Annotated in this window: 95 protein-coding genes, 3 tRNA genes and 1 pseudogene; 40 read left to right on the top strand and 59 right to left on the bottom strand. The window is 65.3% G+C overall.

Going from position 1 to position 107,289, the window contains the following annotated elements:
- Positions 1-330: 330 nt before the first annotated feature.
- The gene (locus AC1D14_RS12705; protein ID WP_230117541.1) at positions 331-1,047 is read left to right on the top strand and encodes a GNAT family N-acetyltransferase; all 717 of its coding nucleotides are present in this window, start codon (positions 331-333) and stop codon (positions 1,045-1,047) included.
- A gap of 106 nt (positions 1,048-1,153) precedes the next feature.
- On the opposite strand, the gene AC1D14_RS12700 is transcribed toward AC1D14_RS12705, so the two are convergent.
- The 6 genes from AC1D14_RS12700 to AC1D14_RS12675 form a co-directional block, all read right to left on the bottom strand.
- Positions 1,154-2,668 (bottom strand): DHA2 family efflux MFS transporter permease subunit, encoded by a 1,515-nt coding sequence (locus tag AC1D14_RS12700; RefSeq protein ID WP_476882120.1) that lies wholly within the window; start codon positions 2,666-2,668, stop codon positions 1,154-1,156.
- Positions 2,669-2,732: 64 nt separating this feature from the next.
- Positions 2,733-3,158 (bottom strand): ankyrin repeat domain-containing protein, encoded by a 426-nt coding sequence (locus tag AC1D14_RS12695; RefSeq protein WP_476876086.1) that lies wholly within the window; start codon positions 3,156-3,158, stop codon positions 2,733-2,735.
- Positions 3,155-4,240, bottom strand: a complete 1,086-nt coding sequence (gene ygfZ / locus AC1D14_RS12690; RefSeq protein ID WP_476968590.1) for a CAF17-like 4Fe-4S cluster assembly/insertion protein YgfZ — start codon at positions 4,238-4,240, stop codon at positions 3,155-3,157. Before ygfZ ends, AC1D14_RS12695 begins: the two co-directional genes overlap by 4 nt.
- 73 nt (positions 4,241-4,313) lie before the next feature.
- Positions 4,314-5,036 (bottom strand): flavodoxin family protein, encoded by a 723-nt coding sequence (locus tag AC1D14_RS12685; protein ID WP_476968589.1) that lies wholly within the window; start codon positions 5,034-5,036, stop codon positions 4,314-4,316.
- Positions 5,037-5,157: 121 nt separating this feature from the next.
- A complete protein-coding gene (locus AC1D14_RS12680) occupies positions 5,158-5,790 on the bottom strand; it encodes a nitrobindin family protein (RefSeq protein ID WP_230117536.1) in 633 nt (210 codons plus the stop codon).
- A gap of 170 nt (positions 5,791-5,960) precedes the next feature.
- Positions 5,961-6,740, bottom strand: a complete 780-nt coding sequence (locus AC1D14_RS12675) for a permease (RefSeq protein ID WP_476882122.1) — start codon at positions 6,738-6,740, stop codon at positions 5,961-5,963.
- Positions 6,741-7,061: 321 nt separating this feature from the next.
- Between AC1D14_RS12675 and AC1D14_RS12670 the strand changes: the two genes are divergently transcribed.
- From AC1D14_RS12670 to asd, 11 genes are all read left to right on the top strand, one after another.
- Entirely contained in the window at positions 7,062-7,760 is a 699-nt protein-coding gene (locus AC1D14_RS12670) for a winged helix-turn-helix transcriptional regulator (RefSeq protein ID WP_230117535.1), read from the top strand.
- A gap of 241 nt (positions 7,761-8,001) precedes the next feature.
- Complete coding sequence (gene mshD / locus AC1D14_RS12665) at positions 8,002-8,973, top strand: mycothiol synthase (RefSeq protein ID WP_476968588.1); 972 nt, start codon at positions 8,002-8,004, stop codon at positions 8,971-8,973.
- Positions 8,974-9,078: 105 nt separating this feature from the next.
- On the top strand, positions 9,079-11,328 hold the full coding sequence (locus AC1D14_RS12660; protein ID WP_476876091.1) for an RNA degradosome polyphosphate kinase: 2,250 nt from the start codon (positions 9,079-9,081) through the stop codon (positions 11,326-11,328).
- 9 nt (positions 11,329-11,337) lie between these two features.
- The gene (locus AC1D14_RS12655) at positions 11,338-12,306 is read left to right on the top strand and encodes an NUDIX hydrolase (RefSeq protein WP_230117532.1); all 969 of its coding nucleotides are present in this window, start codon (positions 11,338-11,340) and stop codon (positions 12,304-12,306) included.
- A 67-nt stretch (positions 12,307-12,373) separates the two neighbouring features.
- Positions 12,374-13,177, top strand: coding sequence for a thymidylate synthase (locus tag AC1D14_RS12650; RefSeq protein ID WP_290369718.1), 804 nt, complete (start codon positions 12,374-12,376; stop codon positions 13,175-13,177).
- Positions 13,174-13,758: a dihydrofolate reductase gene (locus tag AC1D14_RS12645; RefSeq protein WP_476882124.1), complete on the top strand. Its 585-nt coding sequence runs from the start codon at positions 13,174-13,176 to the stop codon at positions 13,756-13,758. The genes AC1D14_RS12650 and AC1D14_RS12645 overlap by 4 nt, the downstream gene beginning before the upstream one ends.
- Positions 13,759-13,768: 10 nt before the next feature.
- Positions 13,769-13,987: an NF038396 family protein gene (locus AC1D14_RS12640; RefSeq protein WP_230117546.1), complete on the top strand. Its 219-nt coding sequence runs from the start codon at positions 13,769-13,771 to the stop codon at positions 13,985-13,987.
- Positions 13,988-14,142: 155 nt separating this feature from the next.
- Positions 14,143-15,228: a WXG100 family type VII secretion target gene (locus AC1D14_RS12635; protein ID WP_230117530.1), complete on the top strand. Its 1,086-nt coding sequence runs from the start codon at positions 14,143-14,145 to the stop codon at positions 15,226-15,228.
- A 9-nt stretch (positions 15,229-15,237) separates the two neighbouring features.
- A complete protein-coding gene (locus AC1D14_RS12630; RefSeq protein ID WP_476882126.1) occupies positions 15,238-15,885 on the top strand; it encodes a hypothetical protein in 648 nt (215 codons plus the stop codon).
- On the top strand, positions 15,878-16,279 hold the full coding sequence (locus tag AC1D14_RS12625) for a hypothetical protein (RefSeq protein WP_230117528.1): 402 nt from the start codon (positions 15,878-15,880) through the stop codon (positions 16,277-16,279). Before AC1D14_RS12630 ends, AC1D14_RS12625 begins: the two co-directional genes overlap by 8 nt.
- 76 nt (positions 16,280-16,355) lie before the next feature.
- Entirely contained in the window at positions 16,356-17,486 is a 1,131-nt protein-coding gene (gene asd, locus AC1D14_RS12620) for an aspartate-semialdehyde dehydrogenase (RefSeq protein ID WP_230117527.1), read from the top strand.
- 768 nt (positions 17,487-18,254) lie between these two features.
- Here the strand turns inward: asd and AC1D14_RS12615 are convergent.
- From AC1D14_RS12615 to AC1D14_RS12590, 6 genes are all read right to left on the bottom strand, one after another.
- Positions 18,255-18,407, bottom strand: a complete 153-nt coding sequence (locus AC1D14_RS12615; RefSeq protein ID WP_476968587.1) for a hypothetical protein — start codon at positions 18,405-18,407, stop codon at positions 18,255-18,257.
- Between the two features lie 181 nt (positions 18,408-18,588).
- Positions 18,589-19,614, bottom strand: coding sequence for a DUF4192 domain-containing protein (locus AC1D14_RS12610; protein ID WP_476968586.1), 1,026 nt, complete (start codon positions 19,612-19,614; stop codon positions 18,589-18,591).
- Between the two features lie 559 nt (positions 19,615-20,173).
- Entirely contained in the window at positions 20,174-21,082 is a 909-nt protein-coding gene (gene dprA / locus AC1D14_RS12605) for a DNA-processing protein DprA (RefSeq protein ID WP_476968585.1), read from the bottom strand.
- Between the two features lie 377 nt (positions 21,083-21,459).
- A complete protein-coding gene (locus AC1D14_RS12600; RefSeq protein WP_476968584.1) occupies positions 21,460-22,056 on the bottom strand; it encodes a recombinase family protein in 597 nt (198 codons plus the stop codon).
- A gap of 680 nt (positions 22,057-22,736) precedes the next feature.
- Positions 22,737-23,378 carry a hypothetical protein gene (locus tag AC1D14_RS12595; RefSeq protein ID WP_476968583.1) on the bottom strand — a complete coding sequence of 214 codons (642 nt, stop codon included), beginning with the start codon at positions 23,376-23,378 and terminating at the stop codon, positions 22,737-22,739.
- Positions 23,379-23,633: 255 nt separating this feature from the next.
- A complete protein-coding gene (locus tag AC1D14_RS12590; protein ID WP_476968582.1) occupies positions 23,634-24,074 on the bottom strand; it encodes a hypothetical protein in 441 nt (146 codons plus the stop codon).
- A 364-nt stretch (positions 24,075-24,438) separates the two neighbouring features.
- Between AC1D14_RS12590 and AC1D14_RS12585 the strand changes: the two genes are divergently transcribed.
- The gene (locus AC1D14_RS12585; protein WP_476968581.1) at positions 24,439-24,711 is read left to right on the top strand and encodes a DNA gyrase subunit A; all 273 of its coding nucleotides are present in this window, start codon (positions 24,439-24,441) and stop codon (positions 24,709-24,711) included.
- 176 nt (positions 24,712-24,887) lie between these two features.
- Here AC1D14_RS12585 and AC1D14_RS12580 read toward each other — a convergent pair whose 3' ends face one another.
- Together AC1D14_RS12580 and AC1D14_RS12575 are read right to left on the bottom strand one after the other, a co-directional pair.
- Positions 24,888-25,286 carry a hypothetical protein gene (locus tag AC1D14_RS12580; RefSeq protein WP_476968580.1) on the bottom strand — a complete coding sequence of 133 codons (399 nt, stop codon included), beginning with the start codon at positions 25,284-25,286 and terminating at the stop codon, positions 24,888-24,890.
- A 3,684-nt stretch (positions 25,287-28,970) separates the two neighbouring features.
- Complete coding sequence (locus tag AC1D14_RS12575; protein WP_476968579.1) at positions 28,971-30,284, bottom strand: peptidase M16 family protein; 1,314 nt, start codon at positions 30,282-30,284, stop codon at positions 28,971-28,973.
- A gap of 512 nt (positions 30,285-30,796) precedes the next feature.
- Between AC1D14_RS12575 and AC1D14_RS12570 the strand changes: the two genes are divergently transcribed.
- The 4 genes from AC1D14_RS12570 to AC1D14_RS12555 all read left to right on the top strand — a co-directional run bounded on the left by AC1D14_RS12570 (position 30,797) and on the right by AC1D14_RS12555 (position 32,843).
- The gene (locus AC1D14_RS12570; protein WP_476968578.1) at positions 30,797-30,988 is read left to right on the top strand and encodes a hypothetical protein; all 192 of its coding nucleotides are present in this window, start codon (positions 30,797-30,799) and stop codon (positions 30,986-30,988) included.
- 177 nt (positions 30,989-31,165) lie between these two features.
- Positions 31,166-31,792, top strand: a complete 627-nt coding sequence (locus tag AC1D14_RS12565) for a hypothetical protein (protein ID WP_476968577.1) — start codon at positions 31,166-31,168, stop codon at positions 31,790-31,792.
- Positions 31,793-32,160: 368 nt separating this feature from the next.
- Positions 32,161-32,565: a VOC family protein gene (locus AC1D14_RS12560; protein WP_476968576.1), complete on the top strand. Its 405-nt coding sequence runs from the start codon at positions 32,161-32,163 to the stop codon at positions 32,563-32,565.
- Positions 32,562-32,843: a winged helix-turn-helix transcriptional regulator gene (locus AC1D14_RS12555; protein ID WP_476968575.1), complete on the top strand. Its 282-nt coding sequence runs from the start codon at positions 32,562-32,564 to the stop codon at positions 32,841-32,843. Before AC1D14_RS12560 ends, AC1D14_RS12555 begins: the two co-directional genes overlap by 4 nt.
- Before the next feature lie 90 nt (positions 32,844-32,933).
- On the opposite strand, the pseudogene AC1D14_RS12550 reads toward AC1D14_RS12555, so the two are convergent.
- The 8 genes and pseudogenes from AC1D14_RS12550 to AC1D14_RS12515 all read right to left on the bottom strand — a co-directional run.
- Positions 32,934-33,977 (bottom strand): annotated as a pseudogene (locus AC1D14_RS12550) (IS110 family RNA-guided transposase); the annotation flags it as partial.
- Positions 33,978-34,805: 828 nt separating this feature from the next.
- Complete coding sequence (locus AC1D14_RS12545) at positions 34,806-35,840, bottom strand: AAA family ATPase (protein ID WP_230117521.1); 1,035 nt, start codon at positions 35,838-35,840, stop codon at positions 34,806-34,808.
- 285 nt (positions 35,841-36,125) lie between these two features.
- Positions 36,126-36,275 (bottom strand): hypothetical protein, encoded by a 150-nt coding sequence (locus AC1D14_RS12540; RefSeq protein ID WP_230117520.1) that lies wholly within the window; start codon positions 36,273-36,275, stop codon positions 36,126-36,128.
- 246 nt (positions 36,276-36,521) lie between these two features.
- Positions 36,522-37,664 (bottom strand): winged helix DNA-binding domain-containing protein, encoded by a 1,143-nt coding sequence (locus tag AC1D14_RS12535; RefSeq protein WP_476968574.1) that lies wholly within the window; start codon positions 37,662-37,664, stop codon positions 36,522-36,524.
- A 51-nt stretch (positions 37,665-37,715) separates the two neighbouring features.
- A complete protein-coding gene (locus AC1D14_RS12530; RefSeq protein WP_476968573.1) occupies positions 37,716-38,783 on the bottom strand; it encodes a UDP-N-acetylmuramate dehydrogenase in 1,068 nt (355 codons plus the stop codon).
- A 9-nt stretch (positions 38,784-38,792) separates the two neighbouring features.
- Positions 38,793-40,109, bottom strand: coding sequence for an MFS transporter (locus tag AC1D14_RS12525; protein WP_230117517.1), 1,317 nt, complete (start codon positions 40,107-40,109; stop codon positions 38,793-38,795).
- A 14-nt stretch (positions 40,110-40,123) separates the two neighbouring features.
- Entirely contained in the window at positions 40,124-40,561 is a 438-nt protein-coding gene (locus AC1D14_RS12520) for a MaoC family dehydratase (protein WP_230117516.1), read from the bottom strand.
- 2 nt (positions 40,562-40,563) lie between these two features.
- Positions 40,564-41,025 (bottom strand): FAS1-like dehydratase domain-containing protein, encoded by a 462-nt coding sequence (locus tag AC1D14_RS12515; RefSeq protein WP_230117515.1) that lies wholly within the window; start codon positions 41,023-41,025, stop codon positions 40,564-40,566.
- Between the two features lie 120 nt (positions 41,026-41,145).
- On the opposite strand from AC1D14_RS12515, the gene AC1D14_RS12510 reads away from it, so the two are divergent.
- Both AC1D14_RS12510 and AC1D14_RS12505 read left to right on the top strand, forming a co-directional pair.
- A complete protein-coding gene (locus AC1D14_RS12510) occupies positions 41,146-41,538 on the top strand; it encodes an ArsR/SmtB family transcription factor (protein WP_230117514.1) in 393 nt (130 codons plus the stop codon).
- A gap of 23 nt (positions 41,539-41,561) precedes the next feature.
- Complete coding sequence (locus AC1D14_RS12505) at positions 41,562-43,253, top strand: SulP family inorganic anion transporter (protein WP_230117513.1); 1,692 nt, start codon at positions 41,562-41,564, stop codon at positions 43,251-43,253.
- On the opposite strand, the gene AC1D14_RS12500 is transcribed toward AC1D14_RS12505, so the two are convergent.
- Positions 43,241-43,465, bottom strand: a complete 225-nt coding sequence (locus AC1D14_RS12500) for a DUF3188 domain-containing protein (RefSeq protein WP_230117545.1) — start codon at positions 43,463-43,465, stop codon at positions 43,241-43,243. The two genes, AC1D14_RS12505 and AC1D14_RS12500, sit on opposite strands and share 13 nt — an antisense overlap.
- Positions 43,466-43,662: 197 nt before the next feature.
- Complete coding sequence (locus AC1D14_RS12495; RefSeq protein WP_230117512.1) at positions 43,663-44,526, bottom strand: HpcH/HpaI aldolase/citrate lyase family protein; 864 nt, start codon at positions 44,524-44,526, stop codon at positions 43,663-43,665.
- A 370-nt stretch (positions 44,527-44,896) separates the two neighbouring features.
- Here AC1D14_RS12495 and AC1D14_RS12490 point away from each other — a divergent pair, with 370 nt between their 5' ends.
- Both AC1D14_RS12490 and AC1D14_RS12485 read left to right on the top strand, forming a co-directional pair.
- The gene (locus AC1D14_RS12490) at positions 44,897-45,916 is read left to right on the top strand and encodes an ABC transporter substrate-binding protein (RefSeq protein ID WP_476968572.1); all 1,020 of its coding nucleotides are present in this window, start codon (positions 44,897-44,899) and stop codon (positions 45,914-45,916) included.
- Between the two features lie 49 nt (positions 45,917-45,965).
- Positions 45,966-46,889: a TauD/TfdA dioxygenase family protein gene (locus AC1D14_RS12485; RefSeq protein WP_476968571.1), complete on the top strand. Its 924-nt coding sequence runs from the start codon at positions 45,966-45,968 to the stop codon at positions 46,887-46,889.
- 89 nt (positions 46,890-46,978) lie between these two features.
- Here AC1D14_RS12485 and AC1D14_RS12480 read toward each other — a convergent pair whose 3' ends face one another.
- The 5 genes from AC1D14_RS12480 to AC1D14_RS12460 form a co-directional block, all read right to left on the bottom strand.
- Entirely contained in the window at positions 46,979-47,941 is a 963-nt protein-coding gene (locus AC1D14_RS12480; protein WP_230117509.1) for an aldo/keto reductase, read from the bottom strand.
- Positions 47,942-48,058: 117 nt separating this feature from the next.
- Entirely contained in the window at positions 48,059-49,771 is a 1,713-nt protein-coding gene (locus AC1D14_RS12475; protein ID WP_230117508.1) for a glycoside hydrolase family 13 protein, read from the bottom strand.
- 53 nt (positions 49,772-49,824) lie between these two features.
- Positions 49,825-50,763 carry a carbohydrate ABC transporter permease gene (locus AC1D14_RS12470; protein ID WP_290369716.1) on the bottom strand — a complete coding sequence of 313 codons (939 nt, stop codon included), beginning with the start codon at positions 50,761-50,763 and terminating at the stop codon, positions 49,825-49,827.
- Positions 50,763-51,716 carry a carbohydrate ABC transporter permease gene (locus AC1D14_RS12465; RefSeq protein WP_230117507.1) on the bottom strand — a complete coding sequence of 318 codons (954 nt, stop codon included), beginning with the start codon at positions 51,714-51,716 and terminating at the stop codon, positions 50,763-50,765. Before AC1D14_RS12465 ends, AC1D14_RS12470 begins: the two co-directional genes overlap by 1 nt.
- A 27-nt stretch (positions 51,717-51,743) precedes the next feature.
- Positions 51,744-53,033 carry an ABC transporter substrate-binding protein gene (locus AC1D14_RS12460; protein ID WP_230117506.1) on the bottom strand — a complete coding sequence of 430 codons (1,290 nt, stop codon included), beginning with the start codon at positions 53,031-53,033 and terminating at the stop codon, positions 51,744-51,746.
- A gap of 224 nt (positions 53,034-53,257) precedes the next feature.
- Between AC1D14_RS12460 and AC1D14_RS12455 the strand changes: the two genes are divergently transcribed.
- On the top strand, positions 53,258-54,460 hold the full coding sequence (locus AC1D14_RS12455; protein WP_230117505.1) for an ROK family transcriptional regulator: 1,203 nt from the start codon (positions 53,258-53,260) through the stop codon (positions 54,458-54,460).
- 18 nt (positions 54,461-54,478) lie between these two features.
- Here the strand turns inward: AC1D14_RS12455 and AC1D14_RS12450 are convergent, their stop codons facing one another.
- The 3 genes from AC1D14_RS12450 to AC1D14_RS12440 all read right to left on the bottom strand — a co-directional run bounded on the left by AC1D14_RS12450 (position 54,479) and on the right by AC1D14_RS12440 (position 57,487).
- Positions 54,479-56,050, bottom strand: coding sequence for a Na+/H+ antiporter (locus tag AC1D14_RS12450; protein ID WP_230117504.1), 1,572 nt, complete (start codon positions 56,048-56,050; stop codon positions 54,479-54,481).
- A 137-nt stretch (positions 56,051-56,187) separates the two neighbouring features.
- Positions 56,188-56,847 (bottom strand): NAD(P)H-binding protein, encoded by a 660-nt coding sequence (locus AC1D14_RS12445; RefSeq protein ID WP_476968570.1) that lies wholly within the window; start codon positions 56,845-56,847, stop codon positions 56,188-56,190.
- A gap of 79 nt (positions 56,848-56,926) precedes the next feature.
- Positions 56,927-57,487 (bottom strand): dihydrofolate reductase family protein, encoded by a 561-nt coding sequence (locus tag AC1D14_RS12440; protein ID WP_230117502.1) that lies wholly within the window; start codon positions 57,485-57,487, stop codon positions 56,927-56,929.
- 255 nt (positions 57,488-57,742) lie between these two features.
- Between AC1D14_RS12440 and AC1D14_RS12435 the strand changes: the two genes are divergently transcribed.
- Positions 57,743-58,474 (top strand): HNH endonuclease family protein, encoded by a 732-nt coding sequence (locus tag AC1D14_RS12435; RefSeq protein WP_230117501.1) that lies wholly within the window; start codon positions 57,743-57,745, stop codon positions 58,472-58,474.
- A 317-nt stretch (positions 58,475-58,791) separates the two neighbouring features.
- On the opposite strand, the gene AC1D14_RS12430 is transcribed toward AC1D14_RS12435, so the two are convergent.
- Positions 58,792-59,349 carry a TetR/AcrR family transcriptional regulator gene (locus AC1D14_RS12430; protein ID WP_230117500.1) on the bottom strand — a complete coding sequence of 186 codons (558 nt, stop codon included), beginning with the start codon at positions 59,347-59,349 and terminating at the stop codon, positions 58,792-58,794.
- A gap of 26 nt (positions 59,350-59,375) precedes the next feature.
- Between AC1D14_RS12430 and AC1D14_RS12425 the strand changes: the two genes are divergently transcribed.
- On the top strand, positions 59,376-60,455 hold the full coding sequence (locus AC1D14_RS12425; protein WP_476882136.1) for an SLAC1 family transporter: 1,080 nt from the start codon (positions 59,376-59,378) through the stop codon (positions 60,453-60,455).
- Positions 60,456-60,644: 189 nt separating this feature from the next.
- On the opposite strand, the gene AC1D14_RS12420 is transcribed toward AC1D14_RS12425, so the two are convergent.
- The 4 genes from AC1D14_RS12420 to AC1D14_RS12405 form a co-directional block, all read right to left on the bottom strand.
- Positions 60,645-60,718 (bottom strand) — tRNA-Met (locus tag AC1D14_RS12420).
- A gap of 61 nt (positions 60,719-60,779) precedes the next feature.
- A tRNA-Thr gene (locus tag AC1D14_RS12415) sits at positions 60,780-60,851 on the bottom strand.
- Between the two features lie 326 nt (positions 60,852-61,177).
- Positions 61,178-63,361: a DEAD/DEAH box helicase gene (locus tag AC1D14_RS12410; RefSeq protein ID WP_230117498.1), complete on the bottom strand. Its 2,184-nt coding sequence runs from the start codon at positions 63,359-63,361 to the stop codon at positions 61,178-61,180.
- A 431-nt stretch (positions 63,362-63,792) separates the two neighbouring features.
- Positions 63,793-64,446: an MOSC domain-containing protein gene (locus AC1D14_RS12405; protein ID WP_230117497.1), complete on the bottom strand. Its 654-nt coding sequence runs from the start codon at positions 64,444-64,446 to the stop codon at positions 63,793-63,795.
- A 242-nt stretch (positions 64,447-64,688) separates the two neighbouring features.
- Here AC1D14_RS12405 and AC1D14_RS12400 point away from each other — a divergent pair, with 242 nt between their 5' ends.
- The 4 genes from AC1D14_RS12400 to AC1D14_RS12385 are packed head-to-tail and all read left to right on the top strand — an operon-like array spanning position 64,689 to position 69,394.
- Entirely contained in the window at positions 64,689-65,387 is a 699-nt protein-coding gene (locus AC1D14_RS12400; protein ID WP_230117496.1) for a Tat pathway signal protein, read from the top strand.
- Positions 65,388-65,389: 2 nt separating this feature from the next.
- Positions 65,390-66,613 carry a glutathionylspermidine synthase family protein gene (locus AC1D14_RS12395; RefSeq protein WP_476968569.1) on the top strand — a complete coding sequence of 408 codons (1,224 nt, stop codon included), beginning with the start codon at positions 65,390-65,392 and terminating at the stop codon, positions 66,611-66,613.
- On the top strand, positions 66,610-68,136 hold the full coding sequence (locus AC1D14_RS12390; protein ID WP_230117494.1) for an APC family permease: 1,527 nt from the start codon (positions 66,610-66,612) through the stop codon (positions 68,134-68,136). The genes AC1D14_RS12395 and AC1D14_RS12390 overlap by 4 nt, the downstream gene beginning before the upstream one ends.
- 37 nt (positions 68,137-68,173) lie before the next feature.
- Positions 68,174-69,394 (top strand): acyl-CoA dehydrogenase family protein, encoded by a 1,221-nt coding sequence (locus AC1D14_RS12385; protein ID WP_230117493.1) that lies wholly within the window; start codon positions 68,174-68,176, stop codon positions 69,392-69,394.
- 77 nt (positions 69,395-69,471) lie between these two features.
- Here the strand turns inward: AC1D14_RS12385 and AC1D14_RS12380 are convergent, their stop codons facing one another.
- The 7 genes from AC1D14_RS12380 to AC1D14_RS12350 all read right to left on the bottom strand — a co-directional run bounded on the left by AC1D14_RS12380 (position 69,472) and on the right by AC1D14_RS12350 (position 77,978).
- Positions 69,472-70,263, bottom strand: coding sequence for an SDR family oxidoreductase (locus tag AC1D14_RS12380; RefSeq protein WP_476968568.1), 792 nt, complete (start codon positions 70,261-70,263; stop codon positions 69,472-69,474).
- Positions 70,260-71,627: a glycosyltransferase 87 family protein gene (locus AC1D14_RS12375; protein WP_230117491.1), complete on the bottom strand. Its 1,368-nt coding sequence runs from the start codon at positions 71,625-71,627 to the stop codon at positions 70,260-70,262. Before AC1D14_RS12375 ends, AC1D14_RS12380 begins: the two co-directional genes overlap by 4 nt.
- 171 nt (positions 71,628-71,798) lie before the next feature.
- Positions 71,799-73,277 carry an MFS transporter gene (locus AC1D14_RS12370; protein WP_230117490.1) on the bottom strand — a complete coding sequence of 493 codons (1,479 nt, stop codon included), beginning with the start codon at positions 73,275-73,277 and terminating at the stop codon, positions 71,799-71,801.
- On the bottom strand, positions 73,274-73,873 hold the full coding sequence (locus AC1D14_RS12365) for a winged helix-turn-helix transcriptional regulator (protein WP_230117489.1): 600 nt from the start codon (positions 73,871-73,873) through the stop codon (positions 73,274-73,276). The genes AC1D14_RS12370 and AC1D14_RS12365 overlap by 4 nt, the downstream gene beginning before the upstream one ends.
- A 98-nt stretch (positions 73,874-73,971) precedes the next feature.
- Positions 73,972-75,213, bottom strand: coding sequence for a glycosyltransferase 87 family protein (locus tag AC1D14_RS12360; protein WP_230117488.1), 1,242 nt, complete (start codon positions 75,211-75,213; stop codon positions 73,972-73,974).
- A 122-nt stretch (positions 75,214-75,335) separates the two neighbouring features.
- Positions 75,336-76,499 (bottom strand): cystathionine gamma-synthase, encoded by a 1,164-nt coding sequence (locus AC1D14_RS12355; RefSeq protein WP_230117487.1) that lies wholly within the window; start codon positions 76,497-76,499, stop codon positions 75,336-75,338.
- Positions 76,500-76,592: 93 nt separating this feature from the next.
- Positions 76,593-77,978, bottom strand: a complete 1,386-nt coding sequence (locus AC1D14_RS12350) for a cystathionine beta-synthase (protein ID WP_230117486.1) — start codon at positions 77,976-77,978, stop codon at positions 76,593-76,595.
- Between the two features lie 120 nt (positions 77,979-78,098).
- Between AC1D14_RS12350 and AC1D14_RS12345 the strand changes: the two genes are divergently transcribed.
- Together AC1D14_RS12345 and AC1D14_RS12340 are read left to right on the top strand one after the other, a co-directional pair.
- Complete coding sequence (locus tag AC1D14_RS12345) at positions 78,099-79,232, top strand: SLC13 family permease (RefSeq protein WP_230117485.1); 1,134 nt, start codon at positions 78,099-78,101, stop codon at positions 79,230-79,232.
- 93 nt (positions 79,233-79,325) lie between these two features.
- Entirely contained in the window at positions 79,326-79,757 is a 432-nt protein-coding gene (locus tag AC1D14_RS12340; protein WP_230117484.1) for a VOC family protein, read from the top strand.
- A gap of 2 nt (positions 79,758-79,759) precedes the next feature.
- Here AC1D14_RS12340 and AC1D14_RS12335 read toward each other — a convergent pair whose 3' ends face one another.
- Complete coding sequence (locus tag AC1D14_RS12335) at positions 79,760-80,185, bottom strand: VOC family protein (protein ID WP_476882139.1); 426 nt, start codon at positions 80,183-80,185, stop codon at positions 79,760-79,762.
- Positions 80,186-80,326: 141 nt separating this feature from the next.
- Between AC1D14_RS12335 and AC1D14_RS12330 the strand changes: the two genes are divergently transcribed.
- Positions 80,327-81,307, top strand: a complete 981-nt coding sequence (locus tag AC1D14_RS12330) for a DNA-3-methyladenine glycosylase family protein (protein WP_230117483.1) — start codon at positions 80,327-80,329, stop codon at positions 81,305-81,307.
- Between the two features lie 68 nt (positions 81,308-81,375).
- Here the strand turns inward: AC1D14_RS12330 and AC1D14_RS12325 are convergent, their stop codons facing one another.
- Entirely contained in the window at positions 81,376-82,293 is a 918-nt protein-coding gene (locus tag AC1D14_RS12325) for a hypothetical protein (protein WP_230117482.1), read from the bottom strand.
- 130 nt (positions 82,294-82,423) lie between these two features.
- On the bottom strand, positions 82,424-84,100 hold the full coding sequence (locus tag AC1D14_RS12320) for an AMP-binding protein (RefSeq protein WP_230117481.1): 1,677 nt from the start codon (positions 84,098-84,100) through the stop codon (positions 82,424-82,426).
- Positions 84,101-84,203: 103 nt separating this feature from the next.
- On the opposite strand from AC1D14_RS12320, the gene AC1D14_RS12315 reads away from it, so the two are divergent.
- Entirely contained in the window at positions 84,204-84,482 is a 279-nt protein-coding gene (locus AC1D14_RS12315) for a putative quinol monooxygenase (protein ID WP_230117480.1), read from the top strand.
- 91 nt (positions 84,483-84,573) lie between these two features.
- Here AC1D14_RS12315 and AC1D14_RS12310 read toward each other — a convergent pair whose 3' ends face one another.
- Both AC1D14_RS12310 and AC1D14_RS12305 read right to left on the bottom strand, forming a co-directional pair.
- A complete protein-coding gene (locus tag AC1D14_RS12310; RefSeq protein ID WP_230117479.1) occupies positions 84,574-85,011 on the bottom strand; it encodes a thioredoxin family protein in 438 nt (145 codons plus the stop codon).
- A 111-nt stretch (positions 85,012-85,122) separates the two neighbouring features.
- Positions 85,123-85,668, bottom strand: a complete 546-nt coding sequence (locus tag AC1D14_RS12305; protein ID WP_230117478.1) for an acyl-CoA thioesterase — start codon at positions 85,666-85,668, stop codon at positions 85,123-85,125.
- A gap of 321 nt (positions 85,669-85,989) precedes the next feature.
- On the opposite strand from AC1D14_RS12305, the gene AC1D14_RS12300 reads away from it, so the two are divergent.
- A complete protein-coding gene (locus AC1D14_RS12300) occupies positions 85,990-86,862 on the top strand; it encodes a peptidoglycan-binding protein (protein ID WP_230117477.1) in 873 nt (290 codons plus the stop codon).
- Positions 86,863-87,040: 178 nt separating this feature from the next.
- Here AC1D14_RS12300 and AC1D14_RS12295 read toward each other — a convergent pair whose 3' ends face one another.
- The 3 genes from AC1D14_RS12295 to AC1D14_RS12285 form a co-directional block, all read right to left on the bottom strand.
- Positions 87,041-88,060: a hypothetical protein gene (locus tag AC1D14_RS12295; RefSeq protein ID WP_476882137.1), complete on the bottom strand. Its 1,020-nt coding sequence runs from the start codon at positions 88,058-88,060 to the stop codon at positions 87,041-87,043.
- A gap of 428 nt (positions 88,061-88,488) precedes the next feature.
- A tRNA-Tyr gene (locus AC1D14_RS12290) sits at positions 88,489-88,570 on the bottom strand.
- A 116-nt stretch (positions 88,571-88,686) separates the two neighbouring features.
- Entirely contained in the window at positions 88,687-88,941 is a 255-nt protein-coding gene (locus AC1D14_RS12285) for a hypothetical protein (RefSeq protein ID WP_230117475.1), read from the bottom strand.
- A gap of 243 nt (positions 88,942-89,184) precedes the next feature.
- On the opposite strand from AC1D14_RS12285, the gene AC1D14_RS12280 reads away from it, so the two are divergent.
- The 4 genes from AC1D14_RS12280 to AC1D14_RS12265 all read left to right on the top strand — a co-directional run bounded on the left by AC1D14_RS12280 (position 89,185) and on the right by AC1D14_RS12265 (position 92,630).
- Complete coding sequence (locus tag AC1D14_RS12280; RefSeq protein WP_230117474.1) at positions 89,185-89,676, top strand: YajQ family cyclic di-GMP-binding protein; 492 nt, start codon at positions 89,185-89,187, stop codon at positions 89,674-89,676.
- A gap of 253 nt (positions 89,677-89,929) precedes the next feature.
- Positions 89,930-90,880 carry an iron uptake system protein EfeO gene (gene efeO, locus AC1D14_RS12275; RefSeq protein WP_476968567.1) on the top strand — a complete coding sequence of 317 codons (951 nt, stop codon included), beginning with the start codon at positions 89,930-89,932 and terminating at the stop codon, positions 90,878-90,880.
- Positions 90,877-92,145: an iron uptake transporter deferrochelatase/peroxidase subunit gene (gene efeB, locus AC1D14_RS12270; protein WP_230117472.1), complete on the top strand. Its 1,269-nt coding sequence runs from the start codon at positions 90,877-90,879 to the stop codon at positions 92,143-92,145. The genes efeO and efeB overlap by 4 nt, the downstream gene beginning before the upstream one ends.
- Positions 92,142-92,630: a GNAT family N-acetyltransferase gene (locus tag AC1D14_RS12265; RefSeq protein ID WP_476968566.1), complete on the top strand. Its 489-nt coding sequence runs from the start codon at positions 92,142-92,144 to the stop codon at positions 92,628-92,630. The genes efeB and AC1D14_RS12265 overlap by 4 nt, the downstream gene beginning before the upstream one ends.
- Positions 92,631-92,681: 51 nt before the next feature.
- Here the strand turns inward: AC1D14_RS12265 and htpX are convergent, their stop codons facing one another.
- Positions 92,682-93,551: a zinc metalloprotease HtpX gene (htpX, locus tag AC1D14_RS12260; RefSeq protein ID WP_230117470.1), complete on the bottom strand. Its 870-nt coding sequence runs from the start codon at positions 93,549-93,551 to the stop codon at positions 92,682-92,684.
- A gap of 75 nt (positions 93,552-93,626) precedes the next feature.
- Positions 93,627-94,898: an MFS transporter gene (locus AC1D14_RS12255; protein WP_230117469.1), complete on the bottom strand. Its 1,272-nt coding sequence runs from the start codon at positions 94,896-94,898 to the stop codon at positions 93,627-93,629.
- A 76-nt stretch (positions 94,899-94,974) separates the two neighbouring features.
- Here AC1D14_RS12255 and AC1D14_RS12250 point away from each other — a divergent pair, with 76 nt between their 5' ends.
- The 3 genes from AC1D14_RS12250 to AC1D14_RS12240 all read left to right on the top strand — a co-directional run bounded on the left by AC1D14_RS12250 (position 94,975) and on the right by AC1D14_RS12240 (position 97,728).
- Complete coding sequence (locus tag AC1D14_RS12250; protein WP_230117468.1) at positions 94,975-95,442, top strand: Fur family transcriptional regulator; 468 nt, start codon at positions 94,975-94,977, stop codon at positions 95,440-95,442.
- Positions 95,443-95,467: 25 nt separating this feature from the next.
- Positions 95,468-96,967, top strand: coding sequence for a catalase (locus AC1D14_RS12245; RefSeq protein ID WP_230117467.1), 1,500 nt, complete (start codon positions 95,468-95,470; stop codon positions 96,965-96,967).
- 125 nt (positions 96,968-97,092) lie between these two features.
- Positions 97,093-97,728, top strand: coding sequence for a DUF2461 domain-containing protein (locus tag AC1D14_RS12240; RefSeq protein WP_230117466.1), 636 nt, complete (start codon positions 97,093-97,095; stop codon positions 97,726-97,728).
- Between the two features lie 76 nt (positions 97,729-97,804).
- Here AC1D14_RS12240 and AC1D14_RS12235 read toward each other — a convergent pair whose 3' ends face one another.
- From AC1D14_RS12235 to AC1D14_RS12215, 5 genes are all read right to left on the bottom strand, one after another.
- The gene (locus AC1D14_RS12235; protein WP_230117465.1) at positions 97,805-99,346 is read right to left on the bottom strand and encodes an APC family permease; all 1,542 of its coding nucleotides are present in this window, start codon (positions 99,344-99,346) and stop codon (positions 97,805-97,807) included.
- Positions 99,347-99,568: 222 nt separating this feature from the next.
- Positions 99,569-105,046, bottom strand: a complete 5,478-nt coding sequence (locus AC1D14_RS12230; RefSeq protein WP_476968565.1) for a peroxidase family protein — start codon at positions 105,044-105,046, stop codon at positions 99,569-99,571.
- 373 nt (positions 105,047-105,419) lie between these two features.
- Positions 105,420-105,848, bottom strand: coding sequence for a DUF779 domain-containing protein (locus AC1D14_RS12225; protein ID WP_230117463.1), 429 nt, complete (start codon positions 105,846-105,848; stop codon positions 105,420-105,422).
- Between the two features lie 15 nt (positions 105,849-105,863).
- Entirely contained in the window at positions 105,864-106,886 is a 1,023-nt protein-coding gene (gene adhP, locus AC1D14_RS12220) for an alcohol dehydrogenase AdhP (protein ID WP_230117462.1), read from the bottom strand.
- 128 nt (positions 106,887-107,014) lie between these two features.
- A partial coding sequence (locus AC1D14_RS12215) for an aldehyde dehydrogenase family protein (protein WP_476968564.1) occupies positions 107,015-107,289 on the bottom strand: 275 nt, incomplete at its 5' end.

The following is a 107,289-nucleotide window of genomic DNA, read 5'->3' as shown; positions in this document are numbered from 1 at the left end:
AGCCTGCACAGGTGAACCGGTTCAACCCCAACTCTCTCGCGGCCGCCGCCGTACTCCCCAAGCGGTCAAACACCGCGAAAAATGCATCCTTCTGATCCTGCGAGTACCACCCGGATCCTGATGAATCACCGCTTAAACGAACCACGGTCGTTGCAACTCCCAAAAGTCGGGGTGTTGCAACGACCGCTAGAACCCAAGTGGGCGATTCAGGGCCTCATCTGTCCGTTCGCGATTTTCGGGGCGTAAGTGTCCGTCCGCGCTTTTCGGCGGGGGCTTAACTGTCCGTTCCCGCCGGGCTTGGGGGCGGGCCGGGGTCGGTAGGCTGGAGGCATGAGTCTTGAGCCCCACTCCGCCGCCATCATCCAGCTAGCCTGGGCGCGCCGTTTGGGGCTCGACGACGGCGCTTTCGCCACGGCCCTGGAAACCGGCGAACGCATCACCAGGGTTGAGGACTCTGCCCGGTCGGTGGAGTTCGTCCGACTCTTCGGCAGCTCCGTGCTGGTGGGGCCGCAGTGGGCGCTGGATGCCGCCGTCGGAATCTCCGATGAGGAAATGGCACAGCACGTCACCCTGCTGACCATCACGCGCCACCACGGCGGGCACGGACAGGGCTCCGCAGCGCTGTTCTTCGCCGATGATCTGCCGCTGCTGCAGCCCTCCGAGGAACTGACCGTCTCACACGGCAACCCGGAGGCGATCGAGCTGGAGGGCCTTTGCCCCCCGGACGACGTCAACGAGGTAGGGCTCTCGGACCTGGAAAACCGCTACACCATCATCCACGACGAGGACGGCCGCAAGGTGCCTGTGGCCTGCGGTGCGTACTCGGAATGGGAAGGAATCCTGGCCCACATGGGCGTTCTCGTGGCTCCCGAATGGCGGCGCCGAGGCCTGGGGTCGCTGGCGGCTTCGATCGCCGCGCACGAGGCCCTCGCCTCCGGGCTGACGCTGCAGTGGCGCTCGGACGTCAGCAATAAGGGCTCCCTGGCCACAGCACGCAGCCTGGGCTTCTCCACCGGCGGCATCCAGACCAGCGTGCTGCTGGGCTGAGCACGCCCGCACAACACAAGCCGGCACAAGCCGCGCCACCGGGCACAACGGCACCGCCGGACCAAAAGGTCCCGCCGGGCACAAAGGTCCCGGCGGCACGGCAGGCTTACAGCGTCTTCGCGTCCGCGCTCTCAGGCGTCGCGGCCTGCTGACCCGCCCAGCCCTGCACCGGCTTCGGCCGGGCGAAGAAGAGAGCCACCGCTGCGCCGAGCACGATCACGGCCGCGGGCAGCATGATGGACTGGCCCATCGCCGTCGAAAATCCCTCGTGGAGGGCTTCCGGCAACTTGCCGCCGAAGCTCGCCGACTCGCCGCCCGACCCGCCGGGCGCCCCGGCGGCAGGAAGTTCCGCCGCGAGCCTGGCCTGCATCAGCACCGCAATGGCGGCGCTGCCGAGGACGGCGCCGATCTGCCGCGTGGTGTTGTACACGCCGGCGCCGGCGCCCGCCTGCCGCGGCGGCAGGTTGCGGGTGGCCGTTGAACTCAGCGGAGCCCAGATACCGGCGTTCGCGAAGCCGAGCACGGCGCTCGGCAGCAGGAACAGCCACACCGGGGTGTCGGGATGCATCAGCGCCGAGTTCCAGAACAGGGCCACGGCCATGAGCACCAGCCCCGCGGAGGTGATGTATTTCGGGTTTACGCGGTCGATGATCCTGCCCACCACGGGGGCGAGGCCACCCGAAATCAGCGCCATCGGAACCATCATGAGGGCGGACTGCGTCGGCGTCATGCCGCGCACCATCTGGTAGTAGAAGATCAGCGGCAGGCCGAAGGCCGTGACGGTGAAGCCCACTGTGGTGATCCCGATGTTGGCGAGCGAGAAATTGCGGTCCTTGAAGAGACCAAGCGGCAGCAGCGGCTCGCCCTTATTAACGGCCTGCCAGACGACGAACAGCACCAGCACCACGATGCCGCTGATGATCAGGCCCCACACCGTTACGGGACCGGTGATGGCGCCCCAGTCGTAGGTCTCGCCTTCCTGAAGACCGAAGACGAGGAGGAAAAGCCCGACGGCGCTCAGCACCACGCCGGGGATGTCGAACTTGTGCGGGTGGGTGGTGAGCGACGGCACCAGGCGCCAGGCGAGGATGAAGCCAACGATCCCGATGGGGACGTTGATGAAGAAGATCCACTCCCAGCCAAGCCAGTCCACCAGCACGCCGCCGAGGATCGGGCCCACCAGCGTGGCCACGCCGGCAGTGGCGCCCCACAGCCCCATGGCGGCGCCGCGCCGGTCCGGCGGGAAAATGCGCGTGATCACGGCCATGGTCTGCGGCGTCATCAGCGCTGCGCCCAGGCCCTGGAGAACGCGCGCCGCGATCAGCATCTGGACGTTGCCGGACAGCCCGCACCAGAGCGAGGCCAGGGTGAAGACGACCAGGCCTGACAGGTAGAGCCGCTTGGGGCCGAACCTGTCACCGAGTCTCCCGGTGATCAGGAGCGGGACCGCATACGCCAAGAGGTAGGCGCTCGTGACCCAGATGACGGCATTGATGTCCGTGTCCAGCCCGGCCATGATGCTCGGGTTGGCCACGGAGACGATCGTGGTGTCGATCAGGATCATGAAGAACCCGATGACGAGCGACCAGAGGGCCGGCCACGGCCTGCTTACGTTTTCCAAGAAAGATTCCTTCAGTTGCAGACGGCTGGTGGGTGCCGGCGGTGTATTTCAGTCGGTGCCGGCCCTATGCCAGCAGCGCTTGGATGTCTTTGCGGGCGAACATCTCGGCGGCCGCGCGGGCCGAGGGGGTTCCGGCATCGGGGTCGGCTCCCGCGTCAAGCAGGACCCTGGCCACATCGGTGTAGCCCTTGAAGACGGCGCCGGCGAGCGGGGTCTGCCCGCGGTCGTTCGCGCCGTTGGCATCGCCGCCATGGTAGAGGATCAGCTGAACTGTCTCGGCGTGGCCGTGGTAGGCCGCGAGCATCAGCAGCGAATCCCCTGCGGCGTTGGTCAGGGTGGCCGGAGCGCCGGCGTTGAGGTAGCACCTGAGCGTGTCGGTCTCCCCGTTGCGTGCGGCGTCGAAGAGCGAGTGCGCCAACGCGAGCGTCTCCTCATCCGGCTCCGGCGACGGCGCGGTCCCCGGTGCCCCCGGGGCGGTCGGGTCTGTCATTTGTGGGTCCCCCTCAGGAATCCGGTCTGCCGGCCAATGACCTGCCCGGCGTCGGGAGCCACGATCACTTCCTGCGCGGCTGTGTACGGCTCTTCACCGTCCATGACAGTCAGTATTTCATCCGGAGCGACCGAACGCTTGATGACCGCCAGCGCAATGGGGCCCATCTCGTAGTGCTGCGCCACGGACGTGGCGGTTCCCACCTTGCGCTCCCCCAGCAGCACGGGACTTCCGGCCACCGGCATGGTGTGCTGGGAGCCGTCGAGCTGGAGGAACACGAGCCGGCGCGGCGGGTGGCCCAGGTTGTGCACGCGGGCAATGGTCTCCTGGCCCTTGTAGCAGCCCTTGGCCAGATGGACGGCGGTCCGGAGCAGATCCAGCTCGTGCGGAATCGTCTTGTCGTCGGTTTCGGCGCCCAGCCGGGGGCGCCAGGCCGCGATGCGCAGGGCCTCGGCCGCCGACACCCCTGCCAGGGGCCGGTCCCCCAGCGTTGCCTCGAGCTCCGCCGCCGGAACCAGGTATTCGAACCACGGGCGCTCGGCGCCGGGATGGGCGTCCTCGCTCACCACGGAATAGGCGTATCCGCCGGCACTGACGTGCGGCCACGGGTCCTGCCACACCTTCAGGGCGGACCACTCCGGCACGGCCCGGGTGGATCCCAGCACGGCCCAGTCGTCCGAGACGTCCGCAATTTCGACCCGCAGCATGAACTTCATCTTGTTCAGCCACTCCGCCAGCGGGACGGCTTCGGCTGCCTCGACGATCAGCCAGGTGCTGCCGCCGTCGTCCACCACCCGGGCATCGAATTCGATGCGCCCCTGGACGCTCAGGAGCAGCAGCTCGCTGGATTCACCGGGCTGGAGATTGGTGACCTGCTGGGAGGAAAGCGTGTTGAGCCAGCTCAGGCGGTCGGGGCCGGTAACGGTCACCACGCCGCGGTGGGAAAGATCGACGACGGCGGTGCCGGTTGCGAGGGCGCGCTGCTCACGCAGCGGCTCACCGTAGTGGGACGCGACGCCGGAATCGGCACCGCCCGCTTCGACGGCTCCAGGGCGCGACAACAGAGGGCTCTTGATAGTCATATGAAAGGGAACGTCCTTGGCTCGGCGGGTATTCCGGTCTTGCAGGACCGGGCTGCGGGTCCGGCACCCGCCGTCAGCGGTACTCCGGATTTTCGAAACCGTACTTCGATCCGGCCTTCCATTCTTCCGGAAGGTTGCCGTAGGCGGGAATTCCGCCGGAATCCTTGAGCATCCGGGCCAGATGAAGGAGGTTCCAGGTCATGAAGGTGGTGTTTCTGTTAGTAAAATCACTCTCCGGACCCCCGGACCCTTCATCGAGGTAGCTGGGCCCGGGGCCCACGGGGCCGATCCAGCCGGCGTCGGCCTGCGGAGGAATGGTGAACCCGATGTGCTGGAGGCTGTAGAGGACGTTCATGGAGCAGTGTTTGATGCCGTCTTCGTTGCCCGTGATCAGGCACCCGCCCACCTTGGGGTAGAAGGCCCACTGGCCCTTTTCATTGAGCTGCCCCGAATGCGCATAGAGCCGCTCGATGAGTTTCTTGGTCTGGGAGGAGTTGTCCCCCAGCCAGATGGGCCCGGCAACTACCACGATGTCGGCCTCCTGGACAGCCGGATACAGCTCCGGCCATTCATCGGTCTCCCAGCCATACTCACGCATATCCGGGTACACACCGCTCGCAATGTCGTGGTCCACGGTACGGATGAGCCGCGTCGACACCCCCTGCTTTTCCATGATCAGCCGGCTGATCCGGATCAGGCCCTCCGTGTTGCTCGTTTGGGGCGAGCGTTTGAGGGTGCCGTTGAAGAAAACCGCCTTGAGGTCGCTGTAGATCGTCGGGACTTCAGCTTCAGCCATGTGGTGCTCCCTTGGTTGCGTCGGGCAGAGGAACTCGGGACCTCAGACCAACGTAGCCCACGGGAGCGGGCGACGGAACAGAGCGGATCGCCGGGCTGTCAGGCGCCCGGCCGGGGAGCCGTCAGGAAACCTTTTTCAGGAACGCCGAGGCGTGGGCTTCCAGTCCGTTGCCCGGCTCCGAAGTGCCGGCTGCCGGGGAAGCGCCGCCGGTGGCGACATCCCAGCGCCACAGGAGGTTCCCGTCAACGAGACCGAAGATCCGCGTGGCCGCGCTGTAGTCCTTGGAGTGGCTGCCCCGCATCACCATGTCGGTGCTCAACTGGATCTGCGGGCCCTTGATCTGCCCGTAGTACAGCTCGGAAATCCCGCCCGGATGGGCGATGGAGACGGAAATGTCGAATCCGCCGTCCTTGTTCCGCAGTGCCTCCACCTCGTCGGCACTCTTAAGCGCCGGCACGATGTCCGCGGGGACAAGGCCGGGACCGCCGTCGGCGTCCAGTTGTTTGCGCTCAAGGGCCCAAAATCCGGTCTCGACCGTGAGGGGCCGGAGCTTGGTGCCGTCCTCATCGGTCAGCCAGCTCTCCGCACGGTACTGCAGGTACGGCAGGCCGTTGTGGGTGAACGAAACGCGTTGCACAAAGTGCTCAGAGCCTTCGTCGCCGGAACCAAGCCGTCCATGGCCCTCCCACTCACCAATGAGCCAGGACAGCGGAACCAGTTCGGGTGTCAGGTCTGTTGGAATCTCAATAGGCACGGTTGTTACCTCTGGAAGCTGCTAACAGGGGAAGCGGTTCTACTTCTGGCCCTTGAACAGGCGGTAGACCACGAAACCGGCAAACCAGGCCATGGACAGGCTCGCTACGCCGAGCAGGACAAGGAAGAAAATTTCATATGCAAGTACGGACATGGTGCCATCCTAACGCGTTAGAAGATGAGTAGTTTGTCTATGAAGTAGGCAAGGGATCCGACTGCCGCGACGGGCGCCAGGCCCATGCCCAGGGCCGCCGGGAAGTTCAGCGGCGTCCCCCGCAGTGTCACGAGTCGCCGGAAGCTGACGAGCACCGCCCCGACCACAACCCCGAACACCGCGGCGGGCAGGACAGCGATGTCGGAGAACACCAGTCCGGCCAGCGGGCCCGCGAGACCGGCCAGAACGATTCCCAGCGGCGCGACGATCCTGTCCGGCCAGCGGAGGAGGCCTGCCAGCAGCGCGACGGCGGCGCTGACGCCGGCGACGAGCAGCATTTCCCTGACCCCGTTGAACCGCGCTCCGGCGATCCAGCCTGCGCCCATGCAGGACAGTATGACGCCCACGCAACAGCCCAGGATCGATTCGAGCCGCTGAGCCTGCCCCGTTCCGCGGATCAGCTGGACCACGAACACGGAGGTGACCCCCAGGGCGATGAAACCCGGCGTCCAATTGAGGTAGCCCGGGGCGGAAACGGTGGCCGCCGCCACCGCGGAGCCGGCACCTGGCAGGCCGATCACCGCCGCGAGGGTCTTTTTGGCCGGTATCCCCAGGTAGTGCGGCCAGCCGACGCCCACGGCCAGCGCAACGACGACGCCGACGGCGAGGAGGACATCCGGTGTCCGGTAGACGCTGGCGATGATGGTGGCCAGGCCGGCCAGGCCAATGACTCCGATGCTCCACGACTTCACGGCGGACCCGGTGTGCGCCGCAGCGCTCACTTCCGGCGTGGCCATGGCGTACTCATCTCTGACTCTGAACTCAACTTCGCTGCGTCCTCATCCTGGCTGTGCCGTTGAAGGGCAGGGCTGACGCCCTGACGGTTTCAATCCTGCCCTATGTGACTGCCATATGTCGCAAATGCGGCACGCTGCAGGCCAGGATCAGTGCCTGTCTGGGGGCCGTTAGGTATACTCAAAGCTCAGCTACGCTTCCCGCTGCGGGAACCGGAGACGCCGGCTCGCCGGAGGCTCCGCCCGTTGCAGCCAGCACAGTACCGGCCGGTGAAAGCCCGGTTCAGTCGCCCAATGATGCGCGGACGGCCCCTTGGAGGAACAATGTCGCACATCCTGTTACTGACCAACAGCACCGGATCATCGGTGGACATTCTGCCTGCCTTGGAGCTGTTGAACCACCGGGTGCACATCCTGCCCGCGGAGCCCACTGCCCTGCTCGAAACGGATCCCTGCGACATTGTGCTGCTGGATGCGCGCAAGGACCTAGTGGGGGCCCGGTCGCTGACCCAACTCCTGAAGGCAACAGGCCTCAGCGCACCGCTGGTGCTGATCCTGACAGAAGGCGGCATGGCCGCCGTATCCTCGGCATGGGCAGTCGATGACATCGTTCTGGACTCCGCTGGCCCTGCCGAGGTGGAAGCCAGGATCCGGCTCTCCGTGGCGCGGGCCGTCCCGGAGAAGGAAGACCTGCCCTCCGAAATCCGGGCCGCCGGCGTCGTGATCGATGAAGCCAGCTATACCGCGCGGGTCAACGGCGCGGCACTAAACCTGACCTTCAAGGAATTCGAGCTCCTGAAGTACCTGGCGCAGCACCCCGGCCGGGTGTTCACCCGCCAGCAGCTGCTCACCGAGGTCTGGGGCTACGACTACTACGGCGGCACCCGGACCGTGGACGTGCACGTCAGGCGCCTGCGCGCCAAACTGGGCGCGGACCACGAAAACCTGATCAGCACCGTCCGCAACGTGGGGTACCGGCTCACCCTGGTGCGCCAGCAAGAGGACGAGCTCACCGAGGCCTGACGGGCTCCGGCGTCAAGAAGCCAAGCAACGCAAACGGCCCGGACTCTTTCGAGTCCGGGCCGTTTGCGTTGCTTATTTGCTTTAGTGGAGGACATACGGGTCGAACGTATCGAGGCCACCCCAGTGGTGGATCCCCCTCACATTCTGCTTCAGGAAGCTGAATGAGATAACGACTATACGGGGCCACCCCGGCCGGCCACAAATCGGGCAGCCCGGCGGCCGCTGCGTATAGCCTTACAGCATGAGTCCTGCGCATCCGGAGATCTGGCCTGTCACCGTCATCAGAGGCGGCGTGGACGCACAGCTGCTGCGGGACATCAAGCCCCTGCTGTCAGCCGCCGAGGAATCGGACGGCAACCCCTCCATTTCGGAACAGACCCTGGTGACGCTGCGCGCCGCGGACACCGGGCCCCACTCGCTGCTGACGCTGGCGCTGTACTCCCCGGACGAGGACTCCGATCCTGCCACCGCCCAGGACCTGGCGGGTTTCGCTGTGGTGGTCGAAGAAGCGGACGGCACGGGAGTCCTGGAGATCGCCGTCCACCCCAGCTACCGGAACCAGGGCGTGGCTGACCGGCTGGTTGGCACGCTGAAGTCTGAACGCGGATTCGGCGGGCTGAAGGCCTGGTCCCACGGCAACCACGAGGCTGCCGCGGACCTGGCGGCCCGCTACGGCTACGGCCCCGTCCGGGAACTGTGGAAGATGCGGCTCATGACCGCCGCGGCTGAACTGCCCGACGTCGGTCTTCCGGACGGCGTGGTGCTCCGCGCCTTTGTGCCGGGCAGGGATGAGGACGTCTGGCTGGCGGCCAACCGCGAGGCCTTCGCGCACCACCCGGAACAGGGCTCCATGACACGGGCGGACCTTGAGGCCCGGATGGCGGAGCCGTGGTTCGACCCCGCCGGCTTCCTGCTGGCCGAAGACGGGGACGGGCAGCTGCTTGGCTTCCACTGGACCAAGGTCCATCCGCGGCATGGCGACCATCCGGCCATCGGCGAAGTGTACGTCGTGGGCGTGACGCCGGCCGCCCAGGGCATGGGCCTGGGCAAGGCCCTGACAGTCGCCGGCATCAGGCACCTCCAGCAGCAGGGACTGCACGCGGTCATGTTGTACACGGATGCGGACAACTCCCCGGCAGTCTCGCTGTACCGCGGGCTGGGCTTCACCCGGTGGGACGTCGACGTGATGTACGGGCCGCTGGACGGACGTTAGTCCAGTCATTCGACGCACTGTCCGGTCCCGCTGAAATCTGCGGGTCCCGCACGGGCGAATGCTTGTAAGGTTGAAGCTAAATCCCGCCAGCATCAAGGAGAGAGCATGCAACCGGAATCCGCCGGATCAGCGACGACCGAAATCAAGGCGGCCCCGGTGCGCGCCCGTTTCGGCTCCTCCGAGGTGCCTGCGTCCCGCGCCACCCAGGACCGGATCGACATTCCGGAGTTTGCCGCCATCCTGGAGCCCGAGGGCGAAATCAGCCCGGACCGGTTCCTGGACCGTGAGCTGAGCTGGCTCGCCTTCAACGCCCGGGTCCTCGAGCTCGCCGAAGACCCCAACCTCCACCTCCTTGAGCGCGTCAGCTTCCTGTCGATCTTCGCCTCCAACCTCGATGAGTTCTTCATGGTCCGCGTGGCCGGCCTGAAGCGCCGGATCGCCACCGGCCTGGCGGTCCCCTCCCCCGCGGGGCTGAGCCCGGTCCAGGTCCTTGAGCAGATCGGCGAGGCCGCCCACACTCTCCAGCAGCGGCACGCGCAGGTCTACGCCGAACAGATCCGCCCCGCACTGGCATATGAACAAATCCACCTCATGCACTGGGAAGAACTCGACGACGAGGCCAAGAACCGCCTCAGCGTCATGTTCGCGGAAAAGGTCTTCCCCATCCTCACCCCGCTTGCTGTGGACCCGGCCCACCCCTTCCCCTATATTTCCGGGCTCTCGCTGAACCTGGCCGTGGTGGTCCGGAACCCCGTCAGCGACAAGGAGCTCTTTGCGCGTGTCAAGGTTCCGGACCAGCTGCCGCGCCTGATTTCCATCGACGGTCCGCGCGCAGGATCCGTGCCGGGACGGGTTGCCCGGTTCATCGCCCTCGAAGAAGTCATTGCGGTCCACCTGGACCGGCTCTTCGCCGGCATGGAAGTCCTGGAACACCACACCTTCCGCGTGACACGCAACGAAGACGTGGAGGTGGAGGAAGACGACGCCGAGAACCTCCTGCAGGCGCTCGAGAAGGAACTCCTGCGCCGCCGGTTCGGCCCTCCTGTCCGCCTCGAGGTCACCAACGACATCAACCCCAACATCCGCGCACTCCTGATCCGGGAGCTGGGCGTGGAGGAATCCGAGGTCTACTCGGTTCCTGCCCCGCTGGACCTCCGCGGGCTCTCCGTCATTGCCGGCATTGACCGCGCCGACCTGCACTATCCCAAGCACGTGCCCCACACGTCCCGGTACCTGAACGAATCCGAAACGTCCAAGGCCGCCAACGTCTTCGCCGCGATGCGCCGCCGGGACATCCTGCTGCACCACCCCTACGATTCCTTCTCCACGTCGGTCCAGGCGTTCCTCGAACAGGCGGCCGCCGATCCGAAGGTCCAGGCCATCAAGCAGACCCTGTACCGCACGTCGGGCGACTCCCCCATCGTTGACGCGCTCATCGACGCTGCCGAGGCCGGCAAGCAGGTACTCGCGCTCGTGGAAATCAAGGCCCGCTTTGACGAGCAGGCCAACATCTCCTGGGCGCGCAAGCTTGAGCAGGCCGGAGTCCATGTGGTGTACGGGATCGTCGGGCTAAAGACGCACTGCAAGCTGTCCCTCGTGGTGCGCCAGGAAGTCGACGGACTGCGCCGTTACTGCCACATCGGAACAGGCAACTACCACCCCCGCACAGCCCGTTACTACGAGGACCTTGGTCTCCTGACCGCCAACGAGCAGGTGGGCGAGGATCTCTCCAAGCTCTTCAACCAGCTCTCCGGCTACGCCCCGAAATCCACTTTCAAGCGCCTCCTGGTCGCACCGCGCTCGGTGCGCTCCGGACTGATCGACAGGATCGAGACCGAGATCCGCAACGCCCGTGCCGGCATTCCGGCGCGTGTGCAGATCAAGGTGAATTCCATCGTGGACGAGTCCATCATCGATTCCCTCTACCGGGCTTCCCAGGCGGGCGTTCCGGTAGACGTCATCGTGCGCGGCATCTGCTCGCTCCGGCCGGGAGTTCCGGGCCTCAGCGAGAACATCACAGTCCGTTCCGTCCTGGGCCGCTTCTTGGAGCATTCACGGGTGTTCGCCTTCGCCAACGGCGGCGACCCCGTGGTGTACATCGGATCGGCCGATATGATGCACCGCAACCTGGACCGCCGGGTTGAGGCACTGGTCCAGCTGTCGGGAGGCGAGGACACCACGTACGTCCTGGACATGCTCCGCCGGTACATGGATCCCGAAACAGCAAGCTGGCACCTCGACAATCAGGGAATCTGGAACCGCCATCACCTCGACGAGGACGGCAGGGAACTTGACGACGTCCAGTCCTGGCTCCTGGCTTCCCGCTCCCGCCAGCGCGCAACTGCCCGGCGGTAGGAAACGGGTTTGAAGAGCGATTCACCGATAGCCGACCAGACCGATCACCCGGGCGAGCCGGTTGCCGTCACGGCGGCTGGCGCCTTGCCGTGGCGGATCAGGAAGGACCAGCTGGAAGTCCTGCTGATCCACCGGCCCCGGTACGACGACTGGTCCTGGCCGAAAGGCAAACTCGACGCCGGCGAAACGGTCCCCGAGTGCGCCGTCCGCGAGGTGGAGGAAGAGATCGGGCTCCAGGCACCCCTGGGGATTCCGCTGCCGCCCATCCACTACCACGTGGCCAGCGGGCTGAAGGTTGTGCACTACTGGGCCGTGGAAGTGAACGGCGCTCCGCTGCGGCCTGACGGCAAGGAGGTGGACAGCGTGATGTGGTGCACCCCGGAGAAGGCTGCTTCACTGCTGTCCAACCCCTCCGACATCGGGCCGCTCGAGTACCTGGCGGCGGCCCATGCCCGGATGGAACTGCACACCTGGCCCCTGGTGATCGTGCGCCATGCCAAGGCGAAGCCTAGGTCGTCGTGGACGAAGGCCGAAGGCGAGCGGCCGCTGGCAGCCACCGGCGTGCGCCAGGCCCAGGCCGTGCGGAGGCTGCTCCACGCCTGGAAGCCCCTTCGGGTGGTCAGCAGCCCCTGGCAGCGCTGCGTCGCCACGATCGCCCCGTACGCCAAGGCCACGGACGCAAAAGTGAAGCTGGTGGATGCGCTGACAGAGCACCGGCACGCACGCAATCCCAAGAAGACGGCCGCCACGATTGAGTCCCTGTTCGATAAGCAGCGCGCCGTAGTGTTGTGCACCCACCGGCCCGCACTGCCTACCGTCCTGAGCCAGCTGGGCGTCTACATGAACACCAGGCTGAAGGGCGTGCTTCCGGTGGCCGACCCGTACCTCGCCCCGGGGGAAATGATCATCTGCCACGTGGCGCACAGCAGCAAGAGCAAGATCGTGGCCGTGGAGCAGTTCAAGCCGTTCGACGACTGAAAGCTGCTGACCGTGCCGCCGCCCCGGGGGCCCCGCACCCCCAAGCTGTTCCCACTAGACTGGACGCGTGAACATCCCAACGCCCTATGAAGACCTTCTGCGCGATGTCATGGCAAACGGCACGCATAAATCCGACCGCACCGGTACCGGCACCAGCAGCGTCTTCGGACGCCAAATCCGCTTTGACCTGGGCGAGGGCTTCCCGCTCATCACCACGAAGCGCGTGCACTTCAAGTCCGTCGCCGTTGAGCTGCTGTGGTTCCTGCGCGGCGACACCAACGTGAAGTGGATGCAGGACCAGGGCGTGACCATCTGGAATGAATGGGCTGACGCCGACGGCGAACTCGGCCCGGTCTACGGCGTCCAGTGGCGCAGCTGGCCCACTCCCGACGGTGGCCACATCGACCAGATCACGGAGCTCGTCGAAAACCTGAAGGCCAACCCGGATTCCCGCCGGCACATCGTGTCGGCCTGGAACGTGGCCGAGCTGAAGGACATGGCGCTGCCGCCCTGCCACGCGTTCTTCCAGTTCTACGTCGCCGACGGCAAGCTGTCCTGCCAGCTGTACCAGCGGTCGGCGGACATGTTCCTGGGTGTCCCGTTCAACATCGCCTCCTATGCGCTGTTGACCTGCATGCTGGCCCAGCAGACCGGCCTGGAGCCCGGCGAATTCGTCTGGACCGGCGGCGATGTCCACATCTACGAAAACCACATGGACCAAGTCCTGAAACAGCTGGAGCGGGAGCCCTACGAGTATCCGCAGCTGAAAATCACGCGCAAGCCGGCCTCGATCTTCGATTACACGCTGGACGACTTTGAAGTGGTGGGATACCGCCACCACCCCACAATCAAGGCGCCGATCGCAGTATGAGTGCCGAAGAGACCATGGATCCCCAGACCTTCAGCGAGAACATCGCGGCAAACATGACCGGGATCGGGCTGGTTTGGGCACAAACTACAGCCGGGGTGATCGGCAACGCCGGCGATATGCCGTGGCACCTGCCCGAAGACCTGAAGCACTTCACCAAGGTGACCAGCGGACATCCCGTCATTATGGGCCGCAAGACCTGGCTGTCCTTCCCGGAGAAGTACCGCCCCCTCCCCAACCGGACCAATATCGTCATTACCCGGCAGGAAGACTGGGCCCGCACGCCCGAGGCGGAGGGCGCCGTCGTCGTCAAGTCCCTTGATGATGCCCTCCTCGAGTCGCAGTTTGCACCCGGCTTCGAGGCGGTCTGGATTGTGGGCGGCGGCGAGATCTTCGAGCAGTCCACGGAGATCGCCAATATTGCCGTAGTCACCACCATTGATATGGAGGCCGATGGCGACACGCACGCCCCCGAACTCAACGCGGCGTGGGTTCCGGAAGACTCAGTACCCAGCGAAGGCTGGCTGACCGCGGCCAACGGCACCCGCTACCGGTTCACACAGTGGAACCGGACGGAAGGTTAGACGAATGCAGATGCTCAGAAAACCCGAAACCCTGTTCGTGCTGGGCTACATGCTGCTGCCGCTGCTCGCCCTGCTGTCCGCGATCGTTGGGCTGACCATGATCCTTGGCGGCAACAAGATCGCGGGCATCATCGTCCTGGTTGTCGTAACCCAGGTATTTGCCTTCGGCGCCTTCTTTGCCCTGCGCGCCCGCAAGAGTGCCCTCCTTGAGGAGACCGACCCCCGGTAGCTCCGGGACCGCCGTCGGCTCTGGGCCGCCGACGGCGACCGGCGATGGGGAGCGCTGCCCATCGCGGCGGCGGCACACCGCCATTACAGTGTTGGCAGGACTCGGCAGCAACCGTTCAGACGCAGAACGTTCAGATTTTGGGGGATGGTGCCACAGTGGCAGGCAACTTGTGGGGCTCGGACGTTGCGCAGCTGCGCACGCTCGCTCAGCAGTTCGGAAAGGTGTCCGACAACCTGTTGCAGCAGTCTTCGCAGCTGACCAACCAGATCAACAACAACCCTTCGTGGAAGGGCAACGACGCGACGCAGTTCCGCTCGGACTGGAACGGCAGCCACCGGGCCCTCATCCAGAGAACAGCCCGCGCACTGAAGGAAGAATCCAGGAAACTGCTCGAAAACGCCAACGAGCAGGAGAAGGCCAGCAACGCCGGCGGCCCCGGTACCTTGGGCGGTCCGGGCTCGCTGGGTGGCCCGGCCGGCGGCGCGGGCGGGTTCTCCGTTGGCGGTGTGCTGCTCGGCGGATTTGGGATGCTGAAGGCGGGCATGACCATCCAAAAGTTCATCAAGGCCCCGCTCACCCTGGCCAAGCACGCCGGACAGTACGGCTGGGTTTTGAAGAATCAGCGCGCAGAGTTCATCAAGTCCTTCCTCCAAGGGAGCCACCGGATCGGCGGCCCCGGCTTTGCCGCTCACAGACTGCTTGGCAATCCAGCCCTGGATGATCTGCTTAAGGGATCTTCGGCTGCCAACCGCGGCATCGGCCTGATCGATAAGGCGACCGACATTGCTTCCCTGAAGAACCTGAATAAGTACGTCGGCCCGCTGGGCAGGTTCGAAGGGGTGTTCGCGGAAAAGCCCTGGCTCGGCGCGGGCACCAAGCTCGAGTGGCTCGGCAAGTCCGGCGTCGCGCGCACGCTGGGCTGGGCGGGCGTCGGCTTCAGTGCCTACGACTCCGTCAAGAGCTTTTCCGACGGCGACATCAAGGGAGGCCTTGTGGGGGCCGGAAAGACTGCCCTCGGCGTCGGCTGCTTTTTGCCGCCTCCGGCAGGAACCGTCTGCCAGGTCGCCAGCGTCGGAATCGCCGTCTATGAGAATTGGGACACCATCAGCAGCGTGGGCAAAAATGTTGGCGAGGGGATCGTCAACGCGGTGAAGGATCCCGGAAAGTTCGTCAGCGACACGAAGGATTCGGTTGTGGACGCGGGCAAGTCCGTAGGCAAGTTCTTCGGAATCGGCGACTAGGAGACGAATATGAGTGTTCAGGACGAAACCCAGCAGGAGCCCAGGCTCGGCATCGACGTCATCGGGTTCGGCGTGGGCGAGTTTGCCTACCTGCTCAACGTGTTTGAGGGGCCGGCCAGGGACCGTTCCGTCAGCGTTTTCCGCGCCGAGGAGGTCGTGGATGATGTGACGCTGTCCACGGCCGGGGCTTCCTCGCTGATGGCGCGGGATCTGGCCTCGGTGGATGAGGACGGTGACCTGGGAGTGACCGGCGTCGCGGCGGCTGTGGCTACCGCCCTCGGCAAGGCGACCACGTGGACCGAGATCTCGCTTCTGACCGGCGATGCCATGGACAACGTGGTGCTGCTGGAGGCACCCGGGGTGGCGCTGATGCTTCAGCCCCGGCTGCTGGGGACCTGGTTCGTTTTCGCCCAGGATCCCGCCATTACTTCCGCAGAGGCGACGCTTCGTGTCGTCCGCCGGCATGTCGAGCAGAACGACGGCGGTTCCGCCTACCTCGTTTTCAAGACGCTCGACGCCGAACGGCACCTGCTGATCCGGCGTGAAGGTGAGACCTGGACTACCGGCATCCCGGACTTCGACAAGGACGAGGTCGCCGAATCCCCGGGCCTGGACGACGCCGGGCTTCTGGCAGCGATTGAAGATGCCCGTGGCTAGGCGAAGTGAGGGAGTACCCCAGGAACCGGGCTACGTGCCGTCCAGCCCATCAGACGGCCAGCTGATCTACCGCAGGGCGGAGAATGGCGAGATGGTGGGCTACACGCCAGCCGAATACGGTGTTCGCAAAGACGACGGCGGCGGCTTGGTCAAGCCCGTGAACAGCTCCGGCGGCCTGCTCTTCCTCGCCATCCTCCTCACTGCCTGCCTGGGAGGCCTCATTTACGGCGTCGTCCAGATCGCCATCCAGGGTTCGTGGCACATTCTTGGCGAAATATGGTGGGTCTTTCCCGCCTGCCTCTTTCCCTTCACTTTCGCTTGGGCCAGCTATTTCAAGGAGCGACGGGCAGAGAAGCTTCGCAAGGCCCGCAATCTTGCCCGGCCGGTTGCGTAACGTCGCCATTCCGATCGCGGGCAGGGAGTGACGTAACCGACTGCGCCGTGCCGGTTCCGAAGTCTAAACTGAACGAATGACTACAGCAGCTACTCCGTCCGTTGGACTTGTCGGTTGGCGTGGCATGGTCGGTTCCGTCCTGATGCAGCGCATGCAGGATGAGGGCGACTTCGCCACCATCAACCCGGTGTTTTTTTCCACCTCGAACGCGGGAGGTGCCGCCCCCTCCTTCGCTGAAGGGGCAGGCAAGCTCGAGGACGCGTTCGACGTCGAGACGCTGGCCAAGCTGCCGATTATCGTCACCGCCCAGGGCGGGGACTACACCAAGCAGGTCCACGGCGAGCTGCGCAGCCGCGGCTGGGATGGCCTGTGGATCGACGCCGCGTCCACCCTGCGCATGAACGACGACTCGATCATCGTGCTGGACCCCATCAACCGCGACGTCATCGACAAGGGCCTCGTCAACGGCACCAAGGACTTCATCGGCGGCAACTGCACCGTGTCCTGCATGCTCATGGGCCTTGGCGGACTGTTCAAGAACGGCCTCGTCGAGTGGGGCACGTCCATGACCTACCAGGCGGCGTCCGGCGGCGGCGCCCGGCACATGCGCGAACTGCTCAGCCAGTTTGGCACGCTCAATGCCGAGGTCAGCACGGAACTTAACGACCCAGCGTCGGCCATTCTGGACATCGACCGCAAGGTGCTTGCCCACCAGCGCACAGGCGTCGACGCCACACAGTTCGGTGTGCCGCTGGCTGGGTCCCTGATCCCCTGGATTGACGCGGACCTGGGCAACGGCCAGTCCAAGGAAGAGTGGAAGGCCGGGGTGGAGACCAACAAGATCCTCGGTACCTCCGACGAGAACCACGTCATTATGGACGGACTGTGCATCCGGATCGGCGCCATGCGCTCCCACTCACAGGCGCTCACGCTCAAGCTGCGCGAAGACCTGTCCGTCGCCGAGATCGAGAAGCTGCTTGACGAGGACAACGAGTGGGCCAAGGTTGTGCCCAACAGCAAGGAAGCCTCGATGGCTGAGCTCACTCCGGTGGCAGCCTCGGGCACGTTGGACATTCCCGTGGGTCGCATCCGCAAGCTCGAGATGGGGCCGCAGTACATCAGCGCCTTCACCGTGGGCGACCAGCTTCTCTGGGGTGCGGCTGAGCCCCTGCGGCGCATGCTGAACATCGCCACCGGGACTCTTTAGCCACCCCCTCAGGCGGCCCTGCCCCGCACGAACGGACCCGCTCAGGGACCGCTCATGCGGTGCGGGGCCGCCTTTGTGTGTCGGCCCTTGCCAGGGTGGCGAGCACCCGACGCCTCGGCTCGGCGGGTGCGTCCAGGTGCTGCCACTCATCCCGAACGAATCTCAATGATGTTGTCAACGGACTCCTGCGGGTCGGTTAGGGGCGGCCCCCTCTCGCTCGGCGTTCCCGAGTAGGGCTCGCGAGACTTCTTTTCGCTCATGGTTGTGTTCCTTCCAGGTGGGGCGGCGGCGGCCTGGCTGACCGGCCAGCTTCCCTCCTCCCCCGACGCTTCTATGTCTTGTCAAGCGGCTGGAAGGCGGGTGCGGGCCAGGTTGTTTCGCTGGTGGGTGGGGCGGCTTTGGTGACCGGCCAGCGTCCCCTCTCCCCCCGTTGTTTTGGCTGCTGGCGAAGCTTGCGGAGCTGTGGCCGACGGAGGCCTGTCTACCCGCAGGGCAAGGGGCGGGAAATTCCCGGAGGAAATCAGCGACGAAGGAGCGCCGCAGGGAAATTCGTGCACCGCGGGCCCCGACGAAGGAGGGGCTAGAAGGGCCGGAGCGGACACGTACAATCCGAAGGACAGCAGCCAAAACTGAAAAGTGCTTCACAGCCCGAGCGGAGCGAGGCCCTTTTCAGCGTTTTAAAGGGCTGAGGCCGGCCCCTTGGGGCCGGCCTCAGTTTTTCCCTCAGCAAAAGGAAAACCAGTGCTGCAGCGTCATTGCTGCATCAAGTTATAGGTCCAGCGGGGATTTCTCCCAAGAGATATCAGCGATGGGGGCGCCTGGCTGCGGCATGGTCAACATCGAGAGCTCGAGGATGTCCTGGGCATGGGTCGCATCGGCGGGTGCGGCGTCATCATCCGTGAGGATGTACTCGTGGCTCATGTGCTGCCCCCAGGCTCTTAGTGGATCGTGTTCCTTTTCCACTGTAGCCCGGCGTCCGGCCGTTTCCGGCTTCTGGGGCTGCGCCCGCGGCAGCGTGATCGGCGGCCGGAGGAGCGCATGCGGGGGAGGCCGCCACCGCACCCAAGGGGCCGGAGCCGTTACCGGCCCGGCCCCCACCCATCTAGCGGTGCCGCTTGTAGGCGGTGTCCTGGTTCTTGGCGACGGGGGCGATGGTTCCCCGGCTCACCAGCTGGTCCATCAGTTCCGCGAGCCGGTAACCCGGTGTGTCAGCCAGAGCCAGTTTGAAGTGGTCTCCAGCTACTGACGACTGGCCTTTGAGGTACGCCAGCCACCCGATCAAGGTCAGCAGGGGCGCCCGGTAGCCTTCCGGCGCGGCGTCGAGGAGGTCCCGGACGGTTTCCTGCGCCCGGTCCACGCGGTTCCAGTCCGGGGCGATACCCTCCCCCACGAGCAGATTCCCGCTTCCTTCGGCGTCCGGCAGCTCCGGGTCGATCACGTTGCAAAACAACGTGTCCCGCAGGTCCGGGCGCTGGAAGCACGCCAGCAGCTCCACCGCCGTTTCCGGATCCATCCAACCGCCACGGGTCAGGGCCGCTGCCCACAGTTCCCGGCCCGGACGCAGCTCCGCGCCGAGCACTCCCGGGAGCGCGTGACGGATCTGCTCCTCCCTGTCTGCCGGGCCTGCGAACGGTGCGTAGCTGGTGCCGGGCGTCTTTTGGTAGCTGCTGCCACGGAACACCAGTTCCGCGTTCAATTGCCCGTCCGTGATGGATTCCAGCGATTCGGGCGGGCAGCACCCGGCGTCACTGTCGCACAGCAGGTTTTGCCAGTGCGACGGGGTGACCAGCCACGCGTCCCGCAGCGCGGTACCTGCGCTGTCCAGCGCCTCAATGACGGCCTCGACGTGGTCGTGGAAGGGGCGGGGCTGCCCGAGCGCGGGAGTGCTGGCCGTGTAAATGGCCAGCAGCACCGCCGTGGCCTGAGTGTCCAGTGCGACGTAGTCCACCATGGAGCGGGCGAAACCGGCGGGTTCCGCGAACGCGGGGGCGTCGACGCGGAGTGTCGCGCCCAGCGTCTTGCCCCGCATGGTCAGGAACACAAAGGATTCCCGCGGCACGAACCCGAGGGAGTGCGGGATGAAACCGAGGATGTCGGCGGGGCTGGAGATGCGGATTGCGTCGTTCATGTTGAAAGTCCTTTGCTGAGGAATAGGTGGGTGGGGCGGCTTTGGTGACCGGCCAGCGTCCCCTCTCCCCCCGTTGTTTTGGCTGCTGGCGAAGCTTGCGGAGCTGTGGCCGACGGAGGCCTGTCTACCCGCAGGGCAAGGGGCGGGAAATTCCCGGAGGAAATCAGCGACGAAGGAGCGCCGCAGGGAAATTCGTGCACCGCGGGCGCCGACGAAGGAGGGGCTAGAAGGGCCGGAGCGGACACGTACAATCCGAAGGACAGCAGCCAAAACGTCGTAGACAGAACAGGGCCAGGGGCGGCGGAGCCCTGCGGAGCCGGCACTGGACCCACAGTCGGCCGCGTCAGCGGACGCCCTTTTCCTGGTGAGCCCTGCGAACCCCCTGCCAGTACCCCGGGTCTTCTTTCGGCGTCCCTGGCATCGGCGGCCGCATGCCCCCGGGGCGCCGGCACTGAGTGTGCGAATGGCGGTCCGCCGCAGCCGACCCACCGCCAAGCCGGCCACGACGGCGGACCGCCAGCGGTGACCGCCCCGGCAACGGGACGGCCACCTGAAAGGACTAGTCTGCGAGGAGTTCGGCCACTTCGGCCGCATCGGAGACCAGCACCGCCGCGCCTTCATTCAGGAGCCGGTGGCATCCTGCCGAGTTGGCGCTGTGCACGCTCCCGGGGACGGCCGCGACATGCCGGGCAATGGTTTCGGCGTGGTGTGCGGTGTTCAGCGCCCCTGAGCGCCAGCGGGCTTCCACGACACAGGTCACCCCGGCGAGGGCGGCGATGATGCGGTTTCTCTGCAGGAACCTGTGCCGGGTCGGGGCGGAACCGGGCGGGAGCTCGGAGAGCGTCAGGCCGTTGCTGCGAATCGCGGCCGCGAGGTCTGCGTTACCGGACGGGTAGTCACGGTCAAGGCCTCCGGCCAGTACCGCAAGGGTCGCCGGTCCTTGTCCCTGGCTCCCGGCCAACGCGGCCCGGTGTGCGTGCGCATCGATGCCATAGGCCAGCCCTGAGATGACGCAGATTCCACGTTGGGCCAACCCGTATGCCATATCCCCTGTAACCGAGGCGCCGTAGCTGGTCGAGTCCCGGGAACCGGTCAGGGCTACGCATCGGGAAGGTGCCGGGATGCCGTTGTCGATGTTGCCCCGGTACCACAGCCCGTACGGGGCGTCGGGCAGATCGTCCAAGCCTTCCGGCCAGTGTTCATCCCCCGGGATGAGGAAGCCGCCGCCCAGGCGTTCGATGGTGGCCAGGTCCTTCTCCGCGTCGACCTCCGGAACCCGCGGAGCCCAGCGCTTCAACGCCTCTGACAGTTCTTCGACCGTGGCCTCCGGAATGGCGTGTACGGGCTGCGCACCGGTGGCAAGCCTCAACGCGGCGTACGCGCCGAGCCTACCCACGAGGGCCCGACCGACACGGTCGCCGGGTTCGAAGAGTCGGGTCAGGGCTGCGCGTGCAATGCGATCATTCATGGTTTCTCTCGTCCTTTGCTGAGGATCCGGTGCGTGGGGCGGCTTTGGTGACCGGCCAGCTTTCCCTCTCCCCCGGTTGTTTTTGCCTGCTGGCGGAGCAGCGCGTAGCTGTGCCCGTCGGAGCCGGGGCAACCCGAAGGGCAAGCAGTGGATGGGTTGTGGGAGGAAATAAGCGAAGCGCCGACACAAGGCATCAGCTGCGCAGCCGTCCGCAGGACGGTTGAACCGGTGGAGCGGGCACGTACGATCCGGAGGACAGCAGCAAAAACAGAAAAACGCTTCTACAGCCCGAGCGAAGCGAGGTCCGTGCAGTAGACCTGGGCGCTAGCTAAGCGAGGCCGGAAAGCGGAGTCTTCAGACAGCGCGTGGATTCCGGGCTACGTTGTGGTGCTCTCGCGTGCAGCACGGGCTTGCTGGTGGCGGTAGAGCGTTGCGCGGCTCCAGCCAACGAGACGCGCGGCGTCCTCGGCGGTGCGCCCCTTGGCGCGGGCGTCCAGGGCGATCGCGAGTTTGTCTGCGATGACGGTCGGGTCCGACAGCGGCCGGCCGAAGCGTGTGCCGTTTTGTCGTGCTGCGGAGATGCCGGCATTGACCCGCTCGATGATGAGCTCGCGCTCATACTCGGCAAGGGTGGCGAGCATGTTCAACATCAGCCGGCCGGTCGAGGTTGCCGGGTCGATGCCATCAGCGATGGACCGCACGTGGACACCGCGGCCGCGCAGCAGGGCCACCGTGTTCAGCACGTCGATCAGCGACCGGCCCAAGCGGTCGACACGCCACACAACAACGGTGTCGCCTTCCTCGGCATACTCGAGGAGCCTTTTCATACCGGGCCGCTCGATCGCCGTCTTGCTACCGGAAGTCACATCGGCAAAGACGTCACGTTTCTGCACACCAGCGGCAACCAGCGCGCCCAGCTGGAGCTGGGCATCCTGGCCTGAAGTACTCACGCGGGTATAACCCAGTAGCCTCACAAAGCAATTCTGACTCGAAAAGCCACCAACGTGCCCCCAGCGAGACGACTTTCAGTGAGACGACTTTACGAGACGCGGACAGCCCGGTGTTTCCGCCCACTTGACTGGGCTCCAGATGAGCCCGATGGCATGTCTCGAAAAGCTGTTGTTTTTCAAGACGCGAGGCGACGCCGCTCACCTGTCTCATAACTAAGGATGGGTACTCGATTTTTGCTTCGAGGTTATGAGACATAGTTACGGGAATCGCCCTTGCCATCGCGCGTCCAAGTTTTCGTAAAAAATCTGCGACTGTGCAGGTCAGACGTCCATTCCCTCGGTGAGGCGTCTCGTTTCCCAAGGGTTTCGAGACATAAGCCTTGCTCCAGTTCGCGGACCTTCTCCGGGCGACTAATCGGGCAGGGCATAAGGGGCACTCCGAGACCCGCGCTCATCTCGGGGCGACAACGCGAGCCGATGCGCCCTTACCTCGACCGGCTTACGGGACGTTATGCGGACAGGCCTCTTTCGGACGTTTTTTAACGCCTCGGGGGCTCGCGATCTTTGACCGGACGGACATCTAGAATCGGACTACGGTGATCCGACTGGGGCTCAGCTAGTGCAGGGCAAGAAGCTGCGGCGTAATTGTTTAGTTGTATGATTCAGGGCGGCTTCATACTCGACGCGGTCGAACACCAGCGATACTACTTCTGAACTTTTCCAGAACTCGAGGAAGTTTGCCTGCTGGCATACGCCAGGATCAATAGCGCAGAGATGACGGCCGCAATGGCTCGCAGGATATTTCCAATAACTTCTCCCGCTGGCAGCAACCAAATGGCCAATAGCGACAAACCAAAGGATGCTGCAAAGACGAGAACGCAGGCCAAGATCAGGCGCCAAATGGAATCAATCGGCTTCATGAACCGGCTGATCATGTCGTCAGCATGGGTGGGATTAAAGGCTGCGGTTCGTTGGGAAAGCATGGGTTGCCCGGCTGCGGTTCGGACTTCATTCAGCAGGTCGGTGAGTCTGCGGTTGAGGTTGTCTTCTCCCCAGAAGAGCTTTTTGGTGACGTACCACCCGAGGCGGTCGTAGGCGGAAGAAATGACCCTGGTTCCTTCCTCATCCGAGCTGACCACCACTTCGAGTCCGACAGGAAAACGTCTGAAGCCCAAGAGGGTGCCCAAAAGACGAAATAGAGTGTCTGATCCGGCGCGGACTTCAATACCGTTCTGAGTTTGATTCGGCCGCAGTCCAACGGCACCTAGGTGATTGGCTATGCGGCCAGATAGAAGATTGGCGTCTTCAGCGACCGTGAAGCTGTCTTCCATCGTGTAGTTCTTCATCGGCCCGCCCCAGCATAGTTTGAAGTGAGGAACTGCCGTGCTTGGCGCAGCTCAATATCAGTATGGTCCGTGGGTTTGAAGCTGCGTACTGATCAGCGCCCTGCATTCGCTGATGGTTCCCCGCTCGCGCCGCAACCATCCCGCTATGGGTTCCCGCAGGAGAATGGACTAGACCTAACGACTTGTGCCGTGAAGGGTTCCTCGAACCGTATAGCGGAGCCGCTGGCAGACGTTGGGGCAGCAAACCCTCGCTATTTAATAATCCTCCGCGACTACTTGCTCGCTTGCTGCCACTTGAGCGGTCTCGAGCACGGGTTGCTGGAGTACGTCGTCGATGCACTCTGCAGATCCGCCTACATACGCGCTGCGTGCATAGATGTCGTTGCCGACTGCCCAGGAACTGTCCTCGGGGATCCACCAGAGAGGCATGTCCGTGCCGCGAGCCGCTGCAACTGCGCCCACGTCTGCAAGCGAACCATGCCGCACGTGCATTTGCCTGCCGTAGGTGCCAAGGATAGTGCCCGAACCACGGTAGGCATCGTTCAGGTCGGCGTAACCCTCCCACGCAAGAAAATAGACAGAATCTGGAGTCTGGGTGTGTTCACCCAGCATGGAGGCCAACGCGGTCGCTACGTCCAGGTCAATACCGCCCATTATTGGGTCCACGCGGGGCAGTTCGGAGGGTCCGGGCTGCATGGCTACATCCCACCATTGCGTCCGACCGGTAATCGTGGCGGTCGTTCCAGCCACTTCTGTCCACCTCCTGGAGACTCCGGGGGCGCGGGCAGGGTTGAAGACCCGGCAAAATGCCGGAAAGTCCAATGGAAAGAACTCAGACACAGTGAGTTCCGTTCTAGCATTTCCACCGCGCATTTCAGAAAGCCAGGAAGGGAGAGTTGATCGCGCCGGCGTCTTCATTCCCACATGGTAGTCCTACGGTCCTAAGTCGAATGGCAGGAGTTGTCATGGCATAGGACGAGACCTTGTCCCGATCAGCGTTTCTTCTGCAATCTCAACTGGACGCAATGCCCTGTGACTTCCGTCGTGCAAGAATCGCCGCATGGGTGAGGATGAGCGGGAGACCAGGCAAGAATTGATGATCCTCGATGCCCTGGTACAGGCGATGGATCGGCGTGACGAGGTCTTCCAGATGATTGAGGATTCAGAGGACAGGGACGAAGCAATGCGACGGGTGGGTCAGCTGTTGGGTGTGGGAGAGTTGGGCAGCCGGGCAGTCCTCGACCTGCAGGCTAGAAGATTCACCCGAGACCAGCGTCAGGCCATCGCTTCCCGTGCAGAAGAACTTAGATCAAAGTTGCCTAATGGCCGCTGAGGACTTCCTGTTCTCCGTCGATCATTAGTTCCTCGTCCCCGATAGAGGTGCTGCGGCTCAGCGATCCGGCTTCCGCCCCCTTTGGAGTAGACCAAGGAAAGTGGCCCGGTTGAGGTTCCCTATTTCGGGCCTCCACACGTGTTTCCTCCTGAAGGGGACCATCGGGCGGACTGTACCTATTTCCGGCTGTACGGTTCCACGCCGTGATCCAACTGCACCCACAGGCGGTCACGCGCTGGTCCGGTAACAGCGGCTGCGTCGAAAGTTGCTTCCAGCCCGTCTCGAGGATCGGTGGTGACAAAGTGCCCGCGTCGCAGTTCCTCAGCGACAGGCCATTCAGGACCGTAGTCCTCTTCCAGGTAATCGTGCTCACCACCCAGCCAGTGCACCTGCGACCACATTCGCTCCTCCTTGAGCCAGAAGAAGGGGAACCCTCGCATGGGAGCAACCCCGGTGGTCACCCACCCCATGGCCTCGCCATTCAAGGACAGCTCCCACACAGCATCCCGAAACACGTCTAGGCGCGGGTCCTGCGGCCAATCCGCTTCGTCGAACCACTTGTTCAGCCATCCCATGAATCAGTTGTACCAGCCCCCAACGATCCCGAGCGGCAGCTCATCATGGACTAGACCTACTGAGCTGTGCCGTGAAGGGTTCCTTTGCCGTGCGTCTCCGTTAGCTGCGGGCAATACGCGATCCGGGCGGGTTACTTCGAAGCGCCCTCTAGCGCCCGGTAATGAGGCCGTAAATGGTGAATCCGGCCCCAAGGAGAATCCAGGAAGCGGCGATCAAACGTACTCGTGGGATCTCGCGTTCCGTCCGCCACGCTACGTCCACGCTTGAGGAGAACCATGTCCGTATGATCCCGGCGCTCCTTGCCAGCGGCCGCGATATTGCCACGACGAACAGCCCGGTGCCAACGAGAACCAAACCGAACAACGTTGCTGGTGCCATTCTGCATCTCCTGACTTTTCAGAGCTGCTTTCGTGGCCACCAGCGTAGCCCTCTATCTGACGGACTGTGACGGCGTCGCCGCAAGCGGTCAGCTCGGCTAGTCCCCTGCTCCGTTCAGCGTTCCGTTGAAGGACCAGGACAAGTCCGGTGATCTATCACTCTGACGCTGGTGTTCCTAGTCAGCCCAGCGTTCCCAGTAGTCATCGGCGGCCTGTAAGAATCGTCGTGGACGGATTCGAGCTCCGACGATGGGAAGGCTTTGCGGTCTGCCAAGGAAACCGGAAGCGTTGTTACCCGCAATGAGGCTAACCGTTAAGAGAAATCCAAGGGCGAGTACGGGTGCGAAACTCAGCAGCGTGAGAACTAGACCGTAGCGAAGCCCCGGTGCTTTCCGGCGCCGAGTCTGCAGCCGGAAGCCGCCAAGTTGGCTTCCCAAAGTGGTTCCGCGAGCGTATAGCGCCCAGTTCACTATCAGGGCCAAAAGCACCACCGCAAGGGCAAGCGAGCCTTGGTGGGCGGGCAGGAGAAAGAACACTGAAACCGCAGGTCCCCACACCAGGAGCGAATCAACGATAAGCGCGAACAAAAGTGAAGGCCAGTCCACAATCACAGGCTCAGGGATTTCCACACAGTGATTCTGTCATGCGGCCTTGCCGTCACCGCCAATAAACGGACGGAGAGCACTAACGCATGCCGAAAAGTGCCACTGAGGGTTGCGATCCGGTCGCCTAGGTGGTTGGCCTCAGCCGGGATCGGACCACGACAATCCCCGGACCGTAGCGCTTATCCATTGCCCTCTGCAGCGATCCGTCGTCGTAGGGAACGTACCTGAAGAGGTAGCCGTTTTCGACCTGTGTATCTGCCGCGGGTCGCTCCGTCTCCCATATCTCGCGTTGAATTTGTTGCAGACGGGCTTTGCTCGCGGTGCCAGGGTTGCGTGGATCCTGTCGAGGATCCGGTTCCCCCCAGGATTCATTTGACGCGATTTTTCGTGGGGGTCTTGTGACAGTGAAGCTGGTTCCGTCCCAGGTCCCGTGGACCACGAAGTCTCCGTAGGTCACGTTGCCCACTGTCTCTTCGCCCTCCGCTTTTGACCAGTCCCAGCCGCGGAGTGGCGGCCCGCTGCATAAGGGTGGATCGGAGGTGGCGATGCCGCCCATACAGAATATGGGCAGTTCGTTTCCCTCCTGACGCACGAATCCGCGGCCAACGAGCTCGCCAGGCACGGCCGTTGCGGACGGCCGCCCTGTGGGGTGTGGCGGCAGTTCGCCGGAAGGTGGCGGGGAGGAGGTACACGCTGAAAGCGCAGCCAGGAGAGCAACAATGATTACACAACCAGCAAGCCTTGGACTCATAGGAAAAGTATGATCCCGGCGACGGCCATTCAAGATCGTTAAAGCAAATTCAACAGATAGTATCTCGCGGATGAGGAGGTCGTACCCGCACTGGATTCAATTTCAAGGTCAGAGGCTTGGCCTCGTGTGGCAAAAAACACGACGAGGCTGGCGATGAAGGCGATACCGATTGTGTTCTCGTCTCTAAGGGCCAGATCGTGTCGGCCCGCACTCAAAAGGACTTTTTGGGGCTGGCCCGGCAACACAACCTCATCTTGGAAGCAGGCAACGAGGAACCTCAGAACCTGGACGGGATCGAAGAACTTCTCCAGTTGCCGGCATGAGATGACATCTGCGCGCAGCTGCTGAATGCGTGGAACCTCCTCGGTGACATCGCACGCAGCGTGAATGCATCACTTGATGACCGCGGACCAGAGGCGGACAAGTCCTACGACAAGCTCTTCTACGGCAATAACCTCCCCAGCATCACTCCCCCGGGTGAGCACTACAGCCCGTATTTCGATGACCACGAGCAGCGTGTTATTACCGAGGTCCTAGAGCGTAGGCGGGTGATCTTGACCAGCCGTCTTGACCGTCGAGCGACTACGTCTGGATCATGATCCGGCCAAGTGGCTAGTTGGTGCATTCGCTCCATTGGCGCTTTCTGCTGGCAGGACCGTTGCGCCCGGGGGACTAGCTTGGATTGGTGTAGTCCATCGGACCCATTCCGGTTGCCGTTAGCCCGTGGGCGTGACAGGTAAGCTCCCTGCCAGAGTTGCAAAGAACCTCGACTCGAAGGAAACAAAGTAACCGGCAAGCACTTTGCCGAGGTCATTTGGAGGGTGTGGGCGTCGGATTCTGCATTGTTCCGTGGTCGGCAAGGTGCAGCAGCTCTCGCTCGCCCAGCGGCTTAGCCAGCGTAATGGTGCTCACGGGTGTTTTCAGGACTGCGTTACAAGGCGTCGCATATGCGTTCTGATAGAGGGGAACAACGGCGACCGCGGTGGAAGTTTCGGCAGTGAGGATTCCCCTGGCAATGTCGCACGGTCCGCCTTGTGAGTACTGGATGACCAGCTTCGTGCGGCCGTCGTTAATGTCCATCAACCGCCAGTCCCCGATAGTGTCGGTGCCCTCATCATAGGACGTGGCGACCAGCGGTTCCGTTGGCTTGATCCCAGCCAGACCCACTGGCCGAAGAGGGTCCCGAGTTCCCTGGTTTCAAAGGTTGGCCGGGATATTTCCCGGCAGCGCACTTCCCGACGTGGACGGAGAGGGCGGCTCCGCAGTACACCCTGCAGCAGTCAGCGCCATCACGGCGCCCACCGCCGTTACCGCCAGCTTTCTCACTAGCCGCGAGAGCATGCCCATGCCCTGAAGCTATCCCCAGAAGCAGCTACTGTCTACGCTCCCAGGCGTTTCGGAACGTGCCCCCTGGTTAGCGTTCGGCTGTGGTCTAGAATCCGCCAAAGCCGACGAAGACAGACAGGAACAGGGCGCAAAAGAGCCAAAGGAACGCCAAGCCACCAAAGAAGAGGCTTCCCCACCAAGGGTCTTGTTTAAAGACGAGCCGCGGCTTTGCGCACAGGAATATCAAAGCTAGGAACGGAGCAAAGAGCACCGTTGCAGTCGTCACTCTGAATTCCTGAGACCAAGCGGGAACCGCAAGATCCGCAGACTATTTGATCTTTATCGCAAACCAAGCACCTACAAGGCCGGCGAACAGCAGGCTGGCCGTCGTTGCAAAGGTTTTCGCGACAACTGCTCTTACCGCCATTGCGCTTCCCCTAACGTCATATCCAAACACTGCCGGCGGAAACACCTCCAACTACTTGCCGGTCTCGGCACAGTGCGGAATATGCACCATTCAGCGTTCCCGAAGGGGAAGCATGGACTAGAACTAGCGACTTGTGCCGTGAGGCGTTCGCGTGCGGGCTGCATTGGCAGCCCCCGCAGTGGATTTTCCTGCTCCCTTCACTCCTCCGGGAACTGGCGGACAATGTCGGTGGGAAAGGCGTTCAGCAGTTTACATCTGAGTTTCTTGCTATCTTTCCAGTCATCGGTGTGGACCTCGGTGCTTCTTCCGCGCCCATCCATCAGGCAGATGCAGCCGCAGCTGCGGTCACCGACGAGGATGACGTCGGCCAGATTTATCGACTTCGTTTTGCCTGATTCGAGCTTCAGCAGGTGGGTTTTTGTGAGCGTTAAGGCTGCCTTAGACGTCTTGCTTCGCCATTTCCGCTGCCCGTCGGGGGACTCTCGCGGCTTTAGGTCGTCTGTTCCGTTGTGGCACTGCCAGATGTCATACGGGTCCAAGGTCAGTTCCAGTGCGGCCGCGTCGGCTTTGCGGACCTTGGTGTTCTCGTCGACGGCAACGATGAGTGATTTCAGGGATGCCGTCAGGACGGCCCTTAACTCAGCTCCAGTTATTGAGGCGGCGTCGTCGAGTAGTGCCTGCCTCGTTGGGGTGGACCGTCCGACAAGGTCGTTGACTGCCATCTGAGTGAGGTAATCGGAAGCGACGGTATCGTCCCAGGTGAACAATGCTTGGAGCGCGTGGTGGGCGGCCTGAAGCGCGTCGTCGGTGAAGCCCCCAGCGGCCACGTCACGGACAGCAGCGACGCTGGCCCGCAAAGTTGCGGCCGTGTTGGCCGCGGCCGGGTCGAGGATGAGGTCGAGCTGGCAGCAGTCATCATCGAGCCGCGTTGTGAGAATCAGGACCGAGTAGATGAGGCCGCTGGGGTGCCGAAGCCGTGCGAGCAGCTCATATCTCAGTGCCTCTCCAAGGAATGATGCATTCGTCGACGGGACCAAGAAGGACAGCGCCACTCCGCTCTTCTGCGACCTGATCAGGGTTGGCGTTGTGATGACGGGTGCGGGCTGGTGCCGGGTGACCGGGGTACCCTGCGGAAGACGAATTTCCAGGGAGCCGGGTACGGGTCCGGTGAAGGCGAGGGCCGCGTTCTCTGCCGTGAACCATCGCTGGGCCCATTCGATCGCTTCGGCCCGGCTGATGCTTGTGATCGTCGGGGAGCCAAAGTGCCCGGCACCCTGCCCGTTCGTTCCGAACCGGCACGTCAGCAAGCCGCTGGACACTGTACTGAATCCTTGCGGGTTTTCCGCTTCCATGATCGATTTTTCCAGCGCGAGATCTTCCTCGCTCACATCCGTAAAACCTGAAAAAGCAGCGGCGATAGCATTGAGATAGCCGGCAACGGCATCGGCGTCGCCACAGGCGTAGAACTCAACCGAATCCATCTGCACCGCTCCGCCATGCCACAAAGTCACCGGCTGCACCATACGGAGAACGGCATGCTCGACCAAATGAGTAATGCCAGCCAGCGTCACTGGTTCATCGCGGAACCCAACTCCAAACATAAGCGATCCGGTGAAGATGCCGCCTCGGTCCACCGAATACGACGGAATGCCTTTGTGCGAACCCTTCCTCACCAACTGCCTCATGAGTCACAGTCTCCCAGACACGACCACGAGACCGGATCAATGAGCAAAACGAGAGACTTGGCTGTCTGGAGACCGCGTAGGGCAATCCGTCCCATATGGGGTTCCCCTACCGCATTCCCGAGCAACGCGGTCAGCAACCAGGACTCCATCTGCTACTGCCACTTAGTCGTCGGACCCCGATCGAAGTTGATCTTGGGTTAGCAGTCGACCGGGATGCTTTTCAAAACTATGCTCGAGCCAAGAAAACCAGGGTGTCCCAGAAGGAGCGGGCTGGTTAATTGCCTGTCCTTGCCAGCAGCATATTCTTCAACTCACGCGAGACCGGTCAGGAACACAAAATGAGCATATTCGGGGAAAAGAAACGTTTGCGGGGGTTCCTGATTATTGTCGTCTCGGTCGTCGGCTGGGGCCTGGTCGGTTACCTGGTGGGGGGCTGGCAGCAAGTGCTCTTTTTCGGGCTGGTGATCGGCGGCCTCTTCGCGGCCTTCGGCCTATTCATGGCTTTCGCGGGAACCAGGACGACAAAGTGAGGTTCGAATACGTACTTCCCTGAGGCCGTCGATGGTTGCCTCGCTTCGAGCTCCGATCCGTTGATGACAACGCCCCGTTCCGGATTCATCCTGCGAGAGGTTATGTCTGTTGCGTTGAGCGTTCCTCGGAGGCACCAAGACTGAGCGATCACCGATTGTGACTATTAGGCTGATGCCATGGATTTCTCCTTTGAGTACACCTACGACAGCCAGTACTTCCCGGAGCAGCCAAAGGAACTTCACGAGAAGATCGCCACAACGGGCACTCATCACGAGAAGTGGGATCTGACCGGCCGCGACGACCTGTCGCCAGAAGTCATTGCCATCCTGGCCCAGGACTCTGACCCAAGCATCAGAGAGAGCATTGCCACCAACCATCTGACCCCGACCAACGTACTGGCCTCGCTTGTCAGTCAGCACCCCGATCAAATTCCGGCCGCCTCGATACATGAGAACGCCCCTGCCACACTCAAGGACCTGGCTCCGATTCTCTGGCAGACAGACGGGTCAATCTACCAGTACCTCAAGGACAAGAAAGCGACGGAGGACGAATCCACCCGGTTCCGGAAACAGCGTGATCGCTTACTCCGTCAACACGGGAACCGACTGAAGAAGGCCCAGAAAGGGTTGTCGCCGGAAGAGTGGCCTGACATCGATCAGCCGCGCACGCCTCTGGTGGGCGAGGTGTGGAGGTCCATACGTCCTGACGGCGACGAGCCGTCATCGCCATACAGCCAAGAGTTCCTGCAGGCCGCCGCCTACTATTGGGACCGCTGGTCCCGGTCCGTTGGGTCAGAGAGATAAACCTGAGAGTGCCCGGTCAATTGTGAAATGGAACCCTGCGGGTCGGCGGGTCAGCCCTCCGACGCGCAATCGGGTCGACCGGGAACTACTCCGGTTCATCTGACCGCCTGTCTCGAAACCTAAGTGTCTCGAAACGCTAGGGTTTCGAGACAATTTCTGGCTGGTCCCAAGGGAGCGCGACAAACCACTCCTCGCCAAGCTAGGTATGGCCCCGCCCGTGAACCGATCCCTCTCTGCACCAATGCCCAACGCCACGGTCTGGTCCCTATTACTCGCCCGTACCTCTGAACGCTCCTGGACGCCTGCAAGTTGCGGACAGCGCGGCCGAGATCTTGACGTCATACTTGCATTTTGCAAGTATGAGCCGCATGAGCCTTTTCATCACCTGCCCGGTCGAGAGCGTCGAGCGTGCGACCGCCTTCTACACCGCCCTGGGCTGGACCCTCAACCCAGAAATGTCCGATCACAACGTGTCATGTTTCGCGATCGCGCCCGAGCAGTACGTCATGCTCGGCAGCCGTGAGATGTATGCGAGCGTCGGTGGCGCCGAGGAGCTGGTCGGCGGACCAGAGACGCCCTCGAAGGTCACGGTCTCGTTCGACCTCGGCAGCCGTCAGGCGGTCGATGAGCTCGTCGAGCGCGCCGGTGCCGCCGGCGGGCGGATCGGTGACATCGACGACTACCCCTTCATGTACCAGCGCCAGTTCGACGACCCTGACGGCTACCACTACTCGCCGTTTTGGATGAAACCGGATGCCGATCCGACCGAGTGAGCGACCTCGCCGCGGCCCTCGATATCGTTGGAGCACGGTGGGCCCTGCTCATCGTGGAGCGGCTGCTCGACGGGCCGCAGCGCTACGGCGATCTGCAGCGCGACCTCGGAGTGCCGACGAACATTCTCGCCACCCGCCTGCGCGAGCTCGAAGCGGCCGGGGTACTGTCCCGCCTGCCCCTCCGGCACAACACCCGGGCATACGCGCTGACCGATCGCGGGCTTGCCTTGCGTGAGGCAATCATCGCGCTAAGACGCTGGGGCAGCGAAGAGGCCTAGGCGTGGCGCGGAATCGCGATACGCTCCGACGAGTTGGCGGGGCTCCGCCCCGCCAACACGTGGGCGGGCTGGATCCATGGAGGCGTAAAGGGTGTTGAGCTGGCGATAGAGGGTTCGGGCAAGGTAGCGCTTGAGGGATCTGCGGATTTCGCGGTAGCTCCGGCCTTCTTGGGTGCGTTTGGCGACGTACTCCCGAGTTCCGGGGTCGTGGATCATCCGGGTCATGGTGATGGTGTGCAAGGCTCGGTTGAGGCGCCTGTCACCGCCCCTGTTGAGCCTGTGCCGGACCGTGTTACCGCTTGAAGCTGGCAAGGGATTCACCCCTGCCAGTGATGCGAAGGCAGCTTCGCTGCGAACCCTTCCTGGATGCGACCAAGCTGTCAGGACAGTGGCGACCGTGACAGCCCCGGCGCCCACGATTTCCAACAGTGGCGCGGCGGGGCTTTGCTGGATCAGCTCTGTCATGCGCTTCTGGTTCGCAGTCAGCTGGGCGGTCACTTCGAGAACGCGGCGCGCCAACCGAACCGCTTCCTCGCGCGCGATCGACAGTTCGATCTGCTCCTGCCGTTCCCGCCATCTGGTGATCGTGGCGATCTGGGCGGGAACCAGCGGTTTACGAGCGTCGATTCCAAGATCGTGTGCCCGGAGTAAGGCGATGAGTGCATTTACATTCATTGTTCGTTCCCGCGTCAGCTGATCCCGTGCGGTGCTCAGGATCCTGAGTCCGGCACGGGTTCCTTCATCCCGGCGCGGGGCTCGGAGCTGGGACTCCTCCAAGCCCAGGACAGCGGCTCCGATGGCCGTGGCGTCCAATGGGTCCGATTTGCCCAGCCCCCGACGGCCTCGGGCGTTCATACGTGGAGCTTCGGCGACATCGTAACCGGCGTCCGTTACTGCCCTGGCCAGACGGGCCCCATACGAGCCGATACCCTCAACAGCCCACAGACACCCCATATCGCCGTCCGTCCGTCGGCCTACCCAGGCAAGTGCGCGTGAAATCCCTGCCGAGGTGGTCGGGAACTGCTCGCACGCGACCTGTCGCTTAGTGCTGGCCTCGATGATGGCGTAAGTGTGAGTGCGGGCGTGACAGTCCACGCCGATGACGAACGGGCGGGTCTGCGCAACGATAGACAACGCGGCCACCCTCCTTCCTTTCGAACGGGCAAGACTGGTCGCAGCACGACCGGCGCCGGACCTGGGAAGAGTCACTCCGAGGCAAAACTGTGATGAGCCACAACCTCAGAGGCTGGGCAAGCTTCTAATCAAGCCACCGACGTGGGACAGATCAACGCCGGCCGCTCCACCCAGCGCGGACAAATCGGGGGAAACGCACCCTCAAGGGCAATTGTTTTTTCGAGTCACGCGCCAAGCAGAACGACCGGCATCAACACTGCCAGCTAGTCCCAGACCAGCCACGTAAAGACTCACAGTTTGTTTTTTTGCCTGCTGGCGGAGCAACGCGTAGCTGTGCCCGACGGAGCCCGGGCACCCGAAGGGCAAGCAGCGGATGGATTGTGGGAGGAAATAAGCGCAGCGCCGACACAATCCATCCGGTGTGCAGCCGTCCGCAGGACGGTTGAGCCGGTGGAGCGGGCACGTACGATCCGCCGGACAGCAGCAAGAAACAGAAAAAGCGCTACTACAGCCCGAGCGCAGCGAGGCCCTTTTGTGCAGTCTTCAAAAGAGGTGAGGCCAACCCCATAGTGAACTGCTCCCTGAAGTGAACTGAAAATTCAGTTCTAACTTACGGGGAGCAGTTTCATGTTTAAGGGCAGTTCGTTGTCTGAGGAGCAGCGCGAAGCCGCGGTGGCGCTGTTTGCGACCGTTGCGGGTCCAGGGCCGTAGCGAGCAAGCTTGGGGTGGGTAGGAAAGCTGTCCTAGGGTTGCACGTCAGTGGAATAGTTGTGCTTTTCCCGCTCGGGTGCGGGACGGGCCTTCGCCTGACAGCCGCCGCAGATCCGGTCAGACCAGCCAGTGCCACCAGCGTGACTGCTCCGGTTCCGGGGTCGGTTCCGGCTCCGGCTCCTCGCCCAAGGCCAGCGCGGCCTCGACGATGTCGTCCGCGGTGAGCGTCATGACGGCCTCACGATCGAGCGCGTCGAGACTTTGTTCCTCGTCGAGCGACAGCCGCAGCGCCTGGCGGTTGAGCGCCTGCTCGAACAGCGTGCGGGCGAACCGTGCGTTGCCGGAGTCCTCACCCGCGTGGAGCCCGGTGAGGATGCGGCGCAGGATCTGGTCCGTACCCGGCTCCAGCGTGTACTCGTGCTGGGCCAGCATCTGGTGGAAGATCGTCTGAAGTGCGTCGACGGAGTAGTCGGGGAACGTGATCTCGCGGGCGAACCGGGAGCGCAGTCCGGGGTTCGAGAGCAAGAAGGACTCCATCAGCCGCGGGTACCCGGCCACGATCACGACCAGGCGGTGGCGGTGGTCCTCCATCCGCTTGAGCAGGACCTCGATCGCCTCGGGACCGAAGTCCATCCGGCCGTCCTCCGGGGCCAGCGCGTAGGCCTCGTCGATGAACAGGACGCCGTCCAGCGCACGCCGGATCACCCGGTCCGTCTTGATGGCGGTCGCGCCGACATACTGCCCCACCAGGCCCGAACGGTCAACCTCGACCAGGTGGCCTTTCTGCAGCAGACCGACCGCGCGGTACATCTCGGCTAGGAGCCGCGCCACAGTGGTTTTGCCCGTGCCCGGATTTCCGAGGAACACCAGATGCTGTGATGTGGCCACCTCCGGCAGGCCGTGCGCCTTACGCCGGGCCTGGACCTGGAGCAGTGCGACGAGCGCCCGCACCTGTTCCTTCACGGTCTCCAGTCCGACCAGCGCGTCGAGCTCGGCCTGCACCTCGGACAGCGGCCGGGCCGGGCCGGGCCTCGCACCGATGAGATCGCCGACCAGGTCGTCAACGCGCTCCGAACCGTGCAGCCTGAGCTGATCGGTCAGATGGCCGATGGTTTCGCGCAGGTCGTCGAGCGGATTGCGGCTGGCAGCCATGCATCCACTGTAGTACTCGATTCCCGACCGGGGTGGGGTTGGCCTCACCAGCATCAACTCCCTTTTGGTCGTAGTATTCACGCGGGCACATACGATCCGCAGGACAGCAGCAAAAAACAGAAAAACGCTTCTACAGCCCGAGCGCAGCGAGGCCCTTTTAGTCAGTGTTTAAACGAGGCCCTTTTAGTCAGTGTTTAAAGAGGTGAGGCCGGCCCCTCAGGGGGCCGGCCTCAGTTTTTCCCTCAGCAAAAGGAAATCTGTGGTGCAGCGTCGTCGCTGCGGAGGTTACTGGTCCAGCGGGGATTTTTCCCAGGAGATATCCACGACAGAACCCGTCTGGGGCATGGTCAGCATGGAGACTTCCAGCATGTCCTGGGCGTGGGTGGCATCAGCGGGTGCGGCGTCGTCGTCCGTAAGGATGAAGTCGTGGCTCATGGTGCTGCTCCCTGGCGTGAGTGGTCTCCGTTGCACTCTCACTGTAGCCCGGCGGCAGGCCCTTGCCCTTTGTGGGTGCTGCGCCCGCGTCAGCGTTATCGGCGGCCGGAGGAGCGAGCGGGGGAGGCCGCTACCGCGCCGGGGCGCACAACCGTTGCTGCCCCGGGCCGCCGGTCATGCGGGCGGAGGCCGATCGTGCGGGAGGAGACGGGGCGGGACGGCTGCTGCGGCAGCACCCGCGAGGCCTCAGGACGCGAGAAACCTCTCATACCGCGAGGCGGACCTGGTGAAGCCTGCCAAGGTCGCCGGGCCCAGGGGCTTGGAGTCATCGAACGGCACCGGAACGAACGAGGCACTGCGCCCGGTTCCATGCCTCGCCCACGTTCCGACCACCTCGCCGCCAGCCACGATCGCCTTCTTGAACACTCCGTTGCCGCCCGGGACGATTTTCTGGGCATGCTCCGGCGGCAGCACCAGGCTCCGGTCCGTGTACCCGAGGACAAATTCGTCGAACCCCGGCAGGGCAAGGACAGTGCGCTGGCCGGGCACGACGTCGTCGAGCAGCGCGGCTGTCTCGGGTGAGAGCCAGTAGCTTGTTCCGCCAAACTCCAGTTCCACGAGCTCTCCACTGACGGCAGGAAGCGCGGCCCGGACCTCTGTCAGGGGAATGCTGGACCACCAGGCAAAGTCCCGCACCGTCGCAGGCCCGTGGCTGCGCAGGTACCTCAGCAGCAGCTCGGCAATGCCCTCTTCGCGGCCGAGGTCTCGCGAGGAGGAGATCCAGTCGTCGAACGCCACGAACTTCTGCTGGTTCCGGTCCAGCGGCCCGGGCACCAGCGACGCGCTCTGACACAGCAGACCCAACAGGTGGATGCCACGCTGCCCAGTGGGAGGCTGGCCTGCGGCGTCGAAGGCCGCGAACAGCTCCCCGCGCGTGGCGCCTTGCACTCCAGAAACGTCCCGCCCTCCGGAAACCCCGCGCCCTCCGGAGACAAGGTCCAGTGCGACCTTCCGGCAGACGTCAACGTCGCTGCCGGTGATCTCCAGCTGTCGGTGCCGGCTCGACATGCCCTGGACCAGCCGTGCCGTGGTGATGTTCAGGATCCAGCGCAGATCCTCCGGGGCCAGCAGGTGGAGGGTGCCGCGCATGGGCCACGACCGCACAACGGTTCCCGCGTCCAGGGCGGCCCGCACGTCGCTGAGCCCCGCGCCCGGAACCCGCAGGCCCACGGCCCACAGCGCGGCCTGAAGGTCCTGGGCCTGCATCGCCGTCATCCGGCGGACAGCCTCCGGAACGCCGGCGAACCCCTCCCCCAGCAGCCCTTGCGAGGCCAGCCGCAGCCGGCCGAGAATCTTTGCCGTAACCCGTGTCCGCGTCACCGATGCCATGGGCCCATCCTAGGACGGCCGGCACGTCAGGTCAGCGCAGCAACCACGGCTTTAGAGCTCCACGCCAATCAGCAGCGGCTCCGGGTGAAGTTCAATGCCGAAACGCCCGACGACGCCGGCCCGCACCTCCCGCGCGATCGCCACCATGTCGGCGGCGCTGGCAGAGCCCCGGTTGGTGATGGCCAGGGTGTGTTTGGTGGACAGCGAGGCCCTGCCACCGGAAACGCTTCCGGCCTCCAGCCCGAAGCCCTTGCCGAACCCGGCCTGGTCGATCAGCCACGCCGCGGAAAGTTTCACCAGGCCGTCCGATCCGGCCGGATACTGCGGCGCATTCTCCGGAAGCCCTGCCGCCACCTCTGCGGAGACGATGGGGTTGGTGAAGAAGGAGCCGGTGGAGTACGCGTCTCGGTCTGCCGGGTCGAGGACCATCCCCTTGGAGGCACGCAGCCGGAGGACTTCACGGCGGACGTCGTTGGAGTAGGCCCGCTGGCCCTGCTCGACGCCGAGGACCCGGGCCAGCTCGGCGTAGCGGACGGGGGCGCTCATCCGTCCCAGCGGCAGCTGGAACTCGACCGTGAGCACCACGTAGCGCGGGGAGCCGTTAACAGTGGTCTGCTTGAGGATGGAGTCCCGGTAACCGAACTTGAGCTCGGAGCTGGTGAATGTCTGCACGGCGTTGCGTTCCCGGTCCCAGGTGCGGACAGCGGCGATGGTCTGTGAAACATCGGATCCGTACGCTCCCACGTTCTGCACCGGGGTGGCGCCGGTGGCTCCGGGGATTCCGGCGAGCGCCTCAATCCCGGACCACGCGTGCAGCACCGCATGCTCTACCAGGGCATCCCAGTTGTGGCCGGCCTGGACCACCACGGCAACGCCGCCGCACGAGTCCTCCGCGGTGACGGTGAACCCCTCGGAGGCGATCCTCACGACGGTTCCGGGGAACCCGTCGTCGGAAATCAGCAGGTTGGATCCGCCGCCGATGATCAGCAGGGGCTCCCCGGCGGCGTCGGCAGTCCGCACCGCGTCAATGATCTCCGCTTCCGTGCGGGCCTCGATATAGTTGCCGGYGGGGCCGCCGACGGCAGCCGTGGTCAGATCGGAAAGCATGGTGGGAGTCACCCGTCCAGCTTAACTTGGATTGCCGCCCCGCCCGTTATTGTGCCTGCGCCCGCTTGGGCCAGGCTCCTTCCGCGCCACCGGTGACAGCAGGAAACTCACCACCAGCACAGCCATGACAGCAAGCAGGGAGTGCAGGATCCCGACGTGCTCGGCCAGAAGGCCCAGCAGCGGCGGCCCGCACAGGAAAGCTCCATAGCCGATGGTGGAGACCACGGACACCCGGGCAGCTGCCTTGGCAGGGTCGTCGGCGGCGGCGGACATTCCCACCGGGAAACCGAGCGACGCACCAAGCCCCCACACGGCCAGGGCGGTGTAGGCCAGCCACGGAACTGGCGCGAAAACGAACAGTGCCAGTCCCGCGACGGCGAGCGCCGAGCACCAGCGCATCACGGGAACCCGGCCGAACCGGTCCAGCACCACGGTTCCGGCGAACCGGCCCACCGTCATGAACGTGACAAAGATGCCGTAGCCCGCCGCACCGGCAGCGTCCGACTGGTGGTGGCCGTCGGCAAGCGCCAGCGCCACCCAGTCCCCCGCCGCGCCTTCGGCCAACGCCAGGCCGAGCACCATGACGCCCAGCAGCAGTGTCCGCTTATCGCGCCAGGCCTGGGCGATCTTGCGCTTGTTGTCCAGTGGGGCCTCGCTTGTCTCGGCTCCCTGGCGGATGACGGGGATCGGGCCCGTGATGGGGTCTTCGAAGGTGTCCTGCCGGTACGTGGAGTCCCGTCCAATCGGGGTGACGTCCGCGAGGAACCAGCGGGCCGCCGTCGTCACCGAACCGGCAACTACCAGGCCCGCGGCGGCGAGGTGCCAGAACACCGGCACGCCCGTTCCGGCCGCCCAGGCCCCAAGGCCTGCGCCGGTCACGGTTCCGAGGCTGAATGCGCCGTGCAGGCGCGGCATGATGTGCCGTCCCACGGCGCGTTCCACCGCGGCGCCTTCCACATTGGAGGCCGTGTTCCAGCTCGCCGTGCCCAGCCCGATGACGGCCAGTCCGGCGGCAACCGCCAGCGGACTAGCCAGCACCGACGTTCCGAATCCGGCCAGAACAAGTCCGATGCCCACCATGATGCTGCCGGTCCGGATGGTCCGTTTGGACCCGAGCCGCAGCACGATCAGTCCCGAGGCCGACACCGACAGAAAGGAGCCGGCCGTCATGCAGAGCAGCAGCAGCCCGATGGTCCCCGGAGTTAGGTCCAGGCCGTCCCGGATGGCAGGCAGCCGGGAGACCCAGGAGGCAAAGGCAATGCCGCTGGCGGCGTAGGCCACCACCACCGCATTTCGCCAGTGGGTGACCTCCGGCGCCTGGACGGCTGTGGAACTCAAGAACGCATCACGTTTCAGGACACCCTGACCAGAGCCTGCGCCTTCATGAGGACTTTCTGCCCGTCAAAGACCACGGCGAGGTCCACGCGTGCGGTGCGCGCCTCGGCGTCGAGCGCGCCGACGGTTCCGCTGACCTCGATCACCGCTCCGGCGTCGGCGGTCCCGGTGGTGTCGGTGACCAGCACCGGTTTGGTAAAGCGGGTCTGGTAATCGACGACGGCGGCCGGGTCACCTGCCCAGTCGGTCACCAGCTGCACCGCAGCGCCCATGGTGAACATGCCGTGCGCGATGACGCCGGGAAGCTCCACGCCCGTGGCGAAGGCCTCGTTCCAGTGGATGGGATTGAAATCCCCCGAGGCGCCCGCGTACTTGACCAGATCCTGCCGGGTGACGCCGATGCTGCGGGTGCCGATGTCCTGGCCGACGCTCAGTTCTTCGAAGGTGGGGTTCATGGTTACTGTCCCTCTCCGCGGACCAGGATGGATGACTTGGTGGTGGACACAGGCTCCCGCCCGTCCGCGTCGGTGAGTGCAAAAATCTCCGCGCGGGTGGTGATCATGGCACCGCCGCCCATGGCACGGACACCGTCGACGTGCAGCTCAGCCACTAGTCGGTCACCTGCGAAAATGGGGCGGTGGTGGGTGAACCGCTGGTCGGCATGGACCACGCGGGAGAAGTCGATGCCGGCCTCCGGATCCTCGATCAGCTGGGCGTCGGCACGCTGTGCGATGATGATGGCAAAAGTTGGCGGAGCCACGAGATCGCGGTGGCCCAGGGCCTGCGCGGCGTCGAGGTTAAAATGGGCGGGATGCGTGGCCTTGACTGCGCGGGCAAACTCCCGGATTTTCTCGCGGCCGACGTCGTACACCTCTGCGGCAGGGTAGCTCCGACCCTGCAGATCCGGATTGATAGTCATGCCCTCAAGCCTATCGTTTCCCCCCTCCACAGCCGGCTGTTACCCGCCGGGTGATATGATGAATTCATCATTCCATCAATTCGGGCCACGGGCCGGTCTGAACAGGAACGGCAGGTCACGATGATTTCCGCAGCCCAGGCACCCTTGTACGAAATCAAGGCGAACCTCTTCAAGGCGCTTGCGCATCCGGCGCGGATCCGGATCCTCGAGCTGCTGGCGGCCGCCCCGGACACCGCCGCCCCGGTGAGCTTCCTCCTGTCCGAAACAGGCCTGGAAGCCTCGCATCTGTCCCAGCACCTGGCAACACTGCGCCGGCACAAGGTGGTCACGTCCGTCCGCTCAGCGAACGTGGTGACGTACCGCATCGCGCACCCCAAGATCGCCGAGCTCCTGGCCATTGCCCGGGCATTCCTACTGGACACACTGGCGGATTCGAACGAGCAGCTCCGGCTTGCGCAGGATTTGCCCAGCACGCACCTGCCCAGCGGATACCCCGCCGGCCCCTCGGCATGAGCGCCGGCTCGGAAACGGCAGGCATGGAACGGCCAGACAAGGCGCAGCTGCGGACGCCCGGGCTGAAATCGGCGCTCTGGAAGTTTCTTCCGTCTGGGCGCGACTATGACGGTCTGCGCTCCTCCTGGCGGACGGATCTTCTTGCCGGCATCACAGTAGGCATCGTGGCCCTTCCGCTGGCTCTAGCCTTTGGCGTCAGTTCAGGCGTGGGTGCCGAGGCAGGACTGATCACGGCCGTGGTGGCGGGCTTAGTGGCGGCAATCATGGGCGGATCCAATGTGCAGGTGTCCGGCCCCACTGGCGCCATGGTGGTGGTCTTGGCCCCTGTGGTGGCCGCCCACGGGCCCGGCAGCGTCGCACTCGTGACTCTGCTGGCCGGTTTGATGGTCTGTGCACTGGGGATCAGCGGCCTGGGGCGGGCCGTTGCGTTCATCCCCTGGCCCGTGGTGGAGGGCTTTACGCTGGGCATCGCAGCCATCATTTTCCTCCAGCAGGTGCCGCTGGCCACCGGCACAGCAGGGCTTCCCGGACACAACACGCTTCTGGCAGCAGTCGAGGCAGCCGCGGGAGCCAGGTCACCGATGGTCCTCCAGACTTTGGCAGTGGTCGCAGCCGTGGCCACCGTTATGCTGGTGGCATCCAAGCTTCACAAGTCCCTTCCCGCAAGCCTGATCGCAGTGCTGCTGGTGACTGTAGCGGCGGAACTGCTACGCCTGGACATCCCCCGCATCGGGACCCTCCCCCATTCCCTGCCGGCGCCCCGCCTGCCGTCTCTTGAACTGGGCGCCCTCAGCGGGCTGCTGATGCCTGCCGTAGCCATCGCCTCGCTGGCGGCGATCGAGTCCCTGCTGTCAGCACGCGTCGCGTCCGGCATGACCGGACCGGACAGCAGGCCGGGCGGCCCCTACAGCCCGGACCGCGAACTCACCGGGCAGGGGCTGGCTTCCATCGCGGCCGGGCTGTTCGGCGGCATGCCGGCCACCGGCGCCATCGCCAGGACGGCCGTCAACGTTCGCTCCGGCGCCAGAACCCGGGTGTCGGCCATCGTCCATGCCCTGGTGCTGCTTGCCATCATCTACCTCGCGGCAAGGCTGGTGGGCAGAATTCCGCTGGCGGTGCTGGGCGGGATTCTGATGGTGACAGCCACACGGATGGTCTCAACCCGCACTGTCAACGCCATCCTTCGATCCACCCGCGCGGACGCCGCCGTCTTTGTCCTGACGGCGGTCATCACGGTGGCCTTTGACCTGATTGTTGCCATCCAGATCGGGCTGGCGGCCGCTGCACTGCTGACGCTGCGGAAGTTTGCTTCGCTCAGCGGGGTACGGCGCGAGCAGATTGCAGAGAAGCCGGTCGAGGGCGACGACCACATTGCCATCTTTAGGCTCGAAGGCGCGATGTTCTTCGGCGCGGCTGAACGCATCCTGCAGGAGATCAGCCAAGTGAAGGACATCCAGGTGGCGGTCATCCGCCTGTCTCAGGTGCGGCTGCTGGACGCCACGGGAGCCCACGCACTGGTGGAGGTCATCGCTGCCCTGGAGCTGCGCGGCATCACCGTGCTACTGAAGGGCGTACGGCCGGAGCACCTGGCGCTGGTCACGAACGTGGGTGTCATCCGGTCCCTGCGCCACCATAAGCACCTCTTCACCGACCTGCCGGCGGCGATAGAGCACGCGCGCAGCCATGTCCGAAGGAACGCAGGCTACCTCTTGTAGCTCTTCCTGACGTGCTGGCCGCGGATCACCAGCGCCACGACGTGCAGGAGCAGGCCCACGCCGATCACTGGCAGCGACGCGACCATTAGGCCCTGATTGTGGGCGGCGTTGCCGGCAATGTTGAGAACTATTCCGGCGGCGATCAGGCCCATCGCGCTGAAAACCAGAATCTTGTAGGATGTGGGCGCAACGGCCCAGAATTCGTTCAGCACCATGACAGTCTACTAGTCCGTGCCCGCAATCAGTGGGCGAAAAGACCTTGGCATGACCGAGGCAGTGTTTGCCACCGTCCGCACAGCCGGAGACCGGGGCGGGTGCCGGCGAAAGCCGCCGGAGGCCCCTCCCAAAAGACCCCGTGCACCAGATAGCGGGTATCGGTCACGGGGTCTCCTGGAAATGCTGGCGCGGGCTACAGCGCCGGCTGCACGCCGAAGGCTACCGCGAGCTTCATGATCTTTTCGGCACGGCCCAGACGCGGCAGGTCGGACCCGTCGCGGATCACGCGGCCGTTGGCTTCGAAGTCGGCCATGAAGTCCGTGGCCCAGGCGACGTCCGACGGCGTGGGGCTGATGACCTCGTTGATGACGCTGGTCTGGTCGATGGCGAGGCAGAGCTTTCCGGTCATGCCCATCATCACGGTGATGCCGGTCTGCTCGCGCAGGATCGGGTGGTTGGTGCCGACCGTCGGGCCGTCGATGGGCCCGGGCAGGTTGCCGACGCGGCTGGCCACCACGAGCTTGGCGCGCGGGTAGGCCATGGCTTCGGGGGTGGCGGCCATGCCGGTGTCACGGCGGAAGTCGCCGGAGCCGAAGGCGAGGCGGAACGCGCCCTGGGCCTTGGCGATGTGGTTGGCTTCCTCGATGCCGAGCGCGCTCTCCACGAGCGGGATCACGGGCGTCTTGCCGTCCATCCGGTGGAAGCTTTCCGTGACCTGGTCCGCCGATTCAGTCTTGGCCAGCATGACGCCCAGGAGACCCGGGGTGCCGCGAAGGCCCGCGAGGTCATCCGCCCAGAACGGGCTGGTGGCGTCGTTGATCCGGACCCAGGCCTGGCCGCCGCCGGTCAGCCAGTTCACCACGTTGTCGCGGGCTGCATCCTTTTGCGAGGGGTCCACCGCATCTTCGATGTCCAGAATGATGGAATCCGCACGGGACACGGCCGACTGGTCGAAGAGTTCAGTTTTCATTGCATTGACCAGCAGCCACGAACGGGCGATTTCGGCAGGGATGTTGCGTTCGTGCCGGGTGATCTCGGCGGTGGAAGAAGACGTCATGCTTCTACCGTATCCGGCCCGCGCCCGGTAAGGCGAAGATGACCGGTCCCCGGCGGCGACCAATACGACCAAAAGCGGAAGTCTATTGTCCCGCGGGCAACTCCGCATGCCGGCCGTCACAGGGTTTCACCTGACGAAACCGGGCGCCTCATGACCTTTCGTTTCGCCGTATTTCCGCGGATTTCCAAGGGTTTCCCGCCGTGAACCGGGCACTTTCGTGCGGCGCGGAAGTGCGCTTACATCGATCCATCGGCCGCTGCGGCGGGCAGGGGACGGTCGGAAAACCAGCCGCCACGGACCCGCCCACTGAACCATTCCGCACCGAACCATTCACCCCGCGACAAGCATGAATCCACTGAAGGAACTTCACATGAAACGACACCTGACCATCCTGAGTGCTGCGGCCGCCGTCGTCATCGCCCTGACGGTGTCCGGCTGCGGCGGCCCCTCGGTGGGCGGCACGGGCGAACCCGGAGCCACCGAGGTGAAGGAACTCCGCTACCAGGGGTGGGCGAACACCGTGACCCTCCCCGAACTCGCCGAAGACCTCGGCTACCTGGGCGACGTGAAGCTGAACTGGGTGGGCAACACCATCAGCGGCCCGCAGGACATCCAGTCGGCAGCCACCGGGCAGACGGACTTCGGCGGGGCCTTCGCCGGAGCCGTAGTGAAACTGATCGAGGCCGGGGCGCCGGTCAAGGCAGTCATCAACTACTACGGCGAGGACAAGAAGACCTTCAACGGCTTCTACGTCAAGGAGGACAGCCCCATCCGGACGGCCAGGGATTTCATCGGCAAGAAGATCGCTGTGAACACCCTGGGCGCCCACTCGGAAGCCGTCATCAACACGTACCTCCGCAAGAACGGTCTTACCGCTGACGAGATCAAGYAGGTCCAGCTCGTGGTGGTCCCGCCCAACGACACCGAGGAAGCCATCCGCCGCGGCCAGGTGGACGCCGGCTCGCTGGGCAGCATCCTTCAGGACAAGGCCATCGCGAACGGCGGGCTGCGGTCCGTCTTCAGTGATTCGCAGCTGTTCGGCACGTTCGCCGGCGGCCCGTACGTCCTGCGCGAGGATTTCATCGCCCAGAACCCCAACACCACCCGGACGTTCACCACGGGCGTCGCGAAGGCGATCGAATGGGAACGCACCACGCCCCGCGAGGAAGTGATTGCGCGCTTTACGAAGATCATCAAGGAGCGCGGCCGGAATGAGAACCCCGCCGCCCTGCAGTACTGGAAGAGCGTGGGCGTGCCCGCCAAGGGCGAAATCAAGGACGAGGACTTCACCCGCTGGAACGACTACCTGAAGTCTGTCGGGATCATCAAGGACGACCTTGATCCCAAGAAGCTCTACACCAACGAGTTCAACGGCCTCATTGCCAAGTAATCCACCGCAGGATCATCCACCGCAACCGACACGACAGTAAGGAAGAACAATGACCGTTATCACCGAAACCAAGCTCGAATTCGCCAAGCTGGGCTCCCGCATCGGCGCCGAGATCCGCGGACTGGACCTCAGCGGGGACCTCAGTGCCGAGACAGTGGCGCAGATCCGCGCGGCCCTGAATGAGCACAAGGCGCTCGTCTTCCGGGAAGCCAACGTCCTCTCCGACGAGGCCCAGGTGAAGTTCGCCAGCCATTTCGGACCGCTCACCAAGGCCCACCCTACGGTTGCCTCCGTGGAGGGCGAGGAAAACGTCCTGCCGGTGGACAGTGAAAACGGCTCCGCCAACAACTGGCACACCGACGTCACGTTCGTGGTCAATCCGCCGCAGGCGTCCACGCTGCGCAGCATCGACCTGCCGGCCTACGGCGGCGAGACACTCATTGCCTCCTCCGCGGCCGCCTACCGGGACCTGCCCGATGAGCTGCGGAACTTTGCGGACACGCTGTGGGCCATCCACACCAATGACTACGACTACTCCGTGCCCAAGAACCTGGAGCACCAGAACGCTGAGCAGCGCCGCAAGGAGTTCACCCGGCTGAAGTTCGAGACTGCCCACCCCGTGGTGCGTGTCCACCCGCTGACCGGCGAGCGCGGATTGTTCATTGGGGGCTTCGCGCAGCGCCTGCGGATCGTGGGCCTGTCCAACACCGAGTCCAAGGACATCATCCGGCTGCTGCAGGCGTACGTCACCCGGCCCGAGAACGTAGTGCGGGTGAACTGGGAGCCGAACCAGCTGGTGCTGTTCGACAACCGGATCACCCAGCACTACGCGCCGGACAACTACGACGGCCAGCCCCGCAAGCTCAACCGCGTGACTATTGCCGGCGACATTCCCGTGAGCGTGGACGGCACGCAGAGCCAGGCGCTCAAGGGCGACTCCTCCACCTACTCGGAGGTCGCCCCGCTGAACTAGCGGCCCGCCGTCGGGCCCTGCCCCATCTAGCTCGCATGAGGTGTCGTTTTGAGGCGTCAAAACGACACCAACTGCGAGCTCGTTGGGCTTTAAGGGATGTTGCTCCCCCGGGCGGTGACCCAGAGCCGGTACCACTCGGCCCGGGTCATGGTCTCGGCCATACGGGCGGCTCCGGCACAGGCCCGGATCCGGTCCGCATTCGCCGTCCCGATCACCGGGGCGATCCCCGCCGGGTGCTTCATGAGCCAGCCCAGCAGCACGGCCTCCCGGGTTGTTCCCTTCTCCCGCGCCATGTCCGAAAGCAGCTCGGCGGTGGCGGACTCGGCAGGTGTGACCCGTTCGGGCGGATTGCCGGTGTAGTGTCCCCGCGCCAGGGCGCCGTAGGCCTGCAGGGTGATCCCGTGCCTGGCGCAGTATTCGAGCGTCCCGTGCGGGAAGCTGTAGCTTCCGGCTTCCGGATGGTTGACGAGGACCGTGCTCTCCAGCCAGTCCCGCTTGAGCAGGCTGAGTTCCAGCTGGTTGGCCACCACCGGTGTCTCGAGGCTGTCCTGCAGGAACTCGATCTGGGCAGCCGACATGTTGGACACGCCCAGCGCCCGCACCTTGCCCTCGGCCATCAGCTTCCCGACGGCGGCGCTCACCTCCGCCGGGTCCACCAGGGGGTCGGGGCGGTGAAGCAGGAGGACGTCCACGTAGTCCGTGCGCAGGCGCTCGAGGCTGCCGTTGACCCGCTCGATGATGGCGTCACCGCTCAGGTCGTAGTGGGTCTCCAGTCCCCGCTCGTTGAGCCGGATGCCGCATTTGGTCTGCAGCTGGATGCGGTCACGCAGGCCCGGCGAAGCGGCCAGGACCTCGCCGAACACCGCCTCGGATTTGCCGCCGCGGTAGATGTCCGCATGGTCGAACAGCGTGACGCCGATGTCCATCGCGGCCTCGATGGCGGCAGCGGCGGTTTCCACATCCGTGGTTGTGTGCGGGTCATCTGACCAGCTGCCTCCCAGGCCCATGCAGCCATAGAGGAGCCTGCCGGACGGAATCGAATTTTCAGTCATTGCATCACTCTTTCACTTCCTCCAGCGGAGGCACAGTCCGTTAAAAAGCCCCGGTGGCGGCACCCCCAACGGGTACCGCCACCGGGACGGGTTACTGAGCCGTTCTCAGCTGTGGCGTCAGCGCAGCCAGGCCGTGGTGTTGGCCGGCAGCTTGCCGTCTTCTAGCGGGGCGCTGCTGACCAGCACCGTGCCCGCGGGGAGCTCAACAGCCTCGTCCCCGAAGTTGGTCACAGACTGCCAGCCGCCGGGGCGGGTGAAGTGCAGGACCTCCGGGTTGCCGGTTTCGAGCCACTCGAGCTCTTCCTCGGCCTGCAGTTCGCGGCGCAGCTTGAGTGCCTTGCGGTAAAGCTCAAGGGTGGAGCCTTCGGTGCCGTCCTGCGCCTCGACGGCGTACTTGCTGAACCAGTCCGGCTGCGGCAGGTGGGCGCCGCCGTCGCCGAATCCGAACGAGGTTCCCTCAACGGACCACGGCAGCGGCACACGGCAGCCGTCCCGGCCGACCTCCACGCCCTTGTTGCGGAAGAACGAGGGGTCCTGGCGCTCTGCGTCCGGGATGTCGGCGACTTCCTGGAGGCCGAGTTCCTCGCCCTGGTACAGGTAAGCCGAGCCGGGCACCGCGAGCATCAGCAGGGTGGCGGCGCGGGCGCGGCGCCGACCGAGCTCCACATCCAGCTCCTCTTTGGGCCCGCCGGCCAGCAGCCAGTCCTTGCCGTCCTGGCCCTTGGCGTGCTTCTTGCCCTTGGATCCCTTGGGCAGGCCGTAGCGGGTGGCGTGCCGGACGACGTCGTGGTTCGAGAACACCCAGGTGGAGGACGCACCGGTGGCGGCGGCCTCGGCCAGGTTGCGGGTGATGATCTCCTTGAATTCCTCGGCGTCGAAGTCGGCCTGCAGCAGGTCGAAGTTGAACGCCTGGCCCAGGCCCTCCGGGCTGGCGTAGCGCGGACGGCGGGTGGCGTGCACCCAGGCCTCGGCAACGGCGGTGCGCGGCGGGTTGTATTCGTTGAAGACCTCGCGCCACTCGGCGTAGACCTCGTGGACTTCGTCGCGGTCCCAGAACGGGTGCGAGCCGTCGGCGAAACCATCGGTGCCGGTGTTTGCCGCGCTCAGCTCCAGCTTGGACAGCAGCGGTTCGGTGAGGTCCTTGGTCAGGGCATGCGCCACATCGACGCGGAAGCCGTCCACGCCGCGGTCCGACCAGAAACGCAGGGTCTTGAGGAAGTCGTCGCGGACCTCCCGGTTGGCCCAGTTCAGGTCCGGCTGCTCCTTGGCGAAGATGTGCATGTACCACTGCCCGGGTGTGCCGTCAGGTTCGGTGATACGCTCCCAGGCCGGTCCGCCGAACACTGAGTCCCAGTCCGACGGCGCGAACTCGCCGTTGGGGCCCTTGCCGTCGCGGAAGATGTAGCGGTCACGGGCAGCCGAGCCCTTCGGGGAGGCGAGGGCTTCCTTGAACCACTCGTGCCGGTCCGAGGAGTGGTTCGGGACGATGTCGGCGATCAGCTTAATGCCCGCGGCGTGCAGCGCGGTGGCCATCTCGTCGAAGTCCGCCAGCGTGCCCAGCTTCGGGTCCACGTCGCGGTAATCGTCGACGTCGTAGCCGCCGTCGGCGAGAGCCGACGGGTAGAACGGGCTCAGCCAGACGGCGTCGATCCCCAGTGATTTCAGGTACGGAACCTTGGCCGTGATGCCCTTGATGTCGCCCAGGCCGTCACCGTTCGAGTCGGAGAAGCTTCGGGGGTAGATCTGGTAGACGGAGGCTTGGCGCCACCAGTTCGGATCGGCCAGACGGTCGGAATCGGACAGGGTTGCCAGCGTGGCAGTGGTGGACAAGGGATGATCCTTTTCTTGTGGTTGCGGTTGGTGCTGGATTGGGAAAGTTGGGTCTATTTGACGGCCCCGCGCATAACTCCGGAGAGTACCCACCGCTGGGCCAGGATGTAAACCACCAGGGTGGGTGCCATGGCCATCAGGTAGGACGCGAATGCGAGGCTGTAGTTGGTGTTGAATTCGCCCTGGAAAAGCATCTGCACCACGGGAAGGGTCTGCAGGGCAGGGTCCGCGATCATCATCTGGGGCAGCAGGAAGTCGTTCCACGAGCCAAGGAAAGCGAAGATGCCCACCGTGGCGTTCATCGGAGCCAGCAGCGGGAAGATGATCTTACGGAACACCTGCCACGTGGTGGCCCCGTCCATACGGGCCGATTCCTCCAGTTCCACCGGGATGGAGCGGACGAAGGCGATGTACAGCAGCGTGTTGAAGGAGATGCCGCCAAGGACGTGCAGGAACACGACGCCGGCCGGGTTGTCCAGGCCAAGCAGTGCTGTCTGCTTGATCAGGGGCAGGATGATCACCGGGAACGGGATGAACATGGCGGAGAGCAGGTACACGAAGGAGCCGCGGAAGAACTTCCGGTTCCAGTTCCGGGCAATTGCGTAGGCAACGAGTGAGCTGCAGGCCAGGGACCCCAGGACGCTGAACACGGTGACGAACGCCGTGGACATGAAGGCCCGCGGGAAGTTGGTGGCCACGTAGGCGGCGACGAAGTTTTCCCAGTTCATCGGGTTTGGCCATTCCAGGCCAGTACCGGTGCCGATCTGGTCCGGCGACTTCAGCGCCATGGCCACGGTGAAGTACAGCGGCAGCAGGACGGTCAGCGAGGCAACCACCATCAGGGCAGTGAGCCACCAGTTGATCTTGAAGCCTTCGCGGTTGGAGCGGCGGGTTTTACCCGCGGGCGAGGACCCGGGCCTGCGGAAGCCGTACTTGATGCCGGTGGACGCCGCTGCCCTGGCAATGGGCTCTGGAAGTGTGGATGCGGTCATTAGAGAGAAACCCCCCGGCGCTGGATGAGGCGCAGCTGGATAACGGAGATCAACAAGGTGATCAGGAAGTAGATGACGGCGTTCGCCATCTGGTAGGAATAATCGCCGCCCGTGAAGCCGGAGAAGATGCGCATTGCCACCGACTGCGTTGCCATGCCGGGACCGCCGCCGGTGAGGCCAACGATGATCTCGTAGGTTCCGAGGAAGCCCTTGAACCCGAGGATCACATTGATCACGAGGTACCCCATGATCAGCGGCAGTGTCAGGCTGTGGAACTGCCGGAAACTGCCCGCGCCGTCGAGGTCCGCGGCTTCATAGACCTCGGACGGCACGCTCTGGAGGCCGGCCAGGTAGATGATGGTGGCGCCGGGCGCTGCCTGCCACACGGTGACGATCACGATGGCCAGCCAGGCAAGGTTCTCGTTGGCGAGGATGCTCGTGGCCAGCGGCGTGAAGCCGAACTGTTCAGCCAGCACCGGGAGGGTGTTGGAGAACAGGTAGTTGAACACAAAGGAGACAATCAGGGCGGAGAGCACCATGGGGATGAAGAACACGGTGCGCATGCCGGTGCGCCACTTGATCTTGGCGTTGAGGCCAAGGGCGATGGCGAGCGCCACGACGTTGACCACCACGGTGGTGGTCAGGGCGAACACGAACGTGAAGATGTAGGACTGCAGTATCGCCGGGTCCTTGAAGATATTAACGTAATTGGACAGTCCGATGAACTTCCAGTCACCGTAGCCGGCATAGTTCGTGAGGCTGAAGAAGACGCCCACGAGTGCCGGCAGGGTGATAAAGAAGGCGAACAGCGCCAGTACGGGCACCACCATCCAGTAGTACGCGGGGTCGATCTTGTGCTTGGACCGGAATCTTTGGGGGCTGGCAGGGGCGGAAGTCGGTCTCTTGCGTCCTGCGGGACGGGCTGTCTGGGCCACCCGGGATGTTGTAGTCATGAAGGCTCCTGGATTCGGGGTGGGGGGTCAGACCGCGGTGCGTTCGGCGACGCGGCGCCATTCGTCGTCGAGGGCGGACAGGAACTGCTCGCCGTTCTTGCTGTACACGAAGGACTGGATGTAGTTGTTCAGCGGCACCGACGGCGGGAAGTAGGTGGTAGCGCCCTGGAAGTAGCGCGCCTCATCGACCGCTGCGCCCAGCCCGCTGATCTGCGGATTGCTGACGGCGGGAGCGTCCTTGAGCGGCGAGAACGCAGCGTTCTTCTCGTTGTAGGTGTTGACTACTGACGGCGCGAGCAGGTAGTTGACGAACCGCTGGGCGGCAGCCATGTTCGGCGTGTTGCGGGTGATGGAGAGCGCCATGTCCACGTTCACGCGGGCCTTGGTCTCGTCCGGGTTGTTCGTCACCGGCAGCGGGAAGCTTCCGAGCCTGATGTCCTTATTGGCCGCGACCAGCTGGGAGAGGGCCCACGGACCCTGCAGGTACATGGCCGCCTGGCCTTTGGCGAAGGCGGCGTTGCCGTCTGCATAGTTCTTGCTGGCAGCTCCGTTCTGCGCGAAGGACGCCAGCTGGAGCATTTTGGGCAGTGCCGGTCCGAAGTTGCTGGCAAACGACTCAGGGGCGTCCGCGGTGATGTCTGCACCCTTGGCGTTGAGCTTTGTGAAGAATTTCGCGACATCCAGAGCACCGCCGGACACGTAGTCGAACATGCCCTGGGCGAGGGTCCAGGGGTCCTTGAACGTTCCATAGATCGGCGCGATGCCGGCCGCCTTGAACTTTTCGCAGGCTGCCACGAACTCGTCCCAAGTGGTGGGTACGGAGACGCCCTGCGCCTCGAAAATGTCGCGGTTGTAAATGACGCCGGCGGCCGCCAGGGAGAACGGCAGGGCACTGATCTCGTTGCCGTTGTACTGGCCCCAGGAGCTGACGAGGTCCTGCATCTTCGGATCGATGGTGGCAGCCACGGGCATGTCCGAAAGGTCGGCGAAGATGCCCTTCCTGACGAAGTCTGCGGTGGCCTGCGCGAAGCCGCGGGTCACAACGTCCGGCGGATCGTTGCGGACCAGTCCCGGAACAAAGTTGCCCTCGTTGAAGTCCTGGACCACGCGGATGTCCGGGTTCAGTGCCTCGAAGTCCTTGATTACCTGGTTGAAGTAGTCCACCACTTCGGGCTTGTTCTGCATGAACCGCAGCGTGGTGACGCCGTTCTGGGTGCTGGGCGTGGCGCCGCAGCCGGAGAGGGGGGCCATGAAGGCGGCGCCGGCGAGGCCCGCGGCCTTCAGCAGCGCGCGCCTGCTAAGCGGGGCGGCGCTCACAGGGCAGAGGCCGACGTGCGGGCCTGGCGGGATTCGGGCTGGGGTCCGGGCGGGCGCTGCTTCAGGATGCTGTTCACGGTTGCTCCTTTGCAAAAGGCTGGGTGAATGTCTGGAAGAAAAGCCAGTGGTCGGCGGCCGTCCGGCCCACACGCTCTAAGTTTATATGGAATCTAAATTTAGTTCCTCAAGTATTATGTGGTGCAAAGCACAGGGAGGTCAACACCATGTCTGAAATGACGGCGGCAACRCCCCAGCTGCTGCGGCGCGTGAGCGCCGGTGCGGTCCTGGACTTCATGCGGGCCTCCGAGGCGGTGACGGTCACGGAAGTCATGCAGTCCACCGGGCTCACGCGGGCCACGGCCATTTCGGTGTGCGAAGACCTTATGGAGCGGGGCTGGATCAGGGAGCTGGAAAACCAGCGCGCGTTCGGCGGCTATCAGAAAGGCCGGCCGGCACGCCGGTTCGAGCTCAACGAGCGCGCCGGCTACGTCCTTGGCATGGACGTGGGCGTCTCCAAGGCCACAGTGGTGGTGTCCGATCTCCGCGGTATGACGCTGGGGCGGTCCAGCCAGCCGTTCGCCGGCGCCGAAATCTCGGCTCAGGAACGCATAGCCGTCATTGACCGGACAGCCATGACGGCGCTGCACAGTGTGGGAGCTGCCCCCGAGTCGGTCCTCGCTGTCTGCGCGGGCATCGCCGCGCCGGTGGATCGTCACGGAAATGTGCTGGCGGCCCAGCACTTCTGGGGTCTGTTCGACGTCGGCCTCAAGGCCGCGCTGAAAGATCTCCGCGGGTGGACAGTACTGCTCGAAAACGACGCCAACCTCGCGGCCCTCGGCGACCGCTGGCGGGGCGCAGCGGCGGGTGTGGACGACGTCGTCGTCATCCTGGCCAGTGAACGCTTCGGTTCCGGAGTGATCGACGGCGGGCGGCTGCTGCACGGCAGCGGCGGCGGCGCCGGCGAGCTGGCGTTCCTCGACATGGTCGAGGGCGTGGGCGACACCTTCGGGATTGCCACCCTGGCGCGTGTCTGGGCAGGGGAGGCCCTTGCCGGGCGGGCCAAGACCTCGCTCCGCGAGCATGCCCGGGAGGGCGCCGAAGCGGAACATGTTTTCGCCGCGGCCGCTGCGGGCGATGCAGTGGCTTTGCAAATCCTCGACAGGCTGGCCGACAGGATGGCCCGGGTGATTGGCGCCGTGGCCACGGTCATCAACCCGGAGCTGGTGGTCATCGGAGGCGCAGTGGCAAATTCCGCGGGTGTGCTGCTTGGGCCGATCGCCGAACGCCTGACCGAGTTCACTGCGACGCCGCCGCGGGTGGCGGTTTCCCCGCTGGGCGACTCAATCGTGACGGTGGGTGCCGTCAGGTGCGCCCTGGACTACGTGGAGAAAAACACCCTGGACCTGGAGCTGTCCGTCCCGGCCTAAGTCCCCTGCCTGAATAGCCTATTCCGGCATGATCATGGTCCGCAGGTCGAGCTGGCGGAGCACCCTGTCCGCGACCTCCGGGTCCATGTCGGCCTCGTTGCGCGCGGCCACCACTTCCTGCCGGGCGGCGTCCAGGGCGATGGTCTGGACTGCGATGGCCAGCTCCCTGCCGCGCTCGCGTTTCTCGGCCAGGCTCTCGTTGCGGAGGCTGCCATCCAGCAGCTCGGCGTGCAGCCGCGTCATCTTTTCCTTCACCAGCGCAACCTTCTCCGGCGGCAGCTCCTTCATCAGCTCGGTGTCCTTGAGCGCCGCCACGGCGGCCGCCTGGGCCCGCCTGGCCAGAAGCCGGGCCGCGTCCCGCTCCTCGGTTCCGTCCTGGGACGCCTTCAGGACGCGCATCAGCCAGGGCAGCGTGAGCCCCGGCAGGACCAGCGTGGCGAGCAGCACCGCGCAGGCAATGACCAGCAGCTCGTCCCGCGCCGGGAACGGCGTGCCGTCCGCAAGCGTGAGCGGGAGAGCCAGCGCGAGGGCCAGGGTAGCGAGTCCGCGCATCCCGCACCAGGTCAGGATCAGCACCTCTTTGGCGGAGGTGGGCTGCAGCAGGTTCTTGCGCTTGCGCGCCGACAGGGCCAGCAGGCCGAGCCAGCCGAACCGCACGGCGAACACCAGGATGCAGACCACGACGGCGGTGCCCACCATGCCGAGGATGCCGGCACCTTCCTTGCGGACGACGTCCTGGATTTCGAGGCCCACGAGGCCGAACGCCAGTCCGGTCACGAGGAGCTCCACCACGTCCCAGAAGGCCGTCCGGGTCACCCGCTCGGCGGCGTCCTGCGGGCGGGAGTGCCGCTGCATCTCCAGGGCGGTGACCACGACGGCGATAACACCGGACGCGTGGAATTCTTCCGCCAGGATGTAGGCGGCAAACGGCACCACCAGGGTGACTGCGCTGCGGGCGACCATCGATTGCACGAGCCGGGTGATCAGCGACGTCAGCCAGCCCATGGCGATCCCGACCACGACCGCAAGGGCAGCGCCCACCACAAACAGCAGGACGACGTCGGGTCCTATCCTGGTGCCGCCAACAGCTGCAGCGACGGCGGCCTGGAAGATGACGATGGCCGCGGCGTCGTTGAAGAGGCCTTCGCTCTGCAGCACTGTGATCAGGCGGCGGGGCATGCGGACGCGGCCGGCAACCGACTCGACCGCCACCGGGTCCGGCGGAGCCACCATGGCGCCGAGTGCGATGGCGGCGGGGACGCCGATGCCCGGGATCATGAGCCACGCGGCGCCGGCTACCACCGCGGTGGAAATCACCACGAGGGCCACCGCGAGCATGATGAGCGTGCGCCAGCGGACCCGGAACACCGCCCAGGAACTGCGTTGGGCGGTGGCGAACAGCAGTGGCGGCAGGAAGATGGGCAGGATCAGCTCCGGCGAGATCTCCAGGTCGGGGAAACCGGGGATGAAAGTCAGCGCCACGGCCAGCAGGAGCATCAGGACCGGGTAAGGCAGCCGCAGCCGGTCCCCCAGGCCTACAGCCACCACCGTGGCGAGCAGCAGTCCGATAATGAGTGCCAGCTGGTCCATGTGCTCACTTTCCCCGGAGTGTTGGGCCCTGCGCCCCCGAAGCCGGAGGGCGAACCGTGCGATTCCACCCTACCGGGGGCCGGGCCGCACTCTTCGACGGCGGCCGCCCCGAGGGGCCTGCCGCCGCTCCGCCGGCGCTACTTGACCGGCTCCAGTGCGGCCGAGACCGGGAGGGTGCCGTCCCGGAACTCGATGGTCCGGCCTGCGCATCCCGGCAGGTCCAGCACGGCCGCGGCGACGATGGCCACGTTGGCCCGGGACGTGTTGGTTCCGGAGGCGGCGTCGGCGGGGTCCACGTCGATCAGGCCGTTCCCGGGGCCGTCGGTCAGTGAACCGGGGCCGAGGATGGTCCAGGACAGCGAGCTGCCGCGCAGGTATTCATCTGCCGCCGCCTTGGCCTCGGCGTAGGCATGGAAGCTGTGGCCGGCCGGCACGCCATGGTTGGGGCCCGCACCGAAGTAGGAGACCATGACGTAGCGGCGCACACCAGCCTCCGTAGCGGCGTCCATGGAGCGGATGGCGGCGTCGCGGTCCACCGCCAAGGTGCGTTCCGGGTTCCCTCCCCAGGCGCCGGCTGACCAGACCACGGCGTCGTGGTTCCGGAGCCCGGCGGCGATTTCCGCCGTCGTCGAATTTTCAACGTCAAGCACCGACGGCGACGCGCCGGTCGCTGCGACGTCCGCGGCGTGATCGGGGTTGCGGATGATGGAGGTGACGCTGTGCCCCTCTCCGGTGAGAAGGGCGGACAGCTGGAGGGCCACTTTGCCGTGGCCGCCGATGATTGCGATTCGGGTCATGCCTCCCATTCTGTCCCAGCGCGGGGTTTTGTCCCAGCACACGCTTTTGTGGCTGCGCGAGGTTGCGTGCCGGCACGCGTCAGGTGCGGTTGCCGTAGCGGAGGAACACGACGCCGTTGCCGAACCGCCGTTCTTCGAGCAGCTCAAGGTTCAGGCGGACGTCGTCGGGGAGGTACCTCTTGCCGCCGCCAACGGCCACGGGCGAGACGAACATCTGGAACTCGTCCACCAGCCCCGCCCTGATGGCAGAGGCTGCGAGCTCCGGGCCGCCCACCGCCAGGTCCTGGCCGGCTTCCGTCTTGAGCCGGCTGACCGCATCGGCACTGAACTCCCGTTCGATCCGGGTCCGCGCGCTGGCGGGATTCTGCAGCGTTCGGGAGTACACCACCTTGTCTGCTGCCTTCCAGAGTTGCGCGAATTCCTGGACATAGGGCGGTTCGCCGGTGAAGGCGCCGGGATCCTCCCAGGCGAGCATGACTTCGTAGAGCCGCCGGCCGTAGAGATGGGTGCCGACATCCCGCTGGCGCTCGTTGACGAAGGTGTGCACTTCCTCGTCCGGGACGCTCCAGTCGAAGTTCCCGTCCCGGTCCGCTGTGTAGCCGTCGAGCGACATGATTCCCGAGTAGATCAGTTTGGCCATGACGCGCCTCCCGCTTCCGCTTGCCTGCAGTCAGTCCGACGTTAGATTCGGCTGGTCCGGATTACAACGCCTGCGGATAACAGCGAACGGGAACCAACGCTGCCCGGCACAATTCCTCCGTCTCTGCCCCGGCCGGCGGCCAGTCGCAGCATTCACACAGGATTGCATCAAGACCCCATCAAGGATCGGTTTCGGGGCATTCCGGACTGTCATGCTGGTCTTCGCATCCATCGGTGCCACTTTTCATGAACTCAAATGGGGGAAACCATGCCGGCAGGCCGGTTCAAGCACGCCCGAATCCGGGCGTCACTCGCTACATTCACCAGTCCCGTGGTGCTGGGCCGGTCTCTCGCCGCGTCCGCCGTGGCCGCGGGACTTCTGCTCGCCGGGCTGGCCGTCCCGGCGGAGGCTGCCACAAACTACTCAGCGCCGCTGCGCACCGCGGCGCGGTCGCTCGCGGTGGCGGCCGAGAACAACGCCGGCTACGACAGGGCCCGGTATTTTGGCGATTGGAACGACACCAACCGCGACTGCCAAAACACCAGGCAGGAAGTCCTGGTCCAGGAGTCCAAAGCCGCCCTCGCTTACACCAGCCGCGGCTGCACCGCCAGCAGGGGAAGGTGGGTGACCTCCTGGGACAACCGTGTTCACACATATGCCTCAACGGTTCAGATAGACCACACCGTCCCCGTCCACGAGGCGTGGGGCTCGGGCGCGCGCTACTGGTCGCAGGCGCGCCGGGTGGCGTTCTACAACGATCTCGGCGACGCCCGGTCCCTCAGTGCCCAGACGTCGGCGCTCAACTCCGCCAAGCAGGCCAGGGGCCCGGAGTCGTGGATGCCTCCCGCGAACAGATGCGCCTACATCGGCCAGTGGATCGCGGTGAAGATCCGGTGGGGCCTGCGGGTGGACAGCGCAGAGAAGGCGGCGCTGATCCGGTATGCGGACTCCTGCCCCAACGTAAGGATCGGCGTCACCAGGGTCTAAGGCGTCGTGCCGAGCCGGACAGAGACTGAAGCGCCGGGGAAAGCCCCGCGCCGCCCTACATGGCCGCGCGGGGCATTTTCTTGTTCCGTGCGCCCGGGTCCCAAGGTCGATGACGTACCATCCGTCTACCGCGGCCGTAACGGGTCTCGATCATCTACGGCGCGGTAGGTGGCCCGCTCTGGTTCACGGGGAATGAGCGGGCCACCGCCCCTGCTTGGTGCGCGCGGCGGGAATCGTCGATCGGCGGATAGATGAAGTCTTCACGGCATCAGACTGACCGGCTCGCGGCCAGGTCTAAACGTGGATTCTCTTCGGCATCACAATCCGTCCACGATGCCGTCGATAACGCCGCGGAACCTCTCCGACGGCCCACCTGCCTTGACGAGCACGCTAAGCCCGATCACGCAGGCAAGTAGTTGGCTAGCGGCAGTGTCGGCAACCCGATCGACAGCGAATTCTCCAGACTTTTGCCCCTGCGCGATTGCTTGCCGAAACACCGCTTCGATTTGCGTGAAGAGGTCGTCCGCGATGCGATTCACGTCGACGTCGGCAGGGCCGAGCTCCGCGGCAGCATTGACCATGACGCACCCCCGCTGGTGCTCGCCTACGCCGGCAAGGACAATCATCGCCTCTTTGAGACGCGGCCCAATCGGCCCGGGCGCTAAGAATAGGTCTGTCAGGTGCTCGAGTCGCCTCTCGCTGTAGCGCCGAAGAGCACGCATAAACAGGGCGTGCTTGCTCTCAAACGTGTTGTAGAGACTGCCTTTGCCGATCCCCAGCTCACTGGCCAGCTCCTGCGGTGTGGTCCCGGCGTACCCCTGACGCCAAAACAGTTCCATCGCCTTGTCGACGGCCGTGTCCGTCTCAAACTGCATCGGTCTACCCATGGAAACAGGGTAACTTGCATGTTATTGTACTTCAAGGTCAAAAACTGCTGATGGGACCGACCAGTGGTCCTCTTACGCCCTATCAGGAAGGCATTCCGTTGTCTGCTCAGCTGCTCTCGGCGCACGTCCCCTCTGCGACAAGCGTGCGCACGCGCGTCCCGTTGAACACTCTCGCCATTCCCCTGGGCTTGGCGGGACTCGCCCAAGTTTGGTCCGCGGCGACCTCCGCGCTCGGCCTCCCCTTCGAGCTCGGGCAAGCGTTTTGGCTGATCGCTGCGATCTCCTGGATCTGGAGCATCGCGGTGCACGTGTATCGCGGCGCGCGCACCGATCAGCCGCTCTCTCATCAGCTCACGCACTTCGCTCAGGGTCCGCTTGCGGCATTGCTTCCCATCGCCGCGATGCTGCTTGGAGCGGCCCTTCACCGCACGATTCCGATGGCCGGAACCGTGCTGACGTTGATCTCCCTCGCCGCCGCGGCCGCGTTCGCCGCATGGATTCTGAACTTCTGGATGCGCGGCGAGCTGCCACTGGAATCCGTTCACGGCGGGTACTTCCTGCCCATCAGTGCAGCCGGTTTAGTCGGTGCACTCGCTGCCGCAGAGACGGGGCCTCACTGGCTCGCCGTGGGAAGCTTCGCAATCGGCATCTTCTTCTGGATGGTGATCTCCGTGTTCTTCTTCCTCCGGCTCGCGCTCCGTCCAACCATGCCCGCACCGCTCGTCCCGACACTCGCGATCATGATGGCTCCCCCGGCCGTCGCGTCAGCAGCGTGGCTTACGATCTCCGGCGGCCGACCCAATCACGTCTTTGAGGGGTTGACGGCGATGACGGCGATGATGGTGTTGATCCAGGTGATGCTGTTGCCGCGCTACCGTGCACTGCCGTTCTCGATCGGCTTCTGGTCATTCACCTTCCCCGCGGCGAGCGTAGCTGCGCTAGCAATCACGTGGTTGCACTTACTCCAACCCTTTGCCTGGCAGGCCATCACAGTTGGAGTGCTCGCCGCCGTTACGCTCCTCGTCGTCTCGATCGCGACGAAGTCGATCCTCTTGCTCATCGCCACAACCCGCGCGTCACGCGAAGGTCCATAACGCCCGCATACGCCCGCCTCCAGGCTGAAGCTGCGATCGAAAGCAGCCCGTGGTCAGCAGGGATGCACGCTCATCGCGGCCGGCGTCTCCGCTTGCGTCATCCAGCTCCAAGGATGTACCCGGATGTCTCTGCCTGGGGAAAGGCACAAAAAGCCCCCGGAATCTCTCGGATTCCGGGGGCTTGTCCTGTAGCGGTGGGGAGGCTCGATCTCCCGACCTCACGATTATGAGTCGTGCGCTCTAACCAACTGAGCTACACCGCCACGAATGAGAAAAACCTGTGTCAAGCCGGTCAAGACCGCCCTGACACAGGCCCTCATTCAGAGCCCCCCACCGGAATCGATCCGGTGACCTCGTTCTTACCAAGAACGCGCTCTACCACTGAGCTAGGGGGGCAACGAGTAAATACTCTACCGGAAGATTTCCCACCCAACAAATCGGCGGAACAACGCCTCCGGAGCCGACGAAACAGTTGCGTCGGAACCATTTTTATGGCCTTCAAAACGCCCGCCTGGCGCCCCTGGATTGCAGTCCGGACGGCGCCGTTGCGGACACCTGACAGCGTCTCTGGAGGCCCCGCGGCTGCCACCGTCCGCCGGTTCCGGCCCCACGCCTAAACCTCCCTCAGCCGTTCCTTAAACACGCAGGGACCGGCTCGAAAGCCGGTCCCTGCGTGTTAGCCGGGAACTACTGCCGGGGAGCTACTACTCCCCAAACACCTGTTACCACTTGCCCTTGCGGTTGAAGTCGCGGTGTCCGCCTTCGTTGCCGTGGCGGGGCTTGCGTGCACCGTCGCCGTGGCCGCCGAAGCGGGAATCACTGGCCTGGCCGCGGTTTGCACCGGAGTCGGCGCTGACGCCGCGCTCCGCGCGGTCGCTGTAGGAGCGTCCGCCGCGGTCCGCCGAGGAACGCTCGCCGCCGCCGGCGTAACCGCCGCGGTCGCCGTCGTTCTTGCGGAATTCCTTCTTGAAGCCGCCGTTGCCCTTGAAGTTGCCGCCGCGGTCGCCGCCACGGTTGCCCTGGTAACCGCCACGCTCACCGCCGCCACCGGAAGGCTTGCGTCCGTTGTCCAGCTCGAGGTGGATCAGCTCGCCGCCGATCCGGGTGCGGGAGAGGGCACGCAGCTGCTCCGGGCTCAGGTCCGCCGGCAGCTCCACGAGGGAGTGGTCCGAACGGATGTCGATGCCACCGATCTGGGCCGAGGAGATGCCACCCTCGTTGGCAATGGCACCCACGATGGAGCCCGGCATGACGCGCTGGCGGCGTCCGACGGCGATCCTGTAGGTGGCGTTGCCCTCGGTCAGAGTGCGGGTCGGGCCACGGGAGCCGAAGCCGTCCTTGGCGCGTTCGCGCTTCTGGTACTCGGGAGCCGCCGGCAGTTCCTTGACCAGGAGCGGCTGACCGCCCTGCGCCATGACGGCAAGTGCTGCAGCGATCTCCGACGCCGGAACGTTGTGCTCTTCCTCGTAGGACGAGATGAGGTCGCGGAAGGCCGCAACATCCTCGGACTCGAGAGTCTCCGTGATGCGCTCGGCGAACTTGCCCAGGCGCAGCGTGTTCACGGTTTCGGCGGTGGGCAGGTGCATCTGCTCGACCGGCTGGCGGGTGGCCTTCTCGATGGAGCGCAGCAGGTACTTCTCCCGCGGCGTCATGAAGAGGATCGCGTCGCCCGAACGGCCTGCACGGCCGGTGCGGCCGATGCGGTGGACGTAGGACTCCGTGTCGTGGGGGATGTCGTAGTTGACCACGTGGCTGATGCGCTCAACGTCAAGGCCACGGGCCGCGACGTCGGTGGCCACCAGGATGTCGATGCGGCCTTCCTTCAGCGCTTCAACAGTGCGTTCGCGCTGCTGCTGCGGGATGTCGCCGTTGATGGCGGCAGCCTGGAAGCCGCGGGCCTTCAGCTTGTCAGCCAGGTCCTCGGTGGCCATCTTGGTGCGGACGAAGGCGATGACGCCGTCGAACTCTTCGACCTCGAGGATGCGGGTCAGGGCGTCGAGCTTGTGCGGGCCCATGACCTGCAGGTACCGCTGGCGGGTGTTGGCGCCGGTGGTGGTCTTGGACTTCACCGAAATCTCGGCCGGGTTGTTCAGGTACTGCTTGGACATGCGGCGGATCTGGCTCGGCATGGTGGCGGAGAACAGTGCCACCTGGCGGTCTGACGGGGTCTGCTGGAAGATCTGCTCCACGTCTTCGGCGAAGCCCATGCGCAGCATTTCGTCGGCCTCGTCCAGCACCAGGTACTGGAGCTCGGACAGGTCCAGGGAACCCTTGGCAATGTGGTCGATCACACGGCCTGGGGTACCGACGACAACCTGCGCACCGCGGCGCAGGCCGGCGAGCTGGGGGCCGTAGGCGGAGCCACCGTAGACGGGGAGGACGGTGAAGTCATCGATGTGCTTGGCGTAGGAGGTGAAGGCCTCGGCAACCTGGAGCGCGAGCTCGCGGGTCGGGGCGAGAACCAGGGCCTGCGTCTTGCGTGACGGGCCGTTAAGGTCGTGGAGCTCGGCCAGGCGGGACAGTGCCGGTACTGCGAATGCTGCAGTCTTACCGGTGCCGGTCTGGGCGAGGCCCACGACGTCGCGGCCTTCAAGCAGCAGCGGGATGGTTGCTGCCTGGATGGGGGACGGCTTTTCGTAGCCGACGTCCTGCAGGGCGGCCAGGACGCGGCCGTCGATGCCGAGATCGGCGAACTTCACGCCTTCTTCTTCGTCTTCCTCGGCCTTGGCTGCGGGAGCATCGGCAGGGGCGGGCTCTGCTGCGGGAGCATCGGCAGCGACGGCCTCTGCTGTGGGAGCGTCGGCGGGCTCTGCTGCGGGGGCAGCGGCCTCAGTGAATTCGACGGTCGCGCTCTCGGTGTTGACCGTGTTCTCGGCGTCGATGTTGTCGTTGTGATTTTCGGGCATAGGGAAGTTTCCTCATCCATAGGGGGCCAGGCGGCACAACCCGAGGTGAGCGGAGCCGCAGTACATGTGCCGTGGGTGCCGGGCATACATTGACCGGCCGGTCACGTAGAAGTCCGGCGCTTTCGCAATCCCGTGGCAGGACTTCCCGCTGCATCTCTTGGCTGCTATCCCAGCAGTCTGTACAGCGTTTTCTTTAGCCGGCTCTCCCTATGAAAATGCCCGCATCACATTTGCGGACTCCAACACTTGCCAGTCCTGCCTCAAAAATTGGGCAGGAATAAGGGATTTCCGGAGTGGGGGATATTTCAAGTGTAGGGCATACTTCCGCCCATGGGTAACCGAGGGTCCCGCAGGCTTCGGTGAGCTTGCCCACACGACGGTCTTCCGCCGTCGTTCTTCCCCGCTTTTTTGGATGCCGGCAGCCGCCGCGGCTAGCTGCCGACGCGGCGCAGAAGCTTCTCGAATTCGTCGTGGTACTCGGGCTGGAGACGGATTTCTCCGTCGGCATCGGCGTCACGGAGTGCCTCCATGGCTTCAACATCCGGGTGGCTGAACCACCGGCCAACGGTCACTCCGTGGCTCGGAACGAAAAGCTTATGGATGTGGTCCCCGGCCTGGATGGAGCCGGTGCGGATCACCCGAAGGTAGGTGCCCACGCGTCCGGCCTCGGTGAAGCGCTTGACCCACTGGCTCTCCCCCATGCGCCGCTGGAAGGCAGCGCACGGAACGCGCGGCGAGGTCACCTCGACTTCGACGTCCAGGCCGATCTTCCAACGCTCGCCGATGACGGCGCCGGTGGTCTCGATGCCGGCAACGCGCAGGTTCTCACCGAATATGCCGGGCGGCAGGTCGCGCTGCAGTGCACCGACCCAGTAGTCCGCATCGGCCTGGGAGTAGGCATACAGCGCCTGGTCCTCGCCGCCGTGGTGGATCCTGCTGGCCTGGATATCGCCGTGCAGGCCAAGTTTGTGCACCTTCACGGGCCCTTCGACAGGGCGTTTGTCGATCGCGGTGACACCCACGCTCCCCTCATCAGGCAGGAGCTGGTGTACCCGGCAGACGGCAAGCAGAGTGGCGGTGTCCATGGCAACAGTCTAGGTTCTCGGGACTGTGCCGTATGCCGTGTGCCGATAGTGGCCCGTCCCACATATTTGTTAGCGGCACGCCGGTGCAACTACTAGGCTGACTGCAGGATTCCGTTGCGGGCGCCGCCCGCTCAAGACGGCACGCCACCGGCGTGAACTGATCCGCCGTGACTAATCGATGCAGTGACTTAATCAATGACTTAATCAGAGTGACCCGACAGCATGGACCAGCAGGGGGACCCGTGAACCCGGAGAAAGACCCGCCGAAAGACCGCGACGGCGATGCGCGCGACGATGCGTCCGCCGCCGGCGCGCCGAAGCCGCCGCCGTGGCAGGTGCCCAAGCCGGAGCTCCGGCCCGAGCTGCTGGACCCCGAGTTGTTCAAGCCCTCCGGACAGCGCCCGGGGAAGCCCGGCAAACGGGGCCGCGGAAAGCCCGGCTCCACGTCCCAGGCTGGCCCCTCCGGCGAACCGGGGCAGCCGGACTTCCCCGCGCCGAGCCCCATCATCGACCCCTTCGCCCGGGAGCGCGAGCGCGAACTGAACTCCGCAGCGGCCCGGAAAAAGCGCTCGCAGCGCCGCACCGTGGTGGTGGGCCTCGGCGTGACGGCGCTGCTGGCCGGCACCATCACGGCGATCGTCGCCAGCAATGAGCAGGATGCGGACTACGCGCAGGTCTGCTTCAACGACGAGACCGGCGAACGGGTGGAGGACACCCAGTGCAACAGCACAGCTGGCCGGGGCGGCGGCCTCTACGCCTGGTACTTCTACGCCCGGGGAGCAAGTGTTCCGGGCGTGGGGCAGAACCGGTCTTCCTACCCGAGCTTCACCAGGACGGTTCCGCAGGGGGCCAAGACGTCCACGGGATACAGCAGCAAGGGCGGCACCGTCAGCAGGGGCGGCTTCGGCAGCAGCTCCAAGGGCGGAAGCACGGGAGGCTAGGGGTGAAGAGACTTTTCGCAACGCCCCGGCCGGACTGGAAACAGAAAATCGAAGAGCAGGGCCTGGTTTTCTCGACCACCACCATGCCGGACGGCAAGAAAATCGAGTATTGGAACGAGTCCGCCTACTACGAATTCACCATGGACGAGGTGGAGGCCCTGGAGCAGACCGCGGAGGACATGCACGGGATGTGCCTTGAGGCCGCAAAGTTCCTGGCCACCGGAGCCATGGGACCCATAGGCATCGGCCAGCAGGGGCTGGAACTGGCGGCCGAATCGCTGCAGGCCGGGGACATGGACATCTACGGCCGCTTCGATTTCATCTACGACGGCCAGGGCGGCGCCGCCAAGATGCTCGAGTACAACGCCGACACGCCCACGGGCCTGATCGAGGCTGCCGTGGCCCAATGGTTCTGGCTGCAGGACGTGTTTCCGGACAAGGACCAGTGGAACGGCATCCACGAGGCCCTCATCCGGCAGTGGAAGAAGCTTCAGTACCGGACCGGCATGAGCACCCTGCACATCGCCCACTCGGAGGCGGAGGAATCCGGGGAGGACTGGATGACCGCCGCGTACATGCGTGACGTCGCCAGCCAGGCGGGCTGGACCACCATCGGCATCAACATGTCAGACATCGGCTGGGACCCCAACCTGAAACGCTTTGTGGACCTGGACAACTTCATGATCAGCACCATCTTCAAGCTCTACCCCTGGGAGCTGATGATGAAGGAGCCCTTCGGCCACCGCCTGCTCGAGCGTGCCCACAATCCGCGCTGGGTGGAGCCGGCCTGGAAGATGCTTCTTTCGAACAAGGCGCTGCTCGCTGCCCTTTGGCACCTCTACCCCGGACACCCGAACCTGCTGCCGGCCTACCTCGACGGGCCCGGGCCCCTGAAGGAGTGGGTGGCCAAGCCGCTGCACGGGCGGGAGGGCGACAACATCAGGATCCACGCCGAGGGCATCAGCCTGGAGCAGCCCGGCGGCTATGGCCGCGAGGGCTGGTGCTACCAGCAGTTCCACCGGCTGCCCGACTCTGACGGCAACCACCCCGTCCTTGGCCTGTGGGTGGTGGACGGCGAGTCCGTCGGCTGCGGCATCCGCGAATCGGACGGCCCCATCACCGACTACTTCTGCCGCTTCGTGCCAAACACCATCGACGCACCGGCGCCCCTCTCCATCCAGGCCCACTCCGCGGCCAACTCCAGCAAGGCAGGTATCGCACTATGAGCACCGGAACCACGACGGCGGGCGGCGGCGCCGGAAACCGGCCGCCTGGCGCGGTTCCCGGCAAGGGGCTGCGCGCCGGGATCCTGGACCTCGGCGACTCCGTCATGCTGGGCCTGGCCTCGACCGCGCCGGTCTATTCGCTCGCCGCCACCTTGGGGCTGATTGCGGCTGTGAACGGGAACTACACCGCACTGGTCCTGGTCTTGGGCTTCATTCCCGTGCTGTTCATCGCGTACGCGTTCCGCGAGCTCAACAGTGCCATGCCGGACTGCGGCACCACCTTCATCTGGGCCCGCAACGCCTTCGGTCCGTGGGCAGGCTGGCTGGGCGGCTGGGGTGTTGCGCTCGCCGGCATCGTGGTCCTGGCCAATCTGGCGCAGGTGGCCGGGCAGTACCTGTGGCTGCTGGTGGGCGACGGTTCCCTTGCGGAGAACAGCCTGCTGGTCACGGCTACGGGAGTTATGTTCATCGCCTTCATGACTCTGGTGAACTACCGCGGGATCCGGCTGGGCGAGCATGTGCAGCGCGTCCTGACCTACGTGCAGTACATCTCGCTGGGCATCTTTGCGGTGGCCATCATTTTCAGGATCGCGGGCGGGGCATCCACCAGCGCCACAGCCATACAGCCGTTCGATATCGAGTGGTTCAATCCCGCGGGCGCCTTCGCTGATCCGGGCGCGGTGGTCCACGGCTCCCTTCTGGCCCTGTTCATCTACTGGGGGTGGGACACCTGCCTTGCGGTGAACGAGGAAACGGAGAACCCGTCCACCACTCCGGGCCGCGGCGCCGTCATCTCGGCCTTCGTCCTGGTGGCCATCTACGTGTCCATGGCGCTCCTGGTGATGATGTACGCCACCGTGGGGTCCGAAGGGATCGGCCTCGGCAACAGTGAGAACCAGAGCGACGTCTTCCTTGCCATGAAGGACGTGGTCCTTGGCCCGTGGGGCTGGCTGATCGTCGTCGCCGTCCTGGCCTCCGTGCTCTCCTCGACGCAGACCACCATCCTCCCGACAGCACGCGGCACCCTCTCCATGGGTGTCCACGGCGCGTTGCCGCCCAAATTCGGCGCGGTCCACGCCAGGAATCAGACGCCCGGTTTCTCCACCCAGGTGATGGGAGCAGCGGCGGTTGTCTACTACGTTGCCATGAGCTTCCTCAGCGAGAACCTGCTCTCCGATTCGATCAGCTCCATCAGCCTGTTCATCGCGTTCTACTATGCCCTGACCGGCTTCGCGTGCGTCTGGTACTTCCGGCGCACCCTCCGCAATTCTGCCCGCAATCTGTGGTTTCGCGCGATCCTGCCGCTGATCGGCGCCGTGCTGCTCACGGCAGCCTTCTTCGTCTCCGCGGCACAAATGTGGGACCCGGCCTACGGGGACAGCCAGATCTTCGGCGTCGGCGGGGCGTTCGTCAGCGGCGTGGTGCTGCTCGCCCTGGGAGTGGTGCTGGCCGTGGTGTGCCGGTTCCTGCCGTCCACGCGGAACTACTTCCTGGGCAGGCAGCAGGTCTCTGCCAGTCAATAGCCCCAGCCAGGGTGGCGCCAGCCCGTAGGATGCTGGCATGAGCAACGACGCCCTTGATCCCGCTGCAGCCACGGCCGAGTACGGTCTCCCCGATCCCTCTGATGTACTGGCGCTGGATTCGCTGCTGAGCCATGACGAGCTCGCCCTCCGGCAGCGGATCCGCGACTTCACCGACCAACAGATCCGCCCGGACATCGCCGACTGGTATGACCGCGGCGTCTTTCCCCAGCACCTCCCCGCACAACTGGGCGAACTGGGTGTGCTGGGCATGCACCTGGAGGGCTACGGCTGCCCTGGCCGCTCCGCGGTGGAATACGGCCTGGCCGCCATGGAACTGGAGGCCGGCGACTCCGGGATCCGCACCTTCGTCTCGGTGCAGGGCTCGCTGGCCATGACCGCCATCCACAAATGGGGCTCCGAGGACCAGAAACAGGAGTGGCTCCCCCGCATGGCCGCCGGCGAGGTAATCGGCTGCTTCGCGCTGACCGAGCCGTCCGCGGGTTCTGATCCGTCGTCCATGACCACCACGGCCAGGCAGGACGGCACCGGGGAGGACGCCGCCTGGATCCTGGACGGCGCCAAGCGCTGGATCGGGCTCGCCTCCATCGCCGACGTCATGGTGGTGTGGGCCAGGACCGACGACGGCGTCCGCGGCTTCCTCGTGCCGGCCGGCACTGCGGGAGTCACCGCCGCGCCGATCGGCAGGAAACTTTCCATGCGCGCCTCCGTCCAGTGCGATGTAGTGTTCGACGGCGTCCGGCTGGGACCCGAGGCCCTGCTGCCGGGCGCGGTCGGACTCAGCGGGCCGTTTTCCTGCCTCAACGAGGCCCGCTACGGCATAGCCTGGGGCGCGATGGGCGCCGCCCGTGACTCCTACGAGGCGGCCCTGAACTACTCGATGGAACGGATGCAGTTCGGCCGGCCGCTCTCCGGTTACCAGCTCACCCAGGAGAAGCTGGTGAACATGCTGCTGGAAATCCAGAAGGGCACCATGCTTGCGCTGCACCTGGGCCGTCTCAAGGATTCCGGCAGGCTCCGTCCCGAACAGATTTCGCTGGCCAAGCTGAACAACGTCCGTGAGGCCATCAGGATCGCCCGCGAGGCACGGACCATTCTGGGCGGCAACGGGATCACCCTGGACTACTCGCCGCTGCGGCACGCTGCGAACCTGGAGTCCGTCCGCACGTACGAGGGAACGGACGAGGTCCATACCCTGATCATCGGACAGCACATCACCGGGCTGTCCGCCTTCCGGTGACGAGGTTGGCAGGAGCCGCTGGTTGAGCTTGTCGAAACCGGTTTCGACAAGCTCAACACCGACGCGCGCTAAAGCACTCAGGCCGAGAAGCCGCCGTCGGCTTTGATCAGCTGGCCCGACACCCAGCGTCCCGCCGGGGACAGCAGGAAGGCGACGGTGCCCGCTACATCCGCCGGAGTCCCAAGCCGGCCACCGGGCTGGCGACGGGACAGTTCCTCCCGAAGCTCCCCGTCCATCCAGCCGGTGTCCACCGGCCCCGGGTTCAGCACGTTCGCCGTGATGCCCAGCGGGCCCAGTTCCCGGGCGGAGGCAATGACGATCCGGTCCAGCGCCCCCTTGGACGCCCCGTACGGCAGGTTGAACGCTGTGTGGTCGCTGGTCAGCGCGACGATCGCACCGCCGTCGTCGGCTGCCTGCCGGGCGAATGCAGCGATCAGCTGCCAGCTGGCGCGCGTGTTCACGGCGAAGTGACGCTCAAAGCTTTCCAGCGTGGTGTCCAGGACGCCCGAATCAACGGACTCCGCGTGGCTCAGCACCAATCCGTGGAGCGTGCCCGTCTGTTCCGCGATGCCGGCCATCAGCCTGTCCACGGCCTGCGGATCCTGGAAATCGGCGGGCAGTGCCAGCACCCGGGCACCGATGGCTTCCAGCTCGGCGGTGAGCTGTTCGACGTCGTCAGGCTGGATTCCCCAGGGCATGCGGGCGTCGTACTCCTGCCAGAAGGTCAGGACCAGGTCCCAGCCGTCGGCAGCCAACTGCCGGGCGATCCCGGCGCCGATCCCGGCCAGCCGGCCGGTGCCGGTGACGAGGGCCGTTTTGCGCTGGGGTTCAACCGCCTGGAGTTCCGCGTGGTCGGGTTCAAGGCTCATGCCGGCAGCTCCGCCACTTTGCCCCGCCGCAGCACCACGAGCCAGCAGGCCATGATGGCCACGGCACAGAACACGCCTGCGCTGGAGGCCATGATCCACAGCCCGGGCGTCTGGATGTTGAGGTTCCCTGCCCCGAACGCGGTGCCGATGGTCTTGGGCGAGAAGAGGAACACAATGGTTGAAACCCCGAGGACTACTCCCATGAGCCAGCGCATCAGCCGATGACGGTGAGGAGTCTCGCGCAGGGTCCAGGCAAATGCAGGCAGCACCGCCGCTATCCAGACCCAGTGGTGGGACCACGAAACGGGACTGACGAGCAGCATGGTGAGGGCCGTGGCGGAAATGGCCACCACCCTGGAGCCTTGGTCGCTGGCGGACTTGATGACGGCCGCGCCGAGGGCCACCACCAGGAGACTCAGGACCAGCCAGGGGAGAGTGACTCCGGCAGCAGGAACACCGAAGTGCAGCAGCGCCCCTTTAATAGACAGGTTGTCCACGTAGCCTGCCCCGCCGATCCGGGAGGTGTCCGGAATGATGTCAAGCCAGAATTGCAGGGACTCTGCGGGTCTGATGAGCCAGCCCAACAGCACGGTGGAGGCGAAGCCGGCGCCCATGTTCAGCAGCCCGCGCCAGTCCCTGCGCACCAGGAAGTACAGGCCGAACACCAGGGGTGTCAGCTTGATTCCGGCCGCCACGCCCACCAGGAAGCCGCTGCCGGGCAGGCCTCGGCTCCAGCGCGGGTTGCGGGCCAGGAGGTCTGCCGCCATCATCCCCATCAGGAGGATGTTGATCTGGCCGAAGGCCAGGGTCTCGCGCCACGGGCCCAGGTTGAGAACAGCCAAGAGCAGCACAACCGCGCCCAGGCGGTTGAGCAGCGAGGGCAGCGTGGCGGAGGCAAAGGTGCTGCGCCAGTCGGACTTGGCGTTCCAGTAGCGGACTCCGCGCGCCGCCACCCATGCGGCGACGGCCACCCCGGCGGCGTTGAAGAGCAAGAGGGCCGTTTCCTGCGGCAGCCTGGCCAGCAGGCTGAAGAGGAGCGCCGCGAACGGCGGATAGGTGAACGGAAGTTGCGGACCACCTGCCCATTCCAGTGTCAGACGGTAGAGGCCCGACGGCGCGAGGCCGGCTTCGTTCAGGACCTTGCCGCCGTGCCAGTAGACGCTGAAGTCCAGGCCCTTCTCGCCCCACGCGTCGAGCCGCGATGAGATGAAGATGGCGGCGGCCAGCACCGCGAGCAGCGTCAGGAACTCCGCGGAGAGCACCGCGGCCAAAGGACGGCGCAGGCGCCCCTCCGGGCCGGCGACCCTTCCGTCTTGTGCGTCAGCGGGCGTACTGCCTTGTGCTTGGGCGTCGAGCAGTGCCATTCAGTGTCCCCCTGATGTGCAATCCTGCCGAAGCGTGGATCCTGTATGTGCGCCTGCTGCACGCGTTTTGCGCCGTGCCGCAGGACCCGCGCCCGACCAGGCGCCACCCGCTCATTCTACTGACCGCTGGCCGCTTGCTCCGGCGCCCTCGCCGCTGCGGACCGCAAAGTATCAGGCAGCGCCGGCGGCGACCGGTGCAGGCTGCGCCTTGCCGGCATCCTTGCGCATCGTGGCGCTGATGACCGCGGCAATGGTGCACATCGCGGCAGCGGCAAACCACGCGTAGGTGTATTGGCCCGTGGCGTCGCGGATCGCCCCTGCGGCCAGGGCTGCCGCTGCGGCGCCGAGCTGGTGGGCTGCGAAGACCCAGCCGAACACCACGCTGCCGTCTGCGCCGAACACCTTGCGGCAGATGGCGGCCGTGGGCGGCACGGTGGCCACCCAGTCGAGGCCGTAGATCACCACGAACACGATCATGCTGGGCTGGACCGAAGCGCTCAGGAGCAGCGGGAGCACCAGCAGCCCGATCCCGCGGAACTGGTAGTACACGGCCAGCAGGATCCTCGGGTTGAAGCGGTCGGTCAGCCACCCGGAAGCGATGGTGCCCAGGATGTCGAAAATCCCGACGACCGCCAGCAGGCCCGCCGCGGTGGTCTCCGGCATGCCGTGGTCGTGGGCGGAGGGAATGAAGTGGGTCCCGATGAGTCCGTTGGTGGTGGCGCCGCAGATGGCGAATCCGGCCACGAGTGCCCAGAATGTGCGCACCTTGCTGGCACGCTTGAGCACCTGCAGCGCGCGGACAGCCGCGTTGCCGCTGGGCTGGGCGGCGGATCCGGTGACCGCAGTGACAGCGACGGCGTCGGCGTCGGCCGGAGGGGCGGACCCCGGTTCCGAGTCGCTGACCGACGCCTCCGCGCCGTAAGGCAACACCCCGACGTCGGCCGGCGAGTTCTTCAGGAACTTCAGCACCAGCGGGACTACCGCCAGGGCGCCGGCCGCGATCAGGAGGGAGGCCTGGCGCCAGCCGGGATCCTGCGCCAGCATGGCCATGAACGGCAGGAAGACCAGCTGGCCGGCGGCGCTGCCGGCGGTCAGGATTCCGATCACCAGCCCGCGGCTCCTGGCGAACCATGTGTTGGCGATGGTCGCCGCGAACACGAGCGCCATGGAGCCGGTCCCCAGTCCGATCAGCAGCCCCCAGGTCAGCAGGATCTGCCAGGACTGGCTGACCAGCACGGTCAGCGCGCTGCCGGCCCCAATCAGGACGAGCGCCACGGCCGTCACGGCGCGGATCCCGAACCGTTCCATGAGGGCGGCGGCGAACGGGGCGGTGAGGCCGAACAAGACCAGGTTGATGCTGACAGCTGCAGACAGCACCGTGGTGGACCAGCCGAATTCCTGCTGCAGCGGGACCATGAGCACGCCGGGCGCGGCCCGGAAACCGGCGGCGCCAACAAGAGCCAGGAACGCCACGGACGCCACAATCCAGGCCGGGTGCAGCCGGCGCCGCCGCGGCGTCCCGGGGGTTGCGGTCTGCGTCCCGGGGGTCGCGGGCTGCGTCCCGGGGGTCGCGGGCTGCGTCCCGGGGCTTCCGTGTTCCTGGGTTCTGGCGTCCGGGGCTTCGGCTTCGCTCACTTCGTTGCTGCTCATGCTGCGGCCCCTTGTTGTCCGGTTGCTTCCGTGGCGGCGGGTTCTGCTTGCCCGTGCTCTGCTTGCTCGAACCCTGCTTGCTCCTGCCCTGTCGGTTCCTGGTCGGAATCGGGCGCGGTTGCCAGCGGTACCGGCCTTCCGGTGCGCGTCAGGCTGTGCCAGCTCGTGTTGTCGGCCGTGAGCCGCTCACCGCATTCCACGCAGGTGTCCGCCGAGCTGGTCCGGTGCCCGCACCGCGAATGGATCACGTACATATGGGCAGCTTCGGACGGTGCGGGGAGATGCTTTTCCGCCCAGATCACCACGGCGTTGAGGACCGGCAGCGCATCCTCGCCCTTGGGGGTAAGCACGTACTCCTGGCGGGTGCGGCCGCCGTCGTCATACGGTTTTTTGGTCAGCAGCCCGGACTCGACGAGGGCGGCGAGCCGCTTGGTAAGGACCGAATCCGCCACCCTGAGGCGCTCCTTCATGGAGTCGAAGCGGCCGTTGCCGAAGAACACCTCGCGCAGGACCAGCATGCCCCAGGGGTCGCCGAGAATGTCGAGGCCGCGGGCCATGCTGCAGGTGCGTTGGGACCAGTCCGAGCGGAGTGCCATGAGGCGAGCCTAGATGACTTTCTTGAAGAAAGCCAGGCCCTGGGCGTTGAGATGGGCATTTCGCGGCAATCCGCCTCGGGAACACTGTCGGCGAAATGTCACTTCGGCGCAGAAGGTTCCTTCCGCAGCCCGGCCCGCGCGGGGCGGTACGCCAGGGCCCAGTAGCCGAGCATCGCCATGCCGCACAACACGCCAAGGCTGGAGACCATCAGCGGCCACGCCGTCCGCGGATTCGCGCCCCAGACTTCGGCCCCGGCCATCATGGCGAGGTCCTTCGGGGTGAGGTAAAACGCCACTGCCGCCGCTGCCACGAGGATCCAGCCGGCCAGCCGCATCCGGCCTGCCCGGGAGGGAACCCGGTGCATCGCAAAGGCCATGGAAGGCAGTGCCACGGCCATCCACACCCAGTGGTGCGACCACGAGATCGGGCTGATGAGAAGCATGAGCACCGCAGTCGCTGACACCGCCACGAAGTTTTCGTCGGCGGCAACGGTCCACTTGATCACCAGCGCGGCCACCGCCACGAGCGCGAGGGAGAGCACAAGCCACAGCAGGCTGGTGACCCCTGAGTCCGGCAGTCCTAGGTGCAGCAGCAGTCCCTTGACGGAAAGGTTGTCCACGTAGCCGGGATCGCCGATGCGGCCGGTGTCGGGAAGGATCTTGGTCCAGAACATGACCGAGGCGTTGGGCAGCACGGCCCAGGCCACGGCGATGGATCCGAGGAATCCGGCGGCCATCCATCCCAGCGCTTTGAAGTCGCGGCGCACCAGGAAGTACAGCCCGAACACCAGCGGCGTGAGCTTGATCCCGGCAGCCATCCCGATCAGCAGCCCGGCAGGCCAGCGGATTTCGCCGGCGCGGGCCTTTCCGTGCAGGGCGAAATCCGTCAGGATCAAGCCCATCAGGATGATGTTGATCTGCCCGAAAACGAAGGTGTCGCGCCACGGACCCAGGAGCAGAATGGCCCCCGTTCCGGCGAGCGCCACGGCCCGGAAACGCCAGTCCGCGAAGGTCTCGCGCCAGCGGCCCAGGCCGAAGTAATGCCGGCTCAGCCAGGCCGAGACCACCGCGGCTCCGGCCAGCGCCGCGCCAATGAACAGCATGCTGCTCTGGCCGAGGCTCATGGTGGCCAGCCCGGCGAACAGCAGGGCTGCGAACGGCGGGTACGTGAAGGGCAGCCCATCGCGGACGGCGTAAAGTTCGCTGACCCCGCTCTCACCGGTCTGCAGCACCTTGGTTCCGCCGTAGTAGTACACCTCGAAGTCGTTCATCATCGGGGCGTACTGGGTGTACAGCACCGCGAGGGAGGCGACGACGGCGAGCGCACCCGCCGCCGTCATCAGCCATCCGCGGGCGGCCTGCCGCCCTGTGGCCGGCGGCCGTGCTGACTTCCAGACTGCTGACTGCGGTAGTGCTGGCTGCACCGGCCTCTGCGTCCGGTCGGGGGTCTCCGGAGCCGCCGTCACTTGATGAACGTGAAGGCTTGCTCGAGGTCCGCGATGAGGTCCTCGACGTCCTCGATGCCGCAGGAAAGGCGGATGAGGTTAACGGGGACCGCCAGCTCGGTGCCCTTCACAGAGGCGTGCGTCATTTCCGAGGGGTAGTTCATCAGGGATTCGATGCCGCCCAGCGACTCCGCCAGGGTGAAGACCGTGGTGGATTCGGCCACCTTCCGCGCGGCCGCTTCGCCACCCTTGAACTGCACGGAGATCATGCCGCCGAACTTCTTCATTTGCTTCTTGGCGAGCTCATGGCCGGGGTGCGAGGGCAGGCCCGGGTACAGCACCGCCTCAACCTCCGGGCGGTCCAGCAGCCATTCCGCCACGGCCTGGGCGTTGTCGCTGTGACGGTCCATGCGGACACCCAGAGTCTTCAGCCCGCGGGTGGTGAGGAAGGCGTCCATCGGACCGGAGACCGCGCCCACGGCGAACTGCACGAAGCCGATCTTCTCCGCCAGTTCGGCGTCCTTGACCACGATCGCGCCACCCACCACGTCGGAGTGGCCGCCGATGTATTTCGTGGTGGAGTGGACCACGACGTCGGCACCCAGGGCGAGCGGGGTCTGCAAGTAGGGGGAAGCAAAGGTGTTATCGACGATCAGGAGGGCGCCGGCGTCGTGCGCCACCGTGGCGAGGGCCTCGATGTCGGTGATCTTCATCAGAGGGTTGGAGGGGGTTTCCACCCACACGAAACGGGTCTTGTTGGCGGCCACTGCGGCGGCGACTGATTCGAGATCTGACATGTCCACGGGGGTGTTGCCGATCCCCCAGTCGCCGAGCACGCGGCTGATCAGCCGGTACGTACCCCCGTAGGCGTCGTTGCCCAGCACAATGTGGTCGCCCGGCCGGCAAAGGGCGCGGATGAGCGAGTCCTCGGCGGCCAGGCCGGAGCTGAAGGAATAGGCGTGGGTGCCGCCCTCAAGCGCCGCGAGCTGTTCCTGCAGGGCGTCCCGGGTGGGGTTCCCGCCGCGGCCGTACTCGTACCCGTCGCGCAGGCCGCCGATGCCGTCCTGCGCATAGGTGGAACTGAAGTGCAGCGGCGGAACCACGGCGCCGGTGCGGGGCTCGAAAGCCTGGCCGGCGTGCACAGCGCGGGTGTTGAATCCTTGGTTTTCAGAGACAGACATGAAGTTCCTTTCGGCTGGTATCCGGTGATCGAACGTGTCGAGATCAAGGTTTCGACAAGCTCAACCAACGGACTGGCAGGCTCAACCACTGGGTCAGTTGCTGAGGTACGCGAGGAGGTCGTGGCGGGTGAGGATGCCCACGGGAGCGCCGACGAACGTCACCATCACGGTGTCGACGTCGGAGAGCAGTTCGCGGGCGGCCGAGATCGTTTCCAGCGAGCCGATCACCGGGAGCCGCGCTCCCATGTGCTCGGAAATCTTGTCCGTGAGCTTGGCCTCGCCGCGGAACAGCTTGGCGGTCAGCGAGCGCTCGTCCACGGCTCCGAGGACCTCGCCCATCACCACGGGCGGTTCCTGGGACAGCACCGGGATGTGGCTGACACCGAACTCGTTCATGATGTTGATGACATCGCGGACGGTCTCGTTCGGGTGGATGTGGACCAGGTCCGGCAGTTCGCCCGTCTTGGACTTGATGACCTCGCCCACGGAGGCTTCCTCGCCGCCGGACAGGAAGCCGTAGGAGCGCATCCACTGGTCGTTGAAGATCTTGGCGAGGTAGCCGCGGCCGGAATCCGGCAGGATCACCACCACCACTGCGTCCTCGGGGAGGTCGCGGGCGGTCTGGAGCGCGGCGACGACGGCCATGCCTGAGGAACCGCCCACCAGGAGGCCTTCCTCGCGGGCGAGCCGCCGGGTCATGGCGAAGGAATCAGCGTCGGTGACGGCGATGACCTGGTCCGGAACTGACTTGTCGTAGTTGGCGGGCCACATGTCCTCGCCCACGCCTTCAACGAAGTACGGCCTGCCGGTGCCGCCCGAGTAGACAGAGCCTTCGGGGTCTGCCCCGATGATCTTGACCCGGCCGCCGTCGGACTCCGGACGGTTCGCCGAGACCTCCTTGAGGAACCGGCCCGTGCCGGTGATCGTGCCGCCGGTGCCGGCGCCGATCACGCAGTGCGTCACCGTTCCGTCGGTGTCCCGCCAGATTTCCGGGCCGGTGCTCTCATAATGGCTGCGCGGTGCCGCAGGGTTGGAGAACTGGTCCGGCTTGTAGGCGCCGGGGATCTCGGTGACCAGGCGGTCCGAAACGCCGTAGTAGCTCTGCGGGCTGTCCGGCGCGACGGCTGTGGGCGTCACCACCACTTCGGCCCCGTAGGCCTGGAGGACGGCCCTCTTGTCCTCCCCCACCTTGTCCGGCACCACGAAGATGCACTTGTAGCCCTTTTGCTGTGCCACGAGGGCCAGCCCGACGCCGGTGTTGCCGGAGGTGGGCTCGATGATGGTGCCGCCGGGCTTCAGCTTGCCGTCCCGTTCGGCTTCCTCGATCATCTTGGCCGCGATGCGGTCCTTGATGGAACCGCCGGGGTTCACGTATTCCAGCTTCACGAGGACTGTGGCTTTGATGCCGTCGGTGACGTGGTTGAGCTTGATCAGCGGGGTGTTGCCGATTAGGTCCAAAACGGACTGGGCGTACTTCATGGGTACAAACTTACCGTCTTGCCCGCATGCGGTCCTCTTGGCAGCTTTCGGTGCGAAGATTATGCGGTGACGCCCCTGCGCCTGCCGAAGAACTTGCGGAGTTATCTTCTCCCAGGCGTCATGCTTGCCGCGGGCGCCGGAACCCTCGCCGCCGGGTTCCTGCCCTGGGACTCGTTCCGGGAGCTGGCCGGACGCACCGTTCCCGTGCTGGCCTTTGTGCTGGCGATGACGGTGGTCACTGAACTGGTGGACGACGCCGGGCTGTTCCGGGTGGTGACCGACCGCATCGCCGCGCTGGGCCGGGGCAGCGTCTTCCTGCTGTGGCTCCTGGTGCTTGCCTTGTCCGCCGTCGCCACCGCGTTCCTGTCGCTGGATACCACCGCCGTGCTGGTGACACCAGTTGTGGTGCTCCTGGCGGTCCATGCCCGGATCCCTCCGCTGCCGTTCGCCTTGAGCACGGTATGGCTGGCCAACACGGCGTCGCTGCTTCTCCCCGTCTCCAACCTCACCAACCTGCTCGCGCAGGGAAGGCTTTCACTGACTCCGCTGCGTTTCGCCGGGCTGATGTGGGCACCTTGGCTAGTGGGCGTCCTGGTGCCCGCCGCACTGCTGTGGCTTGCGTTCCGCAAGGACCTTCGCGGCCGCTACGGTCCCCAGCCGGCGCACTGGGTGCGGGACCGGAGCCTGCTGAAGGCGGCCGGCGGAACCCTGCTCGTGCTGCTTCCGGCGTTGGTTTCCGGCGTCCCGGTGGCGATTCCCGCCATGGCCGCGGCAGCGTTCCTCCTGGCGGTATTCCTGTGGCGCCGCCCGTCCGCGCTGCGCTGGTCCATGGTGCCGTGGCGCCCGCTCATGCTGACGGCTGGGCTGTTCATGGTGGTGGAGGCCCTGCACTCTCACGGCCTCACGCAGGCGCTGGCCCCGGCGGCCGGATCGGGCGAGACGTTCCCGGAGCTGCTGCGGCTGGCCGCGCTGGGAGCCGGTTCGGCCAACATCGCCAACAACCTTCCCGCGTACCTGGCCCTGGAGCCTGTGGCCGGCTCACCGGTGCGGCTGGCGGCCCTGCTCATCGGAGTCAACCTTGGGCCCCTCGTTTCGCCGTGGGCTTCGCTCGCCACACTGCTGTGGCACGAGCGGCTCCAGACCCTGAACCTGCGCGTCCGGTGGGGTGGCTTCGCACTGGCTGGCCTCGTCGTCGTCCTGCTGGCACTGCCGCTGGCAGTGCTTGCGCTGTGGCTGGGCAACGGGATGCCCTGAATTTTCGGCTGGGGCACCCTAGCCAATAACCATCCCGGCACGGCAGGCTGGCTACGCATCCTCCCTCAGCTTTCGACGAAAGGAACCCTTGCCATGGACTGGACCCTCGAAGTGGTGGTGCTCCCGGTGAGTGATATCGGCCGCGCCGTGGAGTTTTACCGCGACAAGGTGGGCTTCAACCTTGATCACGACACCAAGAATGAGCACATGCACGTGGTCCAGCTGACGCCGCGTGGCTCAGGCTGTTCGATCGTGATCGGCGATCTCCCCGCCCAAAATGAGATGGCCCCCGGGTCCATGCGCGGACTGCAGCTGGTGGTGCCGGACGCCCGGGCCGCGCGCGACGAGCTGCTCAGCCGGGGCGTGGAGGCGAGCGAAATAACCGTCTTTGACGAGCGCGACGGCGGCACCTTCTTCGGGTTCAGCGATCCCGACGGCAACACCTGGGCCGTGCAGGAACTCAAGGTCCGCGCCCAGAAGCCGCTGATCCCGGCGGAGGCCCGCGCCCGCTTCGGCGAGGAGTAGCTTTAGCCCGCTGCGCCCTCCGCACCGCCGGCCGCCCCGGCCGCTTCGGCCGGAAGGTTCTCCCACAGGCCCAGGACGTTGCCCTCGGTGTCCTTGAAGTAGGCATAGAAACCCATGCCGGGAATGGCATCCTTCGGCTTGACCACGGAACCGCCGAGCTGCTCGACAGTCCGCAGGGTGGCTTCGATGTCGTCGACGTCCACCGTGATGACGGGGGTCGTCAGCTCGCCTTCCCGGGCCATCATGCCGCCGTTGATGGCTCCGGGTTCAGTAGGCCTGCCGGTCTGTTCATCCATCGGGGTGGTGATGACCACGTTGTAGTCCATCTCCGGCATGGGATCGATCCGCCAGCCGAGGGCCTGACTGTAGAAGTTTCTCGCCCGGTCCTGGTCGTCCGCGGGGATTTCGAAATGCACCACTCCACCCATTGCGCTCACCTGACAGTTTGAAGGGAAGACGCGGCGGACCCGCGCCACACCTGGGATTGTAGTCCTCCGCACCGCACTGGTTAAGGGCTGTCCGGAAGCTCCCCGGCACGCGCTGTCAGCGGTCCGTGGGACGATGATTCAATGACCATCACAGACGTCCCCGCCAGCGTTGCCGCTGCCGCTGACGCCTCCCTGCGGTGGCATCCCGGAGGTCCCTACAGCCTGCGCCAGACCCTGGGCACGCTCATGCGCGGCAACGGAGATCCCTCATTTGCTTCCCGGCCGGAGGGCCTGTGGATGGCATTCACGACGGCGGAAGGTCCGGTCACGCTGCGGCTCACCAGCGCCGAGACAGGACCGGAACCCTACGTCGGTGTGCAGGCGTGGGGTCCCGGTTCCGCTGCGGCCCTGGCCTCCGTTCCCCGCCTGCTGGGAGCCGAGGACGATTGGTCGGCGTTTGACGAGGCCGTGTTCCACGCGACGCTCCCCCGCATGGTCCGTGACGCCCGACGCCGGAACCTCGCCGTCCGTCTGCCCTCCACGGGGCGCATGGCTGACTCGCTCGTGCCCACCATCCTGGAACAAAAGGTAACCGTCATTGAGGCGCGGCGGGGCTACCGCTACCTCATGTACCGCTATGGCACGCCAGCGCCCGGCGCGGGTTCCGTTGCACCGGCCGGGCTTCTCGTCAAGCCCACTCCTGAGCAGTGGCTCCGCATTCCGTCCTGGGAATGGCACAAGGCCGGGGTGGGTCCCCAGCGGTCGGCCACCGTCATGCGGGCGCTGCGTTCCGCCGTCGCGCTTGAACGGCTGGCCCAACTGCCGGCGGCGGAGGCTGCAGCGAAGATGCAGACCATTCCTGGCATAGGTGTGTGGACAGCCGCCGAGGTGGTGCAGCGGACACACGGCTGCCCGGACTCGGTCGCCGTGGGCGACTACCATCTGGCAGCCTATGTGGGCGCCGCGCTGACCGGCAGGAGAACTGACGACGCCGGTATGCTGGCCCTGCTGGAGCCGTGGAAGGGCCACCGGCAGCGGGTGGTCCGCATGATCGGTCTCAGCGGCTTCCGGAAACCCACGTTCGGCCCGCGCATGACCATCCAGGATCACCGCCGGCACTGAAACCAACGCGGGGTCACTTCGAGCCCAATTCCCTGCCTCCGTTGGGCGCCAAGTGACCCCGCGTTGTCTTAGGATGAGCGGCGCTTCGCACATTTGACCCGGCTGATCACCCGTTGGAATCCGTCCTCCAAATCGTCGGCGTTGACCTTGAAGTAGGTCCAGCCCGCACTGATGAAAGCCTCGTCGCGACGGTTGTCTCGGGACTGCTGTTCCCGCGAAAGGTGATGGGCGCCGTCGTACTGCAGTGCAATCCGAAAGCGCCGGTACCCGAGGTCGGCCGTCGGCGACCATGGGTCGGACGGGTCAACGCGCAGCTGCAGTTCCGGCTCGGGCAGGTGGGCGTCCAGCATGGCGAGCCGCAGGAACGTTTCCGGGTAGGAGTCTGCCCCTACACGCATCTCATCCAGCGCCTGCCGGGCCTTCTCCACGCCCTTCATGTTCGGGTGCTGCCGGATGAGCAGGCGCAGACCGTCCTTGTAGGCATGAGGCGTGGTCCGGCCCTCGAAGTTAGCCCTTGGAACCCTGATGAGCTGATCCCCCATCGCGATGACGTAATCGAGCGGCAACACCGCAGCCAGGTCCAGCCAGGTCCGGGGCGGCAGGGACATGGGGATGCCGTCACGCTCCCCGACCTCCCCTGGAATTATGCGGACCCGGTGACCGGTCACTCCGTCGCGGCGCACGCGGGGCAGCTCATGCGTCTTGCTGAGGTGAACCGTGTCCCCGTCCATCCACGGCGGAAGCCCCAACGGCGTGAGCTCCGCGGCGGTCTGATGGGACACCCATGCTCCCGGCGTGGCGGCCGCCAATACCCTGGCTCGTTCCCACAGTTCGAGTTCCCGGCCACGCGGCAGATAGATAAGGCGGCCGCCGTCGGCAAGGTCTTTGGCGCGGAGCCGTTTCGCTGAAACGCCCTGCGCCCTCGATTCGTACACGGTAAAGGGCAACTGGTTCAGGGTGTCGGGTAGCGGCGTTGACCGGGCCATGGGAACTATTCTGGCTGCTCGTCGCGGCCCTCAGGAGTTATCCACAGCCTGACTTCAGCTTTTGCAACGCGGGGTCAGATGGCGCCCAATAGACGCGCTCTATGCGGCGATATCTGACTCCGCGTTGCTCTCAGAGGCCGAGGCGAGCCACGGCTTCCTCGCGCATCTCCACCTTGCGGATCTTGCCCGAGACCGTCATGGGGAAGCTCTCGCGGACGTCGACGTAGCGCGGGATCTTGTAGTGGGCCAGCTTCCCGCGGCAATAATCAGCCACGGCGGCGGCGTCGAGCGGCTCCGCCCCGGGCTTGAGGATGATGCACGCCATGAGTTCCTCGCCGTACGTGGCATCGGGCACGCCGATCACCTGCACGTCCTGGATCGAGGGGTGGGTGTAAAGGTATTCCTCGATCTCGCGCGGGTAGATGTTCTCGCCGCCGCGGATCACCATGTCCTTCATCCGGCCCTCGATCACCACGTAGCCGTCGTCATCCATGCGGGCCAGGTCGCCCGTATGCATCCAGCCCTCGGCGTCGATGGCCTCCGCGGTCTTGTCCGGCTGGTTCCAGTAGCCCTTCATGACGGCGTAGCCGCGGGTGCAGAGTTCGCCGATTTCGCCGCGCTCCACGACGTCCCCCGTGGCAGGGTCCACCACTTGGCTCTCCAGCCGCGGCATGGTCCGGCCCACGGTTTCGGTGCGCTGTTGCATGGTGTCCCCGCTCCGGGTCATGGTGGACACCGGCGAGGTCTCGGTCATGCCGTAGCAAATGGCCACGTCCTCCATGTTCATTTCCGAGATCACCCGGTTCATAACCTCGATAGGACACAGCGAACCGGCCATCACGCCGGTGCGCAACGTCGAGAGGTCGTACGACGCGAAGTCCGGCAGCGCCAGTTCGGCGATGAACATGGTGGGCACGCCGTAGAGGGACGTGCCGCCGAAGTCCTGCACCGCTTCCAGCGCGGCGGCCGGCGTGAAGCTGCGGCCGGGAATGATGGTGGCCGCGCCGTGGCTGAGAGCATTCAGGTTCCCGATCACCATGCCGAAGCAGTGGTAGAACGGCACCGGAATCACCACGCGGTCGTGCTCGGTGTACCCCAGGAGCTCGCCGATCGAGTAGCCGTTGTTCAGAATATTGGAGTGCGTCAGTGTCGCGCCCTTGGGGAAGCCCGTGGTCCCGGAGGTGTACTGCAGGTTGATGGGGTCGTGCGCGTCCAGTTCCGCCATGCGGGCCTTCAGCCCGGAATGCCCGACGTCGTCCGCCCGCTTGAGCAGCTCGGCGTAAGTAAGCTCCTGCCCGGCTTGGGGGACGCCGGCGTCGAGCTGTTCCGCACCAAGATCCGGCAGAAACACGAGCTCGCGCAGCTCCGGACATTCGGCGAGCGCCTGTCGCGCCATCGCCACGTAGTCGCTATTCCGGTCCGACGGCGCCGTAACCAGCATCCGCATGCCGTTCTGCCTGACCACGAACTCCAGCTCATAGCTGCGGTAGGCCGGATTCACGTTGACAAGAACGGCCCCGATCTTGGCCGTGGCGTACTGCAGGATGGTCCACTCGGCGCAGTTGGGGCTCCAGATGCCGATCCGCTCCCCCTTCGCGACGCCCAGTGCGAGGAGCGCGCGGGCGAGCCGGTCGACGTCGTCGTTCAGTTTGGTGTAGCTCCAGCGGCGGGCGTCGGCGCCGGGCACCGCGGCCGCCTCGATCAGCGCATCATGGAACGGAAACCGGGCCACCACCCGCTCGAAATTCTGGCCGATGGTTTCTTCGAGCAGCGGGACGTCAGTGTCCCCGGCTGTGTAAGCGCGCATGATGGCACGCTATCAACTGGCTCCGGGCAAGAGAAGCGCAACAGAAGGGTGTTCGGCGTAAACAGGTCCGGACCCGCAGGCGGCGGCCGGTATTGTGAAATCCATGAGTGCACCCATCGACCTGCAGGCAACGTTCATCCCCAACGACGGCGAATTCTTCCGCGTGAAGCTCGCCCTGGAAATCGCCATTGACGAGGTAGTCAGCGAGCCCGGCTGCATCCAGTACGAGCTCACCGAAGTCAGCGAGGAGAAGCTGGTCCTGACCGAGCAGTGGGCCTCGGAAGAAGACCTCCACAAGCATTCCAAGGGGACCGCGGTCCAGGACCTCAACGAATCCCTCAGCGCCCTGCTGGCCGAGCCTGTCCAGCTCGTGCGCCTCTAGTCCGTCCCTACAAGAACCGCGGGGTCACTCCGCACCCAAGGAACCGAGGTTGTGGGTGCGGAATGACCCCGCGTTGCAGTTAAAAGCCGAACTAGAAATCCGGGATCTGGGTGCCGTCCTGCGTGCCGGCGTTGTTGCCCGTGCTGTTGCCTGCGGACGCGGCGGCTTCGGCCTGCGAGCGCGCCACGTGGGCGTGGACTTCCTCCATGTCGAGGGCCTTGACGGCGTCGATCACCTGTTCAAGCTGCGGGGCGTTCAGCGCACCGGGCTGCGAGAAGACCAGGACCTTCTCGCGGAAAGCCATGAGCGTGGGGATGGACGTGATGCCGGCCTCCGCGGCCAGCTGCTGTTCTGCTTCGGTGTCCACCTTGGCGAAGACGACGTCGCTGTGCTTCTCCGAAACGGCGGAGTACGTGGGGGCGAACTGGCGGCACGGCCCGCACCAGGCGGCCCAGAAGTCCACCAGGACAATGTCATTGCCCTCGATGGTCGATGCGAACTGTTCACCTGTGATGTCAACGGTAGCCATGGTTCAACCGTACGCGAGGCCGGTCCCGATGTCCCTCCGCCGGGCGGCTTGTTCGCTCCCCGCGTCACCGGGAATATCTCCGCCCCGGCTCTTCGACGGCCTCTTGCGTGGTCAGACCCAGGCGTGCGGTGCCGGCCTGCGAGCCCCGGGCAGCGCGTTGGTTTCGCGCCAGTCATTGATCCACTTCGGAAGCTCCAGCCCGGCCGGGGGCTCGCCAAACTCGGCGAGAATTTCCTCCTGGCTCACGGGCCTTCCCGCGCTCACAAGACGCGTGGCGATATATGCCCGGGCATAGATCTCGCCATCCACGACCATGCGCTGTTCGAAATAAATCGCCTTGGCATCCAGTCCGATGATCCTGGACTCGACCGTGTAGCGCTGCCATAACCGCAGGGAGCGGCGGAACGCGATGGTCTCGCCCGCGGCCACGGGACTCCAGCCGCGCCGGCGCATCTTCGCCCACGTGCCGCTCCGAACCATCAGGTCGAAGCGGCCCAGGTCCATCAGCGAGAAGTACATCCCGTTGTTGACGTGCATGGCGATGTCGATGTCCGTCGGGAGCACGCGGAGCGGAAGCGAGGACTCCTCCCAGACGCTGATTGCAGAGCGTTTGGAGGAGCTGAACAGCAGCATCAGGGTGCGCAGTAGCAGGTGCATGACGTCTATGTTACTTGTGAGTAACAACTTTCGCAGTTCCCCGCCCGCAGGTTCCCCGCGCCCGCAGGCTCCCGGCGAGGCCTGCGGGATTCAAGTAGGGGTCGCGCGGAAAGACAGGTACTGCCCACGCGGGTGCCCCCGGCCCTGCGCTCCTACACTCAACACTGCTGGGCAGATGCGTTTGTGAGCGCGTCCCTCTCAATTTAATGGTCAAGCGTGAACAGGAAGCGATCCCGCCCGAGCGCCTCCCCTGTCTGCGTCTGACCGCCCAGCAAGCGGCCGCGAGATACTGCCGGCCGCGCAACGGTTCAGGGGTCAGCCATGAATCAGCAGGAAATCGCCAGCCAGCACCGTGCGGCGGTTCAACTATTTGATCTGCAGCCAGGCTCGCTGCACACCGGATTCGGCATCCGGGTCCTCGTGCTCGCCGGCGTGCTGCTGGTGAGCGCTACGGCCCCCATTTGGTCAGCGGCTCCCGCGCACGAGACTCCTGCTTCAGCGAGCCAACCCGTACCGGCCGCCCTCCAGGATGACGCGATGCCGTGGTCCGGCCGGCCGGGCTCAGTGTCAGACATGCCCGCTTCCGAACCCGCCGCCAGGCCGTCGCCGCGGGTGTCCGCCGCAGTTAGCCGCACGGTCCCAAAGAAGACATCCGCCTCCTCGATTGCTGCGAAGGCCCGGGTGACTGCGGCCCCGCACAGAACTGCCCCCGCCGCCAAGGTGCCGGTGCGTGCTCCGGCTCCGGCGCCTGCTCCCGTTCCGGCACGTGCCGCGGTGGCGGCACCCGCTCGGGTAACGGTACCCGTTCCCGCAGCGGCCCCGGCAAAACCCGCGCCTCCGCAGCCGGCACCGGCTCCGGTGCCGCTCGTCCGGACCATCTACGTTGCTGGCGCAGGTGGACAGGCCATGGTGGACCAATGCATCGGACCCATCCACTACACACCAGACGACGGGTACTCGCTTTTCATCACTGAACACGACTTCTGCGGCGGCTGGGCGCGTTTCTCCGGAATCCAGGTAGGCGAGAGAGTGGACGTTCCGGGCTACGGCACCTACACGGTGGCCGCCCGGGGCCAGGTTCCCAACGGCGGTACCACCAACGATGTTGCCGCCGTGTTTGGCGGGTTCCCCAGGGCGGTGCTGCAGACCTGCATTCCCGGTACCACCCAAATGCTCGTGATAGCCCTTAACTAGCAGCAGGGCGGCCCGGCCCACGATACCCGGCAGCCGCTACGCCATGCCCGTAAGTGGCTGCCCTCGGCCGAACAATTGCTGGTTTCAGGAATGACCGGTCCCTTTAGGGCGGCCGTTCGCCGCGATGGGGACCGGTCGATGGGTCCGGAAACMCATGTCGTCCTGGTCGTTCAACTCCTCAGTAGCCGCCGGTGCCCGCAGCCGCCTCTTCGGCGCGGGGCGTCTTGGCGTAGTCGGTCTTGTTGACCTGGTATGCGTGCGCGTCGAGTTTCATTGCCCCCTGGTTGACTTCTTTCAGCTGGGCGTCTGTCAGCTGCTCGATCTTGACCAGTTCGAGGGTCTCCTGGTCTGCGCCGCCCACTGCCGTCACTTTCACCAGTCCGGTGCCCGCTGAATAGTATTTCCGCTGGTGCCCAACAGCCGGTTCCAGCGGGTTGTGTTCATCGATGACCAGCACGTCGTCGTAGCAGCCAGTGGGCACGCACACCCGATCGTTCTCCTTGAAGACCTTGCCGCAGTCCAGGAAGTCCACTGCCGGTGCATGGGCCTGAACATATTCCGGAGTGCCGGTCTTGGGCTCGCCCGGCATGGCGACGCCGGCCTGGGCTTCGGAGATGCTGTGAATGAACGTGCTGGGGGCGCCCGTGAACTTGCCGTTCTCGTACTCTTCCGGGTACTCCCCAAACAGCCAGACTGTCCCCGACTCCGTTTGGGCAAAGAAGGCCAGTTCGGATTCGACCAGCACGCCGTCAGCATAGTCCCGGTCCCACATCACCTGGGTCTTCACGCCGTCTATCGTCTTGGTCAGGCCGGTCACTTCGTGGACAACCTTCCGCTCCGCGGTGCCCTCCTCGGTCTTCACGGTGCCCGTCGTCGTGTACTGCGCGCCCGGCTTCAGCGGGAACCACTTGTTGTCGATCTTCGGCGACGCCTGGAACGCGCTGAGGTCAAAGTTGATGGCAGAGCCGGGCCCGCACAGCTCTGTGGCGTCCGCGCTGCCCGTCGGCGACGCTGCCGGCGAAGTCGTTTCGGTTGTTACTGACGGGGTCGCCGAAGCAGAGGCCGACTGCGACGACCCCGAAGTCGCAGCCGGGGCTGGCGCGGCATTGGGCGCGCCACACGACGCCACTGTGGACATCGCTATGAGCAGCGTGAAAGCGGAACCCAACGCTGCCGGTCGTCTTTTTGGCTTGAACATCTCTGTAGCCTTTCGCTGTTGGAATTACTGGATTCCAGCAGCTGCGCCCGGCCCGCCGCATTGGGCTCATCTGGAGGGCAGCGCTGGCGAAACCGCACCCAGTACGGATACGTGCAAAGTCTCCGTGGACGGGGCGCGGATTAGTGTCTCTCGGGACGACTCACCGAGGAACGACCAGAAGATGCATTCAGCCTCCTCTACCTGAGACCGTTGCCAAGTCCGGACAGGGTTAGCAAAAGCATGGCCCTATTTGGTCTATTTGAGAAGGGGTGCGGAGGCGGCATTTGAGCGGCAGCATGAACGGGTTGCCGCGGCACAGGCTGGACCCGGGTGGTGCCTCATTGGGTCACCAGGCTGTAGGGGCCCTCCAGGGACGAAAAACCCCGCCCGGCCTGCGTTTCGCAGGTCAGACGGGGTTTTCCCGTGGGTGGCAGATGAGGGATTCGAACCCCCGTAGGCGTTGCCAGCTGATTTACAGTCAGCCCCCTTTGGCCGCTCGGGTAATCTGCCGAACTTCAAAGAAGTTACCCGGGTTATTGCTTCCAGTAACCGCGGGCAAGACAACTTTACAGAACTTCTGCCGAAGAATCGAATCGAGCCGGAAACGGCCCAAAAAGCCCGGAAATTCAGGCTTCTCCGAGAATGCGCCCGGCGAGTTTCGCTTCAAACCGGACAGCTTGCTCCTCGGTGATCTGATGGAGCTGCACTGCCCGCTGGAGGTCCGCGTGCACGCCGTCCAGTCTCGATGATGCGTCCGCGGCGGGGCTAAGGATGATCGACGCGGCCACGGCCGCGGCGGTGACCGAGGTGGCTGCAGTCGCGATCACCCCGGCGGCGGCTGCGGTGGATCGGCTGACATAGCGGACTGCCTGGTGGGTCATTGCATTCCTTCCGGGGCGGCTTCCAACTCCTACAACTCTGCGCAGCCAACCTTCGTTCCACCAGTGCCTTCGCTATGAGAGAACTGTGAAAGGGGTTTCACCTTCACAACCGGCCCATCCGTACTACGCTGGACTGCAGATATCCACGCCAGGCCGGGCCGGCACAACTTTGCAATGGGCAGTCCATGCGCGGGCACAACCGGCGCCGGCCGGGCGAAAGCAACCACCATCAAGAGGAGAGTCATGGCAGGCGAGTCCACATTCGACGTCGTAAGCAAAGTAGACAAGCAGGAAGTGGCGAACGCCCTGAACCAGGCGCAGAAGGAGCTGGTGCAGCGATACGACTTCAAGGGCGTCGGGGCCGAGGTTGACTTCAGCGATGACAAGATCCTCATGAAGGCGAACTCTGAAGAGCGCGTCCTTGCCGTTCTGGACGTGCTGCAGTCCAAGCTGATCCGCCGCGGGATCTCGCTCAAGTCCCTGGACACGGGTGAGCCGTACGCTTCGGGCAAGGAATTCCGGCTGGAGGCTTCCATCAAGGAGGGTATCGCCCAGGATCTCGCCAAGAAGATCAACAAGCTGATCCGCGACGAGGCGCCCAAGTCCGTCAAGTCCCAGATCCAGGGCGACGAACTCCGCGTGACGTCCAAGTCCCGCGATGACCTTCAGGCCACCATGGCCCTGCTGAAGGACTTTGACGAGGCCGATCTCCAGTTCGTGAACTTCCGCAGCTAGCAAGCATCACCTCCGGCCCTTTCGGCTGGACCGCCGGGGCCGGGCGCCCGCGTCACATCTGGCGCGGACACCCGGCCTCATGCGTATATCTGAGCCCACGGACGTTCAGCCTTACGAGCCCCCCGTAATTAGGGCACGGAAATTTCGCTTAATTCTCAGCCGCGGGTAGTCTCCTGCTTAGGCCAGCCTTACTTAGGGTCAGTTGACCACGAGGCCGGTACCCACGCCCCCGCACCGAGACCCCGAGGACACCATGAACGCGCCCTACTTTGACCGGCAATCCCGCGCTCCGCGAGGCCCGGCCGCCCGCAGCATCACCTCCGCACTCGGACTGGTTGCCGGCGCAGTCCTCCTTCCCCTGGTCCTCACGTCCTGCGCCGGCGCGGGAGTAGGCGCAGGAGCCCCCGCTTCACCCGCCGGCAGTCCTGCCGGGAATGTCTCCGGGGATGCCACCCTGCAGAAACTCAATGACACCGCCGCCGCCAAGTACTCCGCCTACGTCGAGGACCAGGTTGACCAGCTCGTGGCCGGCACCAAAGCGTTCGCCGCCGCCTTCGCGGACGGCAATGCCGCCACTGCCCGCAGCCTGTACGCCCCCACCCGCATGCACTGGGAACGGATTGAGCCGGTGGCCGAGGCCTTCGGCGATCTGGACCCCAAGCTGGATCTCCGGGAGGCGGACCTGGCGCCGGGCGAACAGTGGACCGGGTGGCACCGGGCGGAGAAGGACCTCTTCGCCCCTGCCGGCTACCAGCCGATGACGACGTCCGAGCGCGCAGTGCTGGCCAAGCAGCTCGTGGCGGACACGGAAGACCTCCGCCGGCGCACCCGAACGGTGACCCTCACCGCAGACAAACTGGGCAACGGCGCAAAGGAACTTCTCGACGAGGTGGCCACCGGCAAGGTCACCGGCGAAGAAGAGACCTGGTCCCACACGGACCTCTGGGACTTCCAGGCCAACGTGGACGGCGCACGGACCGCCTTCGAGATCCTTCGCCCCGCGCTCCAGCAGAACAACGCCGGGCTGGCGACTGAACTCGACTCCAAGTTCGCGGCACTCCAGACGGAGCTCAAGAAACACGCCAAGGGTGACGGCTTTGCCTACTACGGCGAGCTCACGCCCGTGCAGGTCCAGAAACTGGCGGCCTTGGTCGATGCGCTGGGCGAACCGCTTTCCCGGCTCACGTCGGCAGTGGTGCAGTGAGCCAGGTAAGTCGTCGCGGACTGCTGTCCCTCGCCGGGGCCGGCGGTGTGGGCGCTGCCGCCGGACTGGCCGCAGGATTCCTGGGGCACGACGCCGTCGCCGAGGCTGCGGGCCCGGCGAATGACACCGTCGCCTTTTACGGTGACCGCCAGTCGGGAATCACGACGCCGGCCCAGGACCGGCTGCACATGGCGGCTTTCGATGTCATCACCGAGGACCGGGCGGAGCTCATCCAGCTGCTGAAGGACTGGACGGAGGCTGCCGCTGCCTTGACGGCAGGGCGGGAAACCGGATCCACCGGCGCCGTGGGCGGGCCGGCGGACGCCCCGCCCGAGGATACCGGCGAAGCCCTGGGCCTGAATGCGGCCCGGCTGACCCTCACCTTCGGATTCGGCCCCACGCTCTTCGAAAAGGACGGAACCGGCAGGTTCGGGCTGGCGGGGCGCCGCCCCGAGGCCCTGATTGATCTCCCCCATTTTCCCGGGGACGGCCTGCAGGAGCAGCGGACCGGCGGCGACCTCGTGGTCCAGGCCTGCTCCGATGATCCCCAAGTGGCGGTCCACGCCATCCGCAACCTGGCCAGGATCGGATTCGGCAAGACCCGCGTGCGCTGGTCCCAGCTCGGCTTCGGCCGCACATCCTCTACGTCCCGGTCCCAGCAGACACCGCGCAACCTCTTCGGCTTCAAGGACGGCACCAGCAATGTGAAAGCCGAGGACGCCGGGCTCCTCGACGCACACGTCTGGGTCCCCGGCGGCGGCAAAGCCACCGAAGCCTGGATGGAAGGCGGCAGCTACCTTGTGGCCCGCCGAATCCGCATGCACATAGAGATCTGGGACCGCACCTCCCTTCGCGAGCAGGAGAGCCTGATCGGCAGGACCAAGGCCGAAGGTGCGCCGCTCTCCGGCGGCACCGAGTTCACTGCCCCGGACTTCGACGCGAAGGGCCCGGACCAGGAAACGCTGATCGCCAGGGACTCGCACGTCCGGGTGGCGCACCCGTCACACAACAACGGCGTGCGCATGCTGCGGCGCGGCTACAACTTCACGGACGGCTCCGACGGCCTGGGCCACCTGGATGCTGGCCTGTTCTTCATCGCGTTCGTGAAGGATCCGCGCACGCACTACGTGCCGATGCAGCTGGCCATGGCACGGCAGGACACCCTGTCCGTAGAATACCTGCAGCACACCGGCTCGGGCCTGTTCGCTGTTCCTCCCGGAGTGCGGCCCGGCGGATTCTTCGGCGAAGGGCTTTTTACGGCATGACAACCACCCAGGGCGCAAACACCGGCGTGGACTTCAGCGTGGCAGCTGAGCCATGGGACGCAGCGGATGGCACGCGGCTCCGCGCCATGCAGCGGGCCGAACTGGACGCCCGGTACGGATGCGACGACCATGAACCCGGCTCGGCACCCACCGCCGAGGACATCACCGTCTTCCTTGTCGCCCGCGACGGGCAGGGCGCGGCCGTGGCCTGCGGCGCGCTGCGGCAGCTGGACGCGGCCTCGGCGGAGATCAAGCGGATGTTCGTGCTGCCGGGCCACCGCGGGAGCGGAGTGGCTGCCGCGGTGCTGCGCAGCCTTGAATCCGAGGCGGCCCGCCTGGGGCTGCGCGAGCTCAAGCTCGAGACCGGGACAGCCCAGCCGGACGCCATCGGGTTCTACGAGCGCGAGGGCTACCGGCCGATCGACAACTTCGGGCCGTACGCCGGCGAGCCGCTGTCCGCGTGCTACGCGCGTTCGTTCGGGTAAGCCTGCATCCAGTACCTGCATCCCGCCCCGTTGAAGTACGACGGCGGGAGGTCAGTTGAGCGGCCGGCCCGCCATCCGCTCCAGCCTGGCGATGCGGTCCTGCATGGGCGGGTGGGTAGCGAACAGCTTGGTCATCGCCCCGCCGCGGAACGGATTGGCGATCATCAGGTGCGAGGTGTTGACCAGACGCTGGTCCTGCGGCAGCGGCGCTGCCTGAACCCCCTGATGGATCTTCCGCAGGGCTGAGGCCAGCGCGAGCGGGTCTCCGGTGAGCTGCGAGCCGTCCTCATCGGCGTCGTACTCCCTGGTGCGGGAGATGGCCACCTGGATCAGCGACGCCGCGAGCGGCGCGAGCAGCGCCATGGCAATGAGGGCCAGCGGGTTCGAGTTGCGGCGGTCGCCGCCGCCGAAGAACAGCAGCATCTGCCCCACCGAGGTGATGACACCGGCCACGGCGGCAGCCACGGACGAGGTCAGGATGTCACGGTTGTAGACGTGCATCAGCTCATGGCCCAGGACGCCGCGGAGCTCGCGGGGGCTCAGCAGCTGCACGATGCCTTCGGTCACGCAGACGGCCGCATTCCTGGGATTCCGCCCCGTTGCGAATGCGTTCGGCGCCATGGTGGGCGAGACGAAGATGCGCGGCATGGGCTGGCTGGCGCGCATGGAGAGGTCCCGGACCATTTGGTAGAGCTCCGGGGCCTGCGCTTCGGTCACGGGGTAGGCCTGCATTGAACGGAGCGCGATTTTGTCGCTGTTCCAGTAACCGTAGGCGGTGGTTGCGACGCCGATCAGCGCCATGATCAAAAGGGGCGCGGCACTGCGCATACTGGACCCGATCAGTGCGCCAAGCGCCAGCAGAACCGCCCACAGCACTCCGAAAAGCGCTGCCGTCTTCAGTCCGTTGTGGTGATTGTGCACTGTTGCCTCCACTGCTCGTGAGTCGGGGCCGGACTCCAGGTCTTGCCCACAGAGGTCTTGCTTCCGGCAAGGCCGCTACGGAACGGGATTCCGGGCGTCGTACGTCAGGAAGCCGGACTGACAGCGCGCCGCCGCCCAGGCCACCACGATGCACAGGACTCCGCCGATCAGCAGGACCCAGCCCTCACTTAGAATTTTAGTCCCGCCGCCGGCAAGCATGTCGCCCAGCCGGGGCCCTCCCGCAACCACCACAATGAAGACCCCCTGGAGACGTCCGCGCAGGTGGTCCGGGGTGGCCGACTGCAGGATGGTGGTGCGGAAAACCGCACTCACGGAGTCCGCAATGCCCGCGAGGGCGCAGCACAGCACGGCGGGCACCAGCCACAGCGTCACGCCGCCGGAGCCGGAGCGGCCGGCGAGAACCACCACCAGGCCGAAACCTCCGATGGAGGCACCCCAGCCCATGACCGACCAGACCACGGCCCTGCCCTGCCTCCGGATGTGGCCCAGCGGTCCGGAAAACAGCCCCGCCAGAAAGGCGCCGACGGCCGTGGACGCAAGGAGGATGCCCACCGTGGTTTCGCCGCCGCCGATCATGAGGGCCCCCACCGCGGGCAGCAGCGCCCTCGGCTGGGCAAGAATCATGGCAACGAGGTCGATGATGAATGTCATGCGCAGGTTGGGCCGGGTGCCCAGGAACCGGAATCCTTCCGCCACGGACCGCAGCCCCGCCCGGCCGGCCTCCTTGCCGGGCGGCATGGGCGGCAGCTTAAACAATGCCCAGAAAGCGAAAGCGAAGCTCACGAAGTCCAGACTATAGGTCCAGCCAAACCCTACGGACGCCACCAGCAGGCCGGCCAGCAGCGGCCCCGCCGTCATGCCCAGGCCGAACGTGATCATGCTCAGCGCATTCGCCGCCGGAAGGAGCTCCTTGCGCACCAGCACCGGAATGATGGCGCTGCGGGCCGGCTGGTTGATGGCCTGGGCCCCGCTCTGCACGGCCACCAGCAGATACAGCAGCCACACGTTTCCCAGCTCCAGCCAGGCCTGCAGAGCGAGTCCGCCCGTGGTGAGCCACAGCACCAAGGAGGAAAGCAGCGCCACGATGCGCCGGTCGTGCGAATCGGCAATGGATCCGCCCAGCAGTCCGCCGAGCACCAGCGGAACCAGGGCAAAGATGCTGAGCAGGCCCACGTAGAGGCTGTCCTGCGTCAGCCGGTAAACCTCCAGGCTGACGGCCACAAGGGTGAGCTGGCTGCCCACGTTCGAAATGGCCGAACCCAGCCACAGCCGCCGGAAGGCCGGACTTTCGCGCAGCGGAGTGATGTCAGCCAGAAGTTTTCCCACCCGGCAACTCTAGCCGCGGACGGGAGTTAGTCCCCCCTTATTGTGATCTAGTCAAAATAAGTGGTTGAATAGGGACATGACGGAGCAACCGGAAAGCCACGAAGCCTGGGCCGCGGCCCTGCGCGCCCACGGCCGCCGGGTGACCAAACAGCGGCTGGCGGTGCTGGCCGCCGTCGAACACCACCCGCATTCCCCGGCGGACAGCATTCTGGCGGCGGCACGCGAGGAACTTCCGGAGCTGACCGCCCAGTCCGTCTACGTGGTCCTCGGGGACCTCACCGACCTGCACATGCTCCGCCGTTTCGAACCGCCGCACTCCCCCGCGCTGTACGAGACGCGCGTGGGTGACAACCACCACCACGCCATCTGCATCAGCTGCGGCCGCGTGGAGGACGTTGACTGCGCGGTCGGCCACGCCCCGTGCCTCACCCCGCACTGGAACGAGAACTCCCATCCCATGACCATCCAGATCGCCGACGTCATGTACCAGGGCATCTGCGGGGACTGCCAGCAGGCCCAAAAACTTCCTTCTGAACGCAACTGACAAGTAATAAAGAAATAGGAGAAAGATGACTCAGAACATCTCTGCGCCCGCTGTGTCCACGACACAGTCCGGTGCTCCCGTCACGTCCGACGCCCACTCTCAGGCAACCGGCGCCGACGGCGCTATCATCCTGACCGACCACTACCTGGTCGAAAAGCTCGCACAGTTCAACCGCGAGCGCGTCCCGGAGCGCGTTGTGCATGCCAAGGGCGGCGGCGCATTCGGCAGCTTCAAGACCACCGAGGACATCTCCAAGTACACCAAGGCCGCTTTCCTGCAGCCAGGTGCGGAGACCGAAATGCTGATCCGGTTCTCCTCGGTCGCCGGTGAAAACGGCTCTCCCGACACCTGGCGCGACCCCCGCGGCTTCGCGGTCAAGTTCTACACCTCCGAGGGCAACTACGACCTCGTGGGCAACAACACCCCGGTGTTCTTCATCCGCGACGGCATCAAGTTCCCCGACTTCATCCACTCCCAGAAGCGCCTCCCCGGCACCCACCTGCGCGACGCCGACATGCAGTGGGACTTCTGGACCCTGTCCCCCGAGTCCGCCCACCAGGTCACCTGGCTCATGGGTGACCGCGGCCTGCCCGCCTCCTGGCGCGAAATGCAGGGCTACGGCTCGCACACCTACCAGTGGATCAACGCCGAGGGCGAGCGCTTCTGGGTCAAGTACCACTTCAAGTCCAACCAGGGCGTGAAGTCCATGACGGGCGACGACGCCGAGGCTCTCGCCGGCTCGGACGCGGACTTCTACATCCGCGACCTGCAGGAAAACATTGCCGCCGGCAACTTCCCGTCCTGGGACCTCCACGTCCAGGTCATGCCGTACGAGGATGCCAAGACCTACCGCTTCAACCCGTTCGACCTCACCAAGGTGTGGCCGCACGCTGACTACCCGCTGATCAAGGTGGGCACCATGGAGCTGAACCGGAACCCGGAGAACTACTTCGCGCAGATCGAGCAGGCCACCTTCGCGCCGTCGAACTTCGTGCCGGGCATCGCCGCTTCGCCGGACAAGATGCTGCAGGCGCGCATCTTCTCCTACGCGGACGCGCACCGCTACCGCGTGGGCACCAACCACGCCCAGATCCCGGTGAACCTGCCCAAGAACCAGGTCAACAACTACAGCCAGGACGGTGCCGGGCGCTACCACTTCAACGCCCCTTCCGTTCCGGTCTACGCCCCGAACTCCCTCGGCGGCCCGGCAGCCGTGGAACCGCAGAACCCGGCCGGCGGCTGGGAGAACGACGGCGCGCTGACGCTCGCCGCGCACTCCCTGCACGCTGAGGACGGCGACTTCGGCCAGGCCGGCACTCTGTACCGCGAGGTGTACAACGACGGCGAGAAGGCCCGTCTGCTGGAAACCATCACCGGTGCTGTGGGCGGCGTGAAGAGCCCGGGCATCAAGGAGCGCGCCATCCAGTACTGGACCAACGTGGACGCCGAGCTTGGCGCCAAGCTGCGCGCCAACCTGGGTGCAGCCCAGACCGAGTCGGACGCCGAAGCGGCCGCGAAGTTCTGACCCCAGCTTTACCGCCCTTACCGGGCACGCCCACCCCGTCACGGATTTCCGTGGCGGGGTGGGCCTTTTCCACATAGCCGATGCCTTCTCTGGCTGTATTGACGATGCCTCCCTACGATCCTTGTATGGACACGTTCGAAGGCATCCCGGATGCCGCCTTCCGGTTCTATGCGGAGCTGGAGAACAACAACAACCGTGAATGGTGGCTTGAAAACAAGGACACCTATGACTCGGAGGTGAAGCAGCCGCTCGCGCTGCTGCTCGCCGAACTGGAGGATAAGTTCGGCCCGGGCAAGATCTTCCGGCCCAACCGGGACATCCGGTTCTCGCAGGACAAGTCGCCGTACAAGACCGCCCAGGGAGCCTTCGCCGCACGGCAGGAAGGCGTGGGTTACTACATCCAGGTCAGCGCGGACGGGCTGCTGATCGGCGGCGGCTACCACTCACACACGCCGGCGCAGCTTGCCCGGTTCCGCAGCGCCGTGGATGCCCAGGCCAGCGGCGCGGCCTTGCAGAAAATCGTGGACAGGATCGCCGCTGCCGGGTTCGTGGTGGAAGGCGAGAAGCTCAAGACCGTGCCCCGGGGCTTCGACAAGGACCACCCTCGGGCCGAGCTGCTCAAGCACAAGTCGCTGTCAGCGGGAGTCACGTTCCGAGACGCCGGGTGGCTCGCCACTGCGGGCGCCAAACGGGAGGTGGCCAGCCGATGGGAACAGCTCCGCCCGCTCGTCGACTGGGTCGGCCAGTATGCGGCCCCATAATGGCAGCCCGGGAATCGGAAAGGCCACCCGGGATCAAGAAGACCCCGGGTGACCTTTCGCGCTCTACTGGGTCGCGTTAGACGCGCGTGTAGGTGTCTTCGTCGTCCAGGTCCACGGCCGCCGGGTTCACGGCTGCCTTGGCCTCGGCGAACTTCTCGTTAAGGCGCGAGTGCCGCTGGCCGTACGCGAAGTAGATGCCCAGGCCGATCACGAGCCAGATGGCGAAGAAGATCCAGGTCTCCACGGCCAGGTTCGTCATGAGGTACAGGCAGAGCACCGCGGACACAACGGGCAGCACTTTGCCGAACGGAACCCGGAAGGCAGGCTTGAGGTCCGGCCGCTTTTTGCGCAGCACAAGGATGCCAAGGCTGACCATCACAAAGGCGGAGAGGGTACCGATGTTGATCATTTCCTCCAGCAGATCCACGTTGGTGAGTCCGGCTACCAGTGCCACCGCTGCACCACAGATGATCTGCAGCCGGGCCGGCGTCGAACGCTTCTCGCTGGTCTTGGACAAGGACCGCGGCAGCAGTCCGTCGCGGCTCATGGCCAGCACAACGCGGGAGAGGCCCATCAGCAGCACCATGATCACCGTGGTCAGGCCCACCAGTGAGCCGAAGGCGATGACCTTGGCGGCGTCGGTGTTCCCCACGGCTTCGAAGGCCGTGGTGAGCGTCGGGTTCTTGACCGCTGCGAGCTCCTTGTACGAGACCATTCCGGTCAGGGCCAGGGACACCAGGATGTACAGCAGCGTGACCAGTGCCAGGCCGCCGAAGATGCCGCGCGGCAGGGTCTTCTGCGGGTTCTTGACCTCTTCCGCGGACGTGGCCACCACGTCAAAGCCGATGAACGCGAAAAAGACCAGGGCGGCCCCGGCGAAGATGCCCAGCGTTCCGTACTGGGCGGGTGCGGCACCGGTGAGGAAACCGAAGAAGGACTGCTTCATGACGTCAGCTGCTCCGGTGCCCGTGGTGGGCTCCGAGGCGGGAACGAACGGCGTGTAGTTGGAGAACTTGACGTAGCTGAAGCCCACGACGATCACGAATATCACGACGCCGATCTTGATCAGCGTGAAGATGTTGCCCACGCGGGCGGATAGCTTCGTCCCGAGGACGAGCAGCACGGTGAAGATCGCCACGATGAGGAACGCTCCCCAGTAGAGGTCAACTCCTCCGAGGGAGATGGCGGGCGGTATTTCCACGCCCATGAGGGCGAAGACCTTGCTGAGGTAGATGCCCCAGTACTTCGCAATCACCGCGGCGGCGGTGAACAGCTCCAGGATGAGGTTCCAGCCGATGATCCAGGCCAGCACCTCGCCCATGGTTGCGTAGGTGAAGACATACGCAGAGCCGGCCACGGGGATGGCGGTGGCGAACTCGGCGTAGCACATGATCGCCAAGGCGCACGTGACGGCGGCCACGGCAAAGGAGAGCGTAACAGCCGGTCCGGCGAAGTTCGCCGCGGCCTTGGCGCCCACCGAGAAGATGCCGGCGCCAACCGCAACGGCGACGCCCATGATCATCAAGTCCCAGGTGCTGAGGGAGCGCTTGAGCTTGCGTCCGGGTTCATCGGCGTCGGCCATTGACTGCTCGATGGACTTGGTCCGGAAAAGATTCATAGGAAATCCACAATCCTGATTGGGGGTAGGAAACAGACCTATCAATAATAGTGTCCATCCAATGGACGGCCATATTTGTCCCAAATAATGAGACGCCGCGCACGCGAAACCACGCCCGGCCCTCCTCCGCGCTGCGGCTGCGCGGTGTGGTGGAGGGCCGGGCGTGGTGTCCGGGAGGACAGCTGGCGGCCCCTTGTGGGAACCGCCAGCCGGCCAATTACATTACACGGAGCCTGTCCTGAAGGTCCAGGACCGGAACGCCAGCGGGTTGCCGGCGAGGTCAAGGACCGAGGAGGTGGCCATCGTGTATGTGGTGTTGGCCACGAGGGTCGCCGACGGGTTGAGCGTCGCCGTCCTCGTTGCCGCGTTGTACGTCACCGTTGCGGTCACGACCGGTCCCGTGAGGCTGCCGCGCCTCAGGACCACCGTTGACGTGCTGACGTTCGTAACAGGCTCGCTGTAACGTACCGTGACGTTGGCCGTGCGGCCCACGTTCGTTGCACCGATCGCCGGTGTCACCGAAGCCACCGTCGGGGCGGGCCCGGTGGTGAACTGCCATGACGGCGGTGTGGCCATGGTGTTGCCTGCCGTGTCCCGGATGGAGGAGAACGCCATGTTGTACGTACGGTCGGCGAGGAGGGTCGCGGTGGGGTTGACCGTCACGGTCCTCGTAGCGTTGTTGTAGGTCACACTGGCCGGGATCGGCGTTGCACTGCCGTTGAGCCGGAGAACAACCGTTCCGGAGCCGACGTTCGTGACCGATTCACTGAACGTGGCCGTCACGTTTGCCGTCTGGCTGACGGACTTGGCGCCGAGGGCCGGCGTCCTGGCGGTGATCGTCGGGAGCACAAACTCGGTCCGCGGCGTGATCAGCGGAGTACGGGCCGATGGTGCGCCCGTGCCTGCTGCGTTGATTGCCGAGACGTCGAAGGTGTATCCCGTGCCGTTGATCAGGGCCGCCACCGCGCTGCTCGTGACGTTCCCTACCGTGACCTCGCGGGTCGGAGTGGCACTCGTTCCCACGAAGACGCGGATTCGGAACTGCGTGACTGCGGCACTGGGAACTGCCGCGGGGGCGGTCCACCTCACCGTAACCTGGGCATTGCCCGCAGTCGCCGTGCCAATCGCCGGAGCGCTGGCAAGGACGGGAGCCGACGGCGTGACCGCGTTGGACAGTGCCGAGAATGCGCTGGCGCCGAGTGCGTTCACTGCCCGAACCTGGAACCTAACAGCGGTTCCGTTGGTCAGACCCGTCACCACCAGGCTGGTGGCACCGGCGTCAGCCGTCTGAAGCGCACCAACCTGGGTTCCGGCTGCGTTGACCACCCGCACGTCGAAGCTGGTGGCAAGGCCGCCTGCTGCCGGCGTGAAGTTGACCGTGGCCTGGCCACTGCCGGTAGCAGCAGCCGCGCCGATGACGGGAACGGATGGTGCGACAGTGTCAGCGAACACCAGCCGTTCGACGTTCCGCACGGTGTCGGTACCGTCAGTGCCCACGTTGTCGGTCACCGTGGTCGTTGACCCCGGAGAGCCAAGGACGCCGGTTCCACCGGTGGTGGTGACGGTGTAGTCGGCCTGCGCGCCGGTGAACACCGCCGAGTCGGTGCCGCCGGAGCCCGTGAGGACCTCGCGGACCGCCACGATGTTGCCGGGGTTCACGGTTCCCGCGAAGACACTTTCCTGGAGCGTCGGTCCCGTCAGGTTGCCGCTGGCGTCCTTCAGGTACCGGCTGGCCATGGCGCTCTGCCCCAACCCTTCAATGCTGGCGCTGCCGATTTCGCTTGCCGGATCGGCCGCGTTGGTGCGGACGCTGAGACGGACACCGACGTACCGGTCGCCGTCGAGAATGTCATTGGCGCCGCGTCCCTCGAGAAGGTCGCTGCCGCTGCCGCCGAGGAGGATGTTGCCTTCGCCCCAGACGTTCGCACCGGTGAGGAGCGGGCAGTCCTTGGAGGCCGAAGCGGCCACAACGTCGGATGTCAGAGTCGGGAAGGTCGACACCAGGTCGCCAAGTCCGGCGATCCGGTCCACACCGGCCTGATCCAGCACGTCACATCCAATGAACCCGGCGCCGCCAACGGCGCTCGGAACCAAATCGTCACCGCGAAGCTTGTCGTCGAGTTTGCCGCCCGAGAGCGCTTCAACCTCGTTGAACTTGTCGCGGACACCGACCGTCAGGATGTCCAGCGGAGGGATCGGCAGGGCCAGGTCAAGATCCTGTGCCTGTGGGTCGCCCTGACCGATCTCCCAGTCGTAACCGGAGGCTCCGGCGACCTTCTCGATGCCCGGACCGCCGACGCCGATGTCGTCGCCGCCCTCCATGTCGTAGTCGTCGTCGCCGCCCTGGCCGACGAGGATGTCGTGTCCGGGCTTCTGGGAATCATCCAGGAAGAACAGGTTGCCGCTGTCTCCCTGCATCAGGTCCGGCTGGTCGCCGCCCTCTTCCCAGTCATCGCCGCTGTCGCCGAATGCGGCGTCAAGGCTCTCACCAAGCATCACGAAGTCGTCACCGGCTCCAGCGAAGGTCTCGTTGGCGTTGGCTCCGCCGTTCGTGAAGTCCTTGCCATCTCCACCCATGATGATGTCCAGGCCCGGTCCGGCGTCGATCGCGTCATTGCCGGGTCCGCCCTTCGGGACGTCGTCACCTGCGAGGTCCGTGATGATGTCGTCACCTTCGCCGCCGAGCGCGATGTCAGCTCCGTCGCCACCCTCGATGACGTCGTTGCCGGTACCGCCCCAGAAAGTGTCGTTGTCGTTGCCGCCATAGATGCGGTCGACTCCGGCGGTGCCGTTGTAGACGCTCTGGCCGTTGATTCCGGAGGGGTCGACCGTGTTCCTCGCACGGTACTTGATGGTGCCGTCGGACATACGGATCAGCAGATCCGTCTCACTGCAGTCTGAGTCCGGGTCATCCGCTACGGTGTTGCCGGAGGCCGTAAAGCCCGCAGGCGTGCCGTCCAACTTCTTCAGTTCGAACTTGCAGTCCGCCGTGGCAAACGCGTCGGCCTTCAGGCTGTGCACGTTGGTGTTGCGCATCATCATCTCGGCGAACGAGTTGCCTTCCAGTTGCGCCCTCAGGTTCATGCCCGGGGTGCGCGCCAGGTAGTACAGACGGTCGCCGTTCTGCAGGTTGGTCAGCTGGTTCTCGAAGACGTAGTTGAACGTGCTGCCCAGCAGACCGCCAAACAGGTTTGTCCGCTCCGCGAGGCCGCCGACCCAGAGGTCCACGTTGTCGAGGCCAGTAATCGAACTCGTGCCGGTGTTGGCCCACGCGTCCGTGCTGTTCATGAACGCCGCGGCGTCAGCCGGAGGGACATCCGCGGGTGCGGGGCTGACGATCAGCCGTGCGGCCTCCCGCTTGGCCGCCAGCGTCGTTGCGCCGGTGATGGACGGGTGCAGACCGTAGGCAGCGACGAAGTTGACGAGCGACTCCGGGTGCTTGAGGTTCTCGCCGAAGTCGACCCAGTTGGTGTAGGGCTTCAGCTGGCCGTCATTGGTTGAATTGAAGAGCTCCCGGCGGAGGACGTTCAACCGCGGAATTCCTTCAGAACGGGCCCGCGTCATGTTGATCGTCGGAAGGTCCAGGGGCAGGCCCAGCAGGTTGTTGCGGAGCGTGTCGGTCACGAACTCATCCAGTTCGTTACCGGCCTGGTCCGACATCCCTGCGATGACGCTTCCTGCAGCCTCTTCCGAGGTCAGCGGCCCGGCAGGACCGCCGTTGGTGTACTCCGGCGGGTTGAGGAAGCCATTGAGCAGCGAGATGTCGTTCTGGCTACCCCTGGTGTCATCAGCATCTCCGAAGACTCCATTGAAGCCGGCGCCGTCCTCGTTCCTGCGTGAGATCGTTTCGGTCAGCATGGAGTGGCCGAAGCGGTACACAGCGTGGGCGAATTCCGCCTTGATCGCGGGGTTGAGCTCCGTCTGGGTGAACGCAAACGGCTCAAAGGGGTTGATCGCAGGCTGAACCTTGCGGGCGAACTCCTCAAAGACCAGGTGCTGGTACTCCATTTCCGTGATGAACCGTGCGGCCTGGAAGAGCCGCTCACCGTTCCAGCCGGCGGCACCGGCAGTCAGCTTCCACTCGGCCAAAGCCGCGACGCCGCTGGGGGAAGTATCGGTCGTCAGGACGTTCTCGATGTCGCCGACGAGCCGATCGTGCTCGGAGTGGAAGATCTGGTGAATGGTGGTCAGGCCAATGTTCTCGTTGACCCGGCCGTCACCGGCGATGAAGTGCGCGTTCAGCATCTCGTCGTCGTAGGTACCCGCCGGCTGGCTGGCGAAGTCGGCAGATGCCGTGTTGTCAGCATCAGGCGCCGGCGTCACCCGCGGCGTGGCCGGGTTGTTGTCGGTGTCCTGGGGACTCGGGTCCGCGTTGTGCGCGATGTCCGTCAGGAACGGGGTGTCAAAGTACTTGACGTTCGCCGGCACCAGGGTGCCCAGGCCGCCGTTGTCGGCGCGGTTGGCCTCCACGAGTCCGGTCGCGGTCACGAACTGCGGCAGACCGCGGGCGGGGCCGGGAATGAACTTGCCGTACGGGTCCGCGGCGACCATCGGGACATTCAGGACGTCCTTGTCCAGCAACTGGATACCCAGACGCGCCGAGGCCTGGGCCTTGGTGGTGGTCCAGGTGGCCATGCCGCCAGCTGTGGGGCCGGCAGGTCCACCGAGCAGCTTGCCCGTGGCGACCGGGCTCCCGGCGGTGTTATCAACGTACTCCCGCAGGAACACCTGGTGCGAGGAGTGCGAGGTGTAGGTCTGGCTCTGGTCCACCCAGGGCGAGTCCGTGTTGTTCGCATCCTGGATATCGTCAGCGCTTTCATCGGCAGGAGTCGCGGGGTTGTCACCCAAGACGCCGTCCGGACCGGGCTGGTTCTGGGCCCGGGTCAGCACCATGAAGCGCAGGTTCGGGCTGAGGTCGTCCGCGTTCCCGAAGACGTGGTCCGGGCCTGCGATCAGCGGGTCGTCATCCTTCAGCGGAACGAAGACGGTTCCGCCGCTCTTGACGGTCTGGTCAACGCCGTGGTCGAAGAACTGGCCGAACAGCGTGAACATCGAGTTGTAGGGCGGGGAGAGGCCGACGTCGGTGGTCACGTTCGGGATGAACAGCGTGCTGTGCGACGGCACGCAGTCTACGGGAACGCCGGCGACAGGCGGAGTCGCCAGGGGATCTGGGTCCGTGGTGCAGGGGACGACGCCGGTGTTGCCCTGCGTCCTGACCGGGTTACCGGCCGCTGCGACAGCGGCAGGGTTGGTCGAGGTCTGGTCCACGATCAGGTTGCTGATCACGCGGGGCTCGGAGTCGAAAACGTTGCCCTTCTTCTGCGCGTACGAGGTCGGCTGGGAAGGGCCGAACGCGGGAGGCGAGTTCTCGGCACTCTTGAACACCGGCGTGGTCAGGCGCGGGAACTTCTGGTCAGCCGCACCGAACGTCTCCTGGCCCGCCTGAAGGTTGTTGCATGACCCGTCGACCGTCCGCAGTCCCTGAGAAACCAGGGGGCTCGGGATCTGGTTGGGGCCAGTCCCGATCAGCGCACCACAGGGGCCGGTGGCTGAGGTCGTGTTGGCCACATGGGCTTCAGCGATCTTGATCTGCTTCAGGATGTAGGAGAGATCGGAAGGGGATACGGTAAAACCTTCCCCCACCGGCGCCTGCACCGCGTTGGCTGCCACAACTGGCAACCCCATGGCGATTGGCATCATGAGTGTGGTTACTGCTGCCACCGTCCGAAAGGAGATGGCCTGCTTGCCGTGCTTTTTGCGTCGTTGACGCCGGTTTGTTGGTGGATCGGTGGGTGACGCGGATCGACTTTGATCCGCGCCCCCGTCTGACTTCCAGGCTGAGATTTTCATGGCACACCTGCCGCTAGGAGGGATGTAACCGTGCCATCGTGCGATGGTGTGCCCGTGAAAACCTTGTGGCAGCAACCTCTCTGCCGCTGTTTCACCTGCTGAGCCACCCAAATTGGGGGTTTTCAACCAGTCAATTAACCGGCAACGCACAGGTGGGGCCGCTAGTTCGCAGCCCCACCTGTGCGTCATTTGCCAAGGCGTATTACATCCGGTCTGAGATGGCTCAGACCGGCCAGTCCATGAGGGTGGAACGGATCAGGAACCGTTTGCCCTCCGGTGCCTCGACCGAGAAACCGCTCCCCCGGCCCGGCACCACATCCACAGTCAAATGGGTGTGGCTCCAGTAGTTGAACTGCTCCCTGGACATCCAGAAGTCCAGCGGCATGGTGCCCATTTCAGCATCGGCGCCGGGACCGCCGTCGGGAATTTCAAAGCGCCCCAGCAGGACGTCGGAGTCCCCGGTCAGGAACTCCCCGGCCGGGAAACACATCGGCGAGGAGCCGTCACAGCAGCCGCCGGACTGGTGGAACATGAGCGGCCCGTGCTGGGCCCAGAGTTTCCTGAGGAGGTGCACGGACTCGGCGGTGAGCGCTACCCGGGAGAAGTCCTCCCCGGGCAGCGTCACCGCGGCGTCAAGACTGGCTTCAGTCATCACCGATTCCGCTCATCAGAACCTCAACACGACGCGGCCGTCGATTTTCGCGTGCTTCATCTCGTCCAAGACCGCGTTGACCTCAGAGAGCTCCCGGGCGGACACGGTGGGATGGATCTTGCCCTGCGCGTAGAAGTCCAGAGCCTCCTCCAAATCCTGGCGGGTGCCCACGATGGAGCCGCGGACGGTGAGGCCCTTCAGCACGATTTCGAAGATCGGCGCCGGGAAGTCGCCGGGCGGAAGCCCGTTGAAGACGATGGTGCCGCCGCGGCGTGCCATGCCGATGGCCTGGCCGAAAGCGGACGGGTGGACGGCCGTGACCAGGACGCCGTGGCAGCCGCCCGTTTCCCTTTGGATGACCTCTACCGGGTCCTCGTGCAGGGCATTGACCGTGAGCTCGGCACCGTGTGCCTTGGCGAGGGCCAGCTTGTCGTCGGCGATGTCCACGGCCGCTACGCGCAGGCCCATGGCCACGGCGTACTGGACCGCAATATGCCCCAGCCCGCCGATGCCGGAAATGGTGACCCACTGGCCCGGCCTCGTCTCAGTCATCTTCAGGCCCTTGTAGACCGTGACGCCGGCGCACAGGACGGGCGCAACCTCCACCGGATCCGAACCCGCCGGAATGCGGGCGGCAAAGCGCGTGTCCACCAGCATGTACTGCCCGAACGAGCCGTCCACGCTGTAGCCGGCATTCTTCTGTGCTTCACAGAGGGTTTCCCAGCCGGTGCGGCAGTACTGGCAGTCGCCGCAGGCGGACCACAGCCAGGCGTTGCCTACGAGGTCTCCGATGGCGAGGTCGGTGACTCCCTCTCCGAGAGCCACCACTTCGCCCACTCCCTCGTGGCCGGGGATGAACGGCGGAGAGGGCTTGACAGGCCAGTCCCCCTCCGCGGCGTGCAGGTCGGTGTGGCAGACTCCGGTGGTCAAAACCTTGACCAGCGCCTCACCGGGGCCGGGCGTCGGAACGGGAACGGTCAGGATCTGGAGGTCCTTGCCGAATTCGGTTACTACGGCTGCTTGCATTGTCGTCGTCATTGGCGATCCTTGCGTCGTTAGAGCATTTGTTGAACTGAGTGCGGTGACGGTGGTGCTGCCTTCCTGAGGGGTGGCCAGGTGGGGCGGGCGGGGACGGATTGGGCCGTCCCCGCCCGGGTCGGTGCGGCTTAGAAGAAGCCGAGCTTGTTCTCGTTGTAGCTGACCAGGAGGTTCTTGGTCTGCTGGTAGTGGTCCAGCATCATGGCGTGGTTTTCACGTCCGATGCCGGAGGACTTGTAGCCGCCGAACGCGGCGCCGGCCGGGTAGGCGTGGTAGTTGTTGACCCACACGCGGCCGGCCTGGATCTCGCGGCCGGCGCGGTAGGCGACGTTGCCGTTGCGGCGGCCGGCCTGGATCTCGCGGCCGGCGCGGTAGGCGACGTTGCCGTTGCGGGACCAGACGC

This window comes from Arthrobacter sp. P1_B11 (genome assembly GCF_056406715.1).
Note: the sequence above shows the minus strand (reverse complement) of the source record. Positions and strands in the feature narration are given on the sequence as shown.

Coding starts and splice junctions, on each gene's coding strand:
- AC1D14_RS12705 (WP_230117541.1), top strand. CDS start 331: ATGAGTCTTGAGCCCCACTCCGCCGCCATCATCCAGCTAGCCTGGGCG.
- AC1D14_RS12695 (WP_476876086.1), bottom strand. CDS start 3,158: ATGACAGACCCGACCGCCCCGGGGGCACCGGGGACCGCGCCGTCGCCG.
- ygfZ (WP_476968590.1), bottom strand. CDS start 4,240: ATGACTATCAAGAGCCCTCTGTTGTCGCGCCCTGGAGCCGTCGAAGCG.
- AC1D14_RS12685 (WP_476968589.1), bottom strand. CDS start 5,036: ATGGCTGAAGCTGAAGTCCCGACGATCTACAGCGACCTCAAGGCGGTT.
- AC1D14_RS12675 (WP_476882122.1), bottom strand. CDS start 6,740: ATGGCCACGCCGGAAGTGAGCGCTGCGGCGCACACCGGGTCCGCCGTG.
- AC1D14_RS12670 (WP_230117535.1), top strand. CDS start 7,062: ATGTCGCACATCCTGTTACTGACCAACAGCACCGGATCATCGGTGGAC.
- mshD (WP_476968588.1), top strand. CDS start 8,002: ATGAGTCCTGCGCATCCGGAGATCTGGCCTGTCACCGTCATCAGAGGC.
- AC1D14_RS12660 (WP_476876091.1), top strand. CDS start 9,079: ATGCAACCGGAATCCGCCGGATCAGCGACGACCGAAATCAAGGCGGCC.
- AC1D14_RS12645 (WP_476882124.1), top strand. CDS start 13,174: ATGAGTGCCGAAGAGACCATGGATCCCCAGACCTTCAGCGAGAACATC.
- AC1D14_RS12640 (WP_230117546.1), top strand. CDS start 13,769: ATGCTCAGAAAACCCGAAACCCTGTTCGTGCTGGGCTACATGCTGCTG.
- AC1D14_RS12630 (WP_476882126.1), top strand. CDS start 15,238: ATGAGTGTTCAGGACGAAACCCAGCAGGAGCCCAGGCTCGGCATCGAC.
- asd (WP_230117527.1), top strand. CDS start 16,356: ATGACTACAGCAGCTACTCCGTCCGTTGGACTTGTCGGTTGGCGTGGC.
- AC1D14_RS12615 (WP_476968587.1), bottom strand. CDS start 18,407: ATGAGCCACGAGTACATCCTCACGGATGATGACGCCGCACCCGCCGAT.
- AC1D14_RS12610 (WP_476968586.1), bottom strand. CDS start 19,614: ATGAACGACGCAATCCGCATCTCCAGCCCCGCCGACATCCTCGGTTTC.
- dprA (WP_476968585.1), bottom strand. CDS start 21,082: ATGAATGATCGCATTGCACGCGCAGCCCTGACCCGACTCTTCGAACCC.
- AC1D14_RS12595 (WP_476968583.1), bottom strand. CDS start 23,378: ATGAAGAACTACACGATGGAAGACAGCTTCACGGTCGCTGAAGACGCC.
- AC1D14_RS12590 (WP_476968582.1), bottom strand. CDS start 24,074: ATGCAGCCCGGACCCTCCGAACTGCCCCGCGTGGACCCAATAATGGGC.
- AC1D14_RS12585 (WP_476968581.1), top strand. CDS start 24,439: ATGGGTGAGGATGAGCGGGAGACCAGGCAAGAATTGATGATCCTCGAT.
- AC1D14_RS12580 (WP_476968580.1), bottom strand. CDS start 25,286: ATGGGATGGCTGAACAAGTGGTTCGACGAAGCGGATTGGCCGCAGGAC.
- AC1D14_RS12570 (WP_476968578.1), top strand. CDS start 30,797: ATGAGCATATTCGGGGAAAAGAAACGTTTGCGGGGGTTCCTGATTATT.
- AC1D14_RS12565 (WP_476968577.1), top strand. CDS start 31,166: ATGGATTTCTCCTTTGAGTACACCTACGACAGCCAGTACTTCCCGGAG.
- AC1D14_RS12560 (WP_476968576.1), top strand. CDS start 32,161: ATGAGCCTTTTCATCACCTGCCCGGTCGAGAGCGTCGAGCGTGCGACC.
- AC1D14_RS12545 (WP_230117521.1), bottom strand. CDS start 35,840: ATGGCTGCCAGCCGCAATCCGCTCGACGACCTGCGCGAAACCATCGGC.
- AC1D14_RS12540 (WP_230117520.1), bottom strand. CDS start 36,275: ATGAGCCACGACTTCATCCTTACGGACGACGACGCCGCACCCGCTGAT.
- AC1D14_RS12535 (WP_476968574.1), bottom strand. CDS start 37,664: ATGGCATCGGTGACGCGGACACGGGTTACGGCAAAGATTCTCGGCCGG.
- AC1D14_RS12520 (WP_230117516.1), bottom strand. CDS start 40,561: ATGAACCCCACCTTCGAAGAACTGAGCGTCGGCCAGGACATCGGCACC.
- AC1D14_RS12515 (WP_230117515.1), bottom strand. CDS start 41,025: ATGACTATCAATCCGGATCTGCAGGGTCGGAGCTACCCTGCCGCAGAG.
- AC1D14_RS12510 (WP_230117514.1), top strand. CDS start 41,146: ATGATTTCCGCAGCCCAGGCACCCTTGTACGAAATCAAGGCGAACCTC.
- AC1D14_RS12505 (WP_230117513.1), top strand. CDS start 41,562: ATGGAACGGCCAGACAAGGCGCAGCTGCGGACGCCCGGGCTGAAATCG.
- AC1D14_RS12495 (WP_230117512.1), bottom strand. CDS start 44,526: ATGACGTCTTCTTCCACCGCCGAGATCACCCGGCACGAACGCAACATC.
- AC1D14_RS12485 (WP_476968571.1), top strand. CDS start 45,966: ATGACCGTTATCACCGAAACCAAGCTCGAATTCGCCAAGCTGGGCTCC.
- AC1D14_RS12480 (WP_230117509.1), bottom strand. CDS start 47,941: ATGACTGAAAATTCGATTCCGTCCGGCAGGCTCCTCTATGGCTGCATG.
- AC1D14_RS12470 (WP_290369716.1), bottom strand. CDS start 50,763: ATGACCGCATCCACACTTCCAGAGCCCATTGCCAGGGCAGCGGCGTCC.
- AC1D14_RS12465 (WP_230117507.1), bottom strand. CDS start 51,716: ATGACTACAACATCCCGGGTGGCCCAGACAGCCCGTCCCGCAGGACGC.
- AC1D14_RS12450 (WP_230117504.1), bottom strand. CDS start 56,050: ATGGACCAGCTGGCACTCATTATCGGACTGCTGCTCGCCACGGTGGTG.
- AC1D14_RS12445 (WP_476968570.1), bottom strand. CDS start 56,847: ATGACCCGAATCGCAATCATCGGCGGCCACGGCAAAGTGGCCCTCCAG.
- AC1D14_RS12440 (WP_230117502.1), bottom strand. CDS start 57,487: ATGGCCAAACTGATCTACTCGGGAATCATGTCGCTCGACGGCTACACA.
- AC1D14_RS12435 (WP_230117501.1), top strand. CDS start 57,743: ATGGGGGAAACCATGCCGGCAGGCCGGTTCAAGCACGCCCGAATCCGG.
- AC1D14_RS12430 (WP_230117500.1), bottom strand. CDS start 59,349: ATGCAGTTTGAGACGGACACGGCCGTCGACAAGGCGATGGAACTGTTT.
- AC1D14_RS12410 (WP_230117498.1), bottom strand. CDS start 63,361: ATGCCCGAAAATCACAACGACAACATCGACGCCGAGAACACGGTCAAC.
- AC1D14_RS12405 (WP_230117497.1), bottom strand. CDS start 64,446: ATGGACACCGCCACTCTGCTTGCCGTCTGCCGGGTACACCAGCTCCTG.
- AC1D14_RS12390 (WP_230117494.1), top strand. CDS start 66,610: ATGAGCACCGGAACCACGACGGCGGGCGGCGGCGCCGGAAACCGGCCG.
- AC1D14_RS12385 (WP_230117493.1), top strand. CDS start 68,174: ATGAGCAACGACGCCCTTGATCCCGCTGCAGCCACGGCCGAGTACGGT.
- AC1D14_RS12380 (WP_476968568.1), bottom strand. CDS start 70,263: ATGAGCCTTGAACCCGACCACGCGGAACTCCAGGCGGTTGAACCCCAG.
- AC1D14_RS12375 (WP_230117491.1), bottom strand. CDS start 71,627: ATGGCACTGCTCGACGCCCAAGCACAAGGCAGTACGCCCGCTGACGCA.
- AC1D14_RS12370 (WP_230117490.1), bottom strand. CDS start 73,277: ATGAGCAGCAACGAAGTGAGCGAAGCCGAAGCCCCGGACGCCAGAACC.
- AC1D14_RS12365 (WP_230117489.1), bottom strand. CDS start 73,873: ATGGCACTCCGCTCGGACTGGTCCCAACGCACCTGCAGCATGGCCCGC.
- AC1D14_RS12360 (WP_230117488.1), bottom strand. CDS start 75,213: ATGACGGCGGCGGGTGCGCTCGCCGTCGTCGCCTCCCTCGCGGTGCTG.
- AC1D14_RS12355 (WP_230117487.1), bottom strand. CDS start 76,499: ATGTCTGTCTCTGAAAACCAAGGATTCAACACCCGCGCTGTGCACGCC.
- AC1D14_RS12350 (WP_230117486.1), bottom strand. CDS start 77,978: ATGAAGTACGCCCAGTCCGTTTTGGACCTAATCGGCAACACCCCGCTG.
- AC1D14_RS12345 (WP_230117485.1), top strand. CDS start 78,099: ATGCTTGCCGCGGGCGCCGGAACCCTCGCCGCCGGGTTCCTGCCCTGG.
- AC1D14_RS12340 (WP_230117484.1), top strand. CDS start 79,326: ATGGACTGGACCCTCGAAGTGGTGGTGCTCCCGGTGAGTGATATCGGC.
- AC1D14_RS12335 (WP_476882139.1), bottom strand. CDS start 80,185: ATGGGTGGAGTGGTGCATTTCGAAATCCCCGCGGACGACCAGGACCGG.
- AC1D14_RS12330 (WP_230117483.1), top strand. CDS start 80,327: ATGACCATCACAGACGTCCCCGCCAGCGTTGCCGCTGCCGCTGACGCC.
- AC1D14_RS12325 (WP_230117482.1), bottom strand. CDS start 82,293: ATGGCCCGGTCAACGCCGCTACCCGACACCCTGAACCAGTTGCCCTTT.
- AC1D14_RS12320 (WP_230117481.1), bottom strand. CDS start 84,100: ATGCGCGCTTACACAGCCGGGGACACTGACGTCCCGCTGCTCGAAGAA.
- AC1D14_RS12315 (WP_230117480.1), top strand. CDS start 84,204: ATGAGTGCACCCATCGACCTGCAGGCAACGTTCATCCCCAACGACGGC.
- AC1D14_RS12310 (WP_230117479.1), bottom strand. CDS start 85,011: ATGGCTACCGTTGACATCACAGGTGAACAGTTCGCATCGACCATCGAG.
- AC1D14_RS12305 (WP_230117478.1), bottom strand. CDS start 85,668: ATGCACCTGCTACTGCGCACCCTGATGCTGCTGTTCAGCTCCTCCAAA.
- AC1D14_RS12300 (WP_230117477.1), top strand. CDS start 85,990: ATGAATCAGCAGGAAATCGCCAGCCAGCACCGTGCGGCGGTTCAACTA.
- AC1D14_RS12295 (WP_476882137.1), bottom strand. CDS start 88,060: ATGTTCAAGCCAAAAAGACGACCGGCAGCGTTGGGTTCCGCTTTCACG.
- AC1D14_RS12285 (WP_230117475.1), bottom strand. CDS start 88,941: ATGACCCACCAGGCAGTCCGCTATGTCAGCCGATCCACCGCAGCCGCC.
- AC1D14_RS12280 (WP_230117474.1), top strand. CDS start 89,185: ATGGCAGGCGAGTCCACATTCGACGTCGTAAGCAAAGTAGACAAGCAG.
- efeO (WP_476968567.1), top strand. CDS start 89,930: ATGAACGCGCCCTACTTTGACCGGCAATCCCGCGCTCCGCGAGGCCCG.
- AC1D14_RS12265 (WP_476968566.1), top strand. CDS start 92,142: ATGACAACCACCCAGGGCGCAAACACCGGCGTGGACTTCAGCGTGGCA.
- AC1D14_RS12250 (WP_230117468.1), top strand. CDS start 94,975: ATGACGGAGCAACCGGAAAGCCACGAAGCCTGGGCCGCGGCCCTGCGC.
- AC1D14_RS12245 (WP_230117467.1), top strand. CDS start 95,468: ATGACTCAGAACATCTCTGCGCCCGCTGTGTCCACGACACAGTCCGGT.
- AC1D14_RS12240 (WP_230117466.1), top strand. CDS start 97,093: ATGGACACGTTCGAAGGCATCCCGGATGCCGCCTTCCGGTTCTATGCG.
- AC1D14_RS12235 (WP_230117465.1), bottom strand. CDS start 99,346: ATGAATCTTTTCCGGACCAAGTCCATCGAGCAGTCAATGGCCGACGCC.
- AC1D14_RS12230 (WP_476968565.1), bottom strand. CDS start 105,046: ATGATGCCAATCGCCATGGGGTTGCCAGTTGTGGCAGCCAACGCGGTG.
- AC1D14_RS12225 (WP_230117463.1), bottom strand. CDS start 105,848: ATGACTGAAGCCAGTCTTGACGCCGCGGTGACGCTGCCCGGGGAGGAC.
- adhP (WP_230117462.1), bottom strand. CDS start 106,886: ATGACGACGACAATGCAAGCAGCCGTAGTAACCGAATTCGGCAAGGAC.